This window comes from Thauera sp. WH-1 (assembly GCF_047806685.1).
Taxonomy (GTDB): Bacteria; Pseudomonadota; Gammaproteobacteria; order Burkholderiales; family Rhodocyclaceae; genus Thauera.
The window spans coordinates 54,311-148,078 of the sequence record NZ_JBLQGP010000011.1; the positions used below are offsets into that span (position 1 = coordinate 54,311).

The following is a 93,768-nucleotide window of genomic DNA, read 5'->3' on the forward strand; positions in this document are numbered from 1 at the left end:
TCGGTCGCCTGGCGCGCCTGAGGGTATTCGGCGACGACTACCCCACGCCCGATGGCACCGGCGTGCGCGACTATATCCATGTGGTGGATCTCGCACTCGGGCACCTGCGTGCGCTGGAGCGGGTCGGCGCGCTGCCCGGGGTGACGACGCTCAACCTCGGCACCGGGCGTGGCTACAGCGTGCTGGAGATGGTGCGTGCCTTCGAAAAGGCGTCGGAGCGGCAAGTGCCCTACGACATCGTCGCGCGCCGACCCGGCGACATCGCCGCGTGCTGGGCCGACCCGGCGCGTGCGCGGGCGGTGCTGGGCTGGCGCGCCGAACGCGACCTGCAGGCGATGTGCGAGGATGCCTGGCGCTGGCAACGTATGAACCCGCTCGGCTATCGCAGGTGAAGGTTCAGTCGAGCGTTCAGGCGGCCGTGGGCAGCAGGCGGCGCAGATAACGACCGGTGTGGCTCGCGGGATGCGCGGCGATGTCTTCGGGCGTGCCGGTGCACACCACGGTACCGCCGCCATCGCCTCCCTCCGGGCCCATATCGACGAGCCAGTCCGCGGTCTTGATGACGTCGAGATTGTGCTCGATGACGACGATGGTGTTGCCGTGGTCGCGCAGGCGATGCAGCACGCTCAGCAGCAGCTCGATGTCCTGGAAGTGCAGTCCGGTGGTGGGTTCGTCGAGGATGTATAGCGTGCGCCCGGTGTCACGCTTCGACAGTTCGAGCGCCAGCTTCACGCGCTGGGCTTCGCCGCCTGACAGCGTGGTGGCGCTCTGGCCGAGGCGGATGTAGCCCAGGCCGACGTCCTGCAGTGTCTCGAGCTTGCGCGCGACCGCGGGGACCGGAGCGAAGAACTCGAAGGCCTGCTCGACGGTCATCTCCAGCACCTCGTGGATGCTGCGGCCCTTGTAGCGAATTTCGAGGGTCTCGCGGTTGTAGCGCCTGCCGTGACAGACGTCGCAGGGAACGTACATGTCGGGCAGGAAGTGCATCTCGACCTTGATCAGGCCGTCGCCCTGGCAGGCCTCGCAGCGGCCGCCGCGCACGTTGAAGGAGAAGCGCCCCGGCCCGTAGCCGCGCGCGCGGGCTTCAGGCACGCCGGCGAAGAGCTCGCGGATCGGCGTCAGCATGCCGGTGTAGGTGGCGGGGTTGGATCGCGGTGTGCGTCCGATCGGCGCCTGGTCGACGTTGATGACCTTGTCGAAGGCCTCCAGGCCGTCGATGCTGTCGTGGGCGGCGGGTTCGGTGCTCGAGCCATACAGCTGGCGCGCCACCGCTGCCGCCAGGGTGTCGTTGATCAAGGTCGATTTGCCTGAGCCGGAGACGCCGGTGACACAGGTGAACAGGCCGATCGGAAGCCCGATGCTGACGCCCTTGAGGTTGTTGCCGCGTGCCCCGCGGATGCTCAGCAGTCGCTGCGGATCGGGCGTGCGGCGGTTCACCGGGACGGCGATCTGACGCCGCCCGGCGAGATAGTCGCCGGTCACCGACGCAGGGTCGGCGATCACCGCGGCGGGGCTGCCGTGGGCGACGATGCGGCCGCCGCGCTCACCGGCGCCTGGACCCATGTCCACCAGGTAGTCGGCACTGCGGATCGCATCCTCGTCGTGCTCGACGACGATCACCGTGTTACCCAGATCGCGCAACTGGCGCAGGGTGGTGAGCAGACGGTCGTTGTCGCGCTGGTGCAGGCCGATCGAGGGCTCGTCGAGCACGTACATGACGCCGGTGAGCCCCGAGCCGATCTGGCTCGCGAGGCGGATGCGCTGTGCCTCGCCGCCCGACAGGGTATCTGCCGCGCGGTCCAGCGACAGGTAGTCGAGGCCGACGTTGATCAGGAAGCCGAGGCGGTCGGCGATCTCCTTGACGATGCGCTCGGCAACCTGCGCGCGCACGCCGCTCAGCTGCAGCTCGGCGAAGAAGCGATGGCAGTCGCCGAGGGACAGGTGTCCGACCTCATGCAGCGCGCGACCACCCACGAGCACATGGCGGGCTTCGGCGCGCAGGCGGCTGCCATGGCAGCGCGGGCAGGGGCGGGTCGCACGGTACTTGCTCAACTCCTCGCGCACGGCGAGCGAATCGGTCTCGCGGAAACGGCGCTCCAGATTGGGGATGATGCCCTCGAAGGGATGCTCCTTGAGCACCACGCGGCCGTTGTCGGCCATGTAACGAAAGGCGATCCTGGTGCGCCCGGAGCCCGCCAGCACCACCTCGCGTACCGGCGCCGGGAGGGACGCGAAGGGGGTCTCGAGATCGAAGTCGTAGTGCGTCGCCAGGCTGGCGAGCATCTGGAAGTAGAACTGGTTGCGCCGGTCCCAGCCGCGGATCGCACCGGCCGCCAGCGACAGCTCGGGGTGCGCGACCACGCGCGCGGGGTCGAAGAAATCCACCTGACCCAGGCCGTCGCACTGGCTGCAGGCACCGGCCGGGTTGTTGAAGGAAAACAGTCGCGGCTCCAGTTCGGCGAGGGCGAAGCTGCACACCGGGCAGGCAAAGCGCGCCGAAAACAGATGCTCCCGACCGCTGTCCATCTCCACTGCGAGCGCCCGCCCGTCGGCGTGGGTGAGTGCGGTCTCGAAGGATTCGGCCAGCCGGCTGCGCAGGTCGGCGCGTACGCGCAGGCGGTCGATCACCACCTCCACCGTGTGGCGGCGCCCCTTCTCGAGGGGCGGCATGGCGTCGAGCTCCATGACTTCGCCATCGACGCGGACACGGACGAAGCCCTGCGCGCGCAGGTCGGCAAAGAGGTCGTGCTGCTCGCCCTTGCGTCCGGCCACCACCGGGGCAAGGATCATCAGCCGGGTCTCTGCCGGCAGCGCGAGCACATGGTCGACCATCTGCGCCACGCTTTGTGCTTCGAGCGCGTGCTCAGGGTGGTCCGGGCAGTGCGGCGTGCCGGCGCGGGCGTAGAGCAGGCGCAGGTAGTCGTGGATCTCGGTCACCGTGCCCACGGTGGAGCGCGGATTGTGGCTGGTCGCCTTCTGTTCGATCGAGATCGCCGGCGACAGGCCCTCGATCAGGTCCACGTCGGGCTTTTCCATCAACTGCAGGAACTGGCGCGCATAGGCCGACAGCGATTCGACGTAGCGTCGCTGCCCCTCCGCGTACAGGGTGTCGAAGGCCAGCGAGGACTTGCCCGATCCCGACAGGCCGGTGATCACCGTGAGCCGGTTGCGCGGCAGGTCGATGCTGATGTTCTTGAGGTTGTGGGTGCGGGCACCGCGAATGCGGATCTCGTCCATGACTGCGGCCGTGCTTGACAGAGCCAGCGACTATACGAGAGAAGGCGGGTGCCGGCCAATCGGGCGAGGTGGAGTGCTAGAATCGCGCTCTTTCATCGAGCCGGTCTTCCCGAATGTCCGTTCCCGCACGCGACCCGATGACGCGCGACGAACGCCGTGCCGGCATGAGCCTGGCGGCCATCTTCGCCTTGCGCATGCTGGGCCTGTTCCTGATCCTGCCGGTCTTCGCCGTCCATGCGGCACAGATCCCCGGTGGCGACAACCTGACCCTGGTCGGGCTGGCGATCGGTGCCTACGGCCTCACCCAGGCCTGCCTGCAGATCGCCTATGGTGCGGCCTCCGATCGCTTCGGGCGCAAGCCGGTGATCGTCTTCGGGCTCGTGCTGTTCGTGATCGGCAGCGTCGTCGCCGCCCTGGCGGACAGCGTCCACATGATCATCGTCGGCCGCGTGCTGCAGGGTGCCGGCGCCATCTCGGCCGCAGTCACCGCGCTGGCGGCCGATCTCACGCGCGACCAGCATCGCACCAAGGTGATGGCGATGATCGGCTCGTCGATCGGTCTGGTGTTCGCGCTGTCGATGGTGGCGGCGCCGCTGCTGTACGCCGCGATCGGCATGGACGGCATCTTCTGGCTGACCGCGGTGCTCGCCGTGGGCGCGATCGGCGTGCTGCTGTGGGTGGTGCCGGCCGCGCCGCCCGTGCCCCGTGCCACCGGACGACTGGTCGACGTGCTGCGCGATGGCCAGCTCATGCGGCTCAACTTCGGCGTCTTTGCCCTGCATCTGATCCAGACCACGATGTGGGTCATGGTGCCATCGGCGCTGGTTGCCAGCGGTGGCCTGCCGATGCCCGAGCACTGGAAGGTGTACCTGCCGGCGGTGCTGCTGTCCTTCGTCGTCATGGTGCCGGCGGTCATCGTTGCCGAGCGCCGCGACAAGCTCAAGCAGGTGTTCAACGCCGCCATCGTGCTGCTCGCCCTGGTGCAGTTCGGGCTGTGGCTGGTCGGTGACGGATTGATCCCGCTGGCAGTGTTGCTGACGCTGTTCTTCGTCGCCTTCAACGTGCTCGAGGCGACGCAGCCGTCGTGGATCTCGCGCATCGCGGCGCCGGGCGCCAAGGGCACCGCGCTCGGCGTCTATAACACCTTGCAGTCGGTCGGCCTGTTTCTCGGTGGCGTGCTCGGCGGCTGGCTGGGCCAGGCCTACGGGCCTGCGGCCGTCAGTCTGTTCTGCGGGCTGCTGGCGCTGGCCTGGCTGGCCTTGGCGACTTCGATGCGACCGCCGCCCCTGCGTCCCGCTGCCGTGGGGCGCTGAAACGAACCAGTGTGCTACGGGTCGATCGAAGCAGCGACGGTCCGCAGTGCTGTACCTGGAACTTTGCACCTACCACTTTCATCGCGCGCCGCGCCATGCCCGCCGCGTGCAGGACCTGATCAAAGGAGTATCGGATGGCATCCGTCAATAAAGTCATCCTGATCGGCAACCTCGGTGCCGACCCGGAGAGCCGCTTTGCCCCCTCGGGCGACGCAATCTGCAACATCCGCCTGGCCACGACCGAGACCTGGCGCGACAAGAACACCGGCGAGCGACGCGAGGCTACGGAGTGGCACCGCGTGTCCTTCTACGGCAAGCTCGCCGAGATCGCCGGACAGTATCTGCGCAAGGGCAGCCAGGTCTACATCGAAGGCAGTCTGCGTACCCGCAAATGGCAGGATCAGAGCGGCCAGGACCGCTACACGACCGAAATCCGCGCCGACGAGATGAAGATGCTCGGTCGTCGCGAAGGGGGTGACGCCCCGATGCGTGGTGGCGACAGCGGCTGGGACGCGCCGTCCCAACCCGCTCCGTCGCAGGCTGCGCCGGCCCGCGCCTCGGCGCAGCGTCCGCAGCCGGCGGCGCAGCCCTCGCAGCAGTCGGGGGGCTTCGGCGACTTCGACGACGACATCCCGTTCTGAGTCGGCTGCTTCGTATTCAGCGTCGCGTGACGTGGGTCCGCGACGCGGTCAGCGCACGGGCCTAGAGTGATCCAGCAGGGGTGAGCCCTTTGGGTCGGCAGTGCGAGGAGGGAGTTTCATGTTCAGTCTGATCAGTTACACCGATGGCGTGCACGCGGTGGACTCGGGCTACGGCCGCCCGCAACTGGCCGCAGTTCATGTCGTCGTCGATCAGGGCCGCGCGGCGATCGTCGATACCGGAAGCAATGCCTCGGTGCCGCGGGTGCTCGGCGCCCTGGCCGCACTCGGCGTCGCCCCCGAGGCGGTCGACTGGGTCGTGCTGACCCACATCCACCTCGACCATGCCGGTGGTGCCGGCAGCCTGATGTGTGCGTTGCCGCAGGCCAGGCTGGTGGTCCACCCGCGCGGCCTGCGTCACATGATCGACCCCAGCCGGCTGTGGGAGGCCACCTGCGCGGTGTATGGCGCCGAGCGCGCCTACGCGCTCTATGGCCGCCTGGTGCCGGTGCCGGCCGAGCGCATCGTGCCGGCGACCGACGGCCTCGAACTGCCGCTCGGCAGGCGGAACCTTCGCATCTTCGACACGCCGGGTCACGCCCGCCACCACGTCTGCATCTGGGACGACCGCGCGCAGGCCTTCTTCACTGGCGACACCTTTGGCCTGTCCTACCGCGAATTCGACGTCGATGGCCGTGCCTTCATCGTACCCACGACCACGCCGACGCAGTTCGACCCCGATGCGATGCACGCCTCGATCGACCGCATGCTGGCGATGCAACCGCAAGCGATGTACCTGACGCACTACAGCCGGGTGACCGAAGTCGAGCGCCTGGGCGCCGATCTGCACCGCCTGATCGACACCATGGTGGCGGTAGCGCAGGCCGCGCGCGGCGATGGCGTCGCGCGCCACGTCGAGATCCTGGCTGGGCTGGAGCAGATCATGCGCGAGGAGGCGGGGCGTCAGAACTGGGCCCTGAACGAGGAGGAGACCCTCGAGCTGCTGCGCATGGACCTCGAGCTCAACGCCCAGGGGCTCGGCGTGTGGCTCGACAGCCTGCGCGTGACCGAGGCGGAAACCGCTTGAATCGGGCCGCGATGCAGGCCGAGGTCGATCCCGCACGCCGCTTCGGCGGTCTCGACCGCCTCTATGGCACGGGCTCGGTCGCAGCCTTGCACGCTGCTCATGCCTGCGTGATCGGCATCGGTGGCGTCGGCTCCTGGGTGGTCGAGGCGCTCGCCCGCAGCGGCGTCGGCCGTCTCACCCTGATCGATCTGGATCACGTCGCCGAATCCAACATCAACCGCCAGGCGCATGCCCTCGACGACACGCTGGGCATGGCCAAGGTGCGGGCGATGGCTGCACGTGTCGCCGCGATCAATCCCCTGTGCGTGCTCACCGAGGTCGAGGATTTCCTCACTCCGGAGAACGCCGAGACCTTGCTCCAGGGCTACGACGTGGTGGTCGATGCCATCGACAATGTCAGGGCCAAGGTCGCGATTGCCGCCGTGTGCCGGCGCCGCCGCATTCCACTGGTGACGGCGGGCGGGGCGGGCGGCAAGACGGATCCGGCGCGCATCTGCATCGACGATCTGGCGCGCACCCTGCAGGACCCGCTGCTGTCCAAGGTGCGCGCCAGGCTGCGCAAGGAGCATGGCTTCAGCCGCGATCCGAAAAAGAAGTTCGGCATCGAGGCGGTGTTCTCGACCGAGCCGCTGCGTTATCCCGCGGTCCAGGCCTGCGACGCCCCCCGCAACGCTGCGCCGCAGGGCCTGGCCTGTGCGGGCTATGGCTCGAGCATGGCGGTGACGGCGAGTGTGGGCCTGTTCTGCGCCGCGCGCGCGCTCGATCACCTGCTCCTCGCGGGCGCGCGACGTGTCGATGTTCCAACCGCAATCCCGATTTCCTCGGAGACCGCCTGATGAATGCAGCATCGCAGCACAATGCCGCCATCGTCCTCTTCGGCCACGGTGCGCGCGACCCCGAGTGGGCCGGTCCGATGCGCCGCATCCGCGAGGCCATCCTCGCCCGTCCGGATGCGCCGAGCGTCGAGCTGGCCTTTCTCGAATTCATGACGCCGACCCTGCCCGAGGCCATCGCTTCGCTCGCCGCTGCGGGCGCGCGCAAGGTGGCGGTCGTGCCGGTTTTCCTTGCCCAGGGCGGGCATCTGAAACGCGACCTGCCGGTATTGCTCGACGCGGCTCGCGCTGCCCATCCGGACTGCGAGATCGTGCTCGCCACCGCCGCCGGCGAAGCCGCGCCGGTGGTGACCGCGATGGCGGAGTACGCCGCTTCCTGCCTGGACTGAGGGCGCGGGCGCAGGCAGGAGGCGGGTAGTCAGCTGGCACGGCCCTTGACGCTCATATATATAAGCATATACTTATACATATGAGCCCTGATGCCCGCCCTGCCATGCTGCGTTATGCCGCCTTTCTGTCTGCCTGTGTCCTCGCCCTGGCGGTGCGCGCCGAGGTGCCGACGATCCGGATCGGGCCGCACGCCATGCCGTCGACGACGGTCGTCGAGGCCAGCATCGAGGCGGTGCAGCAATCCACGCTGGCGGCGCAGATTCCGGGCAGGGTGCTCGAGCTGGCCGTCGATGCCGGCGATCGCGTGCGCAAGGACCAGATGCTGGTCCGCATCGATCCCGCTGAAGCGGCTGCCGCCGTGGCTGCTGCCGACGCCGGTGTCGCGCACGCCCAGACGGCCCTGGCCAATGCCCGCGCCGAATATGCGCGGGCGCGCAGTCTGGTCGAGCGCAAGTTCCTCAGCCAGTCCGCGCTCGATGCGGCGCGCACCCAGTTTCAGGCCGCCGAGGCGCAGCTGCGTGCTGCCCAGGCCCAGCGCGCCCAGGCGGCCACCGTGCAGGGCCATGCCACGGTGGTTTCGCCGCTGGACGGTGTGGTCTCGGCACGCCATATCGAGGCGGGTGAGATGGCCCAGCCCGGACGCAACCTGCTGACCGTATACGACCCGGCGCGAATGCGTGCTGTCGCCGACCTGGCGCCGCAGCGCCTGGCCGATCTCGGCACGGACGGCATTCGTGCGCGCGTCGAACTCGGCGACGGCGGGCGCTTGATCGAGGCGGTGGCGCTGACCGTGCTGCCGGCAGCCGATGCACGCACCCATACCGTCCGCGTCCGTGTGGACCTGCCTGCGGACGTCGACCGGGTAGTGCCCGGCAGCTTTGCCCGCGTGCACTTCTACGCACCAGGCGCGCCGGACCTTGCAGCCGCCGGGACGGTGGTCATTCCGGTCGCTGCGGTGCTGCGCCGCGGTGAGCTGACGGCGGTCTATGTCGCCGAGGGCGGGGGCGGCTTCGGCCTGCGTCAGATCCGACTCGGACGGATGCTGGCGGGCGGTGAAGCGGTGGAGGTGCTGTCTGGCCTCAAGGGCGACGAGACGCTCGCCCTCGATCCGGTTCAGGCCGGCATCCAGGCGCGCTCGGCTGCGGCCGCGCGCTGAGCCGGGAGGCGACCATGGACAAGCCCCTCGGCACCTCCGGCCGTATCGCGGCCGGCTTCCAGCGCAACGCGATCACGCCGCTGCTGGCGCTGGTGCTGTTGCTGGCCGGCCTCTTCGCCACGCTGATCACGCCCAAGGAAGAAGAGCCGCAGATCGACGTCACCATGGCGAACGTCATGGTGCCCTTCCCGGGGGCGTCGGCACGCGACGTCGAGGCCTTGGTCGCGCGCCCGGCCGAGCAGGTGCTCTCGCGCATCACCGGCGTCGAGCACGTCTATACCGTGTCGCGCCCGGGCATGGCGGTGATCACCGTGCAGTTCGAGGTCGGCGTGCCCAACCAGACCGCGCTTGTGCGCCTCTACGACACCGTGCATTCGCACGCCGACTGGCTGTCACCGCAGCTGGGTGTTGGCACGCCGCTGATCAAGCCCAAGGGCATCGACGACGTGCCCATCCTCAGCTTCACCTTGTGGACCGCAGACCCCGAACGTGCCGGCTTCGAGCTGCAGCAGGTGGCGCGCGCGATCGAGACCGAGCTCAAGCGCATTGCCGGCACGCGCGACGTGGTCACGATCGGCGGCCCCGGCCACGTGATCCGCGTGGATATGGACACCGAGCGCATGAACGCGCATGGCGTCACCGCGCAGGATCTGCGCGCCGCGTTGCAGCTCGCCAACGCCTCGCAGCCGGCGGGCAGCCTGGTGGCGGGCAATCGCGAGGTGCTGGTGCACACCGGCACCTATCTGGAGTCGGCCGAGGACGTGCGCAGCCTCGTCGTCGGGGTGCAGGACCGGCGGCCGGTCTTTCTGCGCGATGTCGCCGACGTCGTCGATGGCCCTGACCAGCCCGCGCAATACGTCTGGTTGGGCACCGGCGCGGCCGCCGCCGAGCGCGGAATCGAGCAGCATGGCCTGTTCCCTGCGGTCACGCTGGCGTTGTCGAAGAAGCCTGGCGCCAACGCCGCCGACGTCGCCCGGGCGGCGATCGAGCGCCTGGCGGGCCTGCGCGGCAGCCTGATCCCGCAAGGGGTGGAGGTCACCGTCACGCGCGACTACGGCAAGACCGCCAACGACAAGGCCAACCAGCTCATCGGCAAGCTCGCCTTTGCCACCGCGGCGGTGGTGGCGCTGGTGTTCTTCGCGCTCGGCCGGCGCGAGGCGATCATCGTCGGCATCGCGGTGTCGCTGACGCTGGCGGCAACGCTGTTCGCGTCCTGGGCCTGGGGTTTCACCCTCAACCGGGTGTCGCTGTTCGCGCTCATCTTCTCGATCGGCATCCTGGTCGACGACGCCATCGTGGTGGTCGAGAACATCCACCGCTGGCACACGCTCGAGCCCGACACGCCGTTGTGGAAACTGATCCCGCGGGCGGTGGACGAGGTCGGCGGCCCCACCATCCTCGCCACCTTCACGGTGATCGCGGCGCTGCTGCCGATGGCCTTCGTGACGGGTCTGATGGGGCCGTACATGAGCCCGATCCCGATCAATGCCTCGATGGGCATGTTCATCTCGCTGGTGGTGGCCTTCGTGGTCACGCCCTGGCTGGCGCAGAAGATGCTCGGCGAGGTCGACGCCCATCACCACACGGGCGAGGACAAGATGACCAAGCGGCTCGACGGCCTGTTCCGCCGCATCATGGCACCGCTGCTAGACGCCCGCCGCGGCGCGCGCAACCGGCTGCTGCTGTGGCTGGGCGTGTTCGCGCTGATCGGCGCCTCGGTCGCGTTGCCGGTGGTGCAGCTCGTAGTCATGAAGATGCTGCCCTTCGACAACAAGAGCGAATTCCAGGTCGTGCTCGACATGCCGGTCGGCACGCCAGTGGAGGACACAGCGCGTGTGCTCAACGAGATCGGCGCGCATCTGGCGACCGTGCCCGAGGTCACCGACTGGCAGTCCTATGCCGGCACCGCTGCGCCGATCAACTTCAACGGCCTGGTGCGCCAGTACTTCCTGAGGAGCGCGCCCGAGCAGGGCGACATCCAGGTCAATCTGGTCGACAAGGCCGCGCGTGCGCGCCAGAGCCATGAGATCGCCGTGTCGGTGCGTGACACGGTCGGCGAGATCGCGCGCCGCAACGGCGGCAATGCCAAGGTGGTCGAAGTGCCGCCCGGCCCCCCGGTGCTGTCGCCGATCGTCGCAGAGATCTACGGCCCCGACTACGACGGCCAGCTCGAGGTGGCCCGGCGCGTGCGCGCCGCCTTCGAGGCGACCGCCGACATCGTCGGCGTGGATGACACGGTCGACGAGGCAGCGCCCAAGCTCGTGCTGCGTGTCGACCAGGCCAAGGCGGCGCGCATGGGCGTGGCGCAGGCCGACATCGTCGAGGTGGTGCGTCTCGGTCTGTCGGGCGAGGACGTCACTCCGGTGCACGGCGGCGACAACAAGTACGAGATCCCGGTGCGCATCCAGCTTCCCGCCACGCGCCAGTCCGAGCTCGGCAACCTGCTGGCGATGCAGGTGCGGGCGCGGGCGGGCGACAATGCCGGGCAGCTGATCAAGATTTCGGAAGTGGTGCAGGTCGCCGAGACGCAGCGCGAGCAGATCCTCTATCGCAAGGACCTGCTGCCGGTGGTGTATGTCACCGGCGACATGGGCGGCAAGCTCGACTCGCCGCTGTACGGCATGTTCGACATCCGGTCGAAGGTCAATGGCATGGCGCTCGAGGGCGCGCCGGGGCTGGCCGGCACGCTGGGCGAATGGTTCATCCGCCAGCCCGCCGACCCCTACGCCGGCTACCAGCTGAAGTGGGACGGCGAGTGGCAGATCACCTACGAGACCTTCCGCGACATGGGTGCGGCCTACGCGGTCGGCCTGGTGCTGATCTACCTGCTGGTGGTGGCGCAGTTCAGGAGCTACCTGGTGCCGCTGATCATCATGGCGCCGATCCCGCTCACCCTCGTCGGCGTGATGCCCGGCCATGCGCTGTTTGGCGCGCAATTCACCGCCACCTCGATGATCGGCATGATCGCGCTGGCCGGCATCATCGTGCGCAACTCGATCCTGCTGGTGGATTTCGTCAACCAGCAGGTACGGGGTGCGGACGGCAAGCCCGGCATGGCGCTCGACGAGGCGGTGATCCGTGCTGCCGCGGTGCGGGCGAAGCCGATCGGGCTGACCGCGCTGGCGGCGATGATCGGCGCCGTCTTCATCCTGGATGACCCGATCTTCAACGGCCTGGCGATCAGCCTGATCTTCGGCATCTTCGTGTCCACCGTGCTCACGCTGGTGGTGATCCCGGTGCTCTACTACGCGGCCATGCGCGGCCGCATCGCCCACCTGCAAGACCTCGAGGAGAAGCCCGCATGACCACCAACGATTACGTGCGCGCCTTTGCCGGCGCCTTCGTGCTGATCTCGCTCGCCCTCGGCGTCGAGGCCTCGCCGCTTTTCGTCAGCAAGCACTTCCTGTGGCTGACCGCCTTCGTCGGCGCCAACCTGTTCCAGAGCGCCTTCACCGGCTTGTGCCCGCTGGTGAACATCCTGCACAAGCTCGGCGTCAAGGACGAGAAGCCCGCCGCCTCACGCTGAAGCCAGGCGTTCCCGGCGCAGCAGCATCCATAGCGCGAAGGCGACCGTGGCGGAAAAGCTCACCAGCGACCAGTTGGCGATCGACAGGCCGAGGAAGGTCCAGTCGACGATGCTGCAGTCTCCCGCGCCGCGGAAGATCATCGGCAAGGCCTGGCCGAGCGGAAAGCTGTCGAGCATGAATTCCAGCCCCGGTCCGCACTCCGGAATGGCGGGCGGATAAAGCTGGATCCAGGTCTGGCGCGCCGCGATGCCGCCACCGGTGAGCGCCATCAGGCCGATCAGGGCCGCATACACCCGGCTGCCCGTGCGCCCCGGGCCGTGCCCGGCGGCAACGAGCGCGAGCACGGCGACGAGCAGGAAAGCGTAGCGCTGCATGATGCACATCGGGCAGGGCTCGAGGCCCTGGAAGTGCTGCAGGTAGAGGCCGAAGCCCAGCAGGCTGAAGGCCGTGACGGCGAGCGCGAGATACAGCAGGCGCGCCGGAAGATGGAGCAGGGTGTGGAGCAGGGGCATCGACGAGGAGGGCTGGGCCCTGGGTTGGCGTTGGGCGCCCATTGTAGGGCACGCACCCTCGGAGCGTGGATCCTGCCCTCAGGTTCCCAGCGCGGTCTGCAGCATGTCGAGAAAGGCGCGCGTCTTCGCCGGCATCAGTCGGCGGCCGGGGAACACCGCCCAGGCGGTATGCGAGGGCAGGCACCAGTCCGGCAGCACGCGGCGCAGTTCGCCGCGGCGCACATAGGGCGCGGCAAAGTAGTCCGGCACGGCGGTGATCCCCGCGCCCCCGCGGGCGAGCCGGATCAGCAGTTCGGGCGAATTCGCCGTGATGCTGCCTGGCGGCCTGCCCTCCCAGCGGTCCTCGCCGCGCATCAGCGTCCACCCGATCGCTTCACCGGTTCGTGCCAGCAGTCGCAGTGCCCGGTGCGCGTTCAGGGCCTCGGGGCGGTCGGGTTCGCCATGCTCGGCGAGATAGCCCGGCGAGGCATACAGGCCGTTCGGGAAGACGGCCAGCCGGCGCGCCGCGAGCAAGGCATCGTCGGGCAGCTCGCCCATGCGGATGGCGATGTCGACGTTCTCGCCGAGCAGGTCCACCCGGCGCGGCGACAGATCCAGTTCCAGCGACACGGCCGGATGCAGCGCCGAGAAGGCCGCCAGCGTGTCGGTCAGCAGCAGGTTGGCGAAGTCGCTCGGCATCGACACCCGCAGGCGGCCGCTCGGACGCGCCTGGCGGCTCTCGGCCAGGGCCTTCACGGCGTCGATCTCGCTGACGACCTGGCGCGCGTGCTCGAGCAAGGCCTGGCCGAACTCGGTCAGCGTCAGGCGCCGGGTGGTGCGCAGCATCAGGCGCTCGCCAAGCCGGTCTTCGAGCTGCGAGATGCGGCGCGATACCGTCGATTTGGGCAGGCCGAGCCGGTCGGCCGCCGCGGTGAAGCTGCCGTCCTCGGCGACGCGGGCGAAGATCACCAGGTCGTTGGGGTCGTACTGTTTCATGGGCGGGACAATCTTGTCCGGGCAAAGGGGTTAATGATTCATTGGGGCACGATTAGACTCTCTTCACCGTCTTGCAACAAGACCCCGACCCTCAAGGAGAGCACACATGAACATCCTGCAAATCAACGGCAGTGCCCGCAGCGAAGGCGCCAACTCCACCCGCGTTGCCAATGACATCGTCGCCCGCCTGAAGGCGGCCAACCCGGCAGCGAACCTCGTGCTGCGCGACCTGGCGCGCGACCCCGCGCCGGTGATCGACGAGGCTGCGCTCGGCGCCCTGTTCACCCCGGCCGAGCAACGCACGCCGCAGCAGGCCGCCCGCGTGGCCGAGAGCGATGCGCTGATCGCCGAGGTCCAGGCGGCCGACGTCATCGTGATCGGCGTGCCGATGTACAACTTCAGCATCTCGGCGCAGCTCAAGAACTGGATCGACGCCATCGCCCGCGCCGGTGTCACCTTCCGCTACACCGAGAACGGTCCCGAAGGCCTGCTCAAGGGCAAGAAGGTGTTCGTCGCCTTCGCCCGCGGCGGTCGCTATCGCGGCACCGCGGCCGACACCCAGACGCCCTTCCTGCAGACCGTGCTCGGCTTCCTGGGCATGACCGACATCCGCTTCGTCTATGCCGAAGGCCTGAACATGGGCGAAGACGCGGTCAAGCAGGGCTTTGCCGAAGCAGAGGCCGACATCGCTGCGGCGCTGGCCTGAGCCGCCGCAGGTCGCCCCAGGGCAGGGCGACGCCGGGCGCCACGGTGCCCGGCGTGCCATCCACGGTCTTAGCCCATCCCCAGCCACAACCAGGAGCGCCATCATGTCCCTTCCTCATGCCGAAACCCTCACCCATCCGCGCCGCGTCGAGCGCCTTGTCGCCGGTCAGGCGACGTCGGACGGGGCTGGCGTCAAGCTCACCCGCGTCCTCACCCAGTCGTTGCAGCGCCGGCTCGACCCCTTCCTGATGCTCGACGCCTTCGGCAGCGACAAGGCCGACGACTACATCGCCGGCTTTCCCGACCACCCGCACCGCGGCTTCGAGACCGTCACCTACATGATCGCGGGGCGCATGCTGCATCGTGACAGTGCCGGCCACGAGGGCCTGCTCGAGAACGGCGGCGTGCAGTGGATGACCGCTGGTCGCGGCGTGATCCACTCCGAGATCCCGCAGCAGGAGGAGGGCCTGATGGAGGGCTTCCAGCTCTGGCTCAACCTGCCGGCCAAGGACAAGCTGTGCGCGCCCTGGTACCGCGACTTCGCCGGCGCCGAGCTGCCGCGTTTCATCACCGCGGACGGCGTCGAGGTCACCGTGATCGCAGGCGAGAGCCATGGGGTGCGTGGCGCGGTCACACGCGAAGACACGGCGCCGCTCTATCTCGATCTGCACCTGCCGGCGGGCGCCCGCTTCAGTCAGGCACTACCTGCCGAGCACAATGCCTTCATCTATGTCTACCGCGGCGAGCTGAAGGTGGCCGATACCGTCGTACCAGCCAGGCGCATGGCCATCCTCGCCAATGACGCGGGCAGCGATGGCGTGCTGATCGAGGCCGGGCCCGAGACGCGCGCCCTGCTCATCGCCGGCCGCCCGCTGGGCGAGCCGATCGCGCAGTACGGCCCCTTCGTGATGAACACCGAGCAGGAGATCTACCAGGCCGTTGCCGATTACCGCGCGGGCCGGCTGGCGGCCTGAAGCGCCCGCCCGTTCAGCCGGCGAGCGTGCGCAAGGCCTGGACCTGGGCGCTGATGGGGGCGGGGATGGGCACTTCGCCAGCGAGCATGGCACGGATCAGCGCGGCGTTGTCGGCTACCGAGGGGGCGTCCGGCAGGCCGGCCAGCGGCGGCGCGCCGCCTTCCTCGCCGGCGACGCCCACGCCGGCTTCGCCCTCCACATACACCTTCAGCTCGGGGCAGCGCCGCGGATTGGCGTAGATCTCGCCCTCCGTGCCGCGCAGCAGCATCGCGCGCCCGCCGTCCAGGCGCAGGAAGGCGTCCATGCGCTCGAGGTATTCCGGGTGGGTGACCGCGACCACGCGTACGCTGCGCCCGCGGCAGGGGTCGAGCAACTTGGCCATGGTGTGGCCGCTGGCGCGCACCCCCATGCGCAGGCGCAGCGCAAGCAAGGGGTCGAGGCCGGGCAGCAGGCGATCGACCGCGATGCAGGCGAGCCGGCGCGTGGCCAGTTGGTCCGCGGCTGCGGCCGCATCCGCGGCCGGCTGCAGGTCGAGCGCGGCGAGCAGTTCGAAGGGGCTGACCCGTGTCTCGAAGTCGTGACGGCCCTGAATCAGCACCGGGACGCCCTCGCGCGCGAGCAGCAGCGCCACCAGCGGCATCAGGTTGGCCTGGCGGCGTGCGCCGTTGTAGGTCGGCAGCACCACGCAGCGCGGCCCGTCGGGCACGGCCACCTGTGCGGTGCGCGCGTCCATCGCCTGCTTGAAGCCGAGCAACTCGGGCAGCGCCTCGCTCTTCACCCGGAAGGCGATCAGGATCGCGCCGAGCTCAAGATCGGGCACCTTGCCGTCGAGGATGTCGCCGAAGAGGCTGGCCGCTGCCGCCGTGTCCAGGCTGCGTGCGCCCTTGGCGCCCCGCCCGATTTCCTTGATGATTGCGCCGTAATTCATGGCGGCGATTATGGCGGGCTTCCGTCGCCGCTGCCAGCCTGCCAGTGGCGCTCACCATCGGTCGCGCCCGCTGCGCGGTGCTGGCGGCCACGCCCCATCCCACGGAGACATACCGCATGGAAGTCGGATTCATCGGACTCGGCCTCATGGGCCGTCCCATGGCGCTCAACCTGCTCAAGGCCGGCCACACCGTCCATGTGTGGAGCCGGCGGCGCGAGTCGATGCGGGCGCTGCTCGAAGCCGGCGCCGGCGATTGCGCGAGTGCGGCGGCGGTCGCCCGCCGCGCGGCGGTCACGATCAGCATGGTGGCCGATGCGCCCGATGTCGAGCAGGTCACCCTCGGCCCTGCGGGCGTGGCAGAGGGCGCGGGCGCGGGGCACGTGCATATCGACATGAGCACCATCGCCCCGGCCGCCGCGCAGTCGATTGCCGCGCGGCTGGCGGCCCAGGGCATCGCGGCGCTCGATGCGCCGGTGTCGGGCGGCGAGGGCGGTGCCATCGCCGGCAGCCTGACGATCATGGTGGGCGGCGAGGCGGCGGCCTTCGAGCGGGTGCTGCCGCTGTTCCGGGCGATGGGCAGCTCGATCACCCGCATCGGCGACGCCGGTGCCGGCCAGGTGGCGAAGGCCTGCAACCAGATCCTGACGGGCGTCGGCGTCGCCGCGGTGGCCGAGGCGCTCAATTTCGCCCGCAAGAGCGGCGTCGACGCCGCGCCGGTGCGCGAGGCCCTGCTCGGCGGGTTTGCGTGGTCGCGCATCCTCGAGAACCATGGCCAGCGCATGCTCGAGCGCAACTTCCAGCCCGGCTTCAAGGCCTGGATGCACCACAAGGACCTGCGCATCGTGATGGACGAGGCCCACCGCCTCGGGCTGGCGCTGCCCTCGGCGGCGGCAACGGCGCAGCTCTTCAGCGCCATGATGGGCAGCGGACTGGGCGAGGACGATTCGGTGGCCATGCTCAAGCTGCTCGAGCGCATGAGCGGCGGCGCGGGCGAGTGAAGACAGGCACAGGGAGCGGGAGCAAGGCATGGGCATGAAGGTCGGTTTCATCGGACTGGGCGTGATGGGCGAGCCGATGGTGCGCAATCTGCGGGCGGCGGGGCATGACGTGGCACTGTGGGCGCGGCGGCCCGAGTCGGCCGCGGCGCTGGTCGCCGAGGGCGTGGCGCTGTGCGTCACGCCGGCGCAGCTGGCGGCGCGCAGCGAGGTGGTGGTCACCATCGTTACCGCCAGTGCGGACGTCGAGGCCCTGGCCTTCGGCGCGCAAGGACTGGCCGAAGGTTTTGCCGGCGGTGCCATCCATCTCGACATGAGCACCATCTCGCCGGCAACTGCGCGCAGCCTGGCCGCACGCTATGCCGAGCGCGGTATCGGCTGGGTCGATGCGCCGGTGTCGGGGGGCGTGCAGGGCGCGCGCGAGGCCACGCTGGCGATCATGGCGGGCGCCGAGGCCGCCACTTTGGCGCGTGTGCGCCCGCTGCTCGAGGCCATGGGCAAGCGCATCGTGCACATCGGCCCACCCGGCGCGGGCCAGGTGGCCAAGGCCTGTAACCAGATGATCATGGTGTCCACCATCCAGGCCTGCGCCGAGGCAGTGCGCCTGGCCGCAGCCCATGGCGTCGATGTGGCTGCGGTTCGCACCGCCTTGATGGCCGGCTCGGCGGGCTCGCGTGTGCTCGAGGTGATGGGCGACAAGATGCTGCGGCGCGACTTCACCGCCGGGATCGAGGCCCGCCTGCATCACAAGGATTTCGCCATCCTGATGGACGAGGCGGCGAAGCTGGGTGCGCCGCTGCCGGTGGCCGCGCAGGTGTGGCAGCAGCTCAACGCCCTGATGGGGCAGGGGATGGCACGGGACGACAGCGCGAGCCTGTTGCGCGTGCTGGAGGCGGCGCAGCCCGGCGTCTGAGGGCCGACACCTGCCGTGGCTGCGCTGCAACATCCGCTTGCGCAACAGCCCGTGTGCATGGCCGTGATAGCCGGGTCGCCGCGGGGCTGCGTGATAAAATGCCGGATCAAAAAGGAAAACCGACATGATCAGGCAACGTACCCTCAAATCCATCGTCAAGGCCACCGGTGTCGGCTTGCACGGCGGACGCAAGGTGAACCTGACCCTGCGCCCGGCAGCGCCCGATACCGGTATCGTCTTCCACCGCGTGGACCTCGATCCGCCGCTGAGCCTGCCCGCCGACCCCTATGCGGTGTGCGACACCCGCATGTGCTCGGGCCTGGAGCAGGGCGGGCACAAGGTCGGCACCGTCGAGCACCTGATGTCGGCGCTCGCCGGGCTGGGTGTCGACAACCTGCATGTCGATGTCGATGCGCCGGAGATCCCGATCCTTGACGGCAGCTCCGCCCCCTTCGTCTTCCTGCTGCAGTCCGCCGGCATCGAGGAGCAGCCTGCGCCGAAGAAGTTCCTGCGCGTCAAGAAGGCAGTGGAGTACGTCGAGGGCGACAAGTGGGTGAAGCTCGAGCCCTACGACGGTTTCAGCCTGTCGTTCTCGATCGTGTTCAACCATCCCGCCATCGACAACACCTCGACCAAGGTCACGATCGATTTTGCCGAGCAGTCCTATGTCCGCGACGTGGCGCGTGCGCGCACCTTCGGTTTCATGCAGGACGTCGAGTTCATGCGCGCCAACGGGCTGGCCCTGGGCGGCAGCCTCGAGAACGCGATCGTGATGGACGAGTACCGCGTGCTCAACGTCGAGGGTCTGCGTTACGCCGACGAGTTCGTCAAGCACAAGGTGCTCGACGCCATCGGCGACCTCTACCTGTGCGGTCATCCGCTGCTCGCGGCCTATTCGGCGCACAAGGCGGGCCACGCGCTCAACAACCAGATCCTGCGCGTGCTCCTCGAGGACCAGGAGGCCTGGGAAATCGTCACCTTCGAGAAGGAGGCCGCCACCCCTGCCGCGGTCTCGCACCAGTTTGCGCCGCTGGCACAGGCCTTCGCCTGACGCCCGGCGCGCAGAGCCCGACCCCTCATGCTGATCATGCGCCTGCTGCTGCTGCTCGCCGTGCTGGCGATCGGCGGCTCCGTCATCCTGTGGCAACTGACCGGCAATCCGCGCTACAAGGCCTGGGCCTGGAAGGCCTTCCGTGCCGCGGTGGTCGTGCTCTTCGTCTTCCTCGCCTTGTTCGCCATCGAGCGCGTGCTCGCGCCCATGGTCTGAGCCGCGGGTGCCGCCCGGCGCGCCCGGCGGCAGATCTGCCCTTTGAAGTCCGCTTCGGCGTCTAATCGCGGCTGCGCCGCACCAGGCGCTCGAGGGCCTCGCGCAGCGGTGCATCGGCGGGCAGGCTCTGGGCAAAGCGCGCGAGGCCTTCCTTTGCCGTGCTCGACAGCTGGCGCTCGCTCACCGGGGCGCGCCACACCGCTTGCTCGGGGGCGGCGACCTTCACCTTGATCGTCTGCACCGCGTCTCCGGCGCGCACGAAGTGCTCGATCAGGCTGGGCAGGATCTGGCGCAGGCGTACGGCCGCCGCGCCGCCGCGCGCGCTGACGCTGAGCGTGCCGTCCTTGAGGTTGGCGACCTGGCACTGGCCGGTCAGTTGCGGCGGCAGGCCGGTCTCCAGCGTGCGCTGCAGACGGCGCAGGCGGGTGGCGTGATCCTGCAGGCGGGCGAGCGCATCGCCACGGGCGAGGAAGCGGTGCAGCAACTGGGTCATCGGTGGGCCGTGGTTAACCGTCATCGGGTGAGCGGGTGCGCCATGATAAACTCCCGCCTTTGCCGAATTGACGTCGATTCCCAAACATGATCTCTGGCCTGCTCAAGAAAATCTTCGGTAGTCGCAACGACCGCCTCGTCCGCCAGTATTTCCAGACCGTTCGCAAGATCAATGCACTCGAGGCCGGGATCTCCGCGCTGTCCGACGAGGCGCTGCGGGGCAAGACCGCGGAATTCAAGCAGCGCGTGGCCAATGGTGAGTCGCTCGAGGCGCTGCTGCCCGAGGCCTTTGCCGTGGTGCGCGAGGCCGGCAAGCGTGTGCACGGCATGCGCCACTTCGACGTCCAGCTCGTCGGCGGCATGGTGCTGCACAACGGCAAGATCGCCGAGATGCGCACCGGCGAGGGCAAGACCCTGGTCGCGACCCTGCCGGCCTACCTCAATGCCTTGTCCGGCAAGGGCGTGCACGTCATCACGGTGAACGACTACCTGGCCAGTCGCGATGCCGAGTGGATGGGGCGCATCTACGGCTTCCTCGGGCTCACCACCGGCTGCAATCTGTCGCGCATGTCGCACGACCAGAAGCAGGCGGCCTACGCCGCCGACATCACCTACGGCACCAACAACGAGTTCGGCTTCGACTACCTGCGCGACAACATGGTGTATTCGCTCGGCGAGCGGGTGCAGCGCGGTCTCAACTTCGCCATCGTCGACGAGGTGGACTCCATCCTCATCGACGAGGCGCGCACACCGCTGATCATCTCCGGCCAGGCCGAGGACCACACCGAGCTCTACCTCAAGATGAACCAGGTCGCGCCGCTGCTGAAGCGGCAGGAGGGTGGCCTCACCGACAAGGACGAGGTGATCGAGGCCGGCGACTATACGGTCGACCTCAAGGCCCACCAGGTGCTGCTCACCGAGCAGGGCCACGAGAGCGCCGAGCAGATCCTCGTGCGCATGGGCCTGCTCGCCGAGGGCGGCGGGCTGTACGACCCGGGGAACATCCTGCTCGTGCACCACCTGTACGCGGCGCTGCGCGCGCATGCGCTGTACCACAAGGATCAGCAGTACGTGGTGCAGAACGGCGAGGTCATCATCGTCGATGAGTTCACCGGACGCCTGATGCCGGGCCGGCGCTGGTCCGACGGCCTGCACCAGGCGGTGGAGGCCAAGGAGGGTGTGCGCATCCAGGCCGAGAACCAGACCCTGGCCTCGATCACCTTCCAGAACTACTTCCGCATGTACGGCAAGCTTGCCGGCATGACCGGCACGGCCGACACCGAGGCCTTCGAGTTCCACTCGATCTACGGCCTCGAGACGGTGGTCATTCCAACCAACCGGCCGATGCAGCGCAAGGACGAGAACGACAAGGTCTATCGCACCGCCAACGAGAAGTGGGATGCGGTGATCGAGGACATCCGTGCCTGCGTCGAGCGCGGCCAGCCGGTGCTGGTGGGCACGACCTCGATCGAGACCAACGAATTCCTCTCCGGCCTGCTCAAGAAGGCGAAGATCGACCATCAGCTGCTCAACGCCAAGCAGCATGACAGCGAGGCGCAGATCGTCGCCCAGGCGGGCCGCCCCGGCGTGGTCACGATCGCGACCAACATGGCCGGTCGCGGTACCGACATCGTGCTCGGCGGCAATATCGAGAAGCCGGTTGCCGCGCTGCGCGAGGATTCGAGTGTCCCGCCCGAGGAACTCGAGGCCCGCGTGAGCGCCCTGCGTGCCGAGTGGGCCAAGGTGCATGAGCAGGTGCTCGCCGCCGGCGGCCTGCACATCATCGGTACCGAGCGCCACGAATCCCGCCGCATCGACAACCAGCTGCGTGGCCGTTCGGGCCGCCAGGGCGATCCGGGTTCCAGCCGCTTCTACCTGTCGCTCGAAGATCCGCTGATGAAGATCTTCGCCGGTGAGCGCCTCAACGCCATCATGGTGCGCCTGAAGATGCCCGAGGGCGAGGCCATCGAGCACGCCATGGTCACGCGCTCGCTCGAGTCCGCGCAGCGCAAGGTCGAGCAACGCAACTTCGACATCCGCAAGCAACTGCTCGAGTACGACGACGTCGCCAACGACCAGCGCAAGGTCATCTACCAGCAGCGCAACGAACTGCTCGAGACCGAGGACATCTCCGATACCATCCGCGCCATGCGCCAGGGCGTGCTGCACGACATCTTCCGCCGCTATGTGCCGGTCGACAGTGTCGAGGAGCAGTGGGAGATCCCCGCGCTCGAGCAGGCCCTGCTCTCCGAGTGCCAGCTCAAGCTGCCGGTCGGTGAGTGGGTGAAGGCCGAGCCCAGTTTCGACGACGAGGCCATCCTGGAGCGCATCGTGCAGGCCGGCGAGGACGCCTACGCCGCCAAGACCGCGATCGTCGAGCCGGCGGCCTGGCACCAGTTCGAGCGCAACGTCATGCTGCAGAGCCTCGACAACCACTGGCGCGAGCACCTGGCGGCGCTCGACCACCTGCGCCAGGGCATCCACCTGCGCGGCTACGCGCAGAAGAACCCCAAGCAGGAATACAAGCGCGAGGCCTTCGAGCTCTTCGAGGGCCTGCTCGACACCGTGCGTGCCGACGTCACGAAGATCCTGATGACGGTGCAGATCCGCACCGAGGCGCAGCTCGAACAGGCCGAACCGCCGCAGCAGGTCGAGAACGTGCAGTACCAGCACGCCGACTATGACGAGGCCCTGGGCAACAAGGAGGCAGCACCGGCCGCCGCCCAGCCCCAGCTCAATGCCGCACCCAAGGTCGGCCGCAACGACCCCTGCCCCTGCGGCTCGGGCAAGAAGTACAAGCACTGCCACGGCAGGTTGAGCTGACGCTCTGCAGGGCGCGGGTGCGCCCTGCAGAGCGTCGGGCGGGCCTTCAGGCGCACCTGAGCCTGGGCTCGCCTGCCTCGCGTGCCGTTCCCGGGGGGCGATCCATGGCCTTCTTCGGTGCGTGCCAGGGGTGCGCGGGGGGTGTCACGCCCGCCATTTTCGGGTGGTTGCTCGGTGCAATGCCGCAGCCTGTCGGATTTTTTTACACTCCCTGTTTCATATCTCCCGAAGTGCCCGTTCTAGCCCGTCAAAAGTCAATAAAAACAGTGCATTGATCATTTAGGCGTGTTAATTGCTTGGGCATAACCAGTTCGATGTCCGGGCTTGTCGGGCATGGCTCCATGCAGATCGGAGACGCGACGCCAGGTTGGCACCAAGTGCCCCTGCGGCGTTGCGAAGCTTCGGGGTTCGCGACTTCTCGGCGTACCCATTTCACTCCCGGGTTGAGGACTTGTGTGACTTACGTCACGAAGCGAGCGAAACGCGTCGTCGACCAATCGTCCTGAGTTGCTAAATTGATTATGTTGGCGGTACATGCGTCATGATCATTCATGTGCTCACAGGGTGCGAGCGCGTCCCGTCGGAGTGGCGGGTGGTTGCTGTCCCCTGGCAGGTGTGGATACCGTGAATCGAGACAGAGGGGATCCAGATGGGAAAGCTCCAAGGGCCGGTGAGAACGCCGGAGAAGCTGAAGCGGGCACGCCGGAGGCGTCAGCAGTGAAGTCACAGCGTCACGGATTGGTGCTGGACCGCACGGGCGCGATCTTTGCCGAACTGGAGGCGCTCGGGCTTGCCGGCTGGGAGTTCCAGGTGGTGTCGACCGTCGAGGCCGCACGCAAGGCCTTGAGCAGGGATCCGCAGTTGATCGGCCTCGTCGCCTTCGACTCGCCGCACGCCTGGCCGGCAGCGGAACTCGACCAGTTGCTGGCGCGCCCGGAAGTCGAGTGGATCGCCCTGCTCGAGGAAGGGCTCTTGCGCAGCGAGCGCATCAGTCCGGAACTGCTGCGCAGTTTCCACGATTTTCATTCGCTGCCGCTTGATCGGGTCCGGCTCGCCTTCACCCTTGGGCACGCCCATGGCAAGGCCCAACTCTGTCGCAGCGCAGTTGGGGTGCGCGGCGAGTTCGGCTCGTATGGCATGACTGGCACAAGCCCGAAGATGCGCCAGCTCTATCGCCAGATCGACAAGATCCTCACCGTCGATGCCCCGGTGTTGATCGGTGGCGAGTCGGGCACCGGCAAGGAGCTCGTCGCGCGGGCAATCCATCAACATTCGGCGCGCGCGCGCGGTCCTTTCATCGCCATGAATTGCGGCGCGATCGCGCCCAGCCTGATCCAGTCCGAGCTCTTCGGTCATGAGCGCGGTGCCTTCACCGGCGCCGGCCAGCGCAAGATCGGCAACATCGAGGCCGCCAACGACGGGGTCCTGTTCCTCGACGAGATCGGCGACCTGCCGCTCGAGATGCAGGCGAATCTGCTGCGCTTCCTGCAGGACAAGACGATCACCCGCGTGGGTTCGACCGAGCGCGTCAAGGTCAATGTGCGCGTCATCGCGGCGACGCACGTCGACCTGCAACGTGCGGTGGCCGAGGGGCGCTTCCGCGAGGATCTCTATTACCGGCTCAACGTCCTGCATGTTTCGCTGCCGGCGCTGCGCGAGCGACGCGAGGACATCCCGCTGCTGGCGGAGACGGTCTTCGCCGAGCATCGCCACCAGGCCAGTCCGCAGGTGCGCGGCTTCGGCAGCGCCGCGCTGCGGGCGATGATGGACTACGAATGGCCGGGCAACGTCAGGGAGCTGATCAACCGCGTGCAGCGCGCCATGATCATGACTGAGAACCGTCTGATCGGCGTCAGCGATCTCGGCCTGCCGACGAGCGCGGAGAACGGGGCGCAGACGCTCGAGGAGCTTCGCAGCACGGTCGAGCGTGAGCTGATCGAGGTCAGCCTCAAGAAGCATGGCAACAACGTCTCCGAGACGGCGCGCCAGCTCGGGGTCTCGCGAGTCACGCTGTACCGCATGATCGACCGGCTGAAGATCATCCTCTAGCCGCCGGGCGGCAGGGGTTTTTCGTCAAGAAAGAGGGGAGGCAGACAAGATGACTTTCGAACACCCGCCGAGGAGACTCGCGCGCCCCTTGCTCGGCCTGCTGGTCGCGGCGATGGGGGGGGCGGCGGTAGCCGCCGACGGCGCGGAGCCGGCGAGCTTCGACGCCCAGTTCAGGGTGCAGATGGAGCAGATCGAAGCGCTCAAGCGTGAGCTCGCCCGCCAGGAGGCCTCGCTCAACGCCCTGCGCCGCGAGGTCGACCTCGAACGCCGCGGTCGCGGTGGCGAGGGGGCTGCGCCGGCGGCGGGCGCTGCAGTCGTCGCCCAGGCTGGCAACGAACAGCCGGTGACCCCGGTGGGCCAGGCACCGGCTGCTGCCGACCGTCCGCCCGAGGTGGCGCCGATCTTCGAGCAGCCTGGCGTGCTGACGCCACCGGGCAAATGGATTGTCGAGCCCTCACTGCAGTATTCCTATTCGTCGAGCGACCGTATCGCGCTGGTCGGCTACACGGTGATTCCGGCGATCCTGATCGGTCTGATCGACGTGCGCAACGTGAAGTCGAATGCGTTGACGGCGACCATGGCTTTCCGCCGCGGGATTACCAACCGCTTCGAGCTCGAGGCGCGTGTGCCTTATGTCTATCGCTACGACGACACACGCGGTCGTGAGATCTTCACCGGTACACCTGGGGACGAGATCTTTACCGACGTGGACGGCAAGGGGCTGGGCGATGTGGAACTCATCGGCCGCTACCAGTTGAACGATGGGGGCGGGGATTCGCCCTATTACATCGCCTCCCTGCGGCTGAAGTCGCGAACCGGCAAGGATCCGTTCGAGGTCCGCTCGAGCTTCGAAGTCGATGGAGCGAGAGTGTCAGCCGTTCAACAAGAACTGCCGACCGGCTCCGGCTTCTATTCGGTAACGCCAGGCCTGACCGTGCTGATCCCCTCGGATCCGGCGGTGTTCTTCGGTGGCGTGAGCTATCAGTACAGCTTCAAGCGCAACGGGGTCAGACCGAACGTCGTGCCTGAGACAGCGATGTCCGAATATTCCGAGATCCAGCCCGGTGGCGTGATCGGCTTCAACTTCGGCATGGGTCTGGCGCTGAACGAACGCTCGTCGTTCAGCATTGGGTACGATCATCTTTCGGTGGGCAAGACGAAGGCCGTCTTCGCGAACGGGGAGCGGGCACCGGGCCTGCGCGTTCAGATGGGAACGCTGCTGCTTGGCTATTCGTACAAGGTCGACTCGCAGAAGACGCTCAATATGTCACTTGGCGTTGGCGTCACGCGGGACACACCGGATGTTCAGCTCACGGTGCGGATGCCGTTCTCGCTTTGAGCGGATCGGGGGCGTGTGAGCGCCCCCGCCTTCCTCAATGTATAGCCCTGAACGTTGGCGGCTTTGCCGTCAGCGCATCAGGGCCGAGCGACCAAGGGCCTCCTGCAGGGACTGCTGCATGCGCATCTGGCGCATGACTTCGGCGCTGTTGATGGTCGCGTTGATCGTCGTGACCGACTGGATCTTCTGATTGTTCAGCGAGTTCTGCACCACGGTTGCAAGCGTGGTGCCCGGAAGCGGTGAGGTGACGACGTTGTTCTGGCCGCTCTGGATCACGGCCAGTGTGTTACCAGCCGCCAAGGCGTCATCGACGGCCTTGCCGCCGACCAGTTTGCCGAGCTCGTCAATGCGCAGGCTGGTGGTGCTTTGTAGCACCCCATTGATCATCACCACGCGCTCGATGCCGAAGTTCAGGCGCAGCCCGCCGGGTGTCTCGAAACCGCCGCGCAGTTCGCCGAGCTGGTCCGACGCGACGCTGGCCGACGCCATCAAGGCGCCCATTCCTGCAAGCCGGTCGGAAATGGCTTCGCTTGGACTAGCTTCTGCTGCGTCCGAACTGTCGACATCTTTCGGCAGTTGTAGCGAATTTTTCTTCCCGGCGGCCGATCGGGCGCGAACCTCGTCGATCGATACAATGCGTGCGGTGACTTCGGGCGCAACCGCGGGCTCGATGGCAACGTGCACTTCCTCGATCGGGCGTACGCGCGCCTCCACGACCTCGGCGACGGCAGCCGGGCGCAGTTCTGCAATAGGGCGCACAACGGCCTCGACGACTTCAACAGCAGGCTGGGCCTTGGTCGTATCCTCCTTCGGTTCCTGCCTTGTCGACTTCTGCACCTCGATCAGCCAGTCGAGCTCACTCGACAGCCAATTGACGGTGCCCCGTGCGCGCTCGCTGCCGTCGACCGCGCTGATACCGATCGCAGTGAGGCCCGCGAGCAGGGCTGGCAGGGTGAGAAGCTTGAGCATGCGGCCGCGCATCCTTGTTCTCCCCCTCAGAAGTCCACGATGCTGCGACGGGTCAGGCTGTGCATGGCCGCCACCGCGTTGTCACGTTGAGCCTGCAAGGGGGCGCCCGGGCGAACCCGCCAATCCTCGTCGCGGTTGAACTTCGCAACCTCGATGCGATTGGTCACCACGAGCAGGATGCTGTTGATCCAGTAGCGCTCGAAATCCTTGCGCGCCATGACGCGGGTGCCCATTGCCGGGTCGCCGAGCAGCACATCCTTGCCGCGCACCCCCTTGATGACGACGAAGTGGGCATAGCCGTTTTCGTTGATCAGGGCGATTGCCGGGACCTTGACCTCGGCGAGCTGATCGAGGCTTGCCTCGACGCCATTGGCAGTGAAACCCCGGTTGTCGAGGTAGCGCTTCATGTCCAGCATCGAGAAGCCTTCCTGGCGGATCTTTGCTTGGTCGCCGTGTTCGAACATGGCCTGGAAGACGGCGGCTTCGTCCACCTTCCAGCCGTAGTGATGAGTGAGTAGCGTCGCCACCGCTGCCGAGCCACAACTGAAATCGTACTGTTGTCGCAGCGTCGCCGAAAACCGCAGCCCCTTCATGCTCACTGTCGGTACCGCGGCACCGCCCGCCGTCGGCGTGATGATGTTGAGGCGTTCCGCCTGCGCTGGCGACGGCATGACTCCGATGGCGAACAAGGTCACGCAGAGTCCCATGACCCGCCGTCCGAGTGCCGCCATTCGTTGCTTTGTCATCGTGTTTCTCTGTTTCTCGGCCCTGCTCCCGTCGGAGCATTGCGCGTATTGTTGTCGAGCTTGTTAACCTGGTTCGACCGCCCAGGCGCAGCGTCTACTGCTTGCGGTGCCGGTTGGCATCAGCCGACCGGCACCGCCCTGCGTGCAGACAGCTTACCTGTTGAAGTTCATGTTGGCCTGCACGTTGGCACTTTGCTGCACCAGCGAACCGATCGCGCTGTTCTGGGCGCTGATCAGGATGCCTGCACCATTGGTGAAGCTGCCACTGATGGTGTTCGACATGTCGAACGTGCCCGCGGCGACGGCCACCGATCCGCCATTGCCGCCGGTGCCGCCCTGGCCGCCATTGCCGGTTCCACCGGTGGCGTTGCCGCCGGCCAGGCTGCCGCCCGCACCGCCAGCACCACCCTGGCCGCCATTGCCAGTGCCGCCTGCACCGCCTGCGCCGCCGGTCCCGTCACCGCCATCGGCGGCGCCACTCGAGGCCATGCTGCTTGCGGCGCCGCCCGTCGCGGCTCCACCGGTCGACGTGCCGCTGCTTGCCTGGCCACCGTCGCCGCCCGTCGCCGCGCCGCCGGCGGCGTCACCGGTCATCGCGAGCCCGCCGTCACCGCCGTTACCGCCGGTGTTGCTCGCGGTGCCGCCGTTGCCGCCGGTCGCGGTGCTGTCACCCGATGCGGCGCTCGCCATGCCAGAGTTCGCCATGCCGCCTTGCGACGTGTTGCTGCCGCCGTTGGCGGTGCTGTCGCCTCCGGTGGAGGTCGCGCCGGAGTTAGCCGCGGCGCCCGTTCCGGTGCCGGCCGCACCCGTGGCCGTGGCGGTCTGCGTATTCGCGCCGCCGGTAGCATCCGCGTTACCGCTCTGTCCGCCGGCGGAGTCCGCCGCACCGCCCATGCCGCCGGCCCCGCCAGTCGCCGTGACCGCATTGCTGGCGTCCGCGGCATCGTTGCCGGGGCCGCGTGCCCGGGCAGTGGCTTGATGTGCGCCACCCCAGGCGCTGCCACCATCGGCATTGCCACCGTCAGCACCGCTGCCGCCAGCCTTGCTGGCCGCCTCGGCGGAGCCCACCTTGGCCTTCCCGGCCGCAGCGGCATCGCCGCCGACGCCCGTTCCGCCGCCACCGAGTGCCGCACTCTTCGCGCCTGCATCCCCGCCCGAGGCCTTCGTGCTGCCAGCAGCGCCATACGCGTCGCCGCCGCCGGCCTTGCCCGAATCGGCGGACGAGTACACCTTGGCTTCGGCGTCGCCGCCACCCTTGGCCGCAGCATTGCGTGCATTGCCGCCGTCACCGCCATCGCCGCCGCCGGCGTAGCCCGAGCGGGCATCGCCGCCAGCCGCGCCGCCGCCGCCGCCGGCTTTCACGTAGCCGCTGTCGGCATCGCCACCGGAGGCCTTGCCGCCGGAAGCGGAGGCACTGGCGCGGCCGCTATCTGCATCGCCACCCTTCGCCACGCCACCACTGGCACCGTCGCCGCCGTTGCCGCCCCATGCCATGCCGCCATCACCGCCGTTTCCACCCTTGGCATCGCCGCCTGCGGCCTTGCCGCCGTCGCCGCCGTACGCCTTGCCGCCGGCGCCGCCATTGGCGTCACCGAGGTTGTAGGCGCTGTTGCCGAGGCCATGAACGCTGATCTTGGTCACCATGCCGTCCAACTTCGAGATGGCAAGCGCCTTGCTGGTATTGAACGCGTTATTGATGGTCGAACTCGCCGCGCCACCGTTGTTGGCCGCCGTGCCGTGGTCCTTGGCCCATGCTGCGCCGCGGTTGTCACGGTTGTTCCCGGCGCTGTTGTCGTTCTTCTCGCTCGAGTACGAACTGGTATCCGTCTTCCAGTACGCCTTCGAACCTTCGTTGGCCATCGCGCCATTACCGCCCTGCGTCGAATTTGCGGTCGCCTCTTGCGTGAGCGTCTCACCACCCAGTTCGATCGTGTTGGTCGGATTCGCCGATGCTTGGGTGGCAAACCCGAAGGCGAGTGCGATGGCACTCGCGACATGACTCATTTTCATTATTGCTCTCCACTTTTCAGTTGATTGCTCGAGGTGCCGTCGCTACCCGGAAGTGAAGCGGCACGGCTCCGGCAGTACGCGTACAAGTCGATGCTGTTACTTCCCAGTCGCCATCAGGACCGGGTGATTACTGCACTTGGACGTTCAGGATGACTGCATTCTGAATCAGCACACCGTTGCCCGAGTTCTGGATGAACATGGGCATGCCGGTCGTCCCGCTCAGGGCACCATCCGAAACGATGTTGTGCCCGGTCACCAGGTCGTAGGCCTGAACTTCGCTGACGGAGCCCACCGCACGAATGTCGCTCAAGTGAGTGTCGGCACCGCCACGCTGCGTATCCAGCGCCGCGTTGTCGATCACCTTGTCGCCCAGCATCAGCCGTGGTGTGTCTGCTGTCGCAGTGCCTTCTTCTGCATGAACATAGGAAGGCGAGGCGCAGGCAAGGACCAGCGCGACACCTAGTGCGATCATCGATACAGGGGATCTCATGGTTGACCTCCTTGATCCGTCAAACGTGTGCGGTGCCGGCCAAAGATGAAGACCGGCACCGCGACGAGGCTTACCTGTTGAAGTTCAGGTTTGCCTGCACGTTTGCACTTTGCTGCACCAACGCACCAATACCGCTGTTCTGGGCATTGATGATGATCCCCGCTCCGTTGGTGAAGCTGCCGGAGATCGTGTTGGCCATGCTGAAGGTGCCCGCGTCGACGCTGACAGTGCCGCCATTGCCGCCGGTGCCGCCGGAGCCGCCTTGGCCCGCGCCGCCCGTGGCCGCACCCGCCGTGAGGGTGCCGCCGTTGCCGCCGGTGCCACCGGTGCCGCCTTGGCCGGCGCCACCATCGCCGCCTGCACCGCCGGTCGCCACGCCGCCGCTTGCGTTGCCGCTGGTCGCCGTGCTGGTGCCGTCACCGCCGGTCGCGTCACCGCCACTTGCAGCGCCGCTGGTCGCAACCCCGCCTTGGCCACCGTTGGCGTTGCCGCCCGTCGCCATGCCACTCGTTGCCGAGCCGCCGGCACCGCCTGCGCCGCCGGTGTTGCTGGCGTTGCCGCCGGCACCGCCGTTACTCGCGCTGTTGCCGGCATTTGCGGTGGCAGTGCCGGACGTGCCCGCACCGCCGTTCGAGGCGTTGCTGCCGCCGGTGCCGTTTGCTGCGCCACCCGTTGCCGCGGCGCTCGAGGTCGCATCGCCACCCGTGCCGCTGCCGGCGCCGCCGGCTGCATTGGCGTTCTGGTTGCTGCTGCCGCCATTTGCGGTCGCCGCTCCGGACGTTCCGCCTGCGGAGGTTGCAGCACCGCCGGTGCCACCTGCCCCACCCGCGGGGTTGGCGGTGTTGCTCGCCGTCGCCGTGTCATTGCCACGACCGCGGGCATTGGCGTCGGCGTCCGCTGCCTTGGCCGATGCGCGTCCGCCGTCGGCGTAGCCGCCGTCAGCTCCGCTGCCGCCGGCCTTGGTGGCCGCGTCGGCACCGCCGACATAAGCGGAGTCATAGGTCTTGGCGTCGCCACCGATGCCCTTGGCGTTGCCGCCCGCGGCGAAGTCGGCGGCCTTGGCGTCGCCCGCCGAGGCCTTGGTGCCGCCTACGTAACCCTTGGCGTCACCGCCCGCTGCACGGCCGGAATCGGCCGAAGCCTTGACTGCCGCGTCGGCATCGCCGCCACCGCCTGCCCAGGCCTTGCTCGCATTGCCGCCGTCGTCGCCGTTGCCACCGCGTGCGCTGCCCGACGAGGCATCGCCTGCCGTCGCCCTGCCGCCACCGCCGGCATAGACGCTGCCGCTGTCTGCGTCCCCACCGGACGCGCGGCCGCCGTTCGCGCGAGCGTTCGCGCTGCCGCTATCGGCGTCGCCGCCGAAGGCCATGCCACCCTTGGCGCCATCACCGCCGTCGCCGCCGTAGGCCTTGCCGCCGTCGCCGCCGTTGCCGCCCTTGGCGTCGCCGCCGTAGGCGTTGCCGCCGTCACCGCCGAAGGCCATGCCGCCGTTGCCGCCGTTGGCGTCGCCCTTGTTGAATGCGCTGTTGCCAAGACCGTGGACATGAATCTTGGTCACCATGCCGCTCAGCTTCGACATCGCAACGGCCTTGCTCGTGTTGAAGGCATTGTCGATGCTCGAGGTGGCGGTGCCGCCGTTGTTGGCTGCCGTGCCGTAGTCGTTCGCCCACGCCTTGCCGTCGTTGTCGCGGTTGTCGCCGGTGCTGTTGTTGTTGCGTTCCTTGGTGGTGACGCTGGCGTCCGACTTCCACACCGCCGACGAGTACTCGTTGGCCATTGCGCCCGTGCCGCCCTGGTCGGACTGGGCCGTCGCCGTCTGATTGATGTTGTCCGCGCCCTCCAGAACGGTGTTCGTCGGGTTCGCGCCTGCCTGCGTTGCAAAACCAAACGCAAGTGCGATCGCACTCGCTAAAAGACTTCGCTTCATGGCTTCCTCCACTGATCTTGGTCAGAACCGTGCGTCGCGCAGGGTCCTGCGGCTGTTACGCAAGCTTCATGCCCGAGAAGGGCGAAGGGGCGCGGGCCCTGAGTTGCCGCAGGGTTCTGGCTCCGGTGTGCCCCCCGGGTCGAGGCCGATGAGTTCCCGATTGTTCATCTTCTGTACAGCACGCCGAACGCTACCGAATGGAATGACAGGCGCGTCTCCCCGCAGGCAGGGGGATTGCGCCGCAAGGCGGGATCGACTGCCCACGATGGGCGGTGTAACAGCGGTGATACGGCCTGAGCCAGGCGGGGCGCGCGCCTGAGACACCGCGGAAAATGCGCGGCAACTGAATCCGCTATCATTCGCACTCCTTCAATTGCCGGTCGCCATTGGCCGGTGGGCCCCACTCTGGAGATCGCTATGGCCGTCAATCTGAGCACCCCCCAACCGGCTCAACTTCTTCCCGTGCAGGGCGTTGCGCTGGGCGTGGCCGAAGCCGGCATCCGCAAGCTCAACCGACGCGACCTCACGGTCGTCGAACTGGCTGCGGGCAGCCGTGCCGCCGGGGTGTTCACCCGCAACCGCTTCTGCGCCGCACCGGTGCAGCTGTGCCGCGAGCACCTTGCCATGGCGGCGCCGCGGGCACTGGTGATCAACACCGGTGTCGCCAACGCCGGCACCGGCGAATCGGGCCTGGCCAATGCGCGCGCCACCTGCGTTGCGCTCGCGAAGGAGATGGGGGTGCGGGCCGAGCAGGTGCTGCCGTTCTCGACCGGCGTCATCCTCGAGCCGCTGCCGATGGCGCGCCTGCTCGCCGGCCTGCCGAAGGCGGTCGCCGATCTGCGCGCCGACGGCTGGTTCGACGCGGCGCACGCCATCATGACCACCGACACCCTGGCCAAGGCGGTGTCGAAGCAGGTGCAGATCGGCGGCCGCACGGTCACCCTCACCGGGGTCAGCAAGGGGGCCGGCATGATCCGGCCGAACATGGCGACCATGCTCGGCTTTCTCGCGTGTGATGCAGCCGTCTCCCAGCCGCTGCTCGATGCCCTGGTCAAGGAGGCGGCCGACCTGTCCTTCAACAGCATCACCGTCGATGGTGACACCTCCACCAACGACTCCTTCGTGCTGATCGCCACGGCCGCGGCGGGCAACGCGGAGATCGTCGACGCCGCCAGCGCCGACTTCAAGGTGCTGCGCGATGCGGTGGTCGAGGTATCGATCGCGCTCGCCCAGGCCATCGTGCGCGACGGCGAGGGCGCGACCAAGTTCATGAGCATCGTCGTTGAGGGCGGTCGCGACCGCGACGAGTGCCGCCAGGTTGCCTACGCGGTGGGACACTCGCCGCTGGTGAAGACCGCCTTCTTTGCCTCCGACCCCAATCTCGGCCGCATTCTGGCCGCCATCGGCTACGCCGGCATCGATGACCTCGATGTGTCCAGGCTCAAAGTGTGGCTGGGCAACCCGGATGAGACCGTGCTCGTCGCCGAGCACGGCGGACGGGCTGCGAGCTATGTGGAAGAGGCCGGGTCGCGCATCATGAAGCATGCCGAGCTGACGGTGCGCATCGACCTCGCGCGCGGCGACGCCGCGGCCACCGTGTGGACCTGCGACTTCTCCTACGACTACGTGAAGATCAACGCCGACTATCGCAGTTGAGCACCGCTTGCGCGTGGCGCCGGTCCCCGCAAGCGGTGGGCCGCCGTGACCTGCTTCACTCGCGCGTGTGCAAGCCACGCCAGCGCGATCCCCATTCCGGGCACAATCGATGTCTGGTTCGGTCGATGACTGTCGCATGAGAGCGTGACGGGCGAGTTCTGGCAGGGGAAGGTATGCAGGCGCGGGGTTCTGGGTTCGGTTGTTGTCGGCGTCCGTTGTGGCGCACGCTGTTGGGGCTCGTCTGCCTGCTTCCTGCCGGCGCGCAGGGCGGCGATCCCTTCTTCGACGACATTCCGCTCGTGCTCACCGCCTCACGCCTGGTGCAGTCGCCGCTCGATGCGCCGGCACCGGTCACGGTCATCGACCGCGACATGATCGAGGCCTCGGGCTTCACCACGATCCACGACCTGCTGCGCCTGGTGCCCGGCTTTCTGGTCGCCGATATCGCCGATGGCTCGCCCTCGGTTGCCAGTCATGGCCTCGGTGATGCCTATGACCGCCGGATCAAGGTCATGATAGACGGGCGCACCATCAACAGCCCGCTGTGGGGCGACACCAAGTGGGACAATCTGCCGCTGCGGGTCGACGACATCGAGCGCGTCGAGGTCGTGCGCGGGCCCAACGGCGCGGCCTACGGGGTGAATGCCTTCCAGGGGGTGGTGAACATCATCACGCGTTCGCCTGCGACCGAGAGCGGCGGCGCCGTGATCCTGCGTCGCGGGCGGGACGGCTTCTACGACTACGGTGTGCGCATCAACGGCGCAGGCGATGCCGCCCTCGACTGGCGCCTGTCCGCATCGCGGCGATCGGTGGTGAATTTCGAGTCCCACTTCGAGGATAATCCGCCCACGCAGCGCCTGCATGGGGCGGAGAAGCTGACGCGCAACGTGGCCAACTTCAACGCCACGCTGCAACTCTCGCCCGTCGACGAGTTCGGCCTGCAGCTCGGTATCAGCGCGGGGCCGAGCTGGCGCGGGGGGCCGGATTACCTCGATTTTCCGCCCCATGAAGAGCGTGACCGCTCCCTCTATCTGCAGGCCGGCTGGGAGCGTCGGGTGGACGCCGACACCTCGGTGAGCCTGCGCTACTACCGCCAGCAGGAGCGCGCCGAAGGCGACTGGACCGTGCTCGAGAAGGATGCAGGCGGCGTACTGCAGGCCTACCTCGGCAGCCGCGATAGCGAGGTGCAGCGCGATGACCTGGAGCTGCAGCTCAGCGGGCGCTGGTCGCCCTCGATCGCGGCCATGCTGGGCCTCGGCCTGCGTTCCGAGCGTGCCCGTTCGCTGAGCCTTTTCGGCCGCGATGATTGGCTCGATGCCACGCACGCCCAGCTCTTCGGCAGCGTCGAGTGGCGTCCGGTCGAGGCCTTGCGCATCAACGTCGGCGGCACGCTCGAGCGCCATGACTACAGCGGCTCGCTGTTTTCGCCGCGTTTCGCGGCGAACTACGCCTTCAGCCCCGATTCGGCGCTGCGCTTTTCCACCGGCACCGCCTATCGCGCGCCCACCTTGATGGAGTCCAAGGCCTTCCAGACCTATCGCGATGGCGACGACATCCGTCGCATCCTGTTCCGCAGCCTTGAGCCGCTGCAGAGCGAGCGCCTGCGTTTCATCGACCTCGGCTATGTCGCCCACTTCCGTCCGCAGGGGCTGACTCTGGATGCAAGGGTGTTCCGCGAGTACTACGAGCGCTTCATCGATGACCGCAGCTGCCGGACCTTCCCGGCGGGCTTCGATTTCGACCAGCTGGAGCCCGGCGTGCGGGCGAACTTCATGAAGGATGCCTGCCCCAACCGGGAAGGGCCCGATTTCAAGCCCATCACCCCCGGCCAGAAGGCCTTCTACTTCTTCAATGCCAATGACTTCCGCATGACCGGGGCGGAGTTCTCGATCGACTGGCGCCGCGACGGCTGGGGGCGGGCGATCCTGTCGCAGTCCTTCATCCGCATCGACGAGGGCGAGCCCTACAGCGACCGTGACATTCCCGACAGTGCGCCGCACGCCACGACCTCGCTGCTGCTGATCAAGGAACTCCCGGAGCGCTGGCGAGCGAGCCTGGGCTACTACCGCAACGGTGAGTACTACTGGATGAACGGCGGGGATTACATCCCGCGCGGCGAGCGTTTCGATCTCAAGCTGGCGCGCCGCTTCGGCGCACCGGGCTCGGACAGCGAGTTCTCGGTGACCGCGCTCAGCGTCAAGGGCAAGTACCCCGACTTCCACAATGGCAAGTACCGCCATCAGGCCCACCTCTTTGCCACACTGCGGATCGGCTGGTGAGCATGACGGCGCGGGCGGGTGGATCGATGGGCTGCCTGGCGCGCCTCGTGCGCCGATGCCTGTTCGTCTGCTCGCTGCTCGGGGCGGCCCTGGTGTCGCCTGCTGCGCAGGCACTGGAGATCGCACTGCTGCTGTCGGAGCAGAAGGGGGCGGCGCAGCAGTTCGTCCATGCCCTGCAGGCCGCCCTCAAGCCCGGCATGCACCGTGTGGTTCAGGCCGGCGCCGTGCGCCAGGGCCTGCAGCCGGAGGGGGTCGAGGGCGCCGACCTGATTGTCGCTGCCGGCCGCGATGCGGCCGAGGCGGCGCTGCGCGATTCCGACCGTCCGGTGCTGGCGGCGCTGCTCGGGGTGCGCGACGTCGAACGTCTGCGCGCGGCCTACCCGAATCGTCGGCTGGGCGCAGTCGTGCTCGACCAGCCTCCCGCGCGCCATCTGCGCCTGGTGCGCGCGATCCTGCCGCAGGAAGCGCGTGTGGGCGCGCTGCTGGGGCCGGACAGCCGGCACTTCGAGTCCGAGCTGATGCGGGCGGGCGCGGCCGAGCGCTTCGAGGTCGACGTGTTCGAGATCAGTGATGGCAGGGAGCTGAACGGCGCGCTGCAGTTCCTGCTCGACAAGGCCGGGGCCCTGCTGGCACTGCCCGATGGCGTGGTCTCCAGCCCCAATGCGGCGCGTGCGATCCTGCTCACGAGCTACCGCTACCGGCGCCCGATCTTCGCCTTCTCGGCGGCCTACGTCACCGCCGGGGCCCTGGCGGCAGTGTTCAGCACGCCCGAGCACATTGCGAACGATGTCGCCGACCTGCTTGGCACGGATCTTCTCAGCACGGGCGGGGTGGCGCAGCTCGCCAGCGGCGTGCGCTACCCGGAGCGTTTCGACGTCGCGGTGAATCGTACGGTGGCGCGTGCGCTCGGCATTGCCGTGCCCGACGACCAGGTCCTGCGCGAGCGCGTGGCGAGCCGCGGGGAGGGCAGACGATGAGGTGGCTGCGCACCATGTCGCTCGGGCGCAGGATGTTGATGGTGCTGCTCGTGCCCAGCCTCGTGTTCGCCTTCGTGCTGGGCGCGCTGTTTCTGTACCAGAGCAACCGCGATCTCGACCAGGCAACGCTGGCGCGCGGGCAGGCGATCGTGAGCTTCCTCGGCCCGGCGGCGGAGTACGTCCTCGTGTCGGGCAATCCGGTCGCGCTCGAGGCGCTGATGGCGCGCGCCCTGGAGCAGGCCGAGGTCGCCGCCGTCGCCTTCTACGATGCCGAGGGCGAGGTCCTCGGCCACGCCGGCGAGGCCTTGTCCGGCTTGCCCGTGGCGGTGCGGGAGGCGAGCGGGGATGAGGTCGTGGTCGATGTCGGCGCAGGGCGGCTGAGATTTTCCGCCGCGGTCCTGAGTGGGGCGCCCGAGGTCGTCGACTACCCTTCGCCGTCGATGGCAGGCGACGCCGAGCGCCTCGGCTGGGTCCAGGTGGAGCTGGACACGAGCGCGCGCGACGCCGCCAAGCGTCGGGTCCTGCTCACCGTGGGCAGTGTCGCGCTGCTCGCCCTCGCCGGTGCCGTGGTGATGGCCTTGCGCCTGGCGCGCGCGGTGGGCACGCCGGTGGCGTTGCTGGTGCAGGCCGTACGGCGCATGGCGGCCGGCGACCTGCAGGCGCGGGTGCCGGCACAGTCGGCGAGCGAGGAACTGCGTGCGCTCGAATCCGGCTTCAACGCCATGGCCGAATCGATCGCCGACAACCAGCGTACGCTGCAGGCGCGGATCGACGCGGCGACCGCCCAGCTCGCACACCAGGCGCGCCACGATCCATTGACAGGGCTCCCCAATCGGCGGGCCTTCGAAGAGGCGATCGAGCACGCGGTGGCGATCCATCGCCGTGCCGGCGACGTGCTCACCCTGCTGTTCCTCGATCTCGACCACTTCAAGGCGGTCAACGACACCTGCGGCCATGGCGCCGGCGACCGCCTGCTGTGCGATCTGGCTCGCCTGCTGCGCGCGCGATTGCGCGTCGAGGACCAGGTCTTCCGCCTGGGGGGCGACGAGTTTGCGGTGATCCTGCGCGGCTGCAGTCGTGCTGACGCGCATGTCATTGCCGGCGCGCTCTGCGAGGCCGTCAGCGGCTTCGCGTTCGTCTGCGCGGGGCAGAGCTTCCGCGTCGGTGCCAGCGTCGGCCTGGCGCGCATGGAAGGCGACATCCATGACGTTGCGGCCGTGATGCAGGCCGCCGACCAGGCCTGCTACGAGGCCAAGCGCGAGGGGCGCGGTCGTGTCATCGAGTATCGCCGGCCCCGGGCCTGACAGAAGGGGGGGCGCGGAGGCTCGGCAGCGTCTCAGTGCAGTGCCCGCGGCATCGCCAGCATGAAGGGCGGGATCTCGGCCTCGAAGCGGTGCTCGTCTTCACCGAGCATCTGGTATCGCCCGTGCATGGTGCCGACCGGCGTCTCGAGCACGCAGCCGCTGGTGTAGCGGAAGTGCTCGCCGGGTGCGAGCTTGGGCTGCTCGCCGATCACCCCCTGGCCATGCACCTCCTGCACCTTGCCGTGGCCGTCGGTGATGATCCAGTGGCGGGCGAGCAACTGCGCGGGCCGCGTGCCGACGTTGCGGATGGTGACGCGGTACGCAAAGACGAAGTGCTCGTCCTCGGGCCTGGATTGGGCGGCGACGTACTCGGCGGTGGCAGTCACCTCGATCTTGTAGCGCTCCGAAGTGCTCACGGTGGTTTGTTCTCTTCTGTGATGGGTGAGGCGCTAAAATAGCATCTTTGTCCGGAAGCTCCGTTATGTCGAACGCCTCGCCGTCCCCGCTCACCGCCCTGTCCCCGCTCGATGGCCGTTACCACGGCAAGGTGGCCGGCTTGCGCGACCATTTCTCCGAGCATGGCCTGATCCGCAATCGCGTCAAGGTCGAGGTGCAATGGCTCAAGGCGCTCGCGGCCGAGCCCGCGCTGGCGGAGATCGCCCCCTTCTCGGCGGCGACGGTGGCCGAACTCGACGCGGTGGTGGCCAACTTCTCGACCGGCGACGGCGAGGCGGTGAAGGCGATCGAGGCCACCACCAACCACGACGTCAAGGCCATGGAGTACTGGCTCAAGAAGCGCCTCGGCCACAACGCCGAGGTCATGAAGGTGTCCGAGTTCATCCACTTCGCGTGCACCTCGGAAGACATCAACAACAGCTCGCATGCGCTGATGCTGGCCGAAGGCCGCGACCAGGTGCTGCTGCCCGCGCTCGACGCCGTCATCGCCCGCTTCCGCGAACTCGCGCATGCCCTGGCCGACCTGCCGATGCTGTCGCGCACCCATGGCCAGCCCGCCAGCCCGACCACGCTCGGCAAGGAGATGGCCAACATCGCCGCACGCCTGATGCGCGCCCGTGCTGCCATTGCCGGCGTCGCGATGTGCGCCAAGTTCAACGGCGCCGTGGGCAACTACAACGCCCACCTGTCGGCCTGGCCGGAGTTCGACTGGGAAGGCTTCAACCGCCGCTTCATCGAGTCGCTGGGCCTGACGTTCAACGAATACACGATCCAGATCGAGCCGCACGACGCCATGGCCGAGCTGTTCGATGCCATCGCGCGCGCCAACACCATGCTGATCGACGCCTGCCGCGACATCTGGATGTACATCTCGCTCGGCTACTTCAAGCAGAAGCTCAAGGAAGGCGAGGTCGGCTCCTCGACCATGCCGCACAAGGTCAACCCGATCGACTTCGAGAACGCCGAAGGCAACTTCGGCCTCGCCAACGCGGTGCTCAAGCACTTCTCCGAGAAGCTGCCGATCTCGCGCATGCAGCGCGACCTCACCGACTCCACCGTGCTGCGCAACATGGGCGTGGGCTTCGGCCACACCGTGCTCGCGCTCGACAGCTGCCTGCGCGGCCTGGGCAAGCTCGAGGCCGACCCCGCGCGCCTCGCGGCCGACCTCGACGAGTGCTGGGAAGTCCTGGCCGAGCCGGTGCAGACGGTGATGCGCCGCTACGGCATCGAGAACCCCTACGAGCAGCTGAAGGCCATGACCCGTGGCAAGGGCATCACCCGCGAGGCGCTGCACGACTTCGTCCGCAGCCTGGCGATCCCCGCCGAGGCGCGCGACCACCTGCTGGCGATGACGCCGGCGAGCTACGTTGGCAAGGCCGCAGAGCTCGCCCGCCGCATCTGAGCATCGACCGAATCGGCCGGCCGCGCGCCGGCGGCCATCCCGACGCCACCTTCGCGGTGGCGTTTTCACGACAAGGAGCACCCGAATGGCTTTTGCCGACAACCTCAAGAACCTGCCCGGCGTGTCCCACCTCGCCGCACTCAACCTGATCGACGCCGCCGACGCGGTTGTCGCCAGCATCGAGAACAAGCCCGGCCAGGCCGGCTCGCTGGCGGTCTACAACCACCTCGCCCAGCTCTACGGCGCGATCAGCCCCGAGGCGGCGAAGAAGGGCCTCGAGCTCTACGCCGAGCACACCGAGGACGCGCGCACCCACCCCGGCAAGCACCCCAACATCGACCGCCTGATCGGTCTGATCGAGCGCGGTGAGACGCTCAAGGTCAAGCAGGTTTTTGCGGTCTGAGGAAATTGTTGCGCGAGGCGGCGGGGTCGGGCTGGGGGGAGCCAACTTCATGAGCGCCGAGGGGGAGGGCGTTGCGGGGGAAACAAGGCGACGCATGTCCGAGGCGCGTAGCGCCGAGTTTGCGTCGCCGCCCCCGCAATGTCCTCCGCCGAGGGCAGCCCGGAGCGTAGCGCAGGGCCGCGAGTGCAGGCGGCGACCGCCAGCCCGACCCCGCCGCCGGATCGAAGCCGCGCAAACGCCTGCCACTCAAAAAAGAAGGCGCCCCTCAAGGCGCCTTCGTTACAACTGGCAGGAGGAGGCCTCAGACCACCGCCTCTTCCTTCTCCTTCTTCGGCTTGATGAACTGCTCGCGCGACACCCCCAGCCACATCACCAGCGGGCTGGCGACGAAGATCGACGAATAGATGCCGAAGCAGATGCCGATGGTCAGCGCCAGCGCGAAGTAATACAGCGTCTCGCCGCCGAAGATCAGCATCGACACCACCATCATCAAGGTACTGCCGTGGGTGATCACGGTACGCGAGATCATCGCCGTGATCGCATGGTCCAGCACTGCCGGCGTATCCATGTTGCGCTTCTTCTTGAAGGTCTCGCGCACGCGGTCGAACACCACCACCGACTCGTTCACCGAATAACCCAGCACCGCCAGCACCGCAGCCAGCACCGGCAGCGAGAACTCCCACTGGAAGAAGGCGAAGAAGCCGATGATGATGATCACGTCGTGCAGGTTGGCGATGATCGCCGACACCGCGAAGCGCCACTCGAAGCGCATCGCCAGGTAGATCACGATGCCGATGATGACCAGCAACAGCGCCATCGCGCCATCGGTCGCGAGCTCCTTGCCCACCTGCGGGCCCACGAATTCGACCCGGCGCAGCTGCGCCTCGGGCCCTTCGATGCCTTGCAGCGTCGTCATCACGCGCTCGGAGATACGGCTCGTGTCGAGGTCGTCGCGGTTGGGCATGCGGATCAGGATCTCGCGCGCGCTGCCGAAGTTCTGCACCTGGGCGTCGGGGTAGCCATCGCGCGCGAGCGCCTGGCGGACGTCCTCGATGCGCGGCGGCTCGGCGTAGCCCACCTCGATCAGGGTGCCGCCGGTGAACTCCACCGACAGGTTGAGCCCGCGCAGCACGATGAAGAACACCGCGACCACGAAGGCGAGGCTGGAGAACAGGTTGAACTTCAGCGCATGGCGCATGAAGGGGATGTCGGATCGCTGACGGAAGAATTCCATGATCGTTTCTGTCCTTGTCCCTTAGTTGGCCGACTGGCCCAGATGCAGCTTGGCGATCTTGCGCTGGCGGCCGTAGATGAAGTTGATGATCATGCGCGACACCAGGATGGCGCTGAACATCGAGGTCAGGATGCCGAGGCAATGCACCACGGCGAAGCCGCGCACCGGGCCGGAACCGAACACCAGCAACGCGATGCCTGCGATCAGGGTGGTGATGTTGGCGTCCAGGATGGTGTCGAAGGCGCGGTCGTAGCCTGCGGAGATCGCCGCCTGCGGCGTAGCGCCGTTGCGCAACTCCTCGCGGATGCGCTCGTTGATCAGCACGTTGGCGTCGATCGCCATGCCCAGGGTCAGCGCCATGGCGGCGATGCCGGGCAGGGTCAGCGTGGCCTGCAGCAGCGACAGCAGCGCCACCAGCAGCACGAGGTTGAAGGTGAGCGCGATCACCGACACCAGGCCGAACAAGGTGTAGTAGGCGGTCATGAACACCGCGATGGCGAGGAAGCCCCAGATCACCGAGTTCGAGCCCTTGGTGATGTTCTCGGCCCCCAGGCTGGGGCCGACGGTGCGCTCCTCGATGATCTCCATCGGCGCGGCCAGGCTGCCGGCGCGCAGCAGCAGGGCGACGTCGTTGGCCTCGGCCGTGGTCATGCGGCCCGAGATCTGCACCCGGCCGCCACCGATCTCGCTGCGGATGACCGGCGCGGTCACGACCTCGCCCTTGCCCTTCTCGAACAGCAGGATGGCCATGCGCTTGCCGACGTTTTCGCGCGTGACGTCGCGGAAGATGCGCGCGCCGGCGGCGTCGAGCGTGAGGTGCACCGCGGGCTCGTTGGTCTGGCCGTCGAAGCCGGGCTGGGCGTCGGTGAGGCGGTCGCCGGTGAGCACGACCTGTTTCTTGACCAGCAGGGGCGAGCCGCCGCGCTCGTTGTAGAGCTCGGTGCCGAAGGGCACGTTGCCGGCGAGCGCCTGCTCGATCGCGCCCGGGGTGTCGTCCACCATGCGCACTTCGAGGGTCGCGGTGCGGCCCAGGATGTCCTTGGCCTTGGCCACGTCCTGCACGCCGGGCAGTTGAACGACGATGCGCTCGGCGCCCTGCTGCTGAATCACCGGCTCGGCCACGCCAAGCTCGTTGATGCGGTTGTGCAGGGTGGTGATGTTCTGCTTGATGGCAAAGTCGCGCATCGTCTGCTGCGCCTGCGGCGTCAGCGTGGCGATCAGCTTGAGGTCGTCGGCGGCGTCATCGCGGTCGGCGAGTTGCAGGTCGTTGCTGGCGTCCTGGATGGCGCGGCGGCCGGCCTCGCGCTGTTCGGCGTCGCGGAAGCGGATGACGACGGTGTTGCCCTCGCGGGTGATGCCTGCGTGGCGCACGCTCTTGTCGCGCATCAGGGTGCGCAGGTCGCCGGTGGTGGCATCCAGACGCTTGGTCAGCGCGCCGGGCATGTCGACCTCGAGCAGGAAGTGCACACCGCCGCGCAGGTCAAGGCCAAGATACATTGGCAGGGCCTTGATCGAGGTCAGCCAGCTGGGCGAGGCCGACAACAGGTTGAGCGCGACGACATAGGAGGGGTCGGCGGGATCGGGGTTGAAGGCCTGCTCGATGACGTCCTTGGCGCGCAGCTGCTGCTCGGTGTCGGCAAAGCGGGCGCGCACGCTGGTGGCGTCGGAGAAGACGCCGGTGTGGGCGATGCCGGCCTCGCGCAGGGCGCTGTTGAGGCGGTCGGTGGTGCTCGCGGGGTCGAGCTTGAGCGTGGCCTTGGCGCTCGAGACCTGCACCGCCGGGACTTCGCCGTAGAAATTGGGCAGGGTGTAGAGCAGGCCCCAGAGCAGCACGAGGACGATCAGGGCGTTCTTCCAGAGGGGGTAGCGGTTCATCGTCGGCGGGAGAGGTGTGGAGGCGTCACGGTCACGTGCGAAGCGGGGCAGCGAACGGGGCGCGAGGCCGGCTGCAGCAAGTGCAGCGGGTGGGGTGAAGCGAAACGCGCCGGCGGACCTGGGGCCGACCGGCGCGTGGAAGGCTTACAGCGACTTCAGCGTGCCCTTGGGCAGCACGGTGGCGACGGCCTGCTTCTGCACGGCGACCACGGTGTTGTTGGCGACCTCCAACTGCACGAAGCTGTCGCCAACGTCGGTCACGCGGCCGGCGATGCCGCCGCCGGTCACCACCTCGTCACCCTTGGCGAGGGCCTCGACCATGGCCTTGTGTTCCTTCGCGCGCTTCATCTGCGGGCGGATCATCAGGAACCACAGCACCACGAACATCAGGATCAGGGGCAGCAGGCCCATCAGGCCGCCAGTGGGGTCGCCGCCCGCGGCTTGGGCATAGGCATTGGAAATCAGCACGTTGATAACTCCGGGTTGGCAAAAAAGCGCTCGATTATAGCAGCAGCCGGGTAAGGGGCCGGTTGCATGGGACGTCGGCGCCGGGCGCCGGTTTCATTCATTCCTTGCATCCGCTCATTGCGTGCCGGTGGCGCGCTCGCTGCGGAAGCCTCGGACGTAGGTCTCGAGCTGGCCTGCGGCGATGGCGTCGCGCAGCTCGGCGGTCAGGGTCTGGTAGTAGCGCAGGTTATGCACGGTATTGAGCATGCTGCCGAGGATCTCGCCGGTGCGGTGCAGGTGGTGCAGGTAGGCGCGGCTGAAGTTGCGGCAGGTGTAGCAGTCGCACGAGGGGTCCAGCGGCCGGGTGTCGGTCTTGTGCGCGGCGTTCTTGATCTTGATGTCGCCGTAGCGGGTGAACAGCCAGCCGTTGCGCGCGTTGCGAGTGGGCATGACGCAGTCGAACATGTCGATGCCGGCGGCGACGCCGTCGACGATGTCCTCCGGTGTGCCCACGCCCATCAGATAGCGCGGCTTGCCCTGCGGCAGGCGCGGCGCGGTGTGGGCGAGGATGCGCGCCATGTCTTCCTTGGGTTCGCCTACCGACAGGCCACCGATGGCAAAGCCGTGGAAGCCGATGTCTTCGAGCACGCCCTGCGACTCGTCGCGCAGGTCCTCGTACATGCCGCCCTGGACGATGCCGAACAGCGCGTTGCTGTTGCCGAGGCGGTCGAACTCGTTGCGCGAACGCTGCGCCCAGCGCTGCGACAGGCGCATCGACTTGGCGGCCTCGTCGCGGCTGGCGGGGTAGGGCGTGCACTCGTCGAAGATCATCACGATGTCCGAGTTGAGCACGGTCTGGATCTGCATCGAGATCTCGGGCGTCAGGAACAGCCTGGCGCCGTCGATCGGGCTGGCGAACTTGACCCCTTCCTCGCTGATCTTGCGCAGCGCACCCAGGCTGAACACCTGGAAGCCGCCCGAGTCGGTGAGGATGGGCTTGTCCCAGGCCATGAAGCGATGCAGGCCGTCGTGGGCGGCGATGATGTCCAGCCCGGGGCGCAGCCACAGATGGAAGGTGTTGCCCAGGCAGATCTGCGCGCCGATGTCGGCGAGCATCGCCGGCGTCATCGCCTTGACCGTACCGTAGGTGCCGACCGGCATGAAAACCGGGGTTTCGACCACGCCGTGGGCGAGGGTGAGGCGGCCGCGGCGGGCGCCGCCGTCGGTGGTGAGGAGTTCAAATTGCATTGTCGAGCTCGTCGTTCTCGGCTTCGTTGCGGCGGGTGAGGAACATCGCGTCGCCGTAGCTGAAGAAGCGGTAGCGCGCCTCGACCGCGTGGGCGTAGGCGCGGCGGATGCTGTCCATGCCGGCAAACGCCGACACCAGCATCATCAGGGTGGACTTGGGCAGGTGGAAATTGGTGATCAGCGCATCCACCATCTGGAAGCGGAAACCGGGGAGGATGAAGATCTCCGTCTCGCCGCTGCCGGCTTCGAGTGCGCCGTCCTGGGCCGCAGCCTCGAGCGCACGCATGCTGGTGGTGCCGACCGCGATCACGCGTCCACCGGCGGCGCGGGTGGCGGCGATGGCGTCGACGGTCTCCTGCGGGATCACGTAGCGCTCGCGGTGCATGCGGTGCTCGCCAAGGTCGTCGACGCGCACGGGCTGGAAGGTGCCGGCGCCCACGTGCAGGGTCAGCCAGGCGCAGCGCGCGCCGCGTGCCGCGATGCGCTCGAGCAGCGCCTCATCGAAGTGCAGGCCCGCAGTGGGGGCGGCGACCGAGCCGGGTTCGCGCGCATACACCGTCTGGTAGCGGGTCTCGTCCGCGTCGCCGGCCGCGCGCTGGATGTAGGGCGGCAGCGGCAGCTTGCCGCGGCGCTCGAGCAGCGCGAACAGGTTCTCGCCCTGCGGGAAGCGCAGGTGGAAGAACTCGCCGACCCGGCCCAGCACCTCGACGTCGAAGGCGTCGGCAAGGCGAAGCCGGGTCCCGGTCCGGGGTGATTTGCTGGCGCGAATCTGAGCGAGCGCCTCGTGCGGGCCGATGGCACGCTCGATCAGCACCTCGATCTGGCCGCCGCTGTCCTTGATGCCATGCAGGCGGGCATGGATCACGCGGGTGTCGTTGAAGACGAGGAGGTCGCCCGCCCCGATCAGGTCGGGCAGCTCGGTGAAGCAGGCGTCGGCCAGCACGGGGGCCGCGCCGGCGCTGGGGGTGACGACGAGCAGCCGGCTGGCGCTGCGCTCGGGCAGCGGCGTCTGGGCAATGAGATCGGCCGGCAGCAGGTAGTCGAAGTCGTTCAGGGTCAGTGACATGGAGATCAGGGCAGAAGTGGTGAATTGCACGCGAACATCGTCCGCGCCGCGCCGCGCGGTGGCGCATGCCGCCTTGCTTGCCCGCGCCGGGATTGTTCGGACATAATGCGCGTCCCATGCCGGGATGGCGGAATCGGTAGACGCAGCGGACTCAAAATCCGCCGCCGCAAGGTGTGGGGGTTCGAGTCCCCCTCCCGGCACCATCTGCACCCTCCCTCACGTCGAAGGGCGCTCAGGGTCGCTGTCTGCGCTAAACGGCGCCTTTCCTTCCGGCCCGCGATTCTGGATCGCCTGCGGTCGAAAATCAAATCAGCTCGGGTTCTGCTTGCCCAATTGGCGACTCGCCATCGCGGCCTCGCTGATGGCGCGCACCGCCGCGTGCGTCAGCCTGCGCTCGACCGAGATGGCGTAATAGGTCTCGGTGACGCCGTCGGCGTTGCCCAGGTGCACCATGCCAGCCTGCTTGCACAACTGCTCACCGACCAGCGAGGCGCTCGGGAAGATCCCTGCGCCGGCCTCGGCGAAGGCGCGCATGAGGGCGCTGTCGTCGAATTCGCCGACGATGCGTGGTCTGATCCGCGCGGCCTCCACCCAGCGCAGCAGGGGGGCACGCACGCTCGCTTCAGCGCCCGGCAGCAGCAGTGGGGCACGGTCCAGGCAGGCCGGAAAGTCGCCCTGCAGCGAGGTCGCGAGCGCGGGCGTCGCGTACAGGCCGATCGTCGACTCTCCCAACGCGTGGCTGTAGCCGCGTACGTCCATATTACCCGGTAGCGGGCTGTCGGCGAGCACGACGTCGAGCTTGTGGATCGCCAACTCGCCCAGCAGGGCATCGAACTTGCCCTCGCGGCAGACGATGCGCATCGGCTCGGGCAGATCCATCGAGGGCGCCAGCAGCAGCCAGGCAATCGCCTTCGGCACCACGTCGGCGATGCCGACGCGAAAGGGCACGGCCCGCCCTGCGGCCCGGCTGCGCAGGGCGTCCTCGAGCTCGCTGCCGAGCCGAAAGATCTCCTCGGCGTAGTCGAGCACCATGCGTCCGCTCTCGGTCAGCGCCAGATTCCGGCCCTGGCGCTTGAACAGGCTGACGCCGAGCTCGGTCTCGAGCGCGGCGATCTGCCCGGACAGGGTTTGGGGCGCGAGTCCGGAACGTTCTGCGCCGCGCACGATCCCACCGGCACGGGCTGCGGTCCAGAAGTGGTGGAGCTGCTTGTAGTTGAGCATCGGGTGGCACCCTATGGCGCAGGCTGAAGATACTTCGAAAAAATCTGATAAAGATTCTGTTGAACCGGGATTTTATCGAAGAGTCTGAGCGTTAGTATCCGTCGAGGCGTGGTGCCCGACGGCAATTGCGCGACAAGAACGAAGGAGACTGCACATGCGTATCGATCTGCACTGCGACAATGTCGAGGCTGCACCCGGGCTGCGTGACTACGTGACGCGGCGGATGCGCTTTGCCATCGGACGCTTTCGCGACCATATCCAGTGGGCGCGGGTCAAGGTGGCCGATGTCAATGGACCGCGGGGCGGCACGGACAAGCGATGCGTGGTACAACTGCGGCTGCGCAACCTGCCGGACGTGGTCTTCGCCATCACGCAGATCGAGGTCCGGGCTGCGGTTGATGAGGCGGCGGACCGTGTCGCGCGGGTGCTGGCGCAGCGTGTGCGGCGCAATCAGCGCCCGCAGCGGGCGGCAAGCACGCTTGGCGCCATGCCTGCCTGATCTTCCGGCTTCATAAAACAAATCCTTAACTTCCCTCTGGAGGAACGCTCGCAATGGAAAACCGCATGACGATGACGCGCTCGGAAGCGTCAGTCCTGTCGACCAACAAGGTCATCCGCAACACCTACATGCTGCTGTCGCTGACGCTGGCTTTCTCGGCGCTCACCGCCGGCCTGTCGATGGCGATGGGCTTGCCGCATCCCGGTCTGATCCTCACCCTGATCGGCTATTTCGGTCTGCTTTTCCTGACGAGCAAGTTCCGCAACAGCAGCCTTGGCATCGTGTTCGTGTTCGCGCTGACCGGCTTCATGGGCTTCACCCTCGGCCCGATCATCTCGGCCTACCTGGCGCTGCCCAATGGCAGCAGCATCGTGATGCAGGCGATGGCGGGCACGGCGGCGATCTTCCTCGGTCTGTCGGCCTATGCGGTGACGACCAAGAAGGATTTCTCCTTCATGGGCGGCTTCCTGATGGTCGGCATCCTGGTGGCCTTCCTGGCCGGCCTGGGGGCGATCTTCTTCTCGATCCCGGCCCTGTCGCTGACCGTCTCCGCGGCTTTCGTGCTGCTGATGTCCGGCCTCATCCTGTATGAGACCAGCAACATCATCCATGGCGGCGAGACCAACTACATCATGGCCACGGTGACGCTGTTCGTGTCGATCTTCAACCTCTTCACCAGCCTGCTGCACCTGCTGGGCTTCGCCAACAACGACTGAACCGGCTGCGCCTTCGGGTGCGGGCGACAGGGCATCGGGGCGGCCGCCATCATGGGGCCGCCCCGATGCGTTGACCGGGCCGCATGCGGCGGTGCAGCGACGACGGCACACGCCCCAGCCCGGCTGGCGTTACAATGGCGGTCATTTTTTGACTGGGAACGGCTGGATGAACACCACCTTTCTGGATTTCGAAACGGCGATTGCCGAACTCGAGGCAAAGATCGACCAACTGCGCTTCGTGCAGGACGATCCGGCCGTGGACATCTCCGACGAAATCAGCCGGCTCGAGGCCAAGAGCCAGTCGCTGACCAAGGAACTCTACGTCAAGCTCACGCCGTGGCAGATCTCGCAGGTCGCCCGTCACCCGCAGCGCCCCTACACGCTGGATTACGCCGAGCTGATCTTCACCGACTTCCAGGAACTGCACGGCGACCGCAGCTACGCCGACGACAAGGCGATCGTCGGCGGGCTGGCGCGCTTCAACGGCCAGTCCTGCGTGGTCATCGGCCACCAGAAGGGCCGCGACACCAAGGAGAAGATCGCGCGCAACTTCGGCATGCCGCGACCCGAGGGCTACCGCAAGGCGATGCGCCTGATGAAGCTCGCCGAGAAGTTCGGCCTGCCGGTGTTCACCTTCGTCGATACGCCGGGCGCCTATCCGGGCATCGGCGCCGAAGAGCGCGGCCAGTCGGAGGCGATCGGCCACAGCATCTACCTGATGGCCGAGCTCAAGGTGCCCATCGTCAGCACCATCATCGGCGAGGGTGGCTCGGGCGGTGCGCTGGCGATCGCGGTGGCCGACCAGGTGCTGATGCTGCAGTACTCCACCTACTCGGTGATCTCGCCCGAGGGTTGCGCCTCCATTCTGTGGAAGAGCGCCGACAAGGCGCCGGATGCGGCCGAGACCATGGGCATCACCGCCGCGCGCCTGAAGGCGCTGAACCTGGTCGACAAGGTGGTGAACGAGCCGGTCGGGGGTGCGCACCGCGACCCGCGTGCGATGGCGGCCACCCTCAAGCGCGCACTCGGCGATGCCCTGCGGGAGCTCGAGGCGCTGACCCCGTCCGAGCTCGTGGCGCAACGCTACGAGAAGCTGATGAGCTACGGCCGCTTCAAGGAGAAGGCGGCCTGAGTGCCGCGCCGGCCCTGAGGGCGCCGGGCTGACCCGCTCACGCCGACGCAGGGCAGTCTCTACATGCACGCCAGCGCCGACCCGGCGGTAATGGGCGACCCGGTGCTCGAGGCCGCTGCCGAGGTGCTCACCCGTGCCGGCCTTGGCGCCGGCCAGCGCCTGTGCTGCGCGCTCTCGGGTGGGGTCGATTCGGTGGTCCTGTTCGAGATCCTGCGCCGGCTGCAGCCGGCCTTCGGTTTCCAGCTGTCGGCGGCGCATGTCCATCACGGCCTCAGCCCGCGTGCCGACGCCTGGGCGCAGGCTTGTGCCGCGCGTTGCGCGATCGCCGGCGTGGACCTGCAGGTCCTTCGTGTCACGGTCGAGCGCGGGCACGGCGAGGGCCTCGAGGCCGCGGCGCGCACGGCGCGGCATGCGGCGCTCGACGGCGTGGCCTGTGACTGGCTCGTGTTCGGCCACCATCAGGACGACCAGGCCGAGACGCTGCTGTTGCGGCTCTTCCGCGGTGCGGGGGTGCGCGGTGCGGCGGCGATGGCGCCCATCGTTGCGGCCCGGGGCAGGCGTCGTGGCCGGCTGCGCCCGCTGCTGGCGCTGCGTCGCGCGCAGATTGTGGCCTGGGCACAGCGCAAGGGCCTGTGCTGGGTCGAGGACGAAAGCAACGCTGAGCTGCATTTCACCCGCAATGCCTTGCGCTACCGCGTGCTGCCGGTGGTCGAATCCCTGTTTCCGGCGGCAGTGCCCGCGCTGGCGCGCGCAAGCGCCAACTTTGCCGAGGCCGACGCCTTGCTCGCCGAGCTCGCCGCCCTCGATGGTCGGGCCTGCGGTGGCATGCCGTGGCGGCGCCCACGCCTGCTTGCGTTGAGTCCGGCGCGACAGGCGAACCTGCTGCGCTGGCAGCTGCGCGAGCTGGGTGGACAGGCGCCGTCGCGGGCGCGGGTCGATGAGGTCTTGCGCCAGTTGCACAGCGTCGCGGCCGATCGGCCGCTGCGCGTTGTATTCGGCGACTGGGTGTGCTGCGCCTATCGCGCCGAAGTCTGGCTCGAGGCCGCGGCAGTGCTGCCGGCGCTGGCCAGCGCCTGGCGCGGCGAGGCGGTGCTGCCGTGGGGGGGCGGGGCGGTGCATTTCGAGCGCGGCATCGGCATCGGCCTGAGCCTGGCTCGGCTCGAGGCGGCGCAGGGACTGCGGCTGGCGCCACGCCGCGCGGGCATGAAACTGCAACTGGCGCCCAATCGCCCGCGCCGCGATTTGCGCAAGCTGTGCCAGGAGGCCGGAATCCCCGCCTGGATGCGCGATCGCCTGCCGGTGCTGTGGGCCGATGGCGAGGCGGTCTGGGTGGCCGGCATCGGCGTCGCGGCGGGCTGGACCTGTGCCGCCGACGAGCCCGGCGTGCTGCCACGCTGGCAAGCGGTCGGGCAGGATCCTGGCTTGGCGCCCCCGGCCTGAGCGGGCGCGCAGTACTCAGCCGCGCAGCGTGGTCAGGAGCTGGGCGAGCTCGACCGCCGAGCGCACTTCCATCTTTTCGAAGATGCGCGAGCGGTGCGCCTCGACGGTGCGCATCGAGATCGACAGATTGTCGGCGATCACCTTGTTGTACTTGCCCTCCAGGATCAGCTCCATGACCTCGCGTTCGCGCGTGGTCAGCGTCGCCAGCCGGGCCTCGATGGTCTCGCGGCTGGCGGCGGCGCGCTGGCGGTCGGCGTCGAGCGCCAGCGCCTTCTCGACCAGATCGACCAGGTCATGGTCGTTGAAGGGCTTCTCGATGAAATGAAAGGCGCCCTTCTTGAGCGCGGCGACCGCCATCGGCACGTCGCCGTGGCCGGTGATGAAGATCACCGGCAGTTCGCAGCCGCGCGCGAGCAGGGTGTCGAAGCACTCCAGCCCGCTCATGCCGTTCATGCGGATGTCGAGCACGATGCAGCCGCGCCATTCCGGGCGCCAGGCGTCGAGGAATTGCTCGCCACCGGGCCAGGTCTGGCAGCTGACGCCGCGTGTCTTGAACAGCCATTGCAGGGCGTCGCGAATGGCCTCGTCGTCGTCGATGATGTGCGTGCAGGCGGTGCTCATGCGGCGTGTGGTTCCACGGGAAGCGACAGGAAGAAGATGGTACCGCCGCCGGGGCGCGCCTCGAAAGTCAGGCGGCCATGGTGCAGTTCGGCGATCGAGCGGCAGATGTTGAGCCCCATGCCCATGCCGCTGCTCTTGGTGGTGAAGAAGGGCTCGAACAGGCGGGCGGCGGTCTCGGCGTCGATGCCGGCGCCGCGGTCGGCGACCGAGATGCTCACGAAGCGCCCCTCACGGGCGGTGGCGATGAGGACCTGGCGCAGCGCGGCCGGGGTGTCGCGCATCGCATCCATGGCGTTGCGCACGAGGTTGATGACGATCTGCTCGATCATCACCGCATCGGCGGCAACCAGCGGTAGCGCCGGGGCTAGCGTGCTGATGAGCTGGACGCCGCGCTTGCGCGCATCGGCCTCGATCAGGCCGACGGCGTCGCGGATGACGGCGTTGAGCTCGAGCGGTTCGCGTCGCGGCTCGGAACGGCGCACGAAGTCGTGCACCCGGCGGATGATCTCGCCCGCGCGCCGCGCCTGGCGGCCGATGCGCTCGTGGATGTCGAGCAGCTCGTCGCGGTCGAGCTGGGTGCCGTGCAGGCGGTTGATGCAGCCGTTGTTGTAGCTCGCGATCGCGGCCAGCGGCTGGTTCAGCTCGTGGGCCAGGGTGGAGGCCATCTCCCCCATCGTGATCAGGCGCGAGCTTTGCTGCAGGCGCTCCTCCTGCTGGCGCGTCTGTTCGCGCGCACGCTTCTGCTCGGTGATGTCGAGCACCGAGCCCATCCAGCCGGCATGGCGGCCGCTGGCGTCGATCAGCGGTGCCTCGAACACGAGCGCGTCGAGCACCTCGCCGTTCTTGCGTCGCAGCCGCACCTCGGTGCCCTGCGGCGAGCTCTCGCCGGCCATGATCTCGCGATGCAGCTCTAGGGTCTCCTCCAGGTGGTCCGGGTCCCAGTAGGGCATCGGTGGCTTGAGGCCGACGAGTTCGCTGGCATCGAAGCCGGTCATGCGACAGAAAGCGGAATTCACATAGGTGAGCCGGCCCTCGAGGTCGCGAGCGCGCATGCCGGTGAGCAGCGAGTCTTCCATCGCCTTGCGGAAAGCGGATTCGGCGCGCAGCGCGGTCTCGGCCTGCTGGCGGCGGGCGAGCTCGCGGCGCAGCTGGGTCACGCTCCAGATGATGATGCCGGCCAGCAGCACCAGCGAGCCGCCCAGCAGCAGCGGGATCCAGCGCGTCTCCGACTTGTAGGCGGTGATCTGCAAGGTCAGGCCGTGACCGGGTGGGTCGAAGGGCATGCTGTAGGCGAGCTGCGCGGACAGCGGGGCGACCTTGGACTTGGCGGCGATCTCGTTGCCGTCGGCGTCGAGCACGGCGACGCGATAACGCTCCGAGAACCACCACGGCAGCTCGCGCACGACCAGGTCGGGCAGGGAATACACCCCCACCACCACGCCCAGCAGGTCTTCGTCCGACCACACTGGCACATGCACTTCGAAATGATGGATGTTGCCTCGCGCGGCGTAGGCCGGGCCATAGACCGGCCGGCCGATGCCGCGCGCGAGGCGGAAGCTGCTCTCGCTCGGGAAGCCCTCGGCGCTTTCGTCCGCCGGGCGCGGCGGCGGCGTGGGCGGCATGGCGCCCGCCGCGCGCCCCTCAGGCGTCAGCCACAGGATCTGCACCAGGCCACGCTCCTGATTGAGCAGGCTGGCAAGCCGGGCTTCGGTCGGCGCCTGCAGGCTGCGCTCGGCGAACAGATCGGGACCGATCTGCTGCAGGTGGATCTCGTTGCGATCGAGGTGGAAGCGCAGGTTCTGCTCCATCCACAGCACGTCGTTGAGCAGTGTGGTGCGCTGTTCGTCGGCATCGTAGGCGCGCGTCAGCCACACCAGCGCGGCGATCGCCGCCATGAACAGCGCCAGGCTCAGATAGGGCAGGTGCTGCACCCAGCGCCGGCGCGGGCTGACGGGGGCGGCGGCCGCGGCAGGCGGCGCGCTGGGGGCGGACGAGCTCATCGGTTCAGAGGGTGGCATCCGGCGGACGGGGAGCTTGCGGTAATCACGGCTGCGGACTTCCACAATAGCAGGCCCCGGGAGCGCAAAGGATACTGATGCCCAGCACAGCAGAACTTATCGCGGTGCAGTGGTCGCAGGCCAGTCGCCTGCGGCCCGAGAAAATTCATCAGCGCTGTATCTGGAGGAGATGCCTTTCATGAAGATTCGTTCACTTCTGCTTGGTCTGGTTGCCGTTGGTCTGTCCGCCACGGCGGTCGCTGCGGACCCGATCGTGATCAAGTTCAGCCACGTCGTCGCCCAGGACACGCCCAAGGGCAAGGCCGCCGAGAAGTTCAAGGAGCTTGCCGAGCAATACACCAATGGTGCGGTCAAGGTCGAAGTCTATGCCAACAGCACCCTGTACAAGGACAAGGAAGAGATGGAAGCGCTGCAGCTCGGCGCCGTCCAGCTGCTCGCCCCGTCGCTGGCGAAGTTCGGCCCGCTCGGCGTGCGCGAGTTCGAGGTCTTCGATCTGCCGTACATCTTCGACGGCTACGAGGCGCTGAACAAGATCACCCAGGGCCCGGTCGGCCAGCAGCTGCTCGCCAAGCTCGAGCCCAAGGGCATCAAGGGTCTGGCTTTCTGGGACAACGGTTTCAAGTCCTTCTCGGCCAACACCCCGATCAAGAAGCCCGAGGACCTGCGCGGCAAGAAGATGCGCATCCAGTCGTCGAAGGTGCTGGAAGAGCAGATGCGCGAGGTCAAGTCGCTGCCGCAGGTGATGGCCTTCTCGGAGGTCTATCAGGCGCTGCAGACCGGCGTGGTCGACGGCACCGAGAACCCGCACTCCAACCTCTTCACGCAGAAGATGCATGAAGTGCAGAAGCACATGACGCTGACCGACCACGGTTACCTGGGCTACGCGGTGATCACCAACAAGAAGTTCTGGGACGGCCTGCCGGCCGAGATCCGCAGCCAGCTCGACAAGGCCATGGCCGAGTCCACCGTCTATGCCAACCAGATCGCCAAGGAAGAGAACGACAAGGCGCTCGAGGGCGTGCGCGCCGCCGGCAAGACCGAGATCTACGAGCCGAGCGCGGAAGAGAAGGCCGCCTTCAAGAAAGCCTTCGTGCCGGTGCACAAGAAGATGGAGTCGCGCATCGGCAAGGAGCTGATCCAGTCGATCTATCAGGAAACCGGTTTCGACCCGGCCAAGCTGTAATCACCTTCCTTCACACCCAGCAGCGCCCGTCTGGCTCCTCGTGAGCGACGGGCGTTTTTTCGGGGGAGAACAATCATGAACAAGCTTCTCGACCGCCTCGAGGAGATCATCATCAGCGCCCTGATGGCCGTGGCGACGATCGTGATCTTCATCTCGGTGGTGCATCGCTACGCCTCGGGTTACGAGATTCCCGTGGTGCAGGACTGGCTGCTCGACATGAACGTGGGCTGGGCGCAGGAATTCTGCATCATCCTGTTCGTGTGGATGGCCAAGTTCGGTGCCGCCTACGGCGTGCGCACCGGCATCCATGTCGGCGTCGACATCCTGGTCAACAAGCTGTCGGGCACGCCGCGCGCGGTGCTGATCCACATCGGCCTGATCTGCGGGGTGATCTTCACCGCGCTCATCGGCCTGTTCGGCGCCTTCTTCGTGTGGGAGAACGGTATGGCCTACGAGACCCTGTCGCTGTTCGGCCGCGATACCGGCGACTACTTCGAGGGGCCGACCACGCCCGACCTCGAGTGGCCGACCTGGATCGTCTATTCGGCCGTGCCGCTCGGTTCCTTCCTGATGTGCTACCGCTTCCTGCAGGTGATGGTGAGCTTTGCCCGCAGCGGCGAGTTGCCGACCCACGACCACGGCCATGTCGAAGGCCTGGACGAGGGCGACGACGAGAGCGTGCTGCTCGAAGGCGAGGCGATCTCGATCGCCGAGGACATCGAACATGCCCGCGGTGGCCAGCCGGATGCGAAGCGTCCGGGCCAGGGCAAGTGAGGAGGACGAGATCATGACAAATTCGATTGCAATCTTCGGCCTGCTCGTCGTCCTGATGGCGATCGGCATGCCGGTAGGGGTGGCGCTCGGCCTCACGGTGCTGAGCTTCATGTTCATCTTCACCGATGTGCCGCTCGAGTCGGTGGCGCTCAAGATGTTCACCGGCATCGAGAAGTTCGAGATCATGGCGATCCCGTTCTTCATCCTCGCCGGCAACTTCCTGACCCATGGCGGCGTGGCGCGGCGCATGATCAACTTCGCCACCTCCATGGTCGGCCATCTGCGCGGCGGCCTGGGCATGTCGGCGGTGCTGGCTTGCGCGCTCTTCGCGGCGGTGTCGGGCTCCAGCCCGGCGACCGTGGTGGCGATCGGCTCGATCCTGATTCCGGCGATGATCAAGCAGGGCTATCCGGTGCGCTTCGGCGCCGGCGTGGTGGCCTCGGCCGGCGGTCTGGGCATCCTGATCCCGCCCTCGATCGTGATGGTGATGTACGCGGTGACCACCAACACCTCGGTCGGCGCGCTGTTCATGGCCGGCGTCATCCCGGGCATCATGCTCGCCTTCATGCTCGGCGTGACCACCTGGTACGTGGCGCGCAAGAACAACTACCCGACGATGAAGCGGGCTGACTGGGGCGCGCGCCTCAAGTCCTTCCGCAAGGCCTTCTGGGGCCTGATGCTGATCGTGGTGGTGATGGGCGGCATCTACTCGGGCATGTTCACCCCGACCGAAGCGGCGGCGATGAGCGCGGTGTACGCCTTCTTCATCGCGGTCTTCGTGTACAAGGACCTGACCTTCAAGCAGATCCCGCGCGTGCTGCTCGATTCGGCCAACATGAGCGCGATGCTGCTGTTCATCATCGCCAGTGCGGTGCTGTTCTCCTTCATCCTGACCAGCGAGCAGATCCCGCAGCGCATGGCCGATGCGATCGTGGCCAGCGGCATGGGCCCGATCGGCTTCCTGATCGTGGTCAACCTGCTGCTGCTGGTGGCCGGCATGCTGATGGAGCCGTCCTCGATCATCCTGATCCTGGCGCCGATCCTGTTCCCGGTGGCGGTGGCGCTGGGCATCGACCCGATCCACTTCGGCGTGATGATCGTGGTGAACATGGAGATCGGCATGATCACGCCGCCGCTCGGACTGAACCTGTTCGTGGCCAGCGGCGTGACCAAGGCGGGCCTGACCGAGATGAGCAAGGCGGTGCTGCCCTGGCTATACACGATGCTGGCGTTCCTGATGCTGATCACCTACGTCCCGAGCATCTCCACCTTCCTGCCCAAGGCGCTGGGCATGATGTAAGCGCTGCAGCCCGGCCGCGCTCGGCGCGCGGCCGCAGCACTGCGATGCAATCCCCGTCAGGCGGCGACGCCCGGCGGGGATTGTTTTTTGGCCTGTCCGCTTGCGCCGGCTTACATTCCCGCGTGCGTGCCAGGCATCGGTGTGATGCGAAACCTGTTAAAATTTCGCGCTTTTTTCCAAACCTCGCGCTTCTTTCGAGCGCAGTCCCGGAGTTTTCCATGGCAATCGAACGCACCCTGTCCATCATCAAGCCCGACGCCGTCGCCAAGAACGTGATCGGCCAGATCTACGCCCGCTTCGAAGGCGCAGGCCTGAAGATCATCGCCGCCAAGATGGCTCACCTGTCCGAGCGTGAGGCCGGCGAGTTCTACGCCGTGCACAAGGAGCGTCCCTTCTTCAAGGACCTGGTGTCCTTCATGACCTCCGGCCCGGTGATGATCCAGTGCCTGGAAGGCGAGAACGCGATCGCCAAGAACCGCGAGCTGATGGGCGCCACCGACCCGAAGAAGGCCGACAAGGGCACCATCCGCGCCGACTTCGCCGAGTCGATCGACGCCAACGCGGTGCACGGCTCCGACGCCCCCGAGACCGCTGCCGTGGAAGTGGCCTTCTTCTTCCCCGGCATGAACGTTTACTCGCGCTGAGCGGTCCGTTCCAACGGCCCGTCGCGCATGCGTCGCGGTGCCTTCCGCACCGCGCGCGGCGTGATCGGGCCGTTTGCATTACGGCGGGGCCGTCTGCCGCCCCGGCCTTGAATGAGTGAAGTTTCAGGCGTGAGCACTTCCAATCCGGTCAATCTGCTCGATTTCGATGTCGACGGTCTCGTCGCCTGGTTCGCCGGGCTGGGCGAGAAGCCGTTCCGCGCCCGCCAGGTGATGCGCTGGATGCACCGCGAGGGCTGCGACGATTTCGACGCGATGACCGACGTCGCCAAGTCCTTGCGCGCCAGGCTCAAGGACATCGCCGTGATCCGTCCGCCGGTGCCGGTGCGCGACTCGATCTCGGCCGACGGCACGCGCAAGTGGCTGCTCGACGTGGGCAATGCCAACGCGGTCGAAACCGTGTTCATCCCTGAAGCCCACCGCGGCACGCTGTGCGTGTCCTCGCAGGCGGGCTGCGCGCTCGACTGCGCGTTCTGCTCCACCGGCAAGCAGGGCTTCAACCGCAACCTGAGCGCGGCCGAGATCATCGGCCAGCTGTGGCTCGCCAACAAGCTGCTGGGCGCGGCACGCGATTCAGCCGACGACCTCGAAGCTGGCGAGAAGGACAACGGCCGCATCATCAGCAACGTCGTGATGATGGGCATGGGCGAGCCGCTGGCCAACTTCGACAACGTCGTCACCGCGCTGCGCCTGATGCTCGACGACCACGCGTACGGCCTGTCGCGCCGCCGCGTCACCGTGTCGACCTCGGGGATCGTGCCGGCGATGGATCGCCTGCGCGACGAGTGCCCGGTGGCGCTGGCGGTCTCGCTGCATGCCTCCAACGACGCGCTGCGCGACCGCCTGGTGCCGATCAACCAGAAGTACCCGCTGCGCGAGCTGATGGCCGCCTGCCAGCGCTATCTCGAGCGCGCCCCGCGTGACTTCGTGACCTTCGAGTACGTGATGCTGGACGGCGTCAATGACAGCGACGCGCACGCGCGCGAGCTCGTCGCGCTGGTGCGCGACACGCCGTGCAAGTTCAACCTGATCCCCTTCAACCCCTTCCCGAATTCGGGCTTCCTGCGCTCGCCGGCGGAACGCATCCGCCGTTTTGCCGGTATCCTCATTGACGCCGGCATCGTCACCACGACGCGCAAGACGCGCGGTGACGACGTCGATGCGGCCTGCGGCCAGCTCGCGGGCCGGGTGCAGGACAAGACCCGGCGTACGGTTCGCCTGAAACAGGTCACGGAGGAGCGAGGATGAAGCGTGGTTCGGTCTTACTGGCGACGACCCTGGCGGCAGCACTGCTGGCAGGGTGCGCGACCACTCCGGGCGGGAGCGCCAGCGTGGCGAGCAGCATCACTCGCCCGATGTCCGACATCACACCGGCAACACCGGCCGATGCCCGCGCGCGCGTGCATGTCGACCTGGGCATGGCCTATTTCGAGGTGGGCCGTTACGATGTAGCGCTCGACGAGGCGCGGATCGCGCTCAACGACAGCCCCAACTATGCACCGGCCTACCACCTGCTCGGGCTGGCCTACATGCTGATCGAAGAGAACGCCGCCGCGCGCGAGAATTTCGAACGCGCGCTGCACTTCGCGCCGGGCGACCCCGACTTCAACAACAGCTATGGCTGGTTCCTGTGCGCCCAGGGCAGGGAGGCCGAGGGCCTGGAGCGCCTTGCGGTGGCGGCGCGCAACCCGTATTACCGTTACCCGACGCGTCCCCTCACCAATGCCGGGCTGTGCTACCTGCGGATCAATGACGATGCTGCCGCCGAGGTGCAGTTCCTGCGCGCGGTGCAGGCCGATCCGCAGAACGGGCAGGCGCTGTACCAGCTTGCCGACATCGCGTATCGCAGTGGTCGCTTCGAGCAGGCGCGCACCCAGCTGATCCGCCTGCATCAGCAACTGGGCCCGAGTTCGGCGTCGGCCTGGCTTGGGTTGCGCACCGAGCGCCGCCTGGGCAATCGTGATGCCGAGGCGAGCTATGCTTCGCAGCTGGGCTCCCGCTTTGCCGACTCCGACGAGTATCAACTGATGATTCAAGGGAAGTACGAGTGAGCAGCATGCAGTCCGAAAACCTCGCGCCGCCCGCGTCGGCCGACATCTCCTCCTCGCCGGGCAGCCGGTTGCGCCGCGAGCGTGAAGCGCGGGGCCAGTCGGTGCATGAGGTCGCCTTCGCCCTCAAGCTGAGCCCGCGCCAGATCGAGGCCCTCGAGCGCGATGACTTCGCCGCGCTGCCGGGCATGGCCTTCGTGCGCGGCTTCATGCGCAACTATGCGCGCTACCTGGGCCTGGACGCGGCACCGCTGCTCGATGGTGTGCAGCGCATGGCCGGGGTCGGGTCGCCCGACTTGTCGCCCATCCGCAATGCCGACGGCGACCTGCCCAGTGGCAGCAGTCCGCGTCGTGGCAGCTTCCCGTCCGGCCTGGTGGTCGTCGTGCTGCTGGTGCTGGTGGCGGCGGGCTGGTACTTCGACTGGTTCCAGACCGAGCCCGGATCGTCGGCCAGCAGCCAGAGCGTCGAGCTGACGCCAGGTTTTGCGCCCGCGCCGATGCAGCCGATCGAGTCGCCGTCGATCCTGCCCGCACCCGTCGTGCCTGCGCCGCTCGGCCAGCCTGCGGCACCGGAGGGCGAGGCCGGCGCGGCACCCGAGTCCGCCGTGGCCGCTGCCGTGGGCGAGCCAGAGGCGCCCGCCGAGGCAGCCGAAGCGACAGCGGACGCGCCCGCGCCAACGACAGTTCCCACGGCGGAAGAGGGGGGCGCAATCGTCGACGCCGAGGTCGCGCCGGCGCCGGCCGCAGCGCCCCCGACCGAGCAGGCAGCCCCACTGGAGGGCAGCCAGCTGAGTTTTCGCTTTGCCGCCGACTCCTGGGTCGAGGTGCGCGATGGCGCAGGCAGCATCCTGCACTCCGGGACCAATCGCGCGGGAAGTTCGCGCACGGTCCAGGGTACGCCGCCCTTTGCGCTGGTGGTCGGCAATGCCGCCAGCGTCACGCTCGAATTCAACGGCCAGCCGGTCGATCTGGCTGCGCACATCCGCGGCTCGGTCGCCCGTCTGACCCTGCGCTGAAAGCACGTAACGCCATGAATCAGGACAAGAATCAACACCTCATCGAGGCCTGCCCGCTGTCGCGCCACCGCACCCGCCAGGTCCGCGTGGGCAAGGTCAGGGTCGGTGGCGACGCACCGGTGGTGGTGCAGTCGATGACCAACACCGACACCGCCGACGTGCTCGGCACCGCGATGCAGGTCACCGAACTCGCCCGCGCCGGCTCCGAGATCGTGCGCATCACGGTGAACAATGAGGCCGCCGCCGCGGCGGTGCCCAAGATCCGCGACCGCCTGCTCGCTCTCAACCTCGATGTGCCCCTGGTGGGGGACTTCCATTACAACGGCCACAAGCTGCTGACCGATTTCCCGGCCTGCGCCGAGGCGCTCGCCAAGTTCCGCATCAACCCCGGCAACGTCGGCGCCGGGGCGAAGCGCGATCCGCAGTTCGCCGCCATCGTCGAGCTCGCCTGCCGCTACGACAAGCCGGTGCGCATCGGCGTCAACTGGGGCAGTCTCGACCAGGCCGTGCTGGCGCGCATCATGGACGAGAACGCCAGCCGCGCCGAACCGCGCGACGCCGGCGCGGTGATGCGCGAGGCGCTCGTGGTGTCGGCGCTCGAGTCGGCGGCGAAGGCCGAGGAATACGGCCTCGGCAGAGAACGCATCATCCTGTCGGCGAAGGTGTCGAGCGTGCAGGACCTGATCGCGGTGTATCGCGATCTCGCCCGCCGCAGCGACTATGCGCTGCACCTGGGCCTCACCGAAGCCGGCATGGGCAGCAAGGGCATCGTCGGCTCGACGGCCGCGCTCGCCGTGCTGCTGCAGGAAGGCATCGGCGACACCATCCGCATCTCGCTCACCCCCGAGCCGGGCGGCAGCCGCACGCAGGAGGTGGTGGTCGCGCAGGAGATCCTGCAGACCATGGGTCTGCGCGCCTTCACGCCGATGGTCACCGCCTGCCCCGGCTGCGGGCGCACCACCAGCACCTTCTTCCAGGAGCTCGCCTCCGGCATCCAGGACTACGTGCGCGCGCAGATGCCGGTGTGGCGCGAGCAGTACGACGGTGTCGAGAACATGACGCTGGCGGTGATGGGCTGCGTCGTCAATGGCCCGGGCGAGAGCAAGCACGCCAACATCGGCATCTCGCTGCCCGGCACCGGCGAGACCCCGGCGGCGCCGGTGTTCGTCGATGGCGAGAAGGTCGTGACCTTGCGCGGCGACAACATCGCGGCCGAGTTCAAGGCCATCGTCGACAACTATGTGGCCACCCGGTACGTGAAGAAGGCCGGCTGAGCGCCGCGCCCGATGACAACAACAGCGCAGCGACGCATCAACGCAAAGACCAAGCACTCATGAGCCAGACCTTGCAGGCCGTGCGCGGGATGAACGACATCCTGCCCGACGAGGCCGAAACCTGGGAATACTTCGAAGACATCGTGCGCGACTGGCTGCAGAGCTACGGCTACCGCCCGATCCGCATGCCGCTGGTCGAGCCGACGCCGCTGTTCAAGCGCGCCATCGGCGAGGTCACCGACATTGTCGAGAAGGAGATGTACTCCTTCGAGGATGCCTTGAACGGCGAACACCTCACGCTACGCCCGGAAGGCACCGCGTCCTGCGTGCGTGCCGCGATCCAGCACAACCTGATCCCAGCCGGCGGGCCACAGCGGCTCTACTACTATGGGCCGATGTTCCGCCACGAGCGCCCGCAGAAGGGGCGCTACCGCCAGTTCCACCAGATCGGCGTCGAGGCCCTCGGCTTCGCTGGTGCGGACACCGACGCCGAGCTGATCCTGATGTGCGCCCGGCTGTGGGAAGACCTCGGGCTGGAGGACGTGTCGCTCGAGATCAACTCGCTCGGCGCCCCCGAGGAGCGCGCCCGGCACCGTGCGGCGCTGATCGCCTATCTCGAGCAGCATCAGGACAAGCTCGACGAGGACGGCAAGCGCCGCCTGTATACCAATCCGCTGCGCATCCTCGACACCAAGAACCCCGAGCTGCAGCCGATTGTCGAAGCGGCGCCCAGGCTGGCCGACTACCTCGGCGCGGAGTCGAAGGCGCATTTCGAGGCGGTGCAGGTCTTCCTCAAGGATGCCGGCATCCCGTACCGCATCAACCATCGCCTGGTGCGCGGCCTGGACTACTACAACCGCACCGTGTTCGAGTGGGTCACCACGCGGCTGGGCGCGCAGGGCACGATCTGCGCCGGCGGCCGTTACGACGGCCTGTTCGAGCAACTCGGCGGCAAGCCGCAGCCGGCGGCCGGCTTTGCGATCGGCATCGAGCGTCTGCTGTTGCTGTGGAAGGAATGCGGCGGCGAGGCCGAGCGCTCGGTGGCCGACGCCTACGTGGTGAGCGTGGGTGAGGCGGCCCAGCGCCTGGCCATGCGCGCCGCCGAGGCGCTGCGCGAGCACGGCTTCGCGGTGCTGATGCACTGCGGTGGCGGCAGCTTCAAGTCGCAGATGAAGAAGGCTGACGCCAGCGAGGCGCCGGTGGCGGTCGTGATCGGCGAGGACGAGGCCGCGGCCGGGGAGGTCGGCATCAAGCCGCTGCGCGGCGGCGGTGCGCAGCAGCGCGTCAGTCTCGATGCCTTGCCCGAGGCGATGGCGGGCCTGCTGTATTCCGAACAATCCGAACAAGAGGCTTGAAGATGGCGGTCTACGATCTCGAAGAGCAGGAACAGATATCCGAACTCAAGGCGTGGTGGGCGCAGTACGGCAACCTCGTCGTCGGTCTCGCGCTGGCTGCAGCCGTGGCTGCGGTCGGCTGGCAGGGCTGGCAGTGGTACCAGAACCGCAATGCGGCCGAGGCCGGCGTGCTGTATTACGCCGTCCAGCAGGCCGCCGAGCAGCAGGATGCGCAGAAGGCGCGCGAAGCGGCAGGGCGCCTGATCGGCGAGCATGGCGGCAGCGTCAGCGCCCAGCTCGGCGCGCTGCTGTCGGCGGCGATCCAGTTCGAGGCGGGCGACTTCGTCAATGCCCGGGCGCCGCTCGAATGGGCCGCGGACAAGGGCAAGGACCCGGCGCTGCGCGATCTTGCGCGTCTGCGCCTGGCGGCCGTGATGCTCCAGCAGGGCGAGCTCGATGCGGCGCTGGCGCGCCTGCAGGCCGCGCCTTCGGCCGCCTACAAGGCCCGTTTCGACGATCTGCGCGGCGACATCCTGGCGGCGCAGGGCAAGGCGGCCGAGGCGCGCGTTGCCTATCAGGCGGCGATCGATGCGCTCGCGGGTGATGGCGAGGAGGCGGCGACCCTGCGTGAAGTGGTGCGCGTCAAGCTCGAATCCCTTGGAGTCTGATCGATGATGCTGTCCTCGCTGCGTGTCGTCCCGCTTGTTGCCGCCGCGGTGCTCGCCGCGGGCTGCGCCTCACTCAATCCCTTCTCCAGCTCGGCGCCGAGGCCGGCGCCGCTGGTCGACATCCAGCCTCGTGCACAACTCGCCAGCCAGTGGCGGGCGGACATCGGTGACGCCGGCAGCTACCGCTTCCAGCCGGCAGTATGGAGCGACAGCGTGTATGCCGCCGCCCATCGCGGCGACGTGGCGCGCTTCGAGGGCGGCAACGCGGTATGGCGGGTGCAGGCGGACAAGCGCCTGTCTGCCGGCGTCGGCAGCGATGGCCGGCTGGTCGTCGTGGTCGCGACCGACGGCACGGTGATCGCCCTCGATGCCGCCAGCGGCGCAGAACGCTGGCGCACCCCGGTCGGCGCGGAGGTACTGGCGCAGCCCGCGGTGAGCCTGGAACTGGTCATCGTGCGTGCCTCGGACAATCGGCTCATCGCCCTCGATGCGCGTGATGGCAGCCGGCGTTGGATCTACCAGCGCAACAACCCACCGCTGGCGCTGCGCAGTTTCGCCGGCGTCCTCATCGAGGGGCCGGTGGTGCTCGCCGGCTTCCCCGGCGGCCGCCTGGCCGTCATCAATGCCGCCAACGGCGGTGCGATCACCGAGCTGAACGTGGCCGTGCCGCGCGGCGCCACCGAGCTCGAGCGCGTCGCCGATGTGGCCGGCCCGCCGGTGGTCGGTCGGCGCGAAGTGTGCGCGGTCAGCTACCAGGGGCGCGCAGCCTGCTTCGACACCTCGAACGGTAATGCGCTGTGGGCGCGCGACTTCTCCAGCAGTGTCGGCATGGACCGCGATGCCCGCTTTGCCATGATCACCGACGACCGCGATGCGGTGCATGCGCTCGATGCCTACAGCGGCGCCAGCGTGTGGAAGCAGGACGCCCTGGCCCGTCGCCAGGTGTCACGACCACTGATCGTCGGCGACTACGTCATCGTCGGTGATCTCGAGGGCTATGTGCACGCGCTCGAGCGCGAGACCGGCGCCTTTGCCGCCCGTGACCGTTCCGGCAGCCGCCCGATCGCCGCCGACCCGGTCGCCTTCGGCCGCGGCTTCGTCGTGCAGGGCAAGGGCGGCGACATTACCGCGTACGAAGTACGCTGAGGCATTACAGCAAGTGAAACCCACCATTGTCCTCGTCGGCCGGCCCAATGTCGGCAAGTCGACCCTGTTCAACCGCCTGACGCGCACCCGCGACGCCCTCGTCGCCGATCAGCCGGGCCTGACGCGCGACCGCCATTACGGCATCGGTCGCGTCGGTGAACGTGATTACCTGGTCGTCGACACCGCCGGCTTCGATCCCGTGGCCAAGGACGGCATCATGCACGAGATGGCGCGCCAGGCCGAACAGGCCATCGCCGAGGCTGACGTGCTGCTGTTCCTGGTCGATGGCCGGGCCGGCCGCACGCCCCACGACGAGAACATCGCCGCGCGCCTGCGGCGCGCCGGGCGCCCGGTGCATCTGGTCGTCAACAAGGCCGAAGGCCTCGACCGGGCGATGGTGGCGGCGGACTTCCATGCCCTTGGCCTGGGCGATCCGCTGCCGGTGTCGGCGGCGCACGGCGACGGCGTCAAGCAGCTCATCGACATCGTCCTCGCGCCTTTCCCGCTCGACGAGGAAGCTGCGTCGAGCGAGGACGAGGGGCCCAGGGTCGCGATCGTCGGTCGACCCAACGTCGGCAAGTCCACCCTGGTCAATACCCTGCTGGGCGAGGAGCGCGTCATCGCCTTCGATCTGCCGGGGACCACGCGTGACGCCATTTCCATCCCCTTCGAGCGGGGCGGGCGGCGCTACACGCTGATCGACACTGCCGGCCTGCGCCGCAAGGGCAGGGTGTTCGAGGCGGTCGAGAAGTTCTCGGTGATCAAGACCCTGCAGGCCATCCAGGAGGCCAACGTCATCGTGCTGGTGCTCGACGCAGCGCAGGACATCTCCGACCAGGATGCCCACATCGCCGGCTTCGCGCTCGAGGCCGGACGGGCGCTGGTGGTGGCGATCAACAAGTGGGACGCGGTCGACGACTATCGTCGCGACCGCCTGAAGGCGGACATCGCGCGCAAGCTCGCCTTCCTGTCCTTCGCCCGCTTCCACCAGATTTCGGCGCTCAAGGCCGAGGGCATCAACGGCTTGCTGAAGTCGGTCGATGCGGCCTACGCGGCGGCCACCGCCAACCTGGCCACGCCGCGCCTGACGCGTGCGCTGCAGCAGGCGGTGGCCCGCCAGGCGCCGCCACGCCACGGCATGGCGCGGCCGAAGATGCGCTATGCCCACCAGGGGGGCATGAACCCGCCGGTAATCGTGATCCATGGCAACGCTCTCGACGACATACCGGCGTCCTACGTGCGCTACCTGGAGCGCTGTTTCCTCGAGGCCTTCAAGCTGCAGGGCACGCCCTTGCGCATCCAGTTCAGGACCACGCACAATCCGTTCGCGACACGAAGCTGAACAAATTTCCGGTCAAGAACCCGTTTCCACACCTGGATTTGGTTGCATACTGTGATGCCGCAGTGCACCATAATGTCCACAACATTCTTATAAACACAATATAAAGAGGTTCAGCAATGAGCAATAAAGGGCAACTTCTACAAGACCCCTTCCTCAACACCCTTCGCCGCGAGCACATCCCGGTGTCGATCTACCTGGTCAACGGCATCAAGCTGCAGGGCCAGGTCGAATCCTTCGATCAGTACGTCGTGCTGCTCAAGAACACCGTGACGCAGATGGTCTACAAGCACGCGATCTCCACCGTCGTGCCCGCCCGCCCGGTCGTCATCCAGCAGGACGAGGGCAACAACTGAGGGCCGCACTGATCCGTCGCGGCCGCTCGCCGGCGGTCGCGGGAGGCCTGCATGTTTGAGCGTCCCGCGTCCGGCGAACGTGCCGTGCTGGTCCAGCTCGACCTGGGCCAGGGGGCGATCGACGAACGCCTGTCCGAGTTCAAGCTGCTTGTCGCCAGCGCCGGGGGCCGTGTCGAGGCGGTGGTGCAGGGCAGGCGTGCCGCGCCCGATTCCAAGCTCTTCGCCGGTAGCGGCAAGGTGCAGGAGATTGTCGAGGCGCTGCGCGCCCGTGCTGCCGACATCGTGATCTTCAATCACGCCCTGTCGCCCGGCCAGCAGCGCAACCTCGAGCGCGAGCTGCAGTGCATGGTGATCGATCGCACCGCGCTCATCCTCGACATCTTTGCCCAGCGTGCGCGCAGCCATGAAGGCAAGCTGCAGGTCGAGCTCGCCCAGCTCGAGCATCTTGCCACCCGCCTCGTTCGCGGCTGGACCCACCTCGAGCGCCAGAAAGGCGGCATCGGCCTGCGCGGTCCGGGCGAGAAGCAACTCGAAACCGACCGTCGCCTGCTCGGCAATCGGGTCAAGATGCTGAAGTCGCGTCTCGCCCAGATCGAGAAGCAGCGCAAGGTTCGTCGTCGCGCCAGGGAACGTCGCGACGTTCTGTCGGTCTCTCTGGTCGGTTACACCAATGCGGGCAAGTCGACACTGTTCAATGCGCTGACGAAGGCGGGCGCTTATGCCGCCGACCAGCTCTTCGCCACGCTGGACACCACCTCCCGGCGTCTTTACGTCGGCGGTGCCAATGTGGTGCTGTCGGATACGGTCGGCTTCATCCGCGACCTTCCGCATGCGCTGGTCGCGGCCTTCCAGGCGACACTCGAAGAGACGGCGCAGGCCGATCTGCTGCTGCACGTGGTGGATTCGGCCAGCGAGGATCGTGATGCCCAGATCGCGGCGGTCAACGAGGTGCTGGCCGAGATCGGCGCGGCCGAGGTGCCGCAGATCCTGGTCTGGAACAAGATCGACCTGACCCGGGCCGCGCCGGCGGTCGAGCGGGGTGACTGTGATAGAATCAGGCGCATTTTTTTGAGCGCCAGAACGGGTGAAGGTCTCGACCTGCTTCGCGATGCGCTCGCTGAAGTGGCCTCGCAGACCTTTGGTGACAATGCCGACCGGCTAACCGGCACGGCGGACGAACGGTCAGAACAATCGTGATAACAGGCATCCTCATGTCACTCAATGACCCACGTTGGGGTGGTCAGGGCGGTAGCGACGGCGACCGCAACGACGGCAATCGCAACGACGGCAATCGCAACGATGACAACCGTGGTGATCGCAACCGTGGCAACAACCAGGGCCCGCCCGACCTCGAGGAGGTGTGGCGCGACTTCAATCAGCGCCTGACCGGCATGTTCGGCGGCAAGCGTCCCGGCCGTGGCAGCGATGGCGGTGGCAATGGAGGCGGTGGTGGTGGCGGCGGTCCGCAGCTGCCCAATCTTTCCTTCAAGCAGTTCGGTGGCGGCATCGGCGTGCTGCTGGTGCTGGTCGGCCTCGTGTGGCTGGCAAGCGGTTTCTACACCGTCGATGCCAACCAGCGCGGCGTCGTGCTGCGCCTGGGCAAGTTCATCCAGACCACCGATCCTGGCCTGCGCTGGCGTCTGCCCGCACCCTTCGAATCGCACGAGATCGTCGACCTGACCGGTGTGCGCACGGTCGAAGTCGGCTATCGCGGCTCCGAGCGCAACAAGGTGCTGCGCGAGTCGCTGATGCTCACCGACGATGAGAACATCATCAACATCCAGTTCGCCGTGCAGTACATCCTGAACAGCCCGGAGAACTACGTCTTCAACAACCGCTTCCCGGACGAGGCGGTCGGCCAGGCCGCCGAGACCGCGATGCGCGAGATCGTTGGCAAGAGCCGCATGGACTTCGTGCTGTACGAAGGCCGCGAAGAGATCGCCGCCACGGCGCATGAGCTGATGCAGCGCATCCTCGATCGCTACGAGACCGGCATCCAGATCAGCCGGGTGACGATGCAGAACGCCCAGCCGCCCGAGCAGGTGCAGGCCGCGTTCGACGACGCGGTGAAGGCGGGTCAGGATCGCGAGCGGCAGAAGAACGAGGGCGAGGCCTACGCCAACGACGTCGTGCCGCGCGCCCGTGGTACCGCCTCGCGCCTGGTCGAAGAGGCCAATGCCTACCGCGACCGGGTCATCGCCAACGCTGAGGGTGAGTCGAGCCGCTTCAACCAGGTGTTCGCCGAGTACAGTCGCGCGCCGGTGGTGACGCGCGAGCGTCTGTACCTCGACACCATGCAGCAGGTGCTGTCCAACACCTCGAAGGTCATGATCGACGCCCAAGGCAACGGCAACCTGATGTTGTTGCCGCTCGACAAGCTGATGCAGTCCGCCGGTGGCAAATCCGCCACGGCTGCCGCGGCGCAGCCGGATTCCCAATCGGCAGCAGGTCTGGGGGCGAACGCGCCGATGCCCTCACTGGATCCGCGCAATCGTGAGTTGATGAGAAGTCGTGAGCGGGGAGAGCGTTGATGCGTGACAAGATGTCCCTGATTGGCGGCGTGCTGCTGCTTGCCGTCGTGATTGCCTCGATGTCGCTATTCACCGTGGATCAGCGCCAGTATGCAGTCGTGTTCCAGCTGGGTGAGGTCAAGGAGGTCATCTCCGAGCCGGGTCTCAACGTCAAGCTGCCGTTCATCCAGAACGTGCGCTATTTCGACAAGCGCATCCTGACCATGGATACGCCCGAGCCCGAGCGTTTCATCACCTCCGAAAAGAAGAACGTGCTGGTCGATCACTTCGTCAAGTGGCGCATCGTCGATCCGCGGCTGTACTACGAGTCGGTGGCCGGCGACGAGGCGCGGGCGCGTACCCGCCTGACGCAGACGGTCAATGCCGGTCTGCGCGAGGAATTCGGCCGCCGGACCGTGCATGACGTGGTGTCCGGCGAGCGCGACCGCATCATGGAGCAGATGCGCGAACGTGCCGACCGCGATGCGCGCACCATCGGCGTGCAGATCGTCGACGTGCGCCTGAAGCGGGTCGACCTGCCCAACGAGGTGTCCGAGTCGGTCTATCGCCGCATGGAAGCCGAGCGCAAGCGGGTGGCGAACGAGCTGCGTTCGCTCGGTGCGGCCGAAGCCGAACGCATCCGCGCCGACGCCGATCGCCAGCGCGAGGTCATCATCGCCGAGGCCTACCGTTCCGCCCAGGAAACCATGGGTGAGGGCGACGCCCGCGCGACCGCGATCTATGCCGAAGCCTATGGCAAGAGCCCGGAGTTCTACTCCTTCTATCGCAGCCTCGAGGCCTACCGCTCCAGCTTCGCCGGCAAGGACGACGTGATGGTGGTGGATCCGAGCTCCGACTTCTTCCGCTTCATGAAGGACTCCGGCGGCGCGCCGCGCAATTGATTCCTTCATGGGAAGTACGCTACTGATCGCCTTCGCCCTGATGCTCATCATCGAAGGCCTCCTTCCCTTCATCGCGCCAGCCGCCTGGCGCGATACTTTTTTGCGTCTCGCCAGCATGGCTGACGGTCAGATCCGCTTCATCGGCCTGACCTCCATGCTGGTGGGCGTCATCCTGCTTTTCATCTTGCTCTGACACGCTCATGCGCTGGCTACTGCCCGATCACATCCAGGACGCGCTGCCGTCCGAAGCACATCAGCTCGAGATGCTGCGGCGGCGCCTGCTCGACGCCTTTCGCACGCGCGGCTATCAGCTGGTGATGCCGCCCCTGCTCGAGTACCTCGACTCGCTCACCACCGGTGCCGGGCAGGACCTTGCCCTGCGTACCTTCAAGCTGGTCGATCAACTGACTGGACGCACGATGGGCGTGCGCGCCGACATGACGCCGCAGGTCACCCGCATCGACGCCCACCTGCTCAACCGCCGCGGTGTGTCGCGCCTGTGCTACTGCGCCAGCGTGCTCCACGCCCTGCCATCCACCCTCACCGCCACGCGCGAGCCGCTGCAGCTCGGTGCCGAACTCTACGGTCATGCCGGCATCGAGGCCGACCTCGAGATCCTGCGCCTGCTGGCCGAGGTGCTGCGCCTGGCCGAGGTGCCGGCGTCGCGCATCGATATCGGCCACGTCGGTATCTTCCATGCGCTGGCGGCGCGGGCCGGGCTGGTGCCCGGGCGTGAAGAGGAGCTGTTCGACCTGCTGCAGGCCAAGGATGTGCCCGAGCTGCAGAAGGTGCTCGCCGACGTCGCCGAACCGGTGCGTAGCGCCCTGCTGGCGCTGCCCGAGCTGTATGGTGGCCCCGAGGTACTCGCCGAGGCGGCCGCACGCCTGCCGCAGGATGGCGAGATCACCGCGCTGCTGGACGAGCTGCGCCGGCTGGCGGCCGCGCTCGCCGACCTGCCGGTCAGCTTCGACCTGTCCGACCTGCGCGGCTACCACTATCACAGCGGCATCGTGTTCGCGGCCTACGGTGCTGACTCGCCCGCCGCGCTCGCCCTCGGCGGGCGTTACGATCGCGTCTCCGAAGCCTTCGGTCGTGCCCGCCCGGCGACCGGCTTCAGTCTCGATCTGCGCGAACTGGTGTGGCGCCTGCCGGCGGCGGCCAGCATGGCCGGTGCCGTGCTCGCACCGCTGACCGAGGATGCGACGCTCGTCGAAGAGGTGGCGCGCCTGCGTGCCCACGGCGACATCGTCGTCACCGCGCTGCCCGGACATGATGGAACTTGGAACGAAGCCGGCTGTGACCGGCAACTGGTGAAGCGGGGCGATCGGTGGACGATCGTGCCGTTACAGGGAGATTAAGAAAATGGCAAAGAACGTCGTCGTCGTCGGTACCCAGTGGGGTGATGAAGGCAAGGGCAAGATCGTCGACTGGCTGACCGACCACGCGAAGGGCGTCGTACGCTTCCAGGGGGGGCACAACGCCGGTCACACGCTGGTCATCGGCCAGACCGAATACAAGCTCAACCTCGTGCCCTCGGGCATCGTGCGCGAGGGCGTGGCCTGTTTCATCGGCAACGGCGTGGTGCTCGATGCGCACCACCTGCTGTCCGAGATCCGCACGCTGGAGGCGGGCGGCATCAAGGTGCGCGAGCGCCTGCGCATCAGCCCGGGCTGCCCGCTGATCCTGGGCTACCACAGCGCGCTGGATCGCGCGCGCGAGGCCGCCAAGTCGGCCGACGACAAGATCGGCACCACCGGCAAGGGCATCGGGCCGACCTACGAGGACAAGGTCGCGCGCCGCGCGCTGCGCGTGTATGACCTGTTCGATCGCGAGCGCTTCGCCGCCAAGCTCGAGGCCAACCTCGAGTACCACAACTTCGTGCTGACCCAGCACCTGGGCGCCGACCCGGTCGATTTCCAGTCCGTGTTCGACCAGGCCATGGCCGATGCCGAAGAGCTGCTGCCGATGGTGGCGGACGTCTCGGCCGAGTTGTACTCGATCAACAAGTCGGGCGGCTCGCTGCTGTTCGAAGGCGCGCAGGGCACCCTGCTCGACATCGACCACGGCACCTATCCCTTCGTCACCTCCAGCAACTGCGTCGCCGGCCAGGCTGCGGCCGGCTCCGGCGTCGGTCCCAGCCGCCTGCACTACGTGCTCGGCATCACCAAGGCCTACTGCACCCGCGTCGGCGGCGGCCCCTTCCCGACCGAACTCGACATCGATACCAAGGGCGTGCCCGGCGAGCAGATGTCCACCAAGGGGCGTGAGTTCGGCACCGTCACCGGCCGCAAGCGCCGCTGCGGCTGGCTGGACCTGGCCGCGCTGAAGCGCTCGATCATCATCAACGGCGTCACCGGGCTGTGCATCACCAAGCTCGACGTGCTCGACGGCCTTGACGAGCTCAAGCTGTGCACCGGCTACATGCTCGACGGCAAGCGCATCGACTTGCTGCCGATGGGCTCGGAGGAGGTGACCCGCTGCGAGCCCATCTACGAGACCATGAAGGGCTGGAGCGGCACCACTTTCGGCGCGCAGAGCTGGGACGCGCTGCCGCAGGAGGCACGTGCCTACCTGCATCGCATCGAGGAGATCTGCGAGATCCCGATCGACGTCATCTCGACCGGACCCGAGCGCGACGAGACCATCCTGCGTCGTCACCCGTTTGGCGCCTGATCGGGCCTTGTCGGCACAGCGGGGCGCGGCAGGCGTCGTCGAAGATGCGGGAGCGGGACGGGCTGTGAATGTCTGCCGTCAAGGGGACATTTGCGGCCGGTTCCGCTCCCGCGGTTTTTTTGCCGCACCGCTCGCTCGCTGCCAGGTGAACGAAAAAAGCCGGCTTTCAGCCGGCTTTTCCCTGCAACTGGTGCCCAGAAGAGGACTCGAACCTCCACGCCTCGCAGCGCTAGTACCTGAAACTAGTGCGTCTACCAATTCCGCCATCTGGGCAGGGACGCGCATAATAGCAGACACTTCGCCGGCCGGAAAGGGTCGCCCGCATTTTTTTGCAGTGCGGCACCGCACAGGCCCGAGCGAGCGTCAGTGCAGTCGGGACTCAAAACAAAAAAGCCGCTCCGAAGAGCGGCTTTCCGTAAAACTGGTGCCCAGAAGAGGACTCGAACCTCCACGCCTCGCGGCGCTAGTACCTGAAACTAGTGCGTCTACCAATTCCGCCATCTGGGCAAGAAGACGCGCATTATAAGCACGAAAAGAAGATTGTCAATGACTCGCAAAACCAAAAAAACCGAAAATAACCAGGGCGGCAAGGCTGGCCATCACGGCGGATCGCCGAAGTCCGGCACCCGCCGCCCGGATGCCGCCGTGGTCTCCCGCCACAATGCCGGCAAGGCCGCCAGCCCGGTCAAGGGGCCGGGCCGCAGCCGGGCCGCACGCAAGGCCGCCGCCGCCCATGCAAGTGCCATCCGCCTGGCTGATCCCTTCCATGCCCGCGAGACGCTGCAGTACGAGAATCCGCTGCCCAGTCGGGAATACGTGCTGCAGGTTCTGGCCGAGCGCGGCGTGCCGATGCCCTTCTCGGACCTCGCCGCGGCACTCGACATCGCGCCGCACGAGCTCGACTTTTTCGACCGCCGCCTGCGCGCCATGGAACGCGACGGGCAGCTCATCCGCAACCGCCGCGACGCCTACCTGCTGCCGGCCAAGGCCGACCTCATCAAGGGCCGCGTCGAGGGCCACCCCGACGGCTTCGGATTCGTACGTCGCGACGACGGCCAGCCCGACATCTTCCTCGGCCCGAAGGAGATGCGCGAGCTGCTGCACGGCGACCGCGTCATCGTGCGCATCTCCGGGACCGACCGCCGCGGCCGCCCCGAAGGCAAGCTGGTCGAGGTGCTCGAGCGCGCCAACTCGCGCGTGGTCGGGCGCGTGATCAACGAGCACGGCGTGATGATCGTCGTGCCCGAGAACCGCCGCCTGGCGCAGGACATCCTGGTCGCCCCGGGTGGGCGCAAGAAACCCGAGCCGGGCCAGATCGTCACCGTCGAGCTGGTCGAGCAGCCGACCAAGTTCGCCCAGCCGATCGGTCGCATCGTCGAGGTGCTCGGCAACTACGCCGACCCCGGGATGGAGATCGAGATCGCGCTGCGCAAGCACGATCTGCCCTTCGAGTTTTCGTCCGAGGCCAAGGCGCAGACGCGCAAGCTGCCCGACAAGGTACGCAAGAAGGACTGGGCCGGCCGCGAGGACCTCACCAGGCTGCCGCTGGTCACCATCGACGGCGAGACCGCGAAGGACTTTGACGACGCCGTTTACTGTGAGCGCCAGGGCAAGGGCTACCGCCTGATCGTCGCCATCGCCGACGTCTCGCACTACGTCGACGCCGCCAGCGCGCTCGACAAGGACGCCTTCGACCGCGGCAACTCGGTGTACTTCCCGCGCCGCGTCATCCCGATGCTGCCCGAGAAACTCTCCAACGGCCTGTGTTCGCTCAACCCGCAGGTCGAGCGCCTGGCCATGGTCGCGGACATGGCCATCTCGGCCACCGGCGCGATCAAGAACTACCGCTTCTATCCCGCGGTGATCTGGTCGCACGCGCGCCTGACCTACACCAAGGTCGCGGCCGCGCTCTACGACAGGGATCCGGCGGTGCGCGCCGAACTCGCCGCGCTGCTGCCCCACCTCGAGAACCTCGACACCCTGTTCCGCGTGCTGCTCAAGGCGCGCGCCAAGCGTGGTGCGATCGACTTCGAGACCACCGAGACGCGCATGATCTTCGATGACAACGGCAAGATCGCGCAGATCGTGCCCGAGGTGCGCAACGACGCCCATCGCCTCATCGAGGAATGCATGCTCGCCGCCAACGTGTGCGCCTCCGACTTCCTCGCCAGCCGCGAGCATCCGGCCCTGTACCGCGTCCACGACAGCCCCTCCGAGGACAAGCTCGCCAAGCTGCGCGAGTTCCTCAAGGAGTTCGGCCTCGGCCTGGGCGGGGGGGACGAGCCGCGCGCGAGCGACTTCGCCAAACTGCTCGAGCAGGTCAAGGACCGCCCCGACGCGCAGCTGCTGCAGACCGTGATGCTGCGCTCGCTCAAGCAGGCGATGTACAGCCCGGACAATGTCGGCCACTTCGGGCTCGCCTACGAATCCTATACCCACTTCACCTCGCCGATCCGGCGCTATCCCGACCTGCTGATCCACCGCGGCATCAAGGCCGCGCTCGGCGGCGAGCAATACCGCCCCGGCGACTGGGAGCAGATCGGCCTGCACTGCTCGATGACCGAGCGCCGCGCCGACGAGGCCACCCGCGACGTGGTCGCCTTCCTCAAGTGCTACTTCATGCAGGACCGCGTCGGCGAGGAATTCACCGGCAGCGTGTCGGCGGTCGTGCCCTTCGGTCTGTTCGTCGCCCTCGACGACATCTTCATCGAGGGCCTGCTGCACATCTCGGATCTGGGCAGCGACTACTTCCACTTCGACGAGATGCGCCATGCGCTGCTGGGCGAGCGCACCGGCAAGCAGTTCCGCCTGTCGGATCGGGTCAAGGTGCAGCTCGTGCGGGTCGACATGGCGACCAACAAGATCGACTTCCGCCTCATCGAAGGGCCGCTGCCGCGCACGCCGAAGGCACCTGCGCAGCCCGCCGAAGTGCCAGCCGCGGCTGCGGCGCCGGCAGAGGGCAAGAAAGCGCGCAAGCCGCGCGCGAAGAAGGCCGCGGCCGAGCCGGTGGTCGACCCTGCGCCCGTGCTGCCCATCGAGGCCCCGACCGTGCAGTCGCCGGTCTCCGCTGCGGAGCCCGCCAAGGCGAAGTCGCGCAGCAAGCGCGCGCAGAAGCCGGTCGCCGACGCGGCCGTCGAGGCGGTGCCCGCGCCCGTCGTCGAGACGCCGCCTGCTGCAGCGGAAGTGGTGGCGCCCAAGGCGCCCCGCAAGCGTGCGAAGAAGGCTGCTGTCGAGCCCGTGACCGAGGTCGCGCCTGCGCCGGTCGTCGAGTTGCCGGTCCTTGTCCCCGAGTCGGTTGCGCCCAAGTCGCGCGCCGCACGCGCGAAGAAGTCTGCCGTCACGCCGGCCGTCGAGGTGCCCGCGGCCGTCTCCGAAGCCGCCGAACCCAAGCCCCGCAAGGCGCGTGCGAAGAAGCCCACGGCCGAACCGGTCGCCGCAGCCGCAGCCGAAGCGCTAGAATCCGCGCCCCCGACCGCGGCTCCGCGACCCGCACGCCGCAAGACCACCCCCAAGGGCTCCGACCGTGGCTAAAGCACCCGACCACACCCCCACCAAGCTGATCTACGGCTTCCATGCCGTCTCCGCCAAGCTGCGCCACGCGCCCGATTCGGTGCTGGAGATCTTCTTCTCCGCTGACCGCAAGGATGCGCGGGTGAAGAAGGTCCTCGCCCAGGCCGAGGCCGCCGGCGTGCGCATCAGCCAGGCCGAGGGCGACAAGCTCGACGGCCTGGTCGGCACCCGCCGCCACCAGGGCGTGGTCGCCAAGGTCGACGCCACCCGGCGCGACATCAAGCTCGCCGACGTGCTCGACAGCCTGGACGAGAACGCGCTGATCCTGGTGCTCGACGGCGTGCAGGACCCGCACAACCTCGGCGCCTGCCTGCGCGTGGCCGACGCCGCCGGCGCGCATGCGGTGGTCGCGCCCAAGGACCGCGCGGTGGGCCTCAACGCCACCGCGGTCAAGGTTGCCAGCGGCGCCGCCGACACCGTGCCCTACATCACCGTCACCAACCTCGCGCGCGCGCTGCGCGAATTGCAGGAAGCCGGCGTGTGGGTGGTCGGCGCCGCCGGCGAGGCCGCCAAGACGCTCTACGACATCGACCAGAAGGTGCCGGTCGCCTGGGTGCTCGGCGCCGAAGGCGACGGCCTGCGCCGGCTCACCCGCGACACCTGCGACGAGCTCGCGCGCATCCCGATGCACGGCAGCGTCGAGAGCCTCAACGTCTCGGTGGCGAGCGGCATCTGTCTGTTCGAGGCCCGCCGCCAGCGCGGCTGAGGCCGCGTCAGGCCAGCGCGACCCACACCTCGTCGCCGCGCAGCTTGGCCCGGTGCGCGCGCACCGAATGCTCCGGCGCCTCGAGGCAGGCCCCGGTGCGCAGGTCGAAGTGGTTCTTGTACAGCGGCGAGGCGACGACCAGATGCTCGCCGAGGTTGCCGACCAGGCCACGCGACAGCACGCTGGCGCCCGAGCGCGGGTCGATGTTGTCGATGGCATGGACGCTGCTGTCGCCGATGCGGAACACGGCGACGTGGCGGTCCTCCACCAGCGCGCACACGCCGGTGCCGGGCAGGATGTCGCCGAGCTTGCACACGGCGGTCCACTTCAGTTCTTCGCTGCTCATGGGGGCTCTCCTCGCGGGGCTCATGCTTCCACCTCGGCGCTCTCGACGGCCGGGTGCTCTTCGGCGCGTGCCGGGCGGATCTGTCCGCGCTCCTCGACGAAGACGATACGCTGGTCGGCGCGCGGGTCGTTGATGAAGGTGCGGAAGCGCTTGCGCACCTCGGGGTCGGTGATCGCGGTCTTCCATTCGCACTGGTAGGTGTCGACCACGTGCTGCATCTGCTGCTCGAGCTCGCTGCAGATGCCCAGCGAATCGTCGATCAGCACGGCCTTCAGGTAGTCGAGGCCGCCTTCCAGGTTGTCGCGCCAGGTGCTGGTGCGCTGCAGGCGGTCGGCGGTGCGCACGTAGAACATCAGGAAGCGGTCGATCAGGCGCACCAGGGCGGCCTTGTCGAGGTCGGCGGCGATCAGCTCGGCATGGCGCGGCTTCATGCCGCCGTTGCCGCACACGTAGAGGTTCCAGCCGCGCTCGGTGGCGATGATGCCGACGTCCTTGCCCTGGGCCTCGGCGCATTCGCGCGTGCAGCCGGAGACGCCGAACTTGATCTTGTGCGGCGCGCGCAGGCCCTTGTAGCGGTTCTCGAGTTCGATCGCCAGGCCCACCGAGTCATCCACGCCGTAGCGGCACCAGGTGCTGCCGACGCAGCTCTTGACCGTGCGCAGCGCCTTGCCGTAGGCATGGCCGGACTCGAAGCCGGCGGCGATCAGCTCTTCCCAGATCGCAGGGAGCTGCTCGACGCGGGCGCCGAACAGGTCCACCCGCTGGCCGCCGGTGATCTTGGTGTACAGGCCGTACTTCTTCGCCACCTGGCCGACCGCGATCAGCCCCTCCGGGGTCACTTCGCCGCCGGGCATGCGCGGCACCACCGAGTAGGTGCCGTCCTTCTGGATGTTGCCGAGGAAGTAGTCGTTGCTGTCCTGCAGGCTGGCAAGCTCGCCCTTGAGCACGAAGTCGTTCCAGCACGAGGCGAAGATCGAGGCCGCCGTCGGCTTGCAGATGTCGCAGCCCAGGCCCTGGCCGTGGCGCGCGAGCAGGTCCTCAAAAGTCTTGATCTCGCCGACACGGACCAGGTGGTAGAGCTCCTGGCGCGAGTAGGGGAAGTGCTCGCACAGGTGGCGGGTGACCGTCATGCCGAGGCGGGCCAGCTCGGCGTTCATGATCTGCGTCACCAGCGGCACGCAGCCGCCACAGCTGGCACCGGCCTTGGTGCAGGCCTTGAGCGCGCCGATGGTGGTGGCGCCGTCGCCCACCGCGGCGCAGATCTGGCCCTTGCTGACGTTGTTGCACGAGCAGATCTGGGCGGACTCGGGCAGGGCGTCGGCACCGAGGCCGGGCCTGGCCTTGCCGTCGCCGGCGGGCAGGATCAGGAACTCGGGGTCGGCCGGCAGCGCGAGGCCGTTGAGCGCCATCTGCAGCAGCGTGCCGTACTCGTCGGCATTGCCGACCAGCACCGCGCCGAGCAGGCGCTTGCCGTCCGCGCTGACGACGATCTTCTTGTAGATCTGCTTGCACTCGTCGGCGTAGCGGAAGCTGCGGCAGCCCGGCGTCCTGCCGTGGGCGTCGCCGATGCTGGCCACATCGACGCCCATCAGCTTGAGCTTGGTGCTCATGTCGGCGCCGCCAAACGCGGCCTGGGCATCACCGGCCAGCTGGCGGGCGGCGATGCGCGCCATGTCGTAGCCGGGCGCCACCAGGCCGAAGGTCTGGTCGCGCCAGGCCGCGCACTCGCCGATCGCGAGGATGGCCGGATCGCTGGTGCGGCAGTGGTCGTCGACCGCGATGCCGCCGCGGGCGCCGACCGCCAGCGCGTTCTGGCGCGCCAGCTCGTCGCGCGGACGGATGCCGGCGGAGAACACGATCATGTCGGTTTCCAGGTGGGTGCCGTCGGCAAACACCATGCGGTGGCGGGCGCTGCGGCCGTCGGTGATCTCGACCGTGTTGCGCTCGGTGTGCACCTGCACACCCAGAGCCTCGATCTTGCTGCGCAGGATGCGGCCGCCTTCGTCGTCCACCTGCACCGCCATCAGGCGCGGGGCGAACTCGACGACATGGGTCTCGAGGCCGAGGTCGCGCAGCGCCTTGGCGCACTCCAGGCCGAGCAGCCCGCCGCCGACGACGACGCCCTTGCGCGAGGTCGCGCCGGCCGCCTTCATCGCCTCGAGGTCCTCGATGGTGCGATAGACGAAGCAGTGTTCGCGCTCGCTGCCCTTGACCGGCGGCACGAAGGGGTAGGAGCCGGTGGCCAGCACCAGCTTGTCGTAGGGCAGGGTGACGCCGTCCTGCGTCGTCACCGTGCGCGCACGGCGGTCAATGGCCGCCGCGCGGCTGCCGAGGCGCAGCGTGAAGCCTGCTTCGTCGAAGAAGCCGGGCGCGACCAGCGAGAGGTCTTCCGCCGTCTTGCCGGCGAAGAATTCGGACAGGTGCACACGGTCGTAGGCCATCCGTGGCTCCTCGCACAGGACGGTGACCTCCGCAGCGGGGATCTGCAGCTGGCGGAGCTCCTCGAGGAACTTGTGGCCGACCATGCCATGGCCAACGAGAACGATCTTCATGCTGGTATCACTCATTCGGCCCTGCGTACGGCCTGGTGACACCTGGGCACGGGCTTGCCCGGCTCAAGCATGACGGCCCCCGCAGGACGCGGTTCGACATCGGTTGGAATTGGCCGGCGGATCGCGCATCGCGAGCCACCGGCCCCCACCGGCGTTGGCGGAGGCTGCCCTGCGTCGCGTCGTCGCTGGCGCAGGTATGGGTCAGTAAAGCAGGGACCGTGCCAGGGTGCAGATGCCCTGGATCAGGCCGTTCTCGCCCTGGCGGCGCGCACTCGGGGGCAAATGATGCACCGCAACGGTGCCGCTGCTCACCAGGGTGGTGCGAATGCAGGCCGCCGCGCACGTGGGCTATGCTTCCAGTCCTCGCCTTCGGCCCTGGGAGGCCCGCATGGAAACCCCGGATACGATCCACGCCTTCTGGTTCGGTACCGCCGCCGATGACGATGCGGTGATTGCGCAACAGTCGGCGCTGTGGTGGCGCAAGCAGGCCGACGTCGATGCGCAGATCAGGCAGCGCTTCGCGCCCTGGGTCGCGCGCGCGGCGGGTGGCGAACTCGACGCCTGGCTCAGGGATGCGCGCGGGCGGCTGGCGTTGATCCTGCTGACCGACCAGTTTCCGCGCAACATCTGGCGCGGCGAGGCGGCGGCCTTCGCCTTCGACGTGCTGGCCCTGCGCTGGGCGAAGGAGAGCTTGCGTCTCGGGCTGGACACGGCGCTGCGCGCGGTCGAGCGGGTCTTCATCTACCTGCCGCTGGAACATTCCGAGGACCTGGGCGACCAGCGTGAAGCCGTGCGCCTGTTCGACCAGCTCGCCGCCAGCGTGCCGGCGCACGCCAAGGCCAGCTTCGACGGCTATGTCGACTACGCCCGCCGCCACCTGGCCGTCATCGAGCGCTTCGGACGCTTTCCGCACCGCAATGCCGCGCTGGGGCGCGAGACGAGCCCGGACGAAGCCGCCTTCCTGCAGCAGCCCGGCTCGTCCTTCTGAGCCCGCACCGGCAGGCGTCGGCCACGCGCGGCAAGGGGCGGTGTGGGGTGGAGCGTGGGGTGGGCACTGCGCCACGAATCCGACCCGCCGGGCGGCGCTCCCGCTAGAATCCGCCCTGTATTGCTTCGGGGTGCCCGCGATCAGCGCGGGAGAATCGGGAAGGCGGTGCCAATCCGCCGCGCGCCCAGCGCCGTGAAGGGGATTGTCCGGGCAAGGTTCGCCCAGCCACTGGTCCGCAAGGACCGGGAAGGCGCCCGGACGAGAGGATCCGTAGCCGGAAGACCGGCCTCGAAGTGTTCTGCACAGCCGCCTGGTCGGCGGCTGTCTCCTGCTCGACGACAAGGGGAATACTTCATGAGCAGCCCGACGCAGGCGCATTTCGCGCCGCTGTGCGACAACGCGCGTGAGCGTTTCGAGAACGACGCGCCTACCCGTTTCCAGACCGACCCGCAGTTCAGTGCCGCCGAGCGCGACGCGGTGCACCGCGCCATCCACACCCGCCGCGACGTGCGCGGCGAATTCCGCCCCGACCCGATTCCCGACGCGGTGCTTGCGCGCGTGCTCACCGCCGCCCATCACGCGCCCTCGGTCGGCTTCATGCAGCCGTGGGACTTCATCCTCGTGCGTTCGCGCGAGGTGCGCGCGCGGATCCACGCCGATTTCCTCGCCGCCCATGCCGAAGCCGAGCAGATGTTCGACGCGGGCAAGCGCGCCACCTACCGCAATCTCAAGCTCGAGGGCATCCTCGAGTCGCCGCTCAACCTGTGCATCACCTGCGACCGCCGCCGCCACGGCCCGGTGGTGATCGGCCGCACCCATATCGGCGCGATGGACATCTATAGCGCGGTGTGCGCGGTGCAGAACCTGTGGCTCGCCGCGCGCGCCGAGAACCTCGGCGTGGGCTGGGTCAGCATCCTGCATGAGCAGGCGCTGCGCGAGGCGCTTGGCATCCCGCCCGAGATCATCCCGATCGCCTACCTGTGCATCGGCTACGTGAAGGACTTTCACGCCCGCCCGGAGCTGGAGAGCGCCGGCTGGTTGAAGCGCATGCCGCTGACCGAGCTGCTGCACTTCGATGGCTGGCGCGGGCCGGCCGACGCTGCCGGCGAGCAACTGGCCGAGGCGATCCGCCAGGTGCAGCCTATCGCGCGTTGACCCAGGTCAACGCCGGTGCAGCTTGCTGAAGAATCATGATTTCCGCGAGCGCGGGCTCGCGATCCTGCCGATGGCCCAACCCCGATTCTGCGGATCCCGCTGCGCGGCTCGCAGGCGATGATGGCCACGAACCGGCCGCCGCGCCGGTTCGCCCACCATCATTCCAGAGGAGACCCATCATGCAGTGGACCGACCCCGCGTATTGCGACATCCGTCTCGGCTTCGAAGTCACCGCCTACGTCTACGTGCGCTGACGCCTGCGAGCCCGGCCGCCCGCGGGCGGACCGGGGCCTGCCAACCCGCAGCCGAGGCCCGCATGACCGCCACCGCGACCCCGAACCCGCCCGACGCGGACGAGCGCTACGCGCTCAACCCGATGTACCTGTTCCGCTGGGAGCCGACGCAGGACTCGCACGTCCTGCTCTACCCCGAGGGCATCGTCAAGCTCAACCAGACCGCTGGCGACATCATCGAGCGCTGCGACGGCAATCGCACCGTCGCCGAGCTGATTGCCGACCTGCAGCAGCGCTACCCGGGCGACGACGCGCGCGTCGCCGAGGGCGTATACAAATTCCTGGAGGTGTTCCGTGCCAAAGGATGGATCCGTCGTCAGGCTTGACGGGCAGGGCAAGCCGCTGTGGCTGGTGCTCGAGCTCACCTATCGCTGCCCGCTCAAGTGCCCGTGGTGCAGCAATCCGGTCGACTATGCCCGCGATGGCAAGGCCGAGTTGTCCACCGACGAGTGGAAGCGCGTGCTGCGCGAGGGACGCGCGCTCGGCGCGCTGCAGCTCGGCTTCACCGGCGGCGAGCCGCTGCTGCGCGACGACCTCGAGGAGCTCGTCGCCGAGGCCAGCGCGCTCGGCTACTACACCAACCTGATCACCTCCGGGGTGGGCCTCAACGAAGAGCGCCTGCTCGCGCTCAAGGCCGCCGGCCTCAAGCAGATCCAGCTCTCGCTGCAGTCGAGCGAGCGCGAACTCACCGACACCCTGGTCGGCGCGCGCGCCTTCGACCTCAAGATCCGGGTCGCGCACCTGATCAAGGCCCACGGTTTCCCGATGGTGCTCAACGTGCCGGTGTTCCGCCACAACATCGGCCAAGTCGAGGACATCCTCGCGCTCGCGGCGGACATCGGCGTCGATTACCTCGAGTTTGCCAACATCCAGTACTACAACTGGGCGCTGTTGAACCGCGACGAACTGCTGCCGACCCGCGCGCAGCTGCAGGCGGCCGAGCGCGCGGTGCAGGCCGCACGCGAACGGCTCGGCGAGCGCATGACGATCTACTTCGTCATTCCCGACTACTACGAGGGCCGGCCCAAGGCCTGCATGAACGGCTGGGGCGCGATCCACCTCACCATCGCCCCCGACGGCGCCGCCATGCCCTGCCAGGAGGCGCGCATCATCGACGGGCTGGATTTCCCCTCGGTGCGCGACCACAGCCTGGCCTGGCTGTGGAACGCATCGCCCACCTTCCAGAAATTCCGCGGCGACGAATGGATGAGCCCGACCTGCCGCAGCTGCGACGAGAAGGACAAGGACTTCGGCGGTTGCCGCTGCCAGGCCTTCCTGCTCACCGGCGATGCCGCCAACACCGACCCCGCCTGCTCGCGCTCGCCGCATCACCACCTGATCACCGCGGCGATCGAGAAGGCGCAGTCCCCCGCGCGCAGGATCCAGCCGCTGGTGCTGCGCAACGAGGGCAACTCGCGCCTGCTCGGCGCCGCTGGCGGCTGCGGCAGCGCGGCGGGTTGCGCCACACCGGCGCCGGCGCGCGAGGATCTGGCCCTTGCCACCGTGGAGTGCGGCCATGTCTGACTGGCTACTGCACGTGTTCGATTCCGCTGCCGTGACGGTGGGCCTTGGCGTCGCCCTCACCGCGGCCCTGGCGCTGTTGCTGCGCCTCGTGATGTGAGGCGGCGCCGACCATGGACATGCTGTTCGAAGTCGCCGCGCGCTGGCTGCACTTTCTCGCTGCGCTGGTGTGGGTGGGGCACAACTATGCCACCGCCGTCACCCGTTCGCGCTATGTGCCCCTGACCGCGGCCGACCTGTCCGACCCCGACAGCCCGCGCCAGCGTGCGCTGATGCAGCGCGAGCATGGCGCCTTCCGTTATGCCTCGCTGGTGGTGCTGGGCAGCGGGCTGGCGATGCTGTCGGAGCGCGGCTGGCTGGCCGAGGCGCTCAGCCTGCAGGGCAGCCTGGTGCCGCTGGGCGTCGGCATCTGGCTGGCGCTGATCATGGTGTGCAACCTGTGGTTCGTGCTGTGGCCGCACCAGAAGCGGGTGCTCGGCTTCGTGCCGGCGCCGCTCGAGGAGCGCCTGCGCTGCTCGCGCATCACCTTCCTGTCGGCGCGGGTGAACACCATGCTGTCGATCCCGGTGCTGTTCTTCATGGCCAGCGGCGCGCATGGGCTGGCGCTCTATGTCTGAGGCCTTTGCCGCCTGGCGGGCGCAGGCCGGCTTCAGCTTCTCGGCCGCCGCCGGCCCGCTGCCGCGCGAGGTCGCGCACGAAGTGGCCGCGGCCTGCCGGCCCGGACCGGGCTCGATCCTGAGCCTGCCCTTCACCTCGTTCGCCTACCGCAGCCTGCAGGCCGAGACCGAGGCCTGCCTGCGCCGCCTGCTGGCGATCCCGGACGACTTCGCGGTGCTGTTCATGGCCGGCGGCGCCAGTGCGCAGTTCGCGCTGCTGCCGATGAACCTGCTCGACGAGGGCGACGAGGCCCGTGCGCCAGCACCCGGTCGCGGTGGTGTCGCCGCCGGCGCGCGCCAGGCGCTCTACATCGACAGCGGGCACTGGTCGCGCCGCGCGCTCGCCGAGGCGCAGCGCCTGGGGCGGGTGAAGGTGCTCGGCGTGGAAGCGCTGGTGAGCGATCCGCAGCACGGTCTGTCGCTCCCGCCACCGGCGGCGACGGAGGGCGAGGCCGGCTACGCCTATGTCCATGTCACCCCCAACGAGACCGCCGACGGCCTGCAGTTCCCGGTCTTGCCACGCAGTGCCGCGCCGCTGGTCGCCGACCTGACGTCCGAATTGCTGACGCGCCCGCTCGATTGGCGCGCGCTCGGCCTGATCTATGCCGGTACGCAGAAGACGATCGGCACCCCCGGGCTCACCCTGGTGGTCGTTCGCCGCGCGCTGCTCGGTCGCGCCCGCGCCGACACGCCACGGGTGATGGATTACGCCGCGCAGGCCGCGGCGGACTCGCGCCTGTGCACGCCGCCGGTGCTGGCGGTGTTCGTCGCCCATCGCATGCTGCACTGGATCGAGGCCGCCGGCGGCGTGGCGGCGATGGCGGCGCGGCTCGAAGCCCGCGATGCGCTGTTGGCGGCGGCCATGGCCAGCGGCGAGGCGACAGGGCTCTACCGTCCGCTGGCGCCGGCGGGCTGGCGCTCACGCGTCAATCCCTGCTTTCAGCTTGCGGATACGCCGCTGTGCGCGCGCTTCCTGGCCGAGGCGGAGGCCGCCGGCCTGCGCGACCTGGGCGGTCATCCGGCGCGTGGCGGCGTGCGCCTGAGCGTCTACAACGGCCTGGCGGATGCAGCGGTCGAGGCGCTCGCCGCCTTCCTCGAGGCCTTCGCCCGCCGCCGGCCGCTGGGGGGCGCGCGGCGCGCGGCGTCAGCGGCCGTGCCCTCATGACGCCGCGGCCGCTGACGCCGCTGACGCCGCGCGCGCTGCGCACGCGCTGGGCGGTGCAGCGCCTGGCACGCCTGGGCGCCGCCGCCACGCCTGCCGCCGCCGCTGCGGCCCGCTCCGGCATGCCGCGCGGGGCCGCGCCCGCGCCAGCGCGCCCCGCGCTCGAGGCCATGGGGCTCAGCTTCGCCTCCCCGCTGCTGCTTGCTGCCGGCTTCGATCGGCGCGGCTGCCTGCTCGCCGATGCGGCCGCGCTCGGCATCGGCGGCATCGAGCGCGGCAGCTTCGGCGCGGCGCTCGCCGGCTGCAGGCCGCTGTTCCCGCCCGCCGCGTCACGGCGGGACGAGGCAGGGGGTGGGCGTGTCGCGCCGCCGCCTCGTCGTGGGCTGAGCCTGCTCGTGCCGCCGTACGGGGAAGCGAACGGCGCCGAGGCGCTTGGCCGCGCGCTGGCGGCATGGCATGCGGGCACCGACTATGTGGTGCTCAACCCGGCCCGTGCTCCGGTGGGGCCGCCCGAGCTGGTCGAGCTGCTCGCCGGTCTGGGTGCCTTGCGCGAGCGCCTCGTGCGGCCGCGCCGCCTTGCCCTGGTGGCGAAGCTGCCGGCGGCGTGGATGGAAGGCGATGATCGCCTGGCCTGGGCGCATCGGCTGGTCGAGGCCGGTGCCGATGGCCTGCTCGTTTGCGCCGAAGGGGCGGCGGAGCGTGCCTGCGCGCGCCTGGCCGAGCTGTCGGCCGCGCTCGGACCGCGCGTGTGCCTGATCAGCGTCGGCGGCATCGACTCGGCTCGCGTGGCGCGCGCGCGGCTGCAGGCGGGGGCGCGGCTGCTGCAGGTGCACCGGGCACTGCTCGCCGCCCCGGCCGTGGTCGCGGGGCTGCTGGCCGGCATCGGCGCCCTGCCGCGGACGCGCGGCGACTAACCGCAGGTCGTCGCGGGTAGCGTTCCTCGCCCACCTGCTCGTCCGCTGCTCGCCACGTCCTCGCGCGCCTCTGCACGACTCTTGCTTGAAATCGATGGCGGTCGACCCGGCCGCAGCCTCAGGCAGGATCATGGAGAACCCCGCATGACATCGGCGCTCAGCTTTCTGGTCGCGGCACGCCGCTGCGAAATCGACGAACTCGAGCAGCTCGCGCGCACCTGCGAACTGGTGCAGGAACTCAGCGAACTCGTCCATCGGCTGCAGCGCGAGCGCGGCGCGTGCAACGTCCATCTGGCCTCGGCCGGCCAGCGCTTCGGCGCCGAGCTTGACGAGCGCATCGCCGCCAGCGCTGCGGCCGAAGTGGGGGTGCGCGACTGGCTCGACGGCCTCGAGCAGCGCGAAGGCGCGCTCGCCGGGGGCGTGCGCCTGTTCACCCGCATCGCCGTCGCCGTCCATGCCCTTGACCAGCTGCCCGCACTGCGCGAGGCCGTGCGTGCGCAGGCCTGCAGCGCGCAGGAGGCCACGCGACGCTACAACAGGGCAGTCGCGGCGCTGCTCGCCCTGGTTTTCGAGGCGGCCGATGTCGCCGTGGACCCGGCCGTGTCGCGGCCGCTGGTCGGCCTCTTCAACCTGATGCAGGGCAAGGAATTCGCCGGGCAGGAGCGCGCCGCCGGTGCGGCGGCCTTTGCCGCGGGGCGCATCGGCAGCGAGGAGATGCAGCAGCTGGTGCACCTGATCGAGAGCCAGGAGCAATGCTTCGAGCGCTTCGAGGCCTTCTGTGCGGACGAGGTCCTGACGCAGTGGCGCGCGCTGCAGGCCACGATGCCGCTGAGCGAGCTCGAGCGCCTGCGCCGCAAGCTGGTGGCCGCCGCGCCCGCCGCCGCACTCGACGGCGCGCTGGCCGACGTCTGGTTCGACTGCTGCTCGCAGCGCCTGGACCAGATCCATGAGGTCGAGGCCCATCTCGCCACCAGTCTGCAGCAGGCCTGCGAGCGCAAGATTGCCGCCACCCGGGCCGAGCTCGAGGACCAGCAGGCGATGCTCGAGGCGCTGCGCGCCCAGCCCGATGCACCCGCGCCGCTGACGGTGCTGGTCGGCGGCGACCCCGCCGCGCCCGGCGGCGAGGCGGGCTGGGAGGGCGGCGAGGGCGTGCTGCGGGGGGGCGACGGCCTCGGCCCCCGTCTGACGCGCTCCATCCTCGACACCTTGCAGGCGCAGTCGCGCCGGTTGCAGGCGATGGGCGATGAGCTCGCGACGGTGCGCGCGACGCTCGACGAGCGCAAGCTCATCGAGCGCGCCAAGGGCCTGCTGATGGCGCACCAGGGCCTGAGCGAGGAGGAGGCCTACCGTCTGCTGCGGCAGACGGCGATGAACCAGGGCCGCCGCCTCGTCGACGTGGCCCAGGCCGTACTGGCGATGGCCGAGTTGCTCCCCGGGGCGGTCGTGAAGCGTCCCTGAAGCGCACCGGGGCTGTGCGCGCCCTGCTTGTGTTGCACTGCAGCAGTGCATTGCCCGGAGGCGGTGCCAGCCCCGCCTTGCGGCCGAAACCCGCCGGCGGCAAGGGATCAGGCGGCCTTTCATGCCCTGGCACGAGTTCTGCATAGTCGGAAGCGAGGCGAAACCAAAGGCGGTTCGAGACTCACGGCGCAGCCCAAGGCTGTCGCATCCCGGACAAAGGCGTCCATCCATGGCCAGCGCACGCGCAGGCGGGGATGGGCGCCTTGTTGCTTTCAGCGGTTCATATTCAGGAGTCGATCATGGGCAGCAAGGTCATCAAGCAGTCGGAATTCAGCCGTCGTGACTTCATCCGTAGCGCCGCCGCGCTGACTGGCGCGGCGATGGTGGGCGGATTCTGGTCCGCACGGGCGCGGGCCGCCGGCGGCGCGCTGGAGACGACGAAGGCCAAGCTCGGCTTCATCGCGCTCACCGACGCCGCACCGCTCTTCGTCGCCGACGAGAAGGGCTTCTTCGCCAAGCACGGCATGACCGAGGTCGAGGTGCTCAAGCAGTCGTCCTGGGGCACCACCCGCGACAACCTGGTGCTGGGCTCGGCGCGCAACGGCATCGACGGCGCCCACATCCTCACCCCGATGCCCTACCTGATCAGCAGCGGGGCGATGACGGCCAACAACGTGCAGGTGCCGATGTACATCCTCGCCCGCCTGAACCTGGCCGGGCAGTGCATCTCGGTGGGCAACGAGTACAAGGACCTCAAGGTCGGTGTGGACACCCGCGCGTTCAAGGATGCGCTCGCCGCCAAACGCGCCGGCGGCAAGGCGGTGAACGCGGCGATGACCTTCCCCGGCGGCACCCACGACATGTGGATCCGCTACTGGCTGGCCGCCGGCGGCATCGACCCCACGCGCGACATCGCCACCATCGTCGTGCCGCCGGCGCAGATGGTGGCCAACATGAAGGTCGGCAGCATGGACACCTTCTGCGTCTGCGAGCCGTGGAACCGCCAGCTCATCAACCAGGGCATCGGCTACACCGCCAACACCACCGGCGAGCTGTGGCACAACCACCCGGAAAAGGCCTTCGCCATGCGCGCCGACTACGTCGATGCCAACCCCAACGCGACCAAGGCGCTGCTCAAGGCGGTGATGGAGGCGCAGATGTTCTGCGAGGACCCGGCCAACCGCGAGGAAGTGGCGCGCATCTGCGCCAAGCGGCGCTGGATCAACGCCCCCTTCGAGGACATCGTCGATCGCATGCGCGGCGACTTCGACTACGGCACCGGCCGCGTGGTCGAGAACAGCCCGGCGCAGATGCGCTACTGGAAGGACCAGGCCTCCTATCCCTTCCAGAGCCACGACCTGTGGTTCCTCACCGAGAACATCCGCTGGGGCTACCTGCCACGCGACTTCGACATGAAGGGCTGGGTGGCCAAGGTCAATCGCGAGGACCTGTGGCGCCAGGCGGCGCAGGAACTGGGCGTGGCGGCGAGCGACATCCCGGCCTCGACCTCGCGCGGGCTGGAGACCTTCTTCGACGGCAAGGTCTTCGACCCCGAGAACCCGATGGCCTACCTCGACAGCCTCGCCATCAAGGCCGTGCGCGGCTGAGACCGGATCAACCGGGCCTGGCCCCCAGGTCCGACCTATACAGGAGCCCGTCATGGACAACACCCATTCCATCGCTGCACCCGCGCCGGCCAGCGCGCCGCCCTCCCTGCTGCTCGCGCGCGCCAGCACGGCCCATGCCTACTTCATGAACCACGTGCTGCCGCCGCTGGTCGTCATCGGCCTGCTGCTCGCGGTGTGGGAACTGCTATGCGGGCGCCCGGGCGCGGCGCTGCCGCCGCCCAGCCAGGTGGTCACCGACACCTGGGAGCTGATTACCCAGCCCTTCTTCGACAACGGCGGCAACGACGTCGGCCTCGCCTGGCAGATCCTCGCCAGCCTCGAGCGGGTCGCCTACGGCTACCTGCTGGCGGTGGTGGCCGGGGTCAGCCTGGGCGTGCTGGTGGGCCAATCCACCTGGGCGCTGCGCGGGCTCGATCCGCTCTTTCAGGTACTGCGCACGGTGCCGCCGCTGGCCTGGCTGCCGATCTCGCTGGCCGGCTTCCAGGACAGCAACCCGTCGGCCATCTTCGTCATCTTCATCACCGCGATCTGGCCGATCATCATCAATACCTCGGTCGGCATCCGCAACATCCCCGACGACTACCGCAATGTCGCCCGCGTCATCCGCCTCAACGGCGTCGAGTACTTCTGGAAGATCATGCTGCCGGCGGCCGCGCCCTACATCTTCTCCGGGCTGCGCATCGGCGTCGGCCTGTCCTGGCTGGCGATCATCGCCGCCGAGATGCTGATCGGCGGCGTGGGCATCGGCTTCTTCATCTGGGATGCGTGGAACTCGTCGCTGGTCAGCGACATCATCCTCGCCCTCGTCTATGTCGGCGTCGTCGGCTTCCTGCTCGACCGCCTGGTCGCCTGGGTCGGCAAGCGCGTCACCCGTGGCACCACCCCCGCCTGAGGAGTCCCTGATCATGAGCCAGCCCTATCTCAGCATCTCCCGCGTCGACATGGCGTTCAGCCGTGGCGGCCTCACCAACCCGGTGCTCGCGGATGTGAACCTCGACATCCAGCGCGGCGAGTACATCTCGCTGATCGGCCATTCGGGATGCGGCAAGTCGACCGTGCTCAACATCGTCGCCGGCCTGCTGCGCGCCACCTCGGGCGGGGTCATCGTCGATGGCCGCGAGGTCAATGCGCCCGGCCCGGACCGCGCCCTGGTGTTCCAGAACCACTCGCTGCTGCCCTGGCTGACCGTCTACCAGAACGTCGAGATCGCGGTGCAGAAGATCTTCAAGGGCCGGCGCAGCGCGGCCGAACAGCGCGACTGGATCCTGCACAACCTCGACATGGTGAGCATGAGCCACGCCCTCGACCGCCTGCCGGCGGAGATCTCCGGCGGCATGAAGCAGCGCGTGGGCATCGCCCGCGCGCTGGCGATGGAGCCCAAGGTGCTGCTGCTCGACGAGCCCTTCGGCGCGCTCGACGCGCTCACCCGCGCCCACCTGCAGGACGAGGTCATGCGCATCCAGGCAGAGCTGCAGAACACGGTGATGATGATCACCCACGACGTGGACGAGGCGGTGCTGCTGTCCGACCGCATCGTGATGATGACCAACGGCCCCTCGGCCACCATCGGCCAGGTGCTCGACATCGAGCTGCCGCGCCCGCGTGACCGCCTCGCGCTCGCCGACGACGCGCGCTACACCCATTACCGCCACGAGGTGTTGAGCTTCCTCTACGAGAAGCAGCGCAAGGTCGAGCCGATCGCCAACGCGCGCGCGCGCGCCGCGGCGGGTGCCAGCCAGACGGCCGCGGTGCGGCGGGCGTGAGCGGAGAACAGGCATGAAGAAGATGAAACTCGTCCTCGTCGGCAACGGCATGGCCGGCGTGCGCACCATCGAGGAGCTGCTCAAGCTCGCTCCCGACCTGTACGACATCACCGTGTTCGGTGCCGAGCCGCATGGCAACTACAACCGCATCCTGCTGTCGCCGGTGCTGGCGGGCGAGATGACGCTGCCCGAGATCATGCTGAACGATCTCGCCTGGTATCGCGACAACCACATCACCTTGCACGCCGGCAGCACGGTCACCCGCATCGACCGTCTCCGGCGCAAGGTGATCGCCGAGGGCGAGGACGGCCGCCTCATCGAGGCCGACTACGACCGCCTGCTGCTCGCCACCGGCTCCACCCCCTTCATCCCGCCCATCCCCGGCAAGGACCTGCCCGGCGTGCTTGGCTACCGCGACATCGCCGACACCGAGGCGATGATCGCGGCGGCTGGCCAGTACCGCCACGCGGTGGTGATCGGTGCCGGCCTGCTCGGCCTCGAGGCGGCCAACGGCCTGATGCTGCGCGGCATGGACGTCACCGTGGTGCACCTCGGCGAATGGATCATGGAGCGCCAGCTCGACAAGGTGGCGGCCGACATGCTGCAGGCCTCGCTCGAGGCCAGGGGCATGAAGTTCCTGCTCGCGCGCCAGACCGAGGCGCTGCTGCCGGCACGCGGTACGCAGGCCGAGTCTGGCGGCGGAGCGCAGGGAGGGCGTGTGGGTGTGGTGCGCTTGAAGGACGGCATGGAGATCGCCGCCGATCTGGTCGTGGTCGCGGCCGGAGTCAGGCCCAACTGTGTGCTGGCCGAGTCCGCCGGGCTGTACTGCGGCAGGGGCCGGATGCGCGGCATCCATGTCTCCGACACGCTGCAGACCGTCACCGACCCGCGCATCTACGCGGTCGGCGAGTGCGTCGCCCATCGTGGCATCGCCTACGGCCTGGTGGCGCCGCTGTTCGAGCAGGGCAAGGTGTGCGCCAACCACCTCGCCAATGTCGGCATCGGCCGCTACACCGGCTCGCTGACCTCGACCAAGCTCAAGGTCACCGGCATCGACGTGTTCTCCGCGGGCGACTTCAGCGGCGGTGCCGACACCGAGGAGATCGTGCTGCAGGACAGGCAGGGCGGCGTGTACAAGCGCCTCGTGCTGCGCGATGGCCGCATCGTCGGCTCGGTGCTGTACGGCGACACCGCGGACGGCGCCTGGTACTTCCAGCTGATGAAGGACGGTCAGGACGTCAGTCCGATCCGCGACCAGCTGATGTTCGGGCCGGCCTGAGGGCGCGGGCGCTGCACGGCACCGGCGCGGCGTCCGCCCCCTCACTCCTGCCCGTCCTCGCCGTCGGGGGGGAGGCCGTGGCGGGCGCGCCGTCAATTTTGCCGTGACGACTGACACCATTCTGCAGAGCTCGCTGCCCAACTCTCGGGGCGGCCCAATTGGCGCCTGATGCCTATACTAGTGTAGTGCTGCATTTTGTTTGGAACTTAAGCGGCTGTTTGCGCGGATGACCTTCTGCAGGATGTCGCGAGCGCTCTTGGTCCAGATGAAGGGCTTGGGGTCAGTGTTGTGGTGAGCGATGTA

The 93,768-nt window shown here is 68.2% G+C and carries 81 protein-coding genes, 3 tRNA genes, 2 pseudogenes and 1 riboswitch (1 of these 87 running past the window's edge); of the genes and pseudogenes, 63 read left to right on the forward strand and 23 right to left on the reverse strand.

What is annotated here, in order from left to right:
- Positions 1–392, forward strand: partial view of a UDP-glucose 4-epimerase GalE gene (gene galE / locus ACMV5O_RS12120; RefSeq protein ID WP_416163697.1) — the 3' portion only. Its footprint begins 628 nt before the window's first position; 392 of the gene's 1,020 nt are visible here — the last part of the coding sequence; the start codon falls outside the window, past its left edge; the stop codon is at positions 390–392.
- A gap of 16 nt (positions 393–408) precedes the next feature.
- On the opposite strand, the gene uvrA is transcribed toward galE, so the two are convergent.
- Positions 409–3,237 (reverse strand): excinuclease ABC subunit UvrA, encoded by a 2,829-nt coding sequence (uvrA, locus tag ACMV5O_RS12125; protein WP_416163698.1) that lies wholly within the window; start codon positions 3,235–3,237, stop codon positions 409–411.
- Positions 3,238–3,350: 113 nt separating this feature from the next.
- On the opposite strand from uvrA, the gene ACMV5O_RS12130 reads away from it, so the two are divergent.
- From ACMV5O_RS12130 to ACMV5O_RS12165, 8 genes are all read left to right on the forward strand, one after another.
- The gene (locus tag ACMV5O_RS12130) at positions 3,351–4,550 is read left to right on the forward strand and encodes an MFS transporter (RefSeq protein ID WP_416163699.1); all 1,200 of its coding nucleotides are present in this window, start codon (positions 3,351–3,353) and stop codon (positions 4,548–4,550) included.
- A 134-nt stretch (positions 4,551–4,684) separates the two neighbouring features.
- Positions 4,685–5,191 (forward strand): single-stranded DNA-binding protein, encoded by a 507-nt coding sequence (gene ssb, locus ACMV5O_RS12135; protein ID WP_416163700.1) that lies wholly within the window; start codon positions 4,685–4,687, stop codon positions 5,189–5,191.
- A 118-nt stretch (positions 5,192–5,309) separates the two neighbouring features.
- Positions 5,310–6,275 (forward strand): MBL fold metallo-hydrolase, encoded by a 966-nt coding sequence (locus ACMV5O_RS12140; RefSeq protein WP_416163701.1) that lies wholly within the window; start codon positions 5,310–5,312, stop codon positions 6,273–6,275.
- Positions 6,276–6,286: 11 nt separating this feature from the next.
- On the forward strand, positions 6,287–7,111 hold the full coding sequence (locus tag ACMV5O_RS12145) for a ThiF family adenylyltransferase (RefSeq protein ID WP_416163768.1): 825 nt from the start codon (positions 6,287–6,289) through the stop codon (positions 7,109–7,111).
- Positions 7,111–7,497, forward strand: a complete 387-nt coding sequence (locus ACMV5O_RS12150) for a sirohydrochlorin chelatase (RefSeq protein WP_416163702.1) — start codon at positions 7,111–7,113, stop codon at positions 7,495–7,497. Before ACMV5O_RS12145 ends, ACMV5O_RS12150 begins: the two co-directional genes overlap by 1 nt.
- A gap of 80 nt (positions 7,498–7,577) precedes the next feature.
- On the forward strand, positions 7,578–8,654 hold the full coding sequence (locus ACMV5O_RS12155; RefSeq protein ID WP_416163703.1) for an efflux RND transporter periplasmic adaptor subunit: 1,077 nt from the start codon (positions 7,578–7,580) through the stop codon (positions 8,652–8,654).
- 14 nt (positions 8,655–8,668) lie between these two features.
- Positions 8,669–11,959, forward strand: a complete 3,291-nt coding sequence (locus ACMV5O_RS12160) for an efflux RND transporter permease subunit (protein WP_416163704.1) — start codon at positions 8,669–8,671, stop codon at positions 11,957–11,959.
- Positions 11,956–12,180, forward strand: a complete 225-nt coding sequence (locus tag ACMV5O_RS12165; RefSeq protein WP_324537954.1) for a DUF2892 domain-containing protein — start codon at positions 11,956–11,958, stop codon at positions 12,178–12,180. The genes ACMV5O_RS12160 and ACMV5O_RS12165 overlap by 4 nt, the downstream gene beginning before the upstream one ends.
- Here the strand turns inward: ACMV5O_RS12165 and ACMV5O_RS12170 are convergent.
- Both ACMV5O_RS12170 and ACMV5O_RS12175 read right to left on the reverse strand, forming a co-directional pair.
- Positions 12,172–12,693 (reverse strand): disulfide bond formation protein B, encoded by a 522-nt coding sequence (locus ACMV5O_RS12170; protein ID WP_416163705.1) that lies wholly within the window; start codon positions 12,691–12,693, stop codon positions 12,172–12,174. The genes ACMV5O_RS12165 and ACMV5O_RS12170 overlap by 9 nt on opposite strands.
- A gap of 78 nt (positions 12,694–12,771) precedes the next feature.
- Complete coding sequence (locus tag ACMV5O_RS12175; RefSeq protein WP_416163706.1) at positions 12,772–13,668, reverse strand: LysR family transcriptional regulator; 897 nt, start codon at positions 13,666–13,668, stop codon at positions 12,772–12,774.
- Between the two features lie 106 nt (positions 13,669–13,774).
- On the opposite strand from ACMV5O_RS12175, the gene ACMV5O_RS12180 reads away from it, so the two are divergent.
- Both ACMV5O_RS12180 and ACMV5O_RS12185 read left to right on the forward strand, forming a co-directional pair.
- Entirely contained in the window at positions 13,775–14,374 is a 600-nt protein-coding gene (locus tag ACMV5O_RS12180) for an FMN-dependent NADH-azoreductase (RefSeq protein ID WP_416163707.1), read from the forward strand.
- Between the two features lie 103 nt (positions 14,375–14,477).
- Positions 14,478–15,347: a pirin family protein gene (locus ACMV5O_RS12185; RefSeq protein ID WP_416163708.1), complete on the forward strand. Its 870-nt coding sequence runs from the start codon at positions 14,478–14,480 to the stop codon at positions 15,345–15,347.
- 13 nt (positions 15,348–15,360) lie between these two features.
- Here ACMV5O_RS12185 and ybiB read toward each other — a convergent pair whose 3' ends face one another.
- Entirely contained in the window at positions 15,361–16,275 is a 915-nt protein-coding gene (gene ybiB / locus ACMV5O_RS12190; RefSeq protein WP_416163709.1) for a DNA-binding protein YbiB, read from the reverse strand.
- Between the two features lie 116 nt (positions 16,276–16,391).
- Here ybiB and ACMV5O_RS12195 point away from each other — a divergent pair, with 116 nt between their 5' ends.
- The 4 genes and pseudogenes from ACMV5O_RS12195 to ACMV5O_RS12210 all read left to right on the forward strand — a co-directional run bounded on the left by ACMV5O_RS12195 (position 16,392) and on the right by ACMV5O_RS12210 (position 19,450).
- Positions 16,392–17,273 (forward strand): NAD(P)-dependent oxidoreductase, encoded by an 882-nt coding sequence (locus tag ACMV5O_RS12195; protein ID WP_416163710.1) that lies wholly within the window; start codon positions 16,392–16,394, stop codon positions 17,271–17,273.
- Between the two features lie 19 nt (positions 17,274–17,292).
- Positions 17,293–18,183 (forward strand): annotated as a pseudogene (locus tag ACMV5O_RS12200) (NAD(P)-dependent oxidoreductase); the annotation flags it as partial.
- A 124-nt stretch (positions 18,184–18,307) separates the two neighbouring features.
- Positions 18,308–19,234 (forward strand): UDP-3-O-acyl-N-acetylglucosamine deacetylase, encoded by a 927-nt coding sequence (gene lpxC / locus ACMV5O_RS12205; protein WP_416163711.1) that lies wholly within the window; start codon positions 18,308–18,310, stop codon positions 19,232–19,234.
- A 27-nt stretch (positions 19,235–19,261) separates the two neighbouring features.
- The gene (locus ACMV5O_RS12210) at positions 19,262–19,450 is read left to right on the forward strand and encodes a hypothetical protein (protein WP_416163712.1); all 189 of its coding nucleotides are present in this window, start codon (positions 19,262–19,264) and stop codon (positions 19,448–19,450) included.
- 61 nt (positions 19,451–19,511) lie between these two features.
- Here the strand turns inward: ACMV5O_RS12210 and ACMV5O_RS12215 are convergent, their stop codons facing one another.
- Positions 19,512–19,943: a DciA family protein gene (locus tag ACMV5O_RS12215; protein ID WP_416163769.1), complete on the reverse strand. Its 432-nt coding sequence runs from the start codon at positions 19,941–19,943 to the stop codon at positions 19,512–19,514.
- A gap of 86 nt (positions 19,944–20,029) precedes the next feature.
- Here ACMV5O_RS12215 and secA point away from each other — a divergent pair, with 86 nt between their 5' ends.
- The 3 genes from secA to ACMV5O_RS12230 all read left to right on the forward strand — a co-directional run bounded on the left by secA (position 20,030) and on the right by ACMV5O_RS12230 (position 26,153).
- Positions 20,030–22,765 (forward strand): preprotein translocase subunit SecA, encoded by a 2,736-nt coding sequence (gene secA / locus ACMV5O_RS12220; protein WP_416163713.1) that lies wholly within the window; start codon positions 20,030–20,032, stop codon positions 22,763–22,765.
- A 717-nt stretch (positions 22,766–23,482) separates the two neighbouring features.
- The gene (locus tag ACMV5O_RS12225; RefSeq protein ID WP_416163714.1) at positions 23,483–24,814 is read left to right on the forward strand and encodes a sigma 54-interacting transcriptional regulator; all 1,332 of its coding nucleotides are present in this window, start codon (positions 23,483–23,485) and stop codon (positions 24,812–24,814) included.
- Positions 24,815–24,863: 49 nt separating this feature from the next.
- Positions 24,864–26,153, forward strand: coding sequence for an acetate kinase (locus ACMV5O_RS12230; protein ID WP_416163715.1), 1,290 nt, complete (start codon positions 24,864–24,866; stop codon positions 26,151–26,153).
- Between the two features lie 69 nt (positions 26,154–26,222).
- Here the strand turns inward: ACMV5O_RS12230 and ACMV5O_RS12235 are convergent, their stop codons facing one another.
- The 5 genes from ACMV5O_RS12235 to ACMV5O_RS12255 form a co-directional block, all read right to left on the reverse strand.
- Positions 26,223–27,122 (reverse strand): hypothetical protein, encoded by a 900-nt coding sequence (locus ACMV5O_RS12235; protein WP_416163716.1) that lies wholly within the window; start codon positions 27,120–27,122, stop codon positions 26,223–26,225.
- A gap of 26 nt (positions 27,123–27,148) precedes the next feature.
- The gene (locus tag ACMV5O_RS12240) at positions 27,149–27,868 is read right to left on the reverse strand and encodes a C39 family peptidase (RefSeq protein ID WP_416163717.1); all 720 of its coding nucleotides are present in this window, start codon (positions 27,866–27,868) and stop codon (positions 27,149–27,151) included.
- Positions 27,869–28,021: 153 nt separating this feature from the next.
- Positions 28,022–29,878 carry a hypothetical protein gene (locus tag ACMV5O_RS12245; RefSeq protein ID WP_416163718.1) on the reverse strand — a complete coding sequence of 619 codons (1,857 nt, stop codon included), beginning with the start codon at positions 29,876–29,878 and terminating at the stop codon, positions 28,022–28,024.
- 127 nt (positions 29,879–30,005) lie between these two features.
- The gene (locus ACMV5O_RS12250) at positions 30,006–30,368 is read right to left on the reverse strand and encodes a hypothetical protein (protein WP_416163719.1); all 363 of its coding nucleotides are present in this window, start codon (positions 30,366–30,368) and stop codon (positions 30,006–30,008) included.
- 70 nt (positions 30,369–30,438) lie between these two features.
- Complete coding sequence (locus ACMV5O_RS12255) at positions 30,439–32,295, reverse strand: hypothetical protein (protein WP_416163720.1); 1,857 nt, start codon at positions 32,293–32,295, stop codon at positions 30,439–30,441.
- A gap of 417 nt (positions 32,296–32,712) precedes the next feature.
- Here ACMV5O_RS12255 and argJ point away from each other — a divergent pair, with 417 nt between their 5' ends.
- The 4 genes from argJ to ACMV5O_RS12275 all read left to right on the forward strand — a co-directional run bounded on the left by argJ (position 32,713) and on the right by ACMV5O_RS12275 (position 38,511).
- Complete coding sequence (argJ, locus tag ACMV5O_RS12260) at positions 32,713–33,951, forward strand: bifunctional glutamate N-acetyltransferase/amino-acid acetyltransferase ArgJ (protein ID WP_416163721.1); 1,239 nt, start codon at positions 32,713–32,715, stop codon at positions 33,949–33,951.
- Between the two features lie 230 nt (positions 33,952–34,181).
- Complete coding sequence (locus ACMV5O_RS12265; RefSeq protein ID WP_416163722.1) at positions 34,182–36,230, forward strand: TonB-dependent receptor plug domain-containing protein; 2,049 nt, start codon at positions 34,182–34,184, stop codon at positions 36,228–36,230.
- A 2-nt stretch (positions 36,231–36,232) separates the two neighbouring features.
- The gene (locus ACMV5O_RS12270; RefSeq protein WP_416163770.1) at positions 36,233–37,207 is read left to right on the forward strand and encodes an ABC transporter substrate-binding protein; all 975 of its coding nucleotides are present in this window, start codon (positions 36,233–36,235) and stop codon (positions 37,205–37,207) included.
- The gene (locus ACMV5O_RS12275; RefSeq protein WP_416163723.1) at positions 37,204–38,511 is read left to right on the forward strand and encodes a diguanylate cyclase; all 1,308 of its coding nucleotides are present in this window, start codon (positions 37,204–37,206) and stop codon (positions 38,509–38,511) included. Before ACMV5O_RS12270 ends, ACMV5O_RS12275 begins: the two co-directional genes overlap by 4 nt.
- Before the next feature lie 32 nt (positions 38,512–38,543).
- Here ACMV5O_RS12275 and apaG read toward each other — a convergent pair whose 3' ends face one another.
- Positions 38,544–38,927 carry a Co2+/Mg2+ efflux protein ApaG gene (gene apaG, locus ACMV5O_RS12280; protein ID WP_416163724.1) on the reverse strand — a complete coding sequence of 128 codons (384 nt, stop codon included), beginning with the start codon at positions 38,925–38,927 and terminating at the stop codon, positions 38,544–38,546.
- A 65-nt stretch (positions 38,928–38,992) separates the two neighbouring features.
- Between apaG and purB the strand changes: the two genes are divergently transcribed.
- Together purB and ACMV5O_RS12290 are read left to right on the forward strand one after the other, a co-directional pair.
- Positions 38,993–40,369: an adenylosuccinate lyase gene (gene purB, locus ACMV5O_RS12285; protein ID WP_416163725.1), complete on the forward strand. Its 1,377-nt coding sequence runs from the start codon at positions 38,993–38,995 to the stop codon at positions 40,367–40,369.
- An 85-nt stretch (positions 40,370–40,454) separates the two neighbouring features.
- Complete coding sequence (locus ACMV5O_RS12290) at positions 40,455–40,772, forward strand: DUF2322 family protein (protein ID WP_416163726.1); 318 nt, start codon at positions 40,455–40,457, stop codon at positions 40,770–40,772.
- Positions 40,773–41,073: 301 nt separating this feature from the next.
- Here ACMV5O_RS12290 and secF read toward each other — a convergent pair whose 3' ends face one another.
- The 5 genes from secF to queA all read right to left on the reverse strand — a co-directional run bounded on the left by secF (position 41,074) and on the right by queA (position 46,642).
- Positions 41,074–42,006, reverse strand: a complete 933-nt coding sequence (gene secF, locus ACMV5O_RS12295) for a protein translocase subunit SecF (RefSeq protein WP_416163727.1) — start codon at positions 42,004–42,006, stop codon at positions 41,074–41,076.
- Positions 42,007–42,027: 21 nt separating this feature from the next.
- Positions 42,028–43,881, reverse strand: coding sequence for a protein translocase subunit SecD (gene secD, locus ACMV5O_RS12300; protein ID WP_416163728.1), 1,854 nt, complete (start codon positions 43,879–43,881; stop codon positions 42,028–42,030).
- Positions 43,882–44,025: 144 nt separating this feature from the next.
- Entirely contained in the window at positions 44,026–44,349 is a 324-nt protein-coding gene (gene yajC, locus ACMV5O_RS12305) for a preprotein translocase subunit YajC (RefSeq protein WP_416163729.1), read from the reverse strand.
- 114 nt (positions 44,350–44,463) lie between these two features.
- Positions 44,464–45,576, reverse strand: a complete 1,113-nt coding sequence (tgt, locus tag ACMV5O_RS12310) for a tRNA guanosine(34) transglycosylase Tgt (protein WP_416163730.1) — start codon at positions 45,574–45,576, stop codon at positions 44,464–44,466.
- Positions 45,566–46,642, reverse strand: coding sequence for a tRNA preQ1(34) S-adenosylmethionine ribosyltransferase-isomerase QueA (gene queA / locus ACMV5O_RS12315; RefSeq protein WP_416163731.1), 1,077 nt, complete (start codon positions 46,640–46,642; stop codon positions 45,566–45,568). Before queA ends, tgt begins: the two co-directional genes overlap by 11 nt.
- A gap of 118 nt (positions 46,643–46,760) precedes the next feature.
- On the opposite strand from queA, the gene ACMV5O_RS12320 reads away from it, so the two are divergent.
- Positions 46,761–46,845: transfer RNA gene (locus ACMV5O_RS12320), tRNA-Leu, on the forward strand.
- Positions 46,846–46,951: 106 nt separating this feature from the next.
- Here ACMV5O_RS12320 and nhaR read toward each other — a convergent pair.
- On the reverse strand, positions 46,952–47,863 hold the full coding sequence (gene nhaR, locus ACMV5O_RS12325; RefSeq protein ID WP_416163732.1) for a transcriptional activator NhaR: 912 nt from the start codon (positions 47,861–47,863) through the stop codon (positions 46,952–46,954).
- 154 nt (positions 47,864–48,017) lie between these two features.
- Between nhaR and ACMV5O_RS12330 the strand changes: the two genes are divergently transcribed.
- The 4 genes from ACMV5O_RS12330 to tilS all read left to right on the forward strand — a co-directional run bounded on the left by ACMV5O_RS12330 (position 48,018) and on the right by tilS (position 51,650).
- Positions 48,018–48,362 (forward strand): HPF/RaiA family ribosome-associated protein, encoded by a 345-nt coding sequence (locus tag ACMV5O_RS12330; RefSeq protein ID WP_324537924.1) that lies wholly within the window; start codon positions 48,018–48,020, stop codon positions 48,360–48,362.
- Positions 48,363–48,415: 53 nt separating this feature from the next.
- Positions 48,416–49,078, forward strand: a complete 663-nt coding sequence (locus ACMV5O_RS12335; RefSeq protein WP_324537923.1) for a Bax inhibitor-1/YccA family protein — start codon at positions 48,416–48,418, stop codon at positions 49,076–49,078.
- A gap of 166 nt (positions 49,079–49,244) precedes the next feature.
- On the forward strand, positions 49,245–50,210 hold the full coding sequence (locus tag ACMV5O_RS12340) for an acetyl-CoA carboxylase carboxyltransferase subunit alpha (RefSeq protein ID WP_416163733.1): 966 nt from the start codon (positions 49,245–49,247) through the stop codon (positions 50,208–50,210).
- Between the two features lie 63 nt (positions 50,211–50,273).
- Complete coding sequence (tilS, locus tag ACMV5O_RS12345; RefSeq protein ID WP_416163734.1) at positions 50,274–51,650, forward strand: tRNA lysidine(34) synthetase TilS; 1,377 nt, start codon at positions 50,274–50,276, stop codon at positions 51,648–51,650.
- Between the two features lie 15 nt (positions 51,651–51,665).
- Here the strand turns inward: tilS and ACMV5O_RS12350 are convergent, their stop codons facing one another.
- Together ACMV5O_RS12350 and ACMV5O_RS12355 are read right to left on the reverse strand one after the other, a co-directional pair.
- Positions 51,666–52,271: a response regulator transcription factor gene (locus ACMV5O_RS12350; protein WP_416163735.1), complete on the reverse strand. Its 606-nt coding sequence runs from the start codon at positions 52,269–52,271 to the stop codon at positions 51,666–51,668.
- Positions 52,268–54,271 carry a sensor histidine kinase gene (locus ACMV5O_RS12355; protein ID WP_416163736.1) on the reverse strand — a complete coding sequence of 668 codons (2,004 nt, stop codon included), beginning with the start codon at positions 54,269–54,271 and terminating at the stop codon, positions 52,268–52,270. The genes ACMV5O_RS12350 and ACMV5O_RS12355 overlap by 4 nt, the downstream gene beginning before the upstream one ends.
- 196 nt (positions 54,272–54,467) lie before the next feature.
- Here ACMV5O_RS12355 and ACMV5O_RS12360 point away from each other — a divergent pair, with 196 nt between their 5' ends.
- From ACMV5O_RS12360 to ACMV5O_RS12450, 19 genes are all read left to right on the forward strand, one after another.
- Complete coding sequence (locus ACMV5O_RS12360) at positions 54,468–55,472, forward strand: TRAP transporter substrate-binding protein (protein ID WP_416163737.1); 1,005 nt, start codon at positions 54,468–54,470, stop codon at positions 55,470–55,472.
- Positions 55,473–55,547: 75 nt separating this feature from the next.
- Complete coding sequence (locus ACMV5O_RS12365; RefSeq protein ID WP_416163738.1) at positions 55,548–56,246, forward strand: TRAP transporter small permease; 699 nt, start codon at positions 55,548–55,550, stop codon at positions 56,244–56,246.
- 13 nt (positions 56,247–56,259) lie between these two features.
- Positions 56,260–57,546 carry a TRAP transporter large permease gene (locus ACMV5O_RS12370; protein ID WP_416163739.1) on the forward strand — a complete coding sequence of 429 codons (1,287 nt, stop codon included), beginning with the start codon at positions 56,260–56,262 and terminating at the stop codon, positions 57,544–57,546.
- A 218-nt stretch (positions 57,547–57,764) separates the two neighbouring features.
- The gene (ndk, locus tag ACMV5O_RS12375; RefSeq protein WP_004292046.1) at positions 57,765–58,190 is read left to right on the forward strand and encodes a nucleoside-diphosphate kinase; all 426 of its coding nucleotides are present in this window, start codon (positions 57,765–57,767) and stop codon (positions 58,188–58,190) included.
- Positions 58,191–58,319: 129 nt separating this feature from the next.
- Positions 58,320–59,456: a 23S rRNA (adenine(2503)-C(2))-methyltransferase RlmN gene (rlmN, locus tag ACMV5O_RS12380; protein WP_416163740.1), complete on the forward strand. Its 1,137-nt coding sequence runs from the start codon at positions 58,320–58,322 to the stop codon at positions 59,454–59,456.
- Positions 59,453–60,259: a type IV pilus biogenesis/stability protein PilW gene (gene pilW / locus ACMV5O_RS12385; protein WP_416163741.1), complete on the forward strand. Its 807-nt coding sequence runs from the start codon at positions 59,453–59,455 to the stop codon at positions 60,257–60,259. The genes rlmN and pilW overlap by 4 nt, the downstream gene beginning before the upstream one ends.
- A 5-nt stretch (positions 60,260–60,264) precedes the next feature.
- Positions 60,265–61,272, forward strand: a complete 1,008-nt coding sequence (locus ACMV5O_RS12390) for a helix-turn-helix domain-containing protein (protein ID WP_416163742.1) — start codon at positions 60,265–60,267, stop codon at positions 61,270–61,272.
- 14 nt (positions 61,273–61,286) lie between these two features.
- Positions 61,287–62,546, forward strand: a complete 1,260-nt coding sequence (gene ispG / locus ACMV5O_RS12395; protein WP_416163743.1) for a flavodoxin-dependent (E)-4-hydroxy-3-methylbut-2-enyl-diphosphate synthase — start codon at positions 61,287–61,289, stop codon at positions 62,544–62,546.
- A gap of 59 nt (positions 62,547–62,605) precedes the next feature.
- Positions 62,606–63,901 (forward strand): histidine--tRNA ligase, encoded by a 1,296-nt coding sequence (gene hisS / locus ACMV5O_RS12400; RefSeq protein WP_416163744.1) that lies wholly within the window; start codon positions 62,606–62,608, stop codon positions 63,899–63,901.
- Positions 63,902–63,903: 2 nt separating this feature from the next.
- Positions 63,904–64,548, forward strand: a complete 645-nt coding sequence (locus ACMV5O_RS12405) for a tetratricopeptide repeat protein (protein WP_416163745.1) — start codon at positions 63,904–63,906, stop codon at positions 64,546–64,548.
- Between the two features lie 3 nt (positions 64,549–64,551).
- The gene (gene bamB / locus ACMV5O_RS12410; protein ID WP_416163746.1) at positions 64,552–65,694 is read left to right on the forward strand and encodes an outer membrane protein assembly factor BamB; all 1,143 of its coding nucleotides are present in this window, start codon (positions 64,552–64,554) and stop codon (positions 65,692–65,694) included.
- A gap of 13 nt (positions 65,695–65,707) precedes the next feature.
- Positions 65,708–67,036: a ribosome biogenesis GTPase Der gene (gene der, locus ACMV5O_RS12415; protein WP_324537908.1), complete on the forward strand. Its 1,329-nt coding sequence runs from the start codon at positions 65,708–65,710 to the stop codon at positions 67,034–67,036.
- A 116-nt stretch (positions 67,037–67,152) separates the two neighbouring features.
- Complete coding sequence (gene hfq, locus ACMV5O_RS12420; protein ID WP_416163747.1) at positions 67,153–67,389, forward strand: RNA chaperone Hfq; 237 nt, start codon at positions 67,153–67,155, stop codon at positions 67,387–67,389.
- A gap of 51 nt (positions 67,390–67,440) precedes the next feature.
- Positions 67,441–68,586, forward strand: coding sequence for a ribosome rescue GTPase HflX (hflX, locus tag ACMV5O_RS12425; protein WP_416163748.1), 1,146 nt, complete (start codon positions 67,441–67,443; stop codon positions 68,584–68,586).
- Between the two features lie 14 nt (positions 68,587–68,600).
- Positions 68,601–69,920 carry an FtsH protease activity modulator HflK gene (gene hflK, locus ACMV5O_RS12430; protein WP_416163749.1) on the forward strand — a complete coding sequence of 440 codons (1,320 nt, stop codon included), beginning with the start codon at positions 68,601–68,603 and terminating at the stop codon, positions 69,918–69,920.
- Positions 69,920–70,801 (forward strand): protease modulator HflC, encoded by an 882-nt coding sequence (gene hflC / locus ACMV5O_RS12435; protein ID WP_416163750.1) that lies wholly within the window; start codon positions 69,920–69,922, stop codon positions 70,799–70,801. Before hflK ends, hflC begins: the two co-directional genes overlap by 1 nt.
- 7 nt (positions 70,802–70,808) lie before the next feature.
- Positions 70,809–70,994 carry a DUF2065 domain-containing protein gene (locus ACMV5O_RS12440; RefSeq protein ID WP_416163751.1) on the forward strand — a complete coding sequence of 62 codons (186 nt, stop codon included), beginning with the start codon at positions 70,809–70,811 and terminating at the stop codon, positions 70,992–70,994.
- Positions 70,995–71,001: 7 nt separating this feature from the next.
- Positions 71,002–72,159, forward strand: a complete 1,158-nt coding sequence (locus ACMV5O_RS12445; RefSeq protein ID WP_416163752.1) for an ATP phosphoribosyltransferase regulatory subunit — start codon at positions 71,002–71,004, stop codon at positions 72,157–72,159.
- Positions 72,160–72,163: 4 nt separating this feature from the next.
- Positions 72,164–73,474 carry an adenylosuccinate synthase gene (locus ACMV5O_RS12450; RefSeq protein ID WP_416163753.1) on the forward strand — a complete coding sequence of 437 codons (1,311 nt, stop codon included), beginning with the start codon at positions 72,164–72,166 and terminating at the stop codon, positions 73,472–73,474.
- A gap of 188 nt (positions 73,475–73,662) precedes the next feature.
- Here the strand turns inward: ACMV5O_RS12450 and ACMV5O_RS12455 are convergent.
- Together ACMV5O_RS12455 and ACMV5O_RS12460 are read right to left on the reverse strand one after the other, a co-directional pair.
- A tRNA-Leu gene (locus tag ACMV5O_RS12455) sits at positions 73,663–73,747 on the reverse strand.
- A 149-nt stretch (positions 73,748–73,896) separates the two neighbouring features.
- A tRNA-Leu gene (locus ACMV5O_RS12460) sits at positions 73,897–73,981 on the reverse strand.
- A 39-nt stretch (positions 73,982–74,020) separates the two neighbouring features.
- On the opposite strand from ACMV5O_RS12460, the gene rnr reads away from it, so the two are divergent.
- A complete protein-coding gene (rnr, locus tag ACMV5O_RS12465) occupies positions 74,021–77,005 on the forward strand; it encodes a ribonuclease R (RefSeq protein WP_416163754.1) in 2,985 nt (994 codons plus the stop codon).
- The gene (rlmB, locus tag ACMV5O_RS12470) at positions 76,998–77,750 is read left to right on the forward strand and encodes a 23S rRNA (guanosine(2251)-2'-O)-methyltransferase RlmB (RefSeq protein ID WP_416163755.1); all 753 of its coding nucleotides are present in this window, start codon (positions 76,998–77,000) and stop codon (positions 77,748–77,750) included. Before rnr ends, rlmB begins: the two co-directional genes overlap by 8 nt.
- A gap of 7 nt (positions 77,751–77,757) precedes the next feature.
- Here rlmB and nirD read toward each other — a convergent pair whose 3' ends face one another.
- Complete coding sequence (nirD, locus tag ACMV5O_RS12475) at positions 77,758–78,096, reverse strand: nitrite reductase small subunit NirD (protein WP_416163756.1); 339 nt, start codon at positions 78,094–78,096, stop codon at positions 77,758–77,760.
- 20 nt (positions 78,097–78,116) lie between these two features.
- Positions 78,117–80,648 (reverse strand): nitrite reductase large subunit NirB, encoded by a 2,532-nt coding sequence (gene nirB / locus ACMV5O_RS12480; RefSeq protein WP_416163757.1) that lies wholly within the window; start codon positions 80,646–80,648, stop codon positions 78,117–78,119.
- Between the two features lie 388 nt (positions 80,649–81,036).
- Here nirB and ACMV5O_RS12485 point away from each other — a divergent pair, with 388 nt between their 5' ends.
- From ACMV5O_RS12485 to ACMV5O_RS12545, 13 genes and pseudogenes are all read left to right on the forward strand, one after another.
- Positions 81,037–81,636 carry a DUF924 family protein gene (locus tag ACMV5O_RS12485; protein ID WP_416163758.1) on the forward strand — a complete coding sequence of 200 codons (600 nt, stop codon included), beginning with the start codon at positions 81,037–81,039 and terminating at the stop codon, positions 81,634–81,636.
- A gap of 111 nt (positions 81,637–81,747) precedes the next feature.
- A riboswitch (cobalamin riboswitch) is annotated at positions 81,748–81,942 on the forward strand.
- A gap of 48 nt (positions 81,943–81,990) precedes the next feature.
- Positions 81,991–82,791 carry a 5,6-dimethylbenzimidazole synthase gene (gene bluB / locus ACMV5O_RS12490; RefSeq protein ID WP_416163759.1) on the forward strand — a complete coding sequence of 267 codons (801 nt, stop codon included), beginning with the start codon at positions 81,991–81,993 and terminating at the stop codon, positions 82,789–82,791.
- A 179-nt stretch (positions 82,792–82,970) separates the two neighbouring features.
- The gene (gene pqqA / locus ACMV5O_RS12495) at positions 82,971–83,045 is read left to right on the forward strand and encodes a pyrroloquinoline quinone precursor peptide PqqA (protein WP_002924740.1); all 75 of its coding nucleotides are present in this window, start codon (positions 82,971–82,973) and stop codon (positions 83,043–83,045) included.
- Between the two features lie 62 nt (positions 83,046–83,107).
- Complete coding sequence (gene pqqD / locus ACMV5O_RS12500) at positions 83,108–83,410, forward strand: pyrroloquinoline quinone biosynthesis peptide chaperone PqqD (protein WP_416163760.1); 303 nt, start codon at positions 83,108–83,110, stop codon at positions 83,408–83,410.
- Positions 83,379–84,608 carry a pyrroloquinoline quinone biosynthesis protein PqqE gene (gene pqqE / locus ACMV5O_RS12505; protein ID WP_416163761.1) on the forward strand — a complete coding sequence of 410 codons (1,230 nt, stop codon included), beginning with the start codon at positions 83,379–83,381 and terminating at the stop codon, positions 84,606–84,608. Before pqqD ends, pqqE begins: the two co-directional genes overlap by 32 nt.
- A 110-nt stretch (positions 84,609–84,718) precedes the next feature.
- On the forward strand, positions 84,719–85,222 hold the full coding sequence (locus ACMV5O_RS12510) for a hypothetical protein (protein WP_416163762.1): 504 nt from the start codon (positions 84,719–84,721) through the stop codon (positions 85,220–85,222).
- Positions 85,215–86,426: a 3-phosphoserine/phosphohydroxythreonine transaminase gene (gene serC, locus ACMV5O_RS12515; protein WP_416163763.1), complete on the forward strand. Its 1,212-nt coding sequence runs from the start codon at positions 85,215–85,217 to the stop codon at positions 86,424–86,426. The genes ACMV5O_RS12510 and serC overlap by 8 nt, the downstream gene beginning before the upstream one ends.
- Positions 86,423–87,337 carry a dihydroorotate dehydrogenase gene (locus ACMV5O_RS12520; RefSeq protein ID WP_416163764.1) on the forward strand — a complete coding sequence of 305 codons (915 nt, stop codon included), beginning with the start codon at positions 86,423–86,425 and terminating at the stop codon, positions 87,335–87,337. The genes serC and ACMV5O_RS12520 overlap by 4 nt, the downstream gene beginning before the upstream one ends.
- Positions 87,338–87,481: 144 nt before the next feature.
- The gene (locus tag ACMV5O_RS12525) at positions 87,482–88,795 is read left to right on the forward strand and encodes a nitrate- and nitrite sensing domain-containing protein (RefSeq protein WP_416163765.1); all 1,314 of its coding nucleotides are present in this window, start codon (positions 87,482–87,484) and stop codon (positions 88,793–88,795) included.
- 299 nt (positions 88,796–89,094) lie between these two features.
- Positions 89,095–90,402 carry a CmpA/NrtA family ABC transporter substrate-binding protein gene (locus tag ACMV5O_RS12530; protein ID WP_416163766.1) on the forward strand — a complete coding sequence of 436 codons (1,308 nt, stop codon included), beginning with the start codon at positions 89,095–89,097 and terminating at the stop codon, positions 90,400–90,402.
- Positions 90,403–90,454: 52 nt separating this feature from the next.
- Positions 90,455–91,315 carry a nitrate ABC transporter permease gene (gene ntrB / locus ACMV5O_RS12535; protein WP_416163767.1) on the forward strand — a complete coding sequence of 287 codons (861 nt, stop codon included), beginning with the start codon at positions 90,455–90,457 and terminating at the stop codon, positions 91,313–91,315.
- A 7-nt stretch (positions 91,316–91,322) separates the two neighbouring features.
- On the forward strand, positions 91,323–92,186 hold the full coding sequence (locus ACMV5O_RS12540) for an ABC transporter ATP-binding protein (RefSeq protein ID WP_416163771.1): 864 nt from the start codon (positions 91,323–91,325) through the stop codon (positions 92,184–92,186).
- A gap of 13 nt (positions 92,187–92,199) precedes the next feature.
- Positions 92,200–93,456 (forward strand): annotated as a pseudogene (locus ACMV5O_RS12545) (NAD(P)/FAD-dependent oxidoreductase); the annotation flags it as partial.
- Positions 93,457–93,768 lie beyond the last annotated feature (312 nt).

Coding starts and splice junctions, on each gene's coding strand:
- uvrA (WP_416163698.1), bottom strand. CDS start 3,237: ATGGACGAGATCCGCATTCGCGGTGCCCGCACCCACAACCTCAAGAAC.
- ACMV5O_RS12130 (WP_416163699.1), top strand. CDS start 3,351: ATGTCCGTTCCCGCACGCGACCCGATGACGCGCGACGAACGCCGTGCC.
- ssb (WP_416163700.1), top strand. CDS start 4,685: ATGGCATCCGTCAATAAAGTCATCCTGATCGGCAACCTCGGTGCCGAC.
- ACMV5O_RS12140 (WP_416163701.1), top strand. CDS start 5,310: ATGTTCAGTCTGATCAGTTACACCGATGGCGTGCACGCGGTGGACTCG.
- ACMV5O_RS12145 (WP_416163768.1), top strand. CDS start 6,287: ATGCAGGCCGAGGTCGATCCCGCACGCCGCTTCGGCGGTCTCGACCGC.
- ACMV5O_RS12150 (WP_416163702.1), top strand. CDS start 7,111: ATGAATGCAGCATCGCAGCACAATGCCGCCATCGTCCTCTTCGGCCAC.
- ACMV5O_RS12155 (WP_416163703.1), top strand. CDS start 7,578: ATGAGCCCTGATGCCCGCCCTGCCATGCTGCGTTATGCCGCCTTTCTG.
- ACMV5O_RS12160 (WP_416163704.1), top strand. CDS start 8,669: ATGGACAAGCCCCTCGGCACCTCCGGCCGTATCGCGGCCGGCTTCCAG.
- ACMV5O_RS12165 (WP_324537954.1), top strand. CDS start 11,956: ATGACCACCAACGATTACGTGCGCGCCTTTGCCGGCGCCTTCGTGCTG.
- ACMV5O_RS12170 (WP_416163705.1), bottom strand. CDS start 12,693: ATGCCCCTGCTCCACACCCTGCTCCATCTTCCGGCGCGCCTGCTGTAT.
- ACMV5O_RS12175 (WP_416163706.1), bottom strand. CDS start 13,668: ATGAAACAGTACGACCCCAACGACCTGGTGATCTTCGCCCGCGTCGCC.
- ACMV5O_RS12180 (WP_416163707.1), top strand. CDS start 13,775: ATGAACATCCTGCAAATCAACGGCAGTGCCCGCAGCGAAGGCGCCAAC.
- ACMV5O_RS12185 (WP_416163708.1), top strand. CDS start 14,478: ATGTCCCTTCCTCATGCCGAAACCCTCACCCATCCGCGCCGCGTCGAG.
- ybiB (WP_416163709.1), bottom strand. CDS start 16,275: ATGAATTACGGCGCAATCATCAAGGAAATCGGGCGGGGCGCCAAGGGC.
- ACMV5O_RS12195 (WP_416163710.1), top strand. CDS start 16,392: ATGGAAGTCGGATTCATCGGACTCGGCCTCATGGGCCGTCCCATGGCG.
- lpxC (WP_416163711.1), top strand. CDS start 18,308: ATGATCAGGCAACGTACCCTCAAATCCATCGTCAAGGCCACCGGTGTC.
- ACMV5O_RS12210 (WP_416163712.1), top strand. CDS start 19,262: ATGCTGATCATGCGCCTGCTGCTGCTGCTCGCCGTGCTGGCGATCGGC.
- ACMV5O_RS12215 (WP_416163769.1), bottom strand. CDS start 19,943: ATGACCCAGTTGCTGCACCGCTTCCTCGCCCGTGGCGATGCGCTCGCC.
- secA (WP_416163713.1), top strand. CDS start 20,030: ATGATCTCTGGCCTGCTCAAGAAAATCTTCGGTAGTCGCAACGACCGC.
- ACMV5O_RS12230 (WP_416163715.1), top strand. CDS start 24,864: ATGACTTTCGAACACCCGCCGAGGAGACTCGCGCGCCCCTTGCTCGGC.
- ACMV5O_RS12235 (WP_416163716.1), bottom strand. CDS start 27,122: ATGCTCAAGCTTCTCACCCTGCCAGCCCTGCTCGCGGGCCTCACTGCG.
- ACMV5O_RS12240 (WP_416163717.1), bottom strand. CDS start 27,868: ATGACAAAGCAACGAATGGCGGCACTCGGACGGCGGGTCATGGGACTC.
- ACMV5O_RS12245 (WP_416163718.1), bottom strand. CDS start 29,878: ATGAAAATGAGTCATGTCGCGAGTGCCATCGCACTCGCCTTCGGGTTT.
- ACMV5O_RS12250 (WP_416163719.1), bottom strand. CDS start 30,368: ATGAGATCCCCTGTATCGATGATCGCACTAGGTGTCGCGCTGGTCCTT.
- ACMV5O_RS12255 (WP_416163720.1), bottom strand. CDS start 32,295: ATGAAGCGAAGTCTTTTAGCGAGTGCGATCGCACTTGCGTTTGGTTTT.
- argJ (WP_416163721.1), top strand. CDS start 32,713: ATGGCCGTCAATCTGAGCACCCCCCAACCGGCTCAACTTCTTCCCGTG.
- ACMV5O_RS12270 (WP_416163770.1), top strand. CDS start 36,233: ATGACGGCGCGGGCGGGTGGATCGATGGGCTGCCTGGCGCGCCTCGTG.
- ACMV5O_RS12275 (WP_416163723.1), top strand. CDS start 37,204: ATGAGGTGGCTGCGCACCATGTCGCTCGGGCGCAGGATGTTGATGGTG.
- purB (WP_416163725.1), top strand. CDS start 38,993: ATGTCGAACGCCTCGCCGTCCCCGCTCACCGCCCTGTCCCCGCTCGAT.
- ACMV5O_RS12290 (WP_416163726.1), top strand. CDS start 40,455: ATGGCTTTTGCCGACAACCTCAAGAACCTGCCCGGCGTGTCCCACCTC.
- secF (WP_416163727.1), bottom strand. CDS start 42,006: ATGGAATTCTTCCGTCAGCGATCCGACATCCCCTTCATGCGCCATGCG.
- secD (WP_416163728.1), bottom strand. CDS start 43,881: ATGAACCGCTACCCCCTCTGGAAGAACGCCCTGATCGTCCTCGTGCTG.
- tgt (WP_416163730.1), bottom strand. CDS start 45,576: ATGCAATTTGAACTCCTCACCACCGACGGCGGCGCCCGCCGCGGCCGC.
- queA (WP_416163731.1), bottom strand. CDS start 46,642: ATGTCACTGACCCTGAACGACTTCGACTACCTGCTGCCGGCCGATCTC.
- nhaR (WP_416163732.1), bottom strand. CDS start 47,863: ATGCTCAACTACAAGCAGCTCCACCACTTCTGGACCGCAGCCCGTGCC.
- ACMV5O_RS12330 (WP_324537924.1), top strand. CDS start 48,018: ATGCGTATCGATCTGCACTGCGACAATGTCGAGGCTGCACCCGGGCTG.
- ACMV5O_RS12335 (WP_324537923.1), top strand. CDS start 48,416: ATGGAAAACCGCATGACGATGACGCGCTCGGAAGCGTCAGTCCTGTCG.
- ACMV5O_RS12340 (WP_416163733.1), top strand. CDS start 49,245: ATGAACACCACCTTTCTGGATTTCGAAACGGCGATTGCCGAACTCGAG.
- tilS (WP_416163734.1), top strand. CDS start 50,274: ATGCACGCCAGCGCCGACCCGGCGGTAATGGGCGACCCGGTGCTCGAG.
- ACMV5O_RS12350 (WP_416163735.1), bottom strand. CDS start 52,271: ATGAGCACCGCCTGCACGCACATCATCGACGACGACGAGGCCATTCGC.
- ACMV5O_RS12355 (WP_416163736.1), bottom strand. CDS start 54,271: ATGAGCTCGTCCGCCCCCAGCGCGCCGCCTGCCGCGGCCGCCGCCCCC.
- ACMV5O_RS12360 (WP_416163737.1), top strand. CDS start 54,468: ATGAAGATTCGTTCACTTCTGCTTGGTCTGGTTGCCGTTGGTCTGTCC.
- ACMV5O_RS12365 (WP_416163738.1), top strand. CDS start 55,548: ATGAACAAGCTTCTCGACCGCCTCGAGGAGATCATCATCAGCGCCCTG.
- ACMV5O_RS12370 (WP_416163739.1), top strand. CDS start 56,260: ATGACAAATTCGATTGCAATCTTCGGCCTGCTCGTCGTCCTGATGGCG.
- ndk (WP_004292046.1), top strand. CDS start 57,765: ATGGCAATCGAACGCACCCTGTCCATCATCAAGCCCGACGCCGTCGCC.
- pilW (WP_416163741.1), top strand. CDS start 59,453: ATGAAGCGTGGTTCGGTCTTACTGGCGACGACCCTGGCGGCAGCACTG.
- ACMV5O_RS12390 (WP_416163742.1), top strand. CDS start 60,265: ATGCAGTCCGAAAACCTCGCGCCGCCCGCGTCGGCCGACATCTCCTCC.
- ispG (WP_416163743.1), top strand. CDS start 61,287: ATGAATCAGGACAAGAATCAACACCTCATCGAGGCCTGCCCGCTGTCG.
- hisS (WP_416163744.1), top strand. CDS start 62,606: ATGAGCCAGACCTTGCAGGCCGTGCGCGGGATGAACGACATCCTGCCC.
- ACMV5O_RS12405 (WP_416163745.1), top strand. CDS start 63,904: ATGGCGGTCTACGATCTCGAAGAGCAGGAACAGATATCCGAACTCAAG.
- bamB (WP_416163746.1), top strand. CDS start 64,552: ATGATGCTGTCCTCGCTGCGTGTCGTCCCGCTTGTTGCCGCCGCGGTG.
- hfq (WP_416163747.1), top strand. CDS start 67,153: ATGAGCAATAAAGGGCAACTTCTACAAGACCCCTTCCTCAACACCCTT.
- hflX (WP_416163748.1), top strand. CDS start 67,441: ATGTTTGAGCGTCCCGCGTCCGGCGAACGTGCCGTGCTGGTCCAGCTC.
- hflK (WP_416163749.1), top strand. CDS start 68,601: ATGTCACTCAATGACCCACGTTGGGGTGGTCAGGGCGGTAGCGACGGC.
- hflC (WP_416163750.1), top strand. CDS start 69,920: ATGCGTGACAAGATGTCCCTGATTGGCGGCGTGCTGCTGCTTGCCGTC.
- ACMV5O_RS12440 (WP_416163751.1), top strand. CDS start 70,809: ATGGGAAGTACGCTACTGATCGCCTTCGCCCTGATGCTCATCATCGAA.
- ACMV5O_RS12445 (WP_416163752.1), top strand. CDS start 71,002: ATGCGCTGGCTACTGCCCGATCACATCCAGGACGCGCTGCCGTCCGAA.
- ACMV5O_RS12450 (WP_416163753.1), top strand. CDS start 72,164: ATGGCAAAGAACGTCGTCGTCGTCGGTACCCAGTGGGGTGATGAAGGC.
- rnr (WP_416163754.1), top strand. CDS start 74,021: ATGACTCGCAAAACCAAAAAAACCGAAAATAACCAGGGCGGCAAGGCT.
- nirD (WP_416163756.1), bottom strand. CDS start 78,096: ATGAGCAGCGAAGAACTGAAGTGGACCGCCGTGTGCAAGCTCGGCGAC.
- nirB (WP_416163757.1), bottom strand. CDS start 80,648: ATGAAGATCGTTCTCGTTGGCCATGGCATGGTCGGCCACAAGTTCCTC.
- ACMV5O_RS12485 (WP_416163758.1), top strand. CDS start 81,037: ATGGAAACCCCGGATACGATCCACGCCTTCTGGTTCGGTACCGCCGCC.
- bluB (WP_416163759.1), top strand. CDS start 81,991: ATGAGCAGCCCGACGCAGGCGCATTTCGCGCCGCTGTGCGACAACGCG.
- pqqD (WP_416163760.1), top strand. CDS start 83,108: ATGACCGCCACCGCGACCCCGAACCCGCCCGACGCGGACGAGCGCTAC.
- ACMV5O_RS12510 (WP_416163762.1), top strand. CDS start 84,719: ATGGACATGCTGTTCGAAGTCGCCGCGCGCTGGCTGCACTTTCTCGCT.
- serC (WP_416163763.1), top strand. CDS start 85,215: ATGTCTGAGGCCTTTGCCGCCTGGCGGGCGCAGGCCGGCTTCAGCTTC.
- ACMV5O_RS12520 (WP_416163764.1), top strand. CDS start 86,423: ATGACGCCGCGGCCGCTGACGCCGCTGACGCCGCGCGCGCTGCGCACG.
- ACMV5O_RS12525 (WP_416163765.1), top strand. CDS start 87,482: ATGACATCGGCGCTCAGCTTTCTGGTCGCGGCACGCCGCTGCGAAATC.
- ACMV5O_RS12530 (WP_416163766.1), top strand. CDS start 89,095: ATGGGCAGCAAGGTCATCAAGCAGTCGGAATTCAGCCGTCGTGACTTC.
- ntrB (WP_416163767.1), top strand. CDS start 90,455: ATGGACAACACCCATTCCATCGCTGCACCCGCGCCGGCCAGCGCGCCG.